This window comes from Acinetobacter shaoyimingii (assembly GCF_011578045.1).
Lineage (GTDB): Bacteria > Pseudomonadota > Gammaproteobacteria > Pseudomonadales > Moraxellaceae > Acinetobacter > Acinetobacter shaoyimingii.
Map to the genome: position 1 here is coordinate 576,715 of NZ_CP049801.1, position 115,343 is coordinate 692,057.

The following is a 115,343-nucleotide window of genomic DNA, read 5'->3' on the forward strand; positions in this document are numbered from 1 at the left end:
TGGTAGCGTTTCCTCTTCTGCGCGGTGGCTAAAATCTGATTCTCTTACGACCATGCCTGCAAAGAACGCTCCAAGTGCCATAGAAACGCCAAAGACGGCGTATGAGCCATAAGCGATGGATACGGCTGCCGCAACAACAGTCAGGGTGAAAAGCTCTCTAGAGCCCAAACGAGCGACGTATTGCATGATCATCGGCACAAGGCGTTTGCCAACAATCAGCATGAATGCGATAAAACCTGTGACTTTTAATAAGGTAATGCCCAAGGTTACCCAAATATTTTCATTGCCAGCATGACCTTCTAAAGCATGACCTCCCAATAATACGGCTGTCGCAGGCAAAAGTACCAAGACCAAGACCATGACAAGGTCTTCAACTAAGAGCCAGCCTACAGCGATTTTACCGTTAATTGATTCAAGTAAACCTTTGTCGCCAAGTGCTTTGAGTAACACAACAGTACTGGCACAGGATAAGCTGAGTCCAAAGACTAAAGCAGAACCAAAGTTCCAACCCCAAAACATGGAAACGCCTATGCCTAATAGTGTTGCAACAGCAATTTGTAGAATGGCTCCAGGTAAGGCGATACGACGAACTTGTAACAGATCATTGAGTGAGAAGTGCATGCCCACACCAAACATGAGGAACATGACGCCAAGTTCAGCCAATTGGTTCGCTAAAGCAAGATCTGCAACGACACCGGGGGTATTTGGGCTGATGACAATTCCGGCAATCAGATAACCAATGAGCGGGGGTAGACGTAAACGCGCAGCGATATAGCCAAAAATCAAAGCTATACCAAAACCAACTGCGAGTAAAATAATAAGATCTACATCATGCGGCACTAAAAACTCCTTAAAACATAAGTGAGGAGAAAATTAAAATAAGAATATGGTTAATTTAACCAAGCAAAAATAATGCACAAAATTGAACATTCAAGAATAATTTTTAGAACGTATTAAAAACTCTGAATGTTTGAGTGTTTTGTTGGATTGAAATTTAATCCTGTATTCAATTTTGCGTCTTTCATGAGCAAATACTGATGAAGTGTAGCAAGCTGAATAAAATAAATGCAAAAAAAAACGATCCAAATGGATCGTTCTTTTAAGAAAACTAAAATTATTTAATTTTAGCTTCTTTGAAAATTACGTGTTGACGGATTTTTGGATCAAATTTTTTGATTTCCATTTTTTCCGGCATAGTACGTTTGTTCTTAGTCGTGGTATAGAAATAACCTGTACCAGCAGAAGAAACTAAGCGAATTTTATCACGCATGGTTCAGACTCCTTAGATCTTTTGACCTTGAGCACGTAGGTCAGCAACAACCTTTTCGATGCCCAATTTGTCGATAATACGCATACCTTTAGTGGTTAAACGAAGACGTACAAAACGTTTTTCGCTTTCTAACCAGAAACGGTGGTGGTGCAGGTTCGGCTCGAACCGGCGTTTAGTTTTGTTGTTGGCGTGTGAGACGTTGTTACCAACGACTGGACGCTTGCCGGTAACTTGGCAAACCTTAGACATGGTGTAACTCCATTGATTTAGCCAACAGCAAATCTGTATGGCCAGTCAAAATAAAACGGATTGAATTCTTTCAAGGGGCGTTTTATACCAAAAATACGCTTAAAAGACAAGCGAAATTGATAAAAACAAGACATGAATCCGTGTGATAGATCATGCCTTGATCATTTAGCGAAGAAAGGCTTTCTGAATAATGCTCGGAATCGACCGATTAAATGGAGGCAGGATGAATTTCAAGCTAAACAGCTTTGGAATAGACATCATAGAGCGTTCATTACATAAACTGAAGAAGCCTTCAGGGCCATGGTATCTCCCCATTCCCGATGCGCCAACGCCTCCAAATGGTAGGTCATCTTGTGCAACATGCGTAACAACTGCATTTTGTCCAAAATGTCCTGAATGGGTCCGTTGAGCAACGTACTCAGCGCGGGCATCATCAAAGTCGAAATAGTATAATGCAAGTGGACGTGGTCGGTCATTAATAAACTCGATTACATCGTCTATTTGATCATATTCTAAGATTGGCAGCACTGGTCCAAAAATTTCATTCTTCATGATTTCCATGTCAGCAGTTACACCAGTGACTAATGTCGGCGCTATTTTACGCACTGCTGTCAGGTCTTCATTTTGAGGATTGATTTCAATTTTTTCAGCACCTTTTTGCAATGCATCCTGCAAAAAACCTTGCAGACGATTATTCTGCTTGTCGCTGACAATAGAGGTATAGTCTTGGTTATTGGCTAAAGTTGGATACATGCCTGTCGCAATCGTTTTGAAATTTTTAACGAATTCGGCAGTTTTACCACGCGGTAAGAATATATAGTCAGGTGCAACACAGGTTTGACCAGCATTCCAAAGTTTACCGAAAGCGACACGTTCAGCCACATCTTTCATATCTGTTGAAGCGTGAACAACGACAGGAGACTTACCACCCAGTTCTAAAATCACAGGAACTAGATTTTCAGCGGCTGCTTTCATCACGGTTTTACCAACATTGGTTGAACCAGTAAAAATGAGCTTATCAAAGGCAAGATGACTAAACGTATCTGAAATTACGCCACCGCCAGTAACCACTGCAACCAACTCTTGCGGGAACGCTTCAGATAAAGCATCTCTTAACACATACCCAAAGTTTACAGATGAACTTGAAACTTTGATCATGGCATGGTTACCCGCAGCCAAAGCACAAATGAGAGGGCTTAAAGCTAAAAGAAGTGGGTAGTTCCAAGGTGAAATAATGCCGACTACACCTAAAGGTTGATATTGCACCCAACCTTTTGCTGGTTGGTGTAATATGCCAATATGACGTTTAGATGGTTTCATCCATTGCGTCAAATGCTTGCTATAATATTTGATCTGTTCTAAACAGGTCAGCAACTCGCCAATTTTTGTTTCAGCGATTGAACGGTTGCCATAATCTTGGTTAATTGCTTCAGCAATTTGATCTTGGTATTTAACTAAAACTTTTTTAAGACGTGCCAAACGTTCAATACGCTCTTTCGCTGTAGGAAGAGGGTAGCGACGAAAAGCTTCTTTCTGAAGCGTAAGAAGATCATGTATTTTCTGTACTTCAGGCGAGTCAGTTGTCATTAAATTTGTTTTTGTTTGACTGTTCATGACCAGTACCACTAATGTAGGGTTAATATATTTTCATTTTTAGAGCAATTACTCTAAAAGTCAAGTTGCTTTTGTGTTAGATTTCGCTAATAGTTGAAATTGTTATAGATGGTAATAGGATGTCGCATTCCAAAACGTTGAAAACGAAAGACAGAATTTTGCAAGTGAGTTTGCAACTTTTTAATGAGCGCGGCGAGCGTACCGTTACGACAAACCATATTGCTGCTGAGATGTGTATCAGCCCTGGGAATCTCTATTATCACTTTCGTAATAAACAAGAAATTATTAAAGAGTTAATGGAACAGTATCAAAAGGAAACGCTTGATTTACTGTCACTTCCAGATGACCGACTGGTCAATGCCAATGACAAAATTCGTTATTTCCAAGTACTGAGCAGTCAAATGTGGGATTATCGCTTTCTACATCGTGATGTTTATCACTTGGTTGAAAATAATGACGATTTTAGAAAAATTTATCCTCGCTTTGCAGGCAAGGTGATGCAACAAGGGCAAAAGATTTATCAAGCCTTTGTGGATGCAGGTTTAATGCAAATGACCACTTCAGAAATTGAGGCGCTCATTATCAATTTATGGATTGTACTGACCAATTGGACCAATTTCTTATATATGTCTGGACATTTAAAAGACTCCAATCATTTAGACGAAAAGTGGGTTTGGCAGGCTTTACGTCAAATGGTTTTTCTTGAAGGTCCTTATTTACGGGGCGAAAGTCGCGAAACCTATGAGCGATTACTGGAAACGATTGGTACATCTGAACTGTTTGCGAGTCTATCTGCAGATAAACCCGATTAAAAATGATCGAATGAATCTTATTTAAGATGCAAAGAAAATTTGAAAGCGCTTGAAAAAGCGTTAGAATACTCGGCTGTTTTTTCAATTTACTGTTAAGTGATATAAATCAAAATGAATATGACCACTGCCAACACAGCACGTCTACTGATTACTTGTGAAGATAAACCAGGGATTGTGCAAGCTGTATCGAGCTTTTTGTATCATCAAGGGGCAAATATTACTGCGCTTGATCAATATGCAACTGAAGCTCAGGGCGGGCGTTATTTCATGCGTGTTGAATTTGAGTTAGATAATCTTCAAAGTCGAAAAGAAAGCATTATTCAAACTTTTGCTGCGAATGTTGCAGAACGCTATGAAATGTTATGGCGTTTGGCTTTAGTCAGCGATGTCAAAAAAATTGGTATTTTGGTCTCGAAAGTTGATCACGCTTTGCTTGAGCTCTTATGGCGTCATGCACGTGGTGGTCTACCATGCGAAATTACAAAAGTAGTTTCAAACCATGAAACCCTACGCGAGTCTGTAGAAAACTTTGGTATCCCGTTTGAAGTTGTGCCTGTAAGTAAAGACAATAAACGCGAAGCTTATGAGAAAATCGATGAGCTTATGCAAGGTAATGATTTACTTGTCCTTGCTCGCTATATGCAAATTTTAGATGAAGAATTTGTACAGAAGTGGGAAATGAAAGTGATCAACATTCATCATTCTTTCTTGCCAGCATTTGTGGGCGCGAATCCTTACAAACAAGCACATGAGAAAGGTGTGAAGTTGATTGGTGCTACTGCACACTATGTTACTGCTGACTTGGACCAAGGTCCGATTATTGAGCAAGATGTTGAGCGTGTAAGCCACGACTTTACCGTAGAACAATTACGTGAATTAGGGCAGGACGTTGAGCGCAATGTCTTGGCACGTGCGGTGAAATGGCATTTGGAAGACCGCATTATTGTGGATGGAAACAAGACCGTTGTATTCCAGTAAGTCTGGACAGTTCATTAAAAAAGGCATACTTTAAGTATGTCTTTTTTTTGTTGTAAATATTTAAAAAACTGATCAAATCAGTACTTTTAATAGTTGCAAATGAAAACACTTCTCATTTATTATTGGTTCACTTTAATTGTGCTAACCGATGAACTTGATTGATAAACACGAATTTGTATTTCAATCTCTTCTATTAGGTCCCAGATTTTAATGAGTCAATCTTCTACTGCTACAATGCAAACACCTAATCCAATGAAGAAAAAAGTCATTATTGCCCTCGTTTCTGTACTAGTGGGGCATATGGGTGTGCTTTTTGCAATCAGTCATATGAAGGTTTCAGAGCTTAAAAAAATAGATAAAGAACCTTTGAAAGTTCGTTTTGTACAAATTAAAGAGGATGCACCACCTCCGCCTCCACCACCTTCAGAGCCAGTAAAACCCAAAGTACAACCTAAACCTGAGCCGAAAGTAGTTGAGCCACCGCCTGTGGTCAAACCTAAAATTATTGCGGAAAAACCTAAACCCAATATTGAAAAGCCCAAACCTGTTGTTGAGCAACAAGATAATCGTATTGAGCAGCAACGTTTGGAGCAACAGCGTCAACAGGAACGCTTGGCTCAACAGCAGCGTGAACAACAGTTAAGAGAACAGCAACAGCGTGAAGCTGAACGTCAACGTCAAGCTGCAGAACAAGCAGAACGTGATCGTTTAGCGCGTGAACAAGCGTCTAAACCAAGAAGTTTAAGTGCTGGACAAATTTCGTGGGCAAGATCTCCACGACCTTCGTACACCAACAGTGATTTAAAAGGTTCAGATCGTAGCATCGTGGTATCGATTGAAGCAGATACAAATGGTTCAATTACCAATGTACGTGTGGTGAGATCGACAGGTATTGATGCACTCGATCAAAAAATTGTTCGTGCAGTTCGTGGTGCGAAATTTAGACCCTATAAAGAAAATGGCGTGGCTTATCCGTTTAAGGCTGAGCAACCATTTGAATTGAAATTGAATTCTAACGGCTAACTTTAATTTAGGAGTTCGAGTATGAACTTTTCAGTGTATTGGCAACATGCAGATGCAGTCAGTAAAACGCTGTATTTCGTATTATTGGCAATGTCAATTACGACATGGACCATCTTTGCTTTACGTTTGATGGGTACACGTCAACTGAAACAAGTGGCTTATGCTCAACTTTCAAAAGCCTTAAATGCTTTGAAGGCAAAACTTGCTCCATTAAGCTTTGATCAACGCAAAGCTGTAGCGGAACAAGCATTATTGCGTCAAATCGCTGCGGAAAAATCTTCTGCTGAAAAAGGCATTGCAGTATTGGGTACCATTGCTTCACTTGCACCATTCGTCGGTCTATTTGGTACAGTGTGGGGGATTTTCCATGCGCTTGTAGCAGTAGGTAAGAGTGGTCAAGCAGGTCTTGCTCAGGTTGCAACACCAGTAGGTGAAGCGTTAATCATGACAGGTATTGGTCTTGCAGTTGCGATTCCAGCCGTGATTGCATACAACATCTGTGTTCGCGTAAACCGTACTTTAAGTAATGATCTTCAAGATCATGCACATGGTTTATTGATTGATACGATGTTACAGCAAGATTCAGCAGCGCAAAAAGTTGAAGCAAAATCGACTCAACAAAGTTTAGTTGGAGGTCAAGTTTAATGGCTTTTCAATTGGGTGAAGACAACGATACAGGTATGACGGAGATGAACCTCATCCCGTTAATCGATATTATGTTGGTATTGATGATCATCTTTTTGGTGACAGCAACCGTTGCTAACCCATCAATTCCATTAACTTTACCAAAAACCACTGCAGATATTATTGATCCGCCACCACAAGCGATTCAGGTAAGTATTAACGCGAATGGCGAAGTGGCTTGGGATGATCAAATTATTACGCTTGATGAGTTGCAAAACCGCTTTGACAAAGCGAGCAAAGAAGCGCGTCAACCGACAATTATTCTAAAAGCAGATAAAGAATCACGTTATGACACTGTTGCACAAGTGATGTCACGGGCGAGCGAAGCCGGGCTTGCAGACATTGCCTTTGCCACAGATAACTAATGAGATCTTCATTAAAAAAGCGACCGAATTGGTCGCTTTTTTATGTCTTCTAAAATCTCTAAATCTTTTAAATTATTCAGATTTAAGCAAGTCTTGGAATTTGGCACGTAATTTTGACAATTTCGGTGGAATTGAAAAATTACAATAGCCTTGTGATGGATTACGCGCAAAAAAGTTCTGATGATATTCTTCAGCAGGGTAGAAAGTGGGTGCTGGACTCAATTCAGTTACAATGTTTAAGCCATCTGCTTTCAAGCTTTCGATCATCTGTTCAGCTTGAATTTTCTGTTCTTGGTTTAAATAATAAATCACTGAACGATATTGTGTGCCGACATCATTGCCTTGGCGGTTTAACGTGGTTGGATCATGCGTTGCAAAAAAAACATCAAGCAGTTGCTGAAAACTAATTTGTGACTCATCAAAGTCAATTAAAGTAACTTCTGCATGATTGGTGTCACCTTTACAAATATCTTCATAACTTGGATTGCTTGTGTGTCCACCTGCATAGCCGCTGACCACTTTTTCTACACCTTGAATTTGTAAAAATACGGCTTCAACACACCAGAAACAGCCACCGCCGAATAGGGCTTGTTGCATCGTCATATCCTTCTGTAATTAAATTTTATAAGTACTTTATGGGGGCATTGATGCTGAACTGCAACAGCATCCAATGAGAATCATCTAAGACCTAAGACAAGCACGGTATCAGTTTTGAGCAGCGCTACTAAATTGCAGCACAGGATTACCATGACGATCAAGTAATCTTAAAGTTTTGTCATAAACTTGATAACCTGCAACACGTGCAAGGGCTTCGTTATACAGTGTGGCTACGTTGCCTTGACCACACAGCATTTTTGTCTGCGAAAGTTGGCGGAAATGGATATGTTCACCTTGAATACTGTAAGTGCCCATAATACGGTTACAACCATCAGTGCCTTGAATATTTTTATTGCTTTGATCAAATTGAATTGTAGGAATTTGGCGCACTGAAGGATCTGCTTTAAATTCTGCTGTACCCATATGCGTAAGTGTCCACTGGGTGTTTTGAATTAACAATAAATTATGTTGTTGCTGTGTAGGAGTGGGTTGATTGCTACATCCCACAATCAATAATGAAGTTATCAGTAGTGAGCTCGACACAATTTTTTTAAACATAGTGATACCTAAGCCATTCGTTTTTATATATTTCTCTTATATAAACAAAAAATGACTTAAATCACTAGAATATTTTTAGTCTTCTAAGGGTAATGTTGTGTAATAACCCTTGAAGAAGGTGGTTTGCTTTCAGTAATTTTTTCAATGCTCTATGTTCGAGTACATTGTCTTGTAGTCATTTGATTTTCAATGGTTAGGTTTTAATGATTTGTTTTTTGATGGTTCGGTTTTGACGGATTCAGCTTTGGTTGTACTTGAGATAAACCGTAGCGTAGCACTTCAGAATAATTCAAACTTGTTTGGTATTTAAACTTTTCATATTCGGCTGTGCGAGGATTGACATGTGCACGTTGATACCACGTTTCCATATTCCATTGATGATTTAAAGCACCAAGATCATATAAATAATTTGGCAGGTAACCTGAAGCCAATAAACGATAATCAGTTGGTAATTGTTTTTGTGATACAGCCTGTACCATATCAAAGACTAGTGTTGTACAGTTCGAGGTTAAGGTGTTGTACCACTTTGCTTGTTCTTGAAGTTGGTCAGATTTATTGAGATATTCCAAAAATAAGGCTTTCATTTCAGCTTTAGGCATCTTCACAGGAAAGAAATACACCTGTTCACCTCGAATATTACTACGGGTATAGACAATATCTTTTTCATCCGCTGCAATTAAACTCACCTCATATTGCCTGAAAAAACCACCAATAGCGGAAAATTTTTCATCCTTTTCTTTTCGTATTTCAATCGAAAAAGTCAGTGGTTGAGTGTCTGCAAAATCAAAACTCACCAAGGTATGTGCGATTTGTGGACCCATCCAATAGGAGGCGATGATATTCACCCTTGTAATTTGGTTGAGGTCGTATTGGCGTGTTTCCCAATGTTCGTCATATTGACCATCTTGATGCCAATTGAAATTACGAACATGATGCAAAGTAATGTGATCACCATTGCGTTCATAACTCAATATTTTAGCGACTTCAGGACTCCAGTCTCGATCTTGTTTAGGCGTTAAGCTGAAGTACCAGAATAGGCCAAAAAGGAAAATCAGGATATATAGCATCACGTCGATACGACGACTAAAGAAATGTTGCGTCGCATATATGCCAATAATGCTCATGGCAAAGACGATCCAGATGCCGATCAAAATACGGGTAAATAGCCATCCAAAGGGTTCTTGAACCCAGATAGCAAAACATAACCAAATAGAAGATAAAAGCACGAATAAACTGAATGTAGAATGCAGAAAAGCCATTCCGAATGAGCTTAAGAGTTCATCTTTACCAATATTATTCATGCAGAGTCGTTATATCGTTGTTATTGGCTTTATTTTTGATAAGTTGCGAACTCAAAAGCAATGCCAGTTTTGTCGTCAATATGTTGTTCAGAAGCGACTTTTCTGAATTCAGCAGGTATAGCAGGGTAATGAGCATCACCTTGAACATCGAGCTCTACGTGTGTGAGTTCTAAACGATCCGCAATAGAAAGCGTTTGTTTGAAAATTTCACCGCCACCAATAATAAAGATGCTTTGCGGTTTTTCAGAGTCTTTTACATCTGCTACAGCTTGGCTGAGCGCATCTTCAATGCTATGCGCGATCTTTGTGCCATCAAAAGCCCAGTTGCTATCACGTGTAATGACCCAGTTGACACGTTTAGGTAGTGTGCGCCCCATAGACTCCAAAGTTTTACGCCCCATGACGACCACGCCACCTTGGGTGATTTCTTTAAAGTGTTTAAGATCTGCAGAAATATGCCAAGGCAAATCATTTCCTTTACCAATGCAGTGATTTTGATCCATCGCAACAACGTGAACCACTTCTAAATTTTGAAATGCCATAACTGAATCCTGCTCCTGAATCAAAATTCCTTCATGCAATTGTTTGTATTTGACGAAGGATTGTATTTGAAATTTTTTTCTTTTTGAAGAATAAGCGAATAGGGCTTTATTCACCTCTCCCTAACCCTCTCCTCAAAGGAGAGGGAAGTAATGTCGGAAATTAAACTGCGACTGGCGCTTTAATCCCTGGGTGTGATTCGTAACCGACAATTTCGATGTCTTCAAATTTAAAGTCAAAAATGTCTCCGATTTCAGGATTGAGTTTTAACTGGCAAAGTTGCATCGGCTCACGGCTTAATTGTAGTTTTGCTTGTTCAAAATGGTTGGCATATAAATGCGTATCACCACCTGTCCAAACAAAGTCACCTACTTCTAAATCACATACTTGTGCAATCATGTGGGTCAAAAGCGCATAGCTGGCAATATTGAATGGCACACCTAAAAATACGTCCGCACTGCGCTGATAAAGCTGACAAGATAATTTGCCGTTGTGTACAAAGAATTGGAACAAGGTATGACATGGAGGCAATGCAACTTGTCCTGCTTCTTTAGGATTCCAACCTGACACGATGAGTCGACGCGAGTTTGGATTGGTTTTAATTTCATTCACAAGCCATTGAATTTGGTCAAAACCATCTTGTTCATATAAGCCATTTTCTTTTTTTGTTGCGCCGAAATTACGCCATTGATGACCGTAAACTGGACCAAGTTCACCTTCAGGGCGACCAAAACGTGCCGTTTGCTCTGCCGTTGACCATTCATCCCAAATGGATACTTTATTGTCTTTTAAATATTGAACATTGGTATCACCTTTTAAAAACCATAACAGTTCAATCACAATTGAACGAAAATGTACTTTTTTGGTGGTGAGTAAGGGGAAGCCTTTGGACAGGTCAAAACGCATTTGATGACCGAATACAGAACGTGTACCTGTGCCTGTTCGGTCGCCTTTGTCGCCACCGTTGTCTAGGATATGTTGTAATAGGTCTAAATACGCTTTCATAGAGGTCCTAAAAATAAGCTAAGAAAATGACTCAAAAGATCGAGTTGGATCTCTGGTCATCATGGTTTAACCAGTCAGTTTATACTAAAAGAAGCAAGTTTTTAAGTTAAAAATTTCGTGTGCTCAAATGTCTATAGAACAAAAAATCTAAGTGTTTAAAATGCCAGTTTTTGTGTATTTATTAGGCGGTTTTAAGCTTTAAACACCCATCTAAAAATATACAATTCGGTTTATTTTTATCTTTATACGGGGTAAAAAAACAGCTTTTGATTAATCGTTAAAAGCTTAATTGTGTAGCTGTATTTATGCCTGTGCTTGAGCTATTTTTATTTTTAAAATCAAAAATAACCGACAGATAAAAAATAAACGATTAGTCGTTATAATCTATAAATGTGAATACATTTTTACATTTTTTATGTGAAAAATATTCTGTCAGAGAGTAGTATTCTTGGCTTGAAAATGTAGCCAAAGCATTTAAGTGTAAATGGCGAAATGTTGTAAAAAGAGGATTGAGGTTAGAATGATTTACGATCAACAGAGTGATATGAGTGAAATTCATGCCCCTGTAGAGATGAAAGTAATCCTTCGTTCAAATGCGAAAAGTAATGGTAATAACGACACCAAGTCAGCTTCAGCAAACTCGAAAAGAGATTCTAAAAATAAAAACTATACTTCTGCTTCAGCTCAACGTATCGATATTTCAAAGTTTACCCAGCATTTAAAAGGGGTTACCGCGCGTAAAAGTTCTCAAGAATGCGCAAAGAGCATCCGCATTGCTTTAGAGTCAGCTGGTGCACGTTTTCAAAGTCATCCAGTTGCCGCTGCTGATTGGGGTGGAACATTGATGAAATTGGGTTACCGCAAAATTAATTTATCTTTTGATAAACCGAAAGAAGGTGATATTTATATTATTAATCGGACGGGTTCACACGTTTATGGACATATTGCAGGCTATACGGGTTCTGGTTGGGTTTCCGATTTTAAACAAGCAGGTTATGCGGTCTACAAAGATAGTGTGAAATATACGTATTACCGTATGACAGAGTAATGTAGTGCATTTCTAAATGAGAATGTCCGTATACAGGTTTTTGTATTTTCAAATTAGAATTTAACACGGTATATTGCTTTTCAAGATTTATAGAAACGTCGTTTTTGCGCAATGACATAAGAAGCTGGCATTGGTCGAAATACAATCTAAATTTCTATGAGTCCTTGTATGGAAAAAAGATCTATTCACATCAGAATGGATCTTTTTTTTGTTAGAATGAATGACGTTTTGCCCGATGGGTATAAATCGAACAAATAAAAATCCCAATACAGACAAATCCTAAATTTTGTAGCATTAACAATACACGATATGGTGAGTCTAAGTGAAAAATTAAATAGGTCTGATAAATCACTAAAGTAAGCAAAAAAAGGCTTTTAAATTGACCCATCGAGAGTAAAGCTTTTTTGGATTGATACACATAAGAACGTATGTAATGGGCTGCCATACCCATTAGAACACTGATGATCACATAAGGTGCTGCAAGTTTTACTTTAATTGAGCAAAGGTAAATAACAACACAGGTTGAGACCACCACGGCAAATTTGATTTCTCTGCTACACCGATTTGAATACCAAAAATTTAACATCACAATTAAACTTTTGCTTCGGGATTAGTGCGGAGTAAGGCAAGTGGTGAAAAGATACAGACTGACAATGCCATAAAGCCAAGACCTTGTGCACCTGGTAATAAAATTTCCCCATTTTTCATATGCATAAAGATTAATGCCAGTAATAAAGCAATCGGAATCCATGTCAGTAAACGGTAGAAAAGCCCCGTTGGATTTTTTGCTGCGAAATGTATTTTGCAATAACGACAAATAAGGAAAATAATGCCTGTACCAAAGAACATTAAAATCGCATCAAGTTGTAAGGGTTCTAACCAATACAAAACCCCTGTCATCATTCCAAGTGCGATTAAAAATAAGGTTTTTTTTATGATAGATACGTTCGGATCAAACCAAAATTCAAGCATATTTGAAATAATAAAAATAAATGAAACTGAACTCTAACATAAAAAAGGCGAAGATAAACTTCGCCTTTTGTTTCTACCTTTGATGATTTTCATTAAGATGAGTTAACTGTTTTTTTGTGGACCCCAGTCATAGATTTTCTTTTGATAGGCATACCACATCATCCAAATACCAATCAAAATCATTGGCAAGGTGAGGAATTGTCCTTTACTCATCCATGCAATAAATAACTGTCCGTTATCTGGCTCACGGAAAAATTCAACCACAAATCGTGCGATACCGTAACCAATTAGAAACAGTGCTGAAACAGCATAACGAGGACGAGGTTTTGAGCTAAACCACCATAAAACGATAAAGAGTATTAACCCTTCACATAAGGCTTGATAGAGTTGTGATGGATGACGAACCAGTTGCAGTGGATCAGTTGGGAAAATCATCCCCAAAGCAAAGTTGGGATCAGTCACAGGACGACCAAAAAGTTCACCACCAATAAAGTTACCAAGACGACCAAACATTAAGCCAGTAGGAACGCATGGTGCAATAAAATCGAGGGTTTGGAACCATGTCATCGAATATTTCTTACACCAAAGTAACATGGCAATCATGACGCCTAAGAAGCCGCCATGGAAACTCATTCCACCTGTCCAAACTTGGAATAACCACAGTGGATTGGCAAGAAACTGATCAAAACCATAAAAGAACACGTACCCAACGCGCCCGCCTATGACTACACCAAGCGCACCGTAAAACACCAGATCCGACACCATATCAGATGTCCAGCCACGTTCTTTCGCTCGATAATTAGCAAGCCCCCAAGCAAATAAAAAAGCGAGCAAATACATCAGTCCATACCAGTGAACTTGTAGTGGACCCAGCGATATTGCAACTGGATCAATGGATGGGTAGGTCAGCATTTCTGTTCCTTGATATTCTCTTTTGAACAGATTTTATCTGAAACATACAAAAAATGTTGTACATTCACTGTATAAAGTCAAAGAGAATCAACTATGTGTATTGTCGCACTGGCATGGCATGTCATAGACCACATGCCTTTATGTCTGATTTCTAATCGTGATGAGTTCTATCAACGACCTTCATCACAAATCCATGCATGGGCAAACAGCACCCTTATTGCAGGTCAAGATTTGCAATCGGGTGGTACATGGATGGGTATGACTGAAACAGGGCGTTGGGCTGTGGTGACTAATTTTCGTGATGCAACAGATCAGAAAACTTATCTCACTTCCAGAGGTCATTTGGTTCAAGACTTTTTAGAATCTGATTTAACTCCATATCGTTTTGCACAGCAGCTCGAGCAAAGGCAGTGTGACTATGCGGGTTTCAATCTCTTTTTAGGTGATTTAGAACAAGCCGTTTATATGAGTAATCGTGGTGAAGCACCACAAGTTTTGGCTAAAGGCGTGTATGTCGTTTCAAATGGATTAATGACTGAAGATTGGGAAAAGACCAGACATCTACGTAAACGCTTTACGCAAGAATTTCTTCCCATGCTACAACTTCAACAAACTGCCGAATCAGATATACGTCATGCTGTTTGGGATATTTTAGAAGATGAAAGAAAAATAATCCCTGACTTGTTACCTAACACTGGTATTAGTTTGGAAATGGAAAAACTGCTTTCTTCGACCTTTATTCAAAGTCTAGTCTATGGAACGAGATGCTCGAATTTATTACGTATCCAAGATCATCAGATAGACTGGCTAGAGAAAACCCAACACGGTGAAAAGCAGGGAGAGATTTGTCAGATTCTACAAAAGCTCACATAAACGTCTAATGGGCAAAAGCTTATGCAAAAGAGGTTTATTGCTTATGTTTAAAAAAATAAAGCAATGTCTCATTAGCCAAAAGCCCACATCGTCGTGGGCTTTTAAGATTGAAGATGTGTAATGGAATCATCTACAAATTATTTTTTCACGATTGAAGGTGCAATTGGATCTGCGGTGATATAACCGACACTGGCACTATATCCTCCGTTATAATTATCTAAAGTGGCTTGTTTGAGACCGCCACCAGTTGGATCTTTAGCATCGCCAGCATGTTGGAAGTTACTCATAATGTAGGTCCAACCTCGAATAGAATCGACAGCATGTAAACCAGTCGATTCTGCACCGAACGGTGTAGACAGTAATCGTACTGGATCTTCTTTACGGTCTACATGGTATGCCCATAAGAAGTTATTGGGATGATTACCGCTATCTTCACCAATAAACAAGGTTCTGAAGGTCTCTGAAAATTTCAAATTATCAGGGCTGGCTATTTTATTTGGATTGGCTGTGTTGCCTAAGCTATCTGCTGGAATATCTTCGCCTAAAAGCAAAATGCGAGATTGATAGGGTACCCATTCACTCTTGATAGGTGAGCCTACTGATGTTGATTTTCCACCAGCAAGATCATGTTCTAAAATGCCACCTGCCGTGATTTTCTTGGTAAAACTCACGTTATGACTTGCCACCCAACCATTGCCATTTTGCACCATCGAATCTTGAATATTTGCCAACGCTGAATAGGCTTTTTTATCCTTGATATTGATGGTAGTACCTTCCATTTTCGTGAAAGCCATACTGCCACCTTTCAGCGCCGCATAGCGGTGGGTTTCTAAAAAAGCTGCGGCTTTTTCCATACCTGGCTTGACTTTGACCCAGAGTTTTTTCTTTGCGAGGGTTATTTCCGTGTAGCTTGCATCATTTGGATTGACGGTTAAGCTTTCCATAATGTCGTTTGGTTGAATATTTTGTTGATTCACCAAATCATCAATTTCTTGACTTGTGGCATGTCCAAGTTCAATCCATTGAATGGTCGCTGTCGAACTTTCATTGAGTAGGCTGGTATATTGGGCAACGTAAAGTGTTCCACTCGATAAATCTTTTTCTTTATCTGCCACAAACATGAAAAAGCCGCCGTTGGTATAGTCATCGCCCATAATGACAGTACGGTTATCTGGCATGACATGAACCAATTCGTGGGAAATTCGTCCCATACAGTAGTGCTTCACAATTTTTCCACTGCCATCTGGGTTGACGATGACTTCAGGTAAATGTCCATAATTGTATGGGTTCGCCTTACTGGCATCACCAAAAAAACTGCGTCCAATGCCATCGACATTTGGTCCACCAATGCCCTGATCAAAAGCATCAGGCTCGTATTCTTCACTAGATAGATGCGTATCCCAAGGCGATAAACTTGCACCACACGTAATCCAAAGACCATGTACCGCCGACGTATCCACATTAAAATACTTTTTAAGTTCTAAATGCCCCGTCTGTTGATTTTGATCTAAGGTGAGAATGGCAATCGGTGAAGGCAAATTGCCATATTCAGAGTTGCCTGCCTGATTTTGCGAAGCGTATTCAAATTGAACGACATGGAAAACAGGATTTTGAACCCCATCAACTTTGGCATTGTCTAAATAAATTAAGGATGAACCATCTGGACAATCTGAGAAAAATTGACGAGGTTTGCTGTCAACGGATGTGTCTATAATCGGTTGACCTTGCGCATTAAAATAACCACCTGCAACAATTTCACCGCCACCCCATTTGGGCACAAGATCGCCAGTTTTAAAGAAATTTTTATAACCCAATTGATATTCAGTGGAAGAATTATCGTCCCATTCAATTTTGAGTTTAGAAGTGACAGCTGTTTTGGCACGCTCTTCAAGCGTCGTTGGGGCTGCCATAGCGGTAAAAATGGCATTTTTAAAGTTTGCAGGCTTTACAGGAGGAGCTGTATTCGAGTCATTGTCATCATTGCACCCTGTCAGTGCTGCTGCGGTCGCCATTGCGCCAAAAGGTAAAAAAGGAATACCGCCAAACCATTTTAATATATCGCGACGACTAGGCTGCTGAGAAGTGGCTGTCATAATAAGTCCATAAGTTTTATCAGTTGAAATTATTGTTACGTTATCTTGGTTTAATTGTAGGAGTGCCACATGACAGTTTTTTGACGTTTTAAAGACAGTTTAAAGACACTGACTGAGCAGAATAAAAACATAAAATAAAAAAGAAAATCCAAACCTTCAGATTTGGATCACATGGGAGAGATGAAAACCAAGCGAATTGGTGATTTTGATTATGAAGTCTTTATGTTGGATTATGATTTCATTTTTATCATGGTGCTTTTATTTTTATTTGGGCTATTGGACTCTAGTTTTTATGGGCTATGGTTTGTTTCCTTTTTTCTAAAATTTTTCCAAACACTAATCCAATTTCAAACAATAACCACATTGGGATCGCCAACATAATCATTGATAATGCATCAGGAGGCGTTGCAAACATAGACACAAAGAAACAACCGACGATAATAAAACGCCTTTTCTCAATCAGACTTTGTGTGCTGACCACGCCAATTAAAATCAGAAGCAAAGTAATCACAGGAATTTCGAATGTTAGCCCAAACACCAAAAATAGTTTTAAACAAAAGCTTAAATAACTATTGATGTCTGTCATTGGTGCAACACTTTCTGGAGACACGCTCATGAAGAAATGTAGAATTGCGGGTAGGGTAATAAAATAAGCAAAAGCGATCCCAATATAAAACAAACTGATGCTGCCCAATAAAAGTGGAAGCGCTAAATTCCTTTCTTTTTCATAAAGTGCAGGTCGCACAAAAGACCAAATTTGATACAGGATAAAAGGCATTGCCAGCATCAGCGCGACGAATAAATTCAATTTAAACGGCGCCATAAATGTTGCTGTTACATCGGTTGCAATCATGGTCGATGAGGCTGGAAATTGCTGACGTAAAGGCTCAGATAAAAGCTGATACGTAAAATTTCGAAAGGGCAATAAGCAAAAGAAAATGAGCAACGTGATTGCGACAATGCGAAATAAATATTTTCTCAGAACAATCAAATGCTGCATGAACGGCATGGTTGCTAAATTTTCAGTTGCTGTTTGGGGGTCGTTCACAGCAGAATCTTCATTGGATGCGATCATTGGCTTCATACGGCAATCCTGAGCTCATGAGAATGTATGAATTGCTGATGTTTCATCATGTTTTTAATTTGTTGCTGAGTATGATGTTGCGTAAAGGGAATGCTGAAAGGCTGATCTAAAAATTGAAAATTGAACTGTTTTAAATCGGGATAAACATCTAAAGGCTGTTGAATGTTGCTATGGTTTGAAAGCGTTGTTGTTTGCTTTGCCTGAGTGCTTACTTGATCCATTTGTTTTTGCATGCGTAATTCAAATTCGGTTAGACGATCAATTTCTTTTTGTATTTCTTGTCGAAACTCAGCCAAATGGAGTTCTTGATCAATTTGATTTTGAACATTACTGATGAATTTTTTAAATTTTCCATACCATTTAGCGACAAACCGTGCCGCTTCAGGCAACTTTTCAGGGCCTAAAATAAGCAGTGAAATGATGGAAAAGCATAAAATTTCAGTAAAACCAATATTCAACATAATCTTAAACCTAACGTGTTAAATGGGTTTCTTTTCTGAGTTTTTCACTTCAGTGTCGAGCAAACGTGATTCATGAACAGGCGTATGTTCAAGCGGATCATCTTTTATTGATTTTTTAAAATCTTTGACTGCGCCACCAACATCTTTACCCAAGTTTTTGAGCTTTGATGTGCCGAACAATAGAATCACCACAATTGCAAATATCAGCACATGCCAAATTGAAAGTCCTGCCATCTTTTATCTCCTAAAATATGCTTATTATCTAAGCAGGCTTTTATGACATTGCGGTGACGTTTTTATTGCGGTTTAAAGACAAGAGCTCTATTTCTAGCTGAGATTGCTCATTTGAAAAACGAATCAAAAGTTGAATTATGCTAGGATAATGACCAATATGATTGTTGTTCTGCACGCTTATGGCTTTAATTTTGCCACTTTTATCCTTTTTAATTGGTTATTTCGCAGTTCAATATTTGACGCCTATACGTCCACTCTTGGCCTCTTTGCTGGCTAAAATTTTTATTCCACTGATCATTATTTACAACATGGTGTTTTATACACCGGGTAGTTTATGGCTATTGATTTTAAGCCTGTGCAGTTCAGTTGTTTTTTTCAGTATTTTTTATTATTTCAGCCACGACAAGTTACGTGCCTTATGTTTTAGCTATTTAAATGGGGCTTGGTTGGGCTTTCCATTTGCTTTAGCTGTTTTTGGACCTGAAGCTAGTAGTACCATTGTGGCCTTATATATTGGCGGTTCACTGTTTGGTAATGTCAGTGCAGTCATGGCTGTGAGCCAAGAAAAGCAAGAATTAGCCTTCATCATAAAGAATATGCTGTTTTCACCCCCAGTCATTGCACTGAGTGTTGCAGCAATCCTCTCAATATGGGATTTCAGTGCGTGGCAACATCATTGGCTCGTTCAAGATCTGTACGCTGCTAACAAAGTATTAGTGACGTTTAGTGGTATGTGTATTTTGGGCATGTGGCTCAGTAAAGTGTCGATAGGATGGAAAGATTTAAAACGAAGTCTACTTTTAATTACTGGGCGTGGCGTGTTATCTATTCCACTGTTAATTTTGGCCTATTTTGTTTTACCCATTCCTCATCAAATGTTGACCTATGCCATTATTTTTATGTTCTTTCTACTGCCACCAGCAGCCAATATTGTGGCTTTGGAGACGCATTATCAGGGAACAGGGTATTCAGCGAAATATATTGCTTCAGGTACGATAGCCAGCGCACTTTTGATTGGAATTTATGGTGTTTTGATTCATTTGCTGATATCTGAATTATAAACGAGGAAGTTCTCTCTCCCTGTGGGAGAGAGTTAAAGTGGGAAAATTGCGCCTGATTATTTTGCCAAACTTGCTTTAAACAATTGCATCGCTTGACCACGATGACTGATTTTATTTTTTTCTTCTTTGCTTAATTCAGCACTGGAAATCCCAAGCTCTGGTAACCAGAACAATGGATCATAACCGAAGCCATTTTCACCGCGTGCTTGTTCTAAAATTTCACCTGTCCAAATACCTTGGAAAATTTGCGGTAATGGATCTTCAGCGTGTTGAACCAATGCCAATACACATACAAACATAGCTTCAATTTTTTCATCTTGTTTGCGTAAAGGTTTTAGATCAGCCAAAAGTTTTGCATTGTTTGCAGCATCATCACCATGATTGCCTGCGTAGCGTGCCGAGTAAATGCCAGGTGCACCACCTAATATTGGAACGCATAGACCTGAGTCATCTGCAATGGCAGGCTTTCCTGAAATTTTTGCAGCATGACGCGCTTTGATAATGGCATTTTCAACAAAGCTCAAACCATCTTCAATAGCATCTTCGATATTAAGTTGTCCCTGAGCCACCACATTGACTGGTAGGTTGAGTGCGGCAAAGAGTTTTTCAAATTCGGCAATTTTACCTTTATTGTTGCTTGCAAGGACTAAAGTCCCTTGAGATAACCAATCTTGAGATGACATGCTGCATCAGCCTAATGAGGAAAATGAGCAATATTCTAACTGATTTTTGCCAAGACATCCGTTGCTTTGCTGAAGTGACGTATCGATTTGATTTGGAAATTATTTCATCTTCATTGAACGGTTGAAATTGCAACATTTGACTGGGTTTTATTGAGGTTTCATGTAGTTAAATTCTACCAAGTACTTAGAATAGATCGAGATTTTCAAATCATACAGGTATATGCACTGTGCTCAATGATACTCAGTACTATATTTTAGATGTCGTTGAAAAGTTATTGATAGAGTTAATGGAAGACGAACTGATTGTGGGGGAGGAGCTGAGCCATAAAGTCAGTGAAGTGCTTAAATTGATTATGTGTAAGACTCAAAAGAATGAGCTCATCTATAATTTAGAAATGCGTTATCGAAATGACAAAGACAAAGATAATGACAATGCAAGCTATGAATTTTTAATGCATAAAATTCAGCAAGACATTCATTTTTAAACAAACTTAAGTGTGTCCCAAGGGTATATGGGAAGTATGAGAGAACTTGGTTCCATGTCCACACTATTTAAAGATGAAAAAAGCACCCTAAGGTGCTTTTTTACGGATTAAATCATTGAGATTGAATCCATTGATCTGCACGTTCACGTGCTGTACGAATTTGCTCTGGCGTTAGGTTTGCTGCCAAAGCTGTCTTTTTAGTTTCCGACATGTTGATGACTTTATTGTCTAACATACCATCACGTGTCGAAAGCTCATACCATTGGTATGCACCTACATAATTTTTCTTTTTCTCTTCCATCATGGCTAAGTTAAAGCTTGCACGGTTGTCGCCACGACTTGCTGCCTTTTCAAAATACTGACGTGCCAAAGATTCATTTTTGTGCGTACCTGTACCTTCAGCAAGCATACGACCCACATTTAATTGGGCAGCTGAAATACCTTGATCAGCAGCGGCTTTAAACCATGTAAAAGATTGTTTAAGATCTTTTTGGATATGTGTACCACGTTGATAATGAGTAGCTAAATAAAATTGAGCAGCAGGTTGTCCAGCTTTAGCAGCTTTTTGAAGGTCAGTAATACTCATGGTGGAGTATTGTGCTGCCATTGCAGCCACAGACTGCTTAGGTTGCTGAGCGATGTACTCTGCATGTACATGGCTCGCAATTGAACTCAAAAATAATGTTGTCGTTATTAATAATTTTTTCATATTGCGCTCACTCGATAAATCGCGACTTCTCCGAACAAATTTGGAAGATGTTTACTCAAAACACTTCCTTGTTGATTCCCATTCACGGCAAGTCGATCAATAATTTTAATCTGATTTTCAGCACAAAGTGCCTCAAAATCACGAAACGTGCATAAGTGGATATTGGGTGTGTTGTACCACATATACGGTAATGCTTCTGAAACAGGCATTTTCCCCTTTAACGCTAAGAAAGAACGTGTCTTCCAATGAGCAAAGTTTGGAAAAGTAATAATCGCTTGTTTCCCAACACGCACCATATCACGCAAAAGTACGTCTGGTGCATCTACAGCTTGCAAAGCTTGTGCCATCACCACATAGTCAAAAGACTGGTCGGCAAAGCGTCCCAAACCGAGGTTCAAGTCTTGTTGGATAATATTTAACCCTTTACTTACCGCAATTGCAATCTTTTCCTGATCAATTTCGAGACCGTAAGCACGGATTTGATGCTTTTTACCCAGCAGTGAAAGTAATTCACCATCACCACAACCCAAATCAAGTACGCTTGAACCTGGTTTAATCCATTTGTCAGCAAGTTGTTGATCGATACGCATTAGATGGTCTCCTCAATCACAGTTTCTTGAAGATGGTCTGGTCCACCTAAAAATGCTCTCAGTGTTTTCACATAAAGTGGAATAGGGAATAAGAATGAGTCATGTCCTTGTTCAGCATCAACATCAAGATAACTCACAGGTTTTTGACTGGTAATGAGTGCATCGACAATTTCTTGCGAACGTTCTGGGGCAAAACGCCAATCTGTCGTAAATGATACGACCAAGAAGCGACACTTGGTATTTGCCATGGCTTTTTGTAAAGACAGTTCATATTCTCGAGATGGATCGAAATAGTCGAGCGCTTTGGTCATAATCAGATAAGTATTGGCATCAAAGTTACGGCTAAATTGCTCACCTTGATAACGCAAATAGCTTTCGACTTGGAATTCGACATCGAAACCATACATAAATTTGCCTGACTTTAAGTCACGGCCAAACTTTTGTTTCATCGCTTCTTCAGACAAATAAGTAATATGACCCACCATTCGAGCCAAGATCAAGCCCCGTTTCGGGTAACTATCATTTTCTAAATAACGACCATGATGGAAATCAGGATCCGATAGAATCGACTGACGAGCCACTTCGTTGAAGGCGATATTTTGTGCAGAGAGTTTTGGTGCGCTGGCAATAATCACACAATTTTTCAAACGATCTGGATAATCCACAGACCATTGTAGTGCTTGCATACCACCGAGTGATCCACCAATCACCGAATACCAAACATCAATGCCTAAACGATCGGATAGCATGGCTTGGGTTTTGACCCAGTCGCGAACAGTGACTAATGGAAAATCTGGACCATAAGGACGGTTTTCATTTTCAGGATTTGGGGAGGTTGGACCTGTAGAACCGTTACAGCCACCAATGTTGTTCAATGCAACAACAAAGAATTTTGATGTATCAATTGCTTTACCTGGACCAATGCATGCATCCCACCAACCGGCTTTTTTATCATCTTCATGATGATAACCTGCTGCATGATGATGACCTGATAAAGCATGACAAATGAGGATTGCATTGGATTTATCAGCATTAAGTGTGCCGTAAGTTTCAAACATAATGTCGAAACGAGGTAGAATTCGTCCACATTCTAGTGCGAGTGGTTCTTCGAATTGGAACTTTTGTGGGGTAACAAGACCCACTGAGTCAGCTGGAAAAGACACAGGTATGATTCGCCTTAAATCTTTAGTATGAATAAATAAAAGGATACCACTTGAGGATATCCTTCTAAAGTCATTTTAGTGCTATTTATTAGTGCTAAAACTTATACTGCTGCTGCAACCAGTTGTTCAGTGCTTAAAACGCCCTGATCAATCAAACGATTGATGGTTGCAAAAATCGCTTCAATGGATGATGTCACGATGTTGTCATGGATCCCAGCCCCGAATGCAGAGCGACCAGTACCTTTCACTTGAAGCTCAACTAAAGCCAAGGCTTTTGCATTTGCACCAGAGCTAATGCTTCGTTCTTCATAGTTCAATACATCAATTGGCAATTGTAATGCATCCAAGATTGCAGAAATTGGACCATTGCCTTCACCACGTAAGTGTTGAATCTCACCATTGACAACCACATCAAGTTCAATGACTTGCTTGCCATTTTCATCATGCAATTTGTAGTTTTGCGCGACATAGTGTTGATCTTTTACAGCCACATAGGTCTTTTTGAACAATTCCCAGATCTGTTGTGCAGAAACTTCTACACCTTCTTCATCGGCAACTTGTTGCACAACTTGAGAGAATTCAATTTGTAAACGACGAGGTAAGACCACGTTGTAATTTGATTCTAACAAATAAGCGATACCACCTTTACCCGACTGTGAGTTAACACGAATGACTGCATCGTAGTCACGACCCAAATCTTTCGGATCGATTGGCAAGTAAGGCATATCCCACATGTCTTGATTTTTTTGGAACTCGAAACCTTTTTTGATCGCATCTTGATGTGAACCAGAGAATGCAGTAAAGACCAAGTCACCTGCATATGGATGACGTGGGTGCACAGGCAAACCAGTACATTCTTCAATGGTTGCAATGATCTCATTAATATTTGAGAAATCTAAGTTTGGTGCAACACCTTGGGTGTACATGTTCAACGCAATTGCTGCAACATCGACGTTACCTGTACGTTCACCATTACCAAATACACAACCTTCAACACGGTCAGCACCCGCCATGATTGCCAATTCAGAAGCAGCAATACCACAGCCACGGTCGTTATGACAGTGGACAGAAATAATCACGCCATCACGACGTTCGATGTTACGGTGCATCCATTCGATTTGATCGGCATAGACATGCGGACCTGAAACTTCAACCGTTGCAGGCAAGTTCAAAATCACTTTATTGTCAGGTGAAGCTTCCCAAATTTCAGTGACTGCATCACACACGTCTTTGGCAACTTCTAATTCTGTCGCGGTAAAACATTCAGGAGAGTATTGGAAAACGAATTCAGTTTCAGGGTATTGTGCAGCGTACTCTTTCACTTTTTGTGCTGCATTAATCGCTAAGTTTTTTGCACCAGCAATATCTACATTCAACACTTTCTCACGGAAAGTCGGAGAGTTTGAATTGTAGATATGCACAATCGCACGTTTAGCGCCCTTCAAAGATTCAAAAGTACGTTCAATCAAATGATCACGTGCTTGAACCAACACTTCAATGTAAACGTCTTCTGGAATATGATTTTCTTCGATTAACTTACGCGTAAAATCAAAGTCAATTTGAGATGCGGAAGGGAAACCAATTTCAATATGTTTAAAACCAATTTTCACCAACATCTGGAACATTTTGAATTTTTGATCAATGTCCATCGGTTCGAAAATCGCTTGGTTACCGTCACGAAGGTCTGTGCTCATCCAAATCGGCGCTTTATTGATTTCTTTATTTGGCCATTGACGGTCTGGCAAGTCTACACGTTGATACATGCGACGATATTTTTTACTTGGATCAGCCAACATCATGAGGTAACTCCTTGTGTAGCGTAGGTTGCTCAAATCTTTTGTAAAGGCAACTTATCTACTTTATAGATTGTATCTATGTGTTCTATTTACAAGGATGTTTTCAAATTTAAGTGTAAAAATGATGTTTTTTACACGTTGAAATTGAGAAAACCTTGTAACCCTATGCTATTAATTTTAATCCACTTGCTTTGAAATGTTTTTCCTATTTCTATGGATTTTAGTCGTATATCAATAAAGAATTTCTGATATATATTGAATAATGAAATTTTTTTTCATCATTATGTTTATTCTTGATAAATATAATCCGAATTAATCTCTTTAATGCTTGATGTTCCCATGAGTGCCATCGTGATTTCAAATTCCTCTTTTAAAATTCGGATCACATGTGCCACACCTAAAGCACCTGCAACTGCTAAGCCATAAATATAAGGACGACCAATCAACACCGCAGATGCACCTAAAGCAATCGCTTTAAACACATCTGTACCACGTCGAATACCGCCATCATAAAGCAGTGGGAAATCAGCAGGCACAACTTTCTTAATCATTTGCAATGTTTTAAGTGGTGGAAGGCAAGTGTCTAAAACACGACCACCGTGATTAGAAATGATCAGTCCTTGAACACCATGTTGAATGGCAAGTAAAGCATCTTCTGGATGCACAATGCCTTTTAAAATAATAGGCAAATCAGTTTGGGTTTTCAGCCATGCAATATCTGCCCAAGTGGGTGCAATTTTCATTAAACCATCAAATACAGGGTGGTCACCCTCATTCAAAGGAGGCAGTGGAATATGCGCTGGAGTATGTGGGTGCTGCATACCTTCAGGCAAATGGAAAAATGCACGACGTTCACGGTCTCGAATGCCAGTATGTGGCGAATCAACTGTCAGTACGATCGCTTTAAAGTTGTGAGCTTCAGCTATTTTGACCAATGATAAAGATTTTGCACGATCACCTTGCCAATACAGTTGAAACCATTTGTATGGATTGTCTTTTTTTAACTGTCGCATATCGGTATTGGTAAAGGTGCTTAGAACGATATTGCTTCCTAAAACTTCTGCTGCGAGCGCGCTGGCTGCTTCTGCATCAGGGTGAAACTGTTGTTGATGACCAATAGGTGCCAGAAAAATTGGGTGAGGGAAGCGTTGCCCTAAAATTTCACACTGTGTATTGCCTTGGGTTAAATCTTTGAGCATACGTGGCATCAGATGAATTTGACTAAATTGCTGAAGATTATCGCGAACACTGACTTCATCCATCGCACCGCCTTGTAAATATGCCCAGACCATTTCGGAGAGATGTTTTTTAGCTTCACACTCGTAATCTGCAACTGTTTGCAGATAGGCTGGAATCTGGGTAAGGGGTGGCAGGATTTGATTACTCATGAATGTTCCATCGTTCCGCATTAAAAGTCGTGTCAAAATATAAGCTTTAAGAATATATGTTTTATTCCTTAAATCTCAGCCCATTTACGCATCAAATTATGATACATGCTGGTGAGCTTAATGACTTCTGAATGTTGATCTCCCAATTCTATACGTAGATTTTGAATACTTTGATCCAGATTAAACAGCATATGTCTGTTTGCATCATCCCGAATCATACTTTGCAACCAAAAGAATGATGCAACTCGACAGCCTGATGTCACGGGAGTGACTTCATGTACGCTGCTCGATGGATATAAAATTAAATCTCCAGCAGGCAATTTCACTTCATGGTAACCGTAGGTGTCTTCAACAACCAAATCACCGCCTTCATATTCATCAGGTTCAGATAAAAATAGTGTGCAAGATAGATCGGTGCGAATACGTTCAGATGTGCCTTGAAGCCAACGAATAGAATTGTCGACATGAAAACCAAAAGTTTCGCCGTTTTCATAACGATTAAAGTAAGGCGGTAAAAATTTATAAGGCAGCGCTGCTGAAATAAATAAAGGGTGTTGATTTAATGCCTTTAAAATAATCTCACCTAAATGTTGAGTCAGCGGATGATCTTCTGGAAGTTGTTGATTGTTTTTAACATGTGCTGAGAGTGAACCCGTGGTGTTTTTACCATCTACCCACTCAACTTTGTCCATCTCTGAATGAAAATATTGAATTTGCTCTTGAGTCAATACTTGAGGGATATGATGGATCACAGCAATTCCTTATAAAACTTTTTTAAAATGGGGGGATAAGTTCTGTGGACATTTCAGCCATCTATATCATTGTCAGCAGACTTATTGAATATTCTTTATAGCATAAATAAAAAATAGCCTCATGAAGAGGCTATTTTTTTAATTTCACGACCTAATTAATGAATTGAAGTATCGAAACTTAATTAGTATTTAAAGTTAACCGCCAATACTGCATTGGTACCTTCAGCTTCGGTTGCATAGTGCGAAGCATAAGCTTTAGTGAAATAACGCTTGTCTGAAATATTGTTGTAGTTCAATTGAACGTTGAGGTTTTTGTTGACATCGTAGCGTGCCATTGCATCGTATCGAACATAGCCAGGCACATATTTTGTATTTGCTAAGTCACCATAAACTTTGTCCATAGCGACAGCACCTACACCAATGTTGAGCTTAGGGAGAATTTGATACGTCGTCCAGATTGTACCTGAGTTTTCAGGGACGTTTGGTAAGTGGTTACCATTGTTTGGATTAGCTTCGTTGGTACAATTAACTTTAGCGCCTTTACCTTTACAGTTTTTACCATTGTCCGTAGCTTCTGTATACAGATAAGTATATCCAGCTGAAATCGCCCATTTATCCGTGATTTTACCATTAATGCCAAGTTCGAAACCGTCTACTTGTGTAGAGCCGACATTGCCGTATGTCGTTGTATCCAGTTGTACTCGGGCATTATGTTTTTCAGTTTGGAAGATCGCTGCGGTTACATTTAATTTATCTGAAAATAAATCCCATTTGGTACCCAGTTCAAAGGTTTGGCTACGTTCAGGATCTAAATTGCTATAGTTTGCATTAACACCATCATCGCCGTCGCCTTGGTCAATACCGACAGGATTCGATGACGTTGCATAACTAAAATAAATTGAACCGTTTTCACGTGGTTTATAGGTTAAACCCGCTTGATAAGAAAAGAAGTCAGTGTTACTTCTTACTTTGTCTTTGTCACCTACGTTTCGTAATGGATCAACTTGTATTCCATCTTTAGTTGTAGGTTTTGTGTTGGCATTGTTTGCGCCGTAGGTCATGACTTGTTCTGTGTCAAATTTATCCCAACGAAGACCTAGATCTAAAATCCATTTTGGTGTGAATGCAATACTATCTAAGAAATAGATTGAAGTTGTCTCAGTCAGCGTATTGTATTTATCTTGCCCTCGAGTACTTGCAGACTCAGTCCATGGCTGATTCGGATTTGGATGATACGATGACGTACAATTGCCAGTTTGAACTGCTAAATTGGTACAAGTGCTATATTTATTTCCGTCCGCATCTAATGTATTGACGTTATAGCTGGTTCGATCGGTTTCTTGACGGCTATATTCAGCCCCAACATTAAAACTATGTTTGATAGCGCCTGTATTAAATTTACCAGCTAAAGAAAGTTGATCTGTAAATGTACCTGTATCTGTGATCCGAGAATTAGAACGTCTCCAAACTTTGCCATTGGCAATATTTCCTTGACTATCATCTGGTTGAGTCCAAAGGTAATCATTTTTAGATTTATTAAAGACGGCGGTATTACTTAAAGTAATGTCATCACTAAGATCATGTTCTAACTTAAGCGTTCCAATTTGATTTTCTTGCTTTTGGAAATCACGATCTTTCCAGCCGTAATAGACGCCTTGTTTGGCATCTAATGGTTTGCCTGTTGTGGTCCCTTTACCCGTACCATCTGCGTTTTTCTGAGTCCAATTCCAATAGGGAACACCCGAATCTGGTGTATCGTCAGATTGTAAGTAGTAGTAACTTAAGGTTGCACGGGTCGGGGTGTCTAAACCGAAGGTGATACTTGGTGCAATACCAACACGTTGATATTCAGCACCATCATGTTGTCCTGCTTTATCATTCATGTGACCTAATACGGCAACACGTGCTGCAATGCCATTACCAAAATCTTTATTGCCATCTAAAGTAATGCGCGCATAGTCATTGGTACCGCCAGCAATAGAGCCCTCTAAAGAATCGCCTTTTTTAGCGACTTTAGACACCATGTTTACGCTACCACCAATAGAGCCACCACCATTCATGGCAGATGATGAGCCTTTGGTGATTTCGACTTGTTCGACTGCAAACATTTCACGGTTTTGTGAAGTCGAGTTACGAACACCATCGACATACATAGAGCTTTCAGAGCTATAACCACGAATGAAAGGTCGATCACCATTTGGGTTACCGCCTTCACCTGCACCTAAGGTTACACCTGGAACTGTTCTTAAGGCATCGGCGAGGGTAGTTACTTGTGTATCTTCAAGTAACTGTTTTGAAATAATGGACACAGATTTTGCTGTGTCTAATAAAGGCGCGACAAATTTAGAGTTTGCAGATTGGTCTACTTTAAAACTTTGTTTTGCTTCTGCTTGAGCTTGAATTTGAATTGTTTCGAGTTGAGCTACTTGATCTTCAGCAATTGCATTTCCAGCGACTAGACTTAAAGAAGAAGCGATCGCGGAAGAAACGATTTTTTTACGCGTTTTAATAAAAGCCATTCTGCACTCAGATATTAGTGTAAATTTGTGTGCGAATAATAATGATTCTTGTTACTTATTACATATTTTAAGTAATGTATATAACGATCAATCATTAGTTATTAATAGAATTATCGAATGAAAATTATAGTGTTTCTTCAAATAAGAAATTGTTTTTTATATAAAATCTAATTATTGAATGGTTTTTTAATTATTTATTGTGAATTTAAATTAAAATACTTTTTATACAAATATAAGTTGTTTTTTGAACTTTTTCTAAAATGGAGTCAATAAAAATATTTGTTGAATAAAAAAACAGCCTCCATAGGGAAGCTGTTTAAATTGGATGAAGCTTGTATTGTTCAATATGTAGATTTGATCAATATTTATAGATCAATATCTAAAGTTAAGTGATACCACACCATTGATGCCATCTGACTCAGTGGCATAATGTGATGCATATGCTTTAGTGAAATAGCGCTTGTTGGATAAGTTATTCAGATTTAACTGAACATCAATATTTTTATTTACGTTATAGCGAGCCATTGCATCATAGCGGACATAACCTGGCACATATTTCGTATTCGCTGCATCGCCATAGAATTTATCCATTGCAATAGCGCCTACACCTAAATTAAGTTTCGGTAAAACTTGATAAGTGGTCCAAAGTGTTGCGCTATTTTTGGGTACGTTTGGCAAACGTTTGCCTTTTGCAGGGTTATCAGCTACACAGTCACCTGCACGATTACATGATGGTCCAGGGTTGGTCTGTTCACTATCTAAATAAGAATAACCTGCGGAAATTGCCCATTTATCGGTGATATTGCCGTTTACGCCTAGCTCTATACCATCGACTTTACTCTCGCCTCCGTTGGTATAAGTGGTTGAGTCTAATTGAATGCGGGTATTTTGTTTTTCTGTACGGAAAATGGCAGCAGTTAAGTTTAGTTTATTGCTTAAAATATCCCACTTAGTTCCGAGCTCGTAAGTACGGCTCTTCTCTGGGTCTAAGTCTTTAATATTGACATTGAGACCCGTTTCAGAACCATCCCCAGCATCAATCCCGACTGGATTTGCTGATGTGGAGTAACTTGCATAGATACTGCCATTTTCAACAGGTTTATAAATTAAACCGCCCTGATAGGAGAAGAAGTCAGTATCGTTCTTCAGCGTTACACCAGTCGAATGCGTTTCTAATTCTGTTTTAAATTTATCCCAACGAACACCTAGGTCAATTAACCATTGTGGGGTGATTTCGATGCTATCTAAAAAGTAAACGGAAGTAGCTTCAGCTGTTGTTGTAGTCACTCTTTTATTGGCAGCAATATTGCCTAACCATGGATCACGCGCATTTGGATGATAAGCGGATGTACACCAGTAATCCGAAGCTTCACCAACACCCAGTGAACAAGCACCTGTTGTTGGTGATCCTGTAATCACTTTACCAGTCGATGAAGTTACTGAATACGACCCCTTGTCGGACTCTTGTTTACTGTATTCTGCACCAATATTTAGACTGTGTTTAAGCGCACCCGTATTGAATTTACCTGTCAGTGCAAGTTGGTCAGTAAAAGAATCACTGTCGGTGATGCGTGAGTTGACACGTCGCCATACTTCGCCGTTGGCTATGTTCTTTTGACTGTCATCGGGTTGCGTCCAGATATAGTCATTTTTAGATTTGCTATAAACTGCGGTATTGCTTAGGGTAAATTGGTCATTTAAGTCATGTTCTAACTTAATGGTTCCGATATGATTTTCTTGTTTTTGAAAATCACGCTCATTCCAACCGTAGTAAATCCCTTGTTTGGTATTTAGCGGTTTACCAGTCGCAGTATTGGTTCTTGGATCCCAGTAAGGCACGCCTGAATCTGGTTTGTCATCAGATTTTAAATAGTAATAGCTTAAAGTCGCACGCGTAGGGGTATCTAAACCAAAGGTAATGCTTGGTGCAATGCCCGCACGTTTGTATTCAGCGCCATTGTGCTGACCAGGTTTTTCATTGGTATGACCTAAAACTGCGACACGAGCAGCAATACCGTTACCAAAGTCTTTGTTGCCATCTAAAGTCACTCGAGCATATGCATCTGTGCCACCCGCAACTGATCCTTCAATAAAGTCCCCTTTTTTAGCGACCTTAGAAATCAAGTTGATGCTACCCCCAGACGAACCGCCACCTGCAAGTGCAGAGGCTGAACCTTTAGTGACTTCAACTTGTTCAACCGCAAACATTTCACGGTTTTGTGAGTTAGAGTTACGAATGCCATCGACATACATTGAGCTTTCAGAGCTATAACCACGTAAGAAAGGGCGGTCACCATTTGGGTTGCCACCTTCACCCGCACCTAAGGTTACGCCAGGCACTGTACGAAGCGCGTCTGATAAGGTGGTTACTTGTGTATCTTGAATCAGTTGCTTAGAAATGACAGAGACCGATTTTGGTGTATCAAGCAGGGGAGCAACATATTTAGCATTTGCAGATTTATCGACTTTTAGACTTTGTTCTGCTTCTGCTTGAGTATTAATGGTCGGAAGTTGATTGACATCATCTTGTGCAATTGTTGCTGTACTCATGACTGATAATGAGCTCACGATTGCAGAAGAGATTATTTTTTTTCGACTTTTTATAAAATCCATTGTTTTACTCAAAATAATTTTAGTGTTTATTTGTATGCGAATAATAATGATAATTGTTATTGAGTGCGGGATTGATTAATTAATAATCTCTATTAAAATTACTACATCTATAGTTTAAATAAATTAATTGTGGTTAAATAATGAGCATAACTTAATGATAATAATAAACTATCTTATAATTCCATTATGAAATGATTCATTATTGGAATTGTAGATAAAACTAAATATCAACGAATATTCCATTGATTGAGTCTGTCATTTCGCTTGATAAATTTTTATAACTTACAAAATTGAGATTAGAGTTCACGGAATTCATAAGAGACAATAGGATAATTTGGTTATAAAGTTTAAAACTGACGAAAAAACGATAAAAATAGTGGTTATATAAAGGTATTTTGTATATCTTCCAATGTTGTCATATAATATGGCACTTTTAAAATTGCAATTACTATTTCTATATCGAGGAAGCCATGCAAGTAACTTCTGAAGCGGTTTCGGGCGTTGCCCGTCGTTTAAATGTATCTGTACCGACGAGCCGTGTTAATGAGCAGTTTGAAGCTCGTTTAGTACGCACTGCGAAAACTGTGAAGATCAACGGCTTCCGTCCAGGTAAAGTGCCTTTAAACGTTGTTCGTCGTGAATACGGTGCGAGTATCTACAACGAAGTTGTAAACGATGTTATTCGTGACACAGTATTTGAAGCAATTCAACAAGAAAAAATCAATGCTGTTGGTATGCCAAACATTGATAAAGTTGAAAACAAAGAAGATGCACTTGTTTACCAAGCAACTGTTGAAGTTTATCCAGAAGTTGAAGTTAAATTTGACGGTCTTGAAGTTGAACGTAAAACTTCAGAAGTGGGTGACAAAGACGTTGATCAAATGATCGAAAACCTTCAAAAACAACGTCAAACTTTTGTTGAAACAAAAGGTATGGCGAAAAAAGACATGCAAGTGACTTTCGATTTCGAAGGTTCAATTGATGGCGAAAAATTTGAAGGCGGTTCTGCAGAAGACTTTAAACTTGTTTTAGGTTCTGGTCGTATGATCCCTGGCTTCGAAGATGGCATCATCGGTATGAAGAAAGGCGAAGAGAAAGTGATTGATGTGACTTTCCCAGAAGACTACCAAGCTGAAAACTTAGCGGGCAAACAAGCTCAGTTCAAAATCACTGTGAAATTAGTTGAAAAAGCTAAACTTCCAGAAATCGATGCTGAATTCCTTAAAATCTTTGGTGTAACTGAAGAAGAAGGCGTTGAAAAATTAAAAGCTGACGTTCGTAAAAACATGGAACGTGAAGTGAAAAATGGTCTTCGTAACCAAGTGAAAGGTGCAACTTTTGATGCACTTGTAGCTGCAAACGAAGTTGAAATTCCAGAAGCGATGTTGTCTCAAGAAATTGACCGTCAACGTCAGCAAATGATTCAACAATTTACTCAACAGTTTGGTGCTCAAGGTGCAAAAGCATTTGACAGCAGCATGCTTCCAGATGAATTGTTCAAAGAACAAGCTGAAAAAGCGGTTAAACTTGGCGTATTGGTAAGCAAGGTTTTAGCTGATGCTAAAATCGAAGTTGACCAAGCACGTGTTGAAGCTTACATCGAAGAAATGGCTTCATCTTACGAAGATCCAACTGAAGTGATTGAATACTTCAAAAATGATCAACAACAACGTGCTCAAATCGAAGGCGTTGTTTTAGAAGATCAAGTTGTTGATCACATCTTAGCTGCTGCTAAAGTGACTGACAAAAAAGTAAGCTATGAAGACTTACTGAAAGAGCAACAAGCTCGTCAACAACAAGGCTAATTGAGTCTGGTTGTAAAAAAGGCGCTGCGAAGCGCCTTTTTTTTCAGCATCTAAATCTATGTCCTTTTTTCACATAGCGTATGCAAAAAAAATCTGATATTTAATTGGGAATATTTTGCATTTTCATTGATTATCCCTCATATTGTGATTATGTGTTGAGTAACAAAAATTCAGGAATAAATAACGTATGTATGTTCCAACAATCGATAACGCATTAGTGCCAGTAGTCGTAGAACAATCTTCACGTGGTGAACGTTCTTTTGATATTTTTTCGCGTCTTTTACGTGAACGAGTGATTTTTTTAACAGGTGAAGTTGAAGATAACATGGCAAACTTAATTGTTGCTCAAATGTTATTCTTAGAAGCTGAAAATCCAGAAAAAGATATTCATCTTTATATCAACTCTCCAGGTGGTTCAGTCACTGCTGGTATGGCCATTTACGATACCATGCAATTCATTAAGCCAGATGTTGTTACATACTGTATGGGACAAGCTGCCTCAATGGGTGCATTCTTGTTAAATGCTGGAGCAAAAGGCAAACGTTATTGTTTGGAAAATGCACGTGTTATGATTCATCAACCACTTGGTGGTTTCCGTGGTCAAGCGTCTGATATTGAAATTCACGCACGTGAAATTTTATTTATTAAAGAACGTCTTAATCGCTTGATGGCAGAACATAGTGGTCAAGATTATGAAACTGTGGCACGTGATACAGATCGTGATAACTTTATGACAGCTCAAGCTGCTAAAGAATATGGTTTAGTAGACGAAGTACTGACTAAACGTCCACAAAATTAAGCTGTTAAAGCGTAAATCAGATATTTGGAGTGAAAATGTCCGAAAATCCTCAAGGACAAAAGCATTGTTCATTTTGTGGTAAAACGCAGTCTGAAGTAGGAAAGCTCATTGCAGGCGAGGACGCTTACATTTGTAATGAGTGTGTGGATGTTTGCCTAGACTTGGTACAAACCAGTCAACAAGTTGAGACTGGTGATTGGGCTGCACGTCCACTACCAAAACCGCATGAAATTCGTGCTGCACTCGATCAATATGTGATTGGTCAAGACACTGCGAAGAAAACACTTTCTGTTGCCGTGTATAACCATTACAAGCGTTTGAAAGTCACTCAAACTACTACTAAAACGGAAGATCGTGTAGAACTTGCGAAAAGTAATATTCTACTGATTGGACCAACGGGTTCAGGTAAAACATTACTTGCGCAAACACTTGCACGTCTTTTAGATGTGCCTTTTGCAATGGCTGATGCAACAACACTCACTGAAGCAGGTTATGTTGGTGAAGATGTTGAAAATATCGTACAGAAGCTTCTACAAAAAGCAGATTACGATGTCGAAAAAGCTCAAAAAGGCATTATCTATATTGATGAAATCGACAAAATCACACGTAAATCTGAAAATCCATCGATTACTCGCGATGTCTCAGGTGAAGGTGTTCAACAAGCATTGTTGAAAATGATTGAAGGAACGGTTGCATCAATTCCTCCACAAGGCGGTCGTAAGCATCCTCAGCAAGAATTCATCCAAATTGATACCTCAAATATCTTGTTTATTTGTGGTGGTGCATTCTCAGGTCTTGAGAAAGTGGTACAACAACGTCAAGAAAAAGGTGGTATTGGTTTCACGGCTGAAGTGAAGAATAAAGATGATTCGAAAAAATTATCTGAATTGTTCAGCCAAGTTGAAGCTGCTGATTTGGTCAAATTTGGTTTGATTCCAGAGTTCATTGGTCGTTTGCCAGTAATTGCAACGCTTGAAGAGCTTGACGAAGAAGCCTTGATGCAAATTTTGACAGAGCCAAAAAATGCATTAACCCGTCAGTATCAATATCTTTTCGAAATGGAAAATGTTGACCTTGTCTTTGAAGAATCTGCATTACGTGCGGTAGCGAAAAGAGCGCAAGAGCGTAATACAGGTGCGCGTGGTCTACGTTCAATTTTAGAAAATGTCTTATTGAATACGATGTATGACTTACCAAGTCGTACAGATATTGGTACGGTCATCATCAATGCTGCTGTGATTGAAGACAATGCTGAGCCTGTTTATCAAGCAGGTCGTCAAATTAAAGCCGACGAAGCAGTTGAAGAAAAAGTTGATCTAAAAGTGTTGGACAGTAAGTCAGCATAATGACTTTTTAAGTCAACTGTATTTCATCTGAAACGTGTAAGAAGTTCTCCTTTTTACACGTTTTTTTATTTTTAAAATTTTGTGGCAATGTTAAGCTTAGATAAGAATACATTTAAATTATAAATCAAAATAAAAAACGTGATGAGGGATAATCATGCGTCAATTTAGTTTCATATTGATGACGAGTTTAGGTTTAGTGGCATGTTTAAGCTCACCTACAAAGCAAGTATCAAATTCCAATCAATTGGTCTCTACCTTGGAAAAGGTTGATCTAGATCAGATGCCAGGTTTCTTTGAGTCGAAAAAAGATCAATACAAAGTTTCCGGTTTTTCCCTTGGTTCTTGGGTCAATCAAAAACCAGGGCAATATTTTAAATTGGTCAAACCTCAACATGAAAATGCTGCCGTGCTGTATTTATACCGTCCAGACAGCCATTGGAATCGTGAAGAGATTATTGCACCATCATTCTTCCTTAATGGTAAGAAAATTCCAAGTTTAATGAGTAATCATCATTATTGGTTGGAGTTGGCTGAAGGTGATTATAAACTCAGTATTAGTCGCCCTTTGGCTGTTATGCATTTTCAAAAACCGATTGTGGCCTATTTTTCTGTGAAAGCAGGGCAACAGTATTTTGTGAAATATGAAGAAGAAAAATTTCGTGGTGAGCCAAATGGCAATGAAAATCTGCTTAAAGTTGGCCCACTCATGCAGATGCCGACAAAACAAGCATTAAAAGAAATAGGTATGACTCAGTTAAAGTCACCTGGATTGAATTATGTTGCGGAAGTGTTGCCTGACGGTCGTTTGAAAAAATCTAAAGAAAAAATTGATAGTGGTAAATATAGAACAAGTGATGATGTCCGTTTAGCACAACCTTTTAAAATTTATGATCCACGGACATGGTAATTCAACTCAAGATTTTAATGGCGATTAACTCAGTCTTTAAGAAGGGGCTTTAGAATCGTATTAAATTCTTCTAAGAATTTTTCTCTCTTGTTCGGATCTTGAAGCGCTTGTTCTGACATTGCTTGTGATTTATTGACTAAGTCGGCCATCAAATTTACGCTTTTTTTGTTAATTGATTGACCAATCGGTGTTTCTAGAAATGCAATATTGGCTAGTGCTTCATCTTCGGTAAATGTATTTCTATAACTTGATTTGATCATTTCATAAAATTTAGGATCTTCAGTAATTTCACTGGTCATTTTTGACATCAAATTTGAAATTTTATTGGCTGCATCTTGTTGTTTAGCATCCAAAGTTTCAACTTGAAGCGTATTTTTGATGATTTTTATGGCTTGTTCATCAAACATAGGCTTTAACTCTTTAGTAGTTTCTTTGAGTACAGCCTTAATATTTGATAATTCCATCATTTTGTTAATGGTTTCATCTTTCATAGGTGCCGAATAAGCACATGGAGTCGTGAATATACTTGCTGTTAAAAGTACAGCAGAACCGATCAATTTTTGTATAGATTGTTTCATAATTATTTCTCTAATGATGTTTAAGTGTTGCTTTAAAAAAAGTAGAAATTTTTGTGATTAAATGTGATGAATTCTATAGTAGATTATATATAAATTTGAATGGATTATAAAAAAAGCATCCTTAAAGGATGCTTTTTTTTAACGCTAAAAATTATTTTGCAGCAGCATCAACCACTGGGATTTTACCAATTTTTGCTTGCCAGATTTTTGGTGCAGTTGCATGAATAGACGTACCATTCACGTCTACAGCTACAGATACAGGCATGTCTTTCACGACAAACTTGTAGATGGCTTCCATACCCAAATCAGCAAATGCTACAACTTCAGCCTCACGGATTGCTTTCGATACTAAGTATGCAGCACCACCAACAGCCATTAAGTAAGTTGCTTTGTTATCTTTAATTGCTTCAACAGCAGCAGGACCACGGTCAGCTTTACCAATCATGCCGTAAAGCCCCGTTGCTTCAAGTACTTGACGAGTAAACTTATCCATACGTGTAGCCGTTGTAGGACCAGCAGGGCCAACGACTTCATCACCCACTGGATCAACAGGACCTACGTAGTAAATGAATTTACCTTTAAGATCGACAGGAAGTTCTTCACCGTTGTTTAACATATCAACCATACGTTTATGCGCAGCGTCACGACCAGTATAGATTGTACCGTTAAGAAGTAATGTATCACCCGGTTGCCAAGTGTTCATTTCTTCTTGCGTGATATTGTCTAGATCAACACGTTTAGAAGATGAAGAATCCCAAGTCACTTCTGGGTAATCTTCAAGTTTAGGTGCAATGATGTTCGCAACACCTGAACCATCAAGGGTGAAGTGTGCGTGACGAGTCGCAGCACAGTTTGGAATCATACCGACTGGTTTACCTGCAGCATGACATGGGTAATCTTTAATTTTAATATCGAGTACAGTGGTTAAACCGCCAAGACCTTGAGCACCAATACCTAAAGCATTAACTTTCTCAAAGATTTCAATACGAAGTTCTTCAAGTTTGCTTTGTGGACCACGACGAAGAAGTTCGTCCATGTCCAATTCTTCCATCAATGCTTCTTTTGCAAGCATCATGGCTTTTTCAGCAGTACCACCAATACCGATACCGAGCATACCAGGAGGACACCAACCTGCACCCATTGTCGGAACAGTTTTAAGTACCCAATCTACGATCGAGTCAGATGGGTTCAACATAGCAAGTTTAGATTTATTTTCTGAACCGCCACCTTTAGCTGCAACAGTAATATCGACTTTGTTACCAGGAACAAGTTTGTGGTAGATCACAGCAGGGGTGTTGTCTTTGGTATTTTTACGACCAAAAGCAGGATCAGCAAGTACAGATGCACGAAGAATGTTTGAGTTCTCTAAGTAACCTTGGCGTACACCTTCGTTAATCGCATCGTCTAAGCTCATGGTTAAATCAAATTTAACGTCCATGCCCACTTCAACGAATACGTTGACAATACCTGTATCTTGGCAAATTGGACGATGTCCTTCTGCGCACATACGTGAGTTAATTAAGATTTGGGCGATCGCATCTTTCGCAGCTTTGTTCTCTTCACGATCGTACGCACGGCTCATCGCTTGGATGAAATCTTGTGGGTGATAGTAAGAAATAAATTGAAGCGCATCTTTTACAGATGTGATCAAGTCATCTTGCTTGATAATGGTTGTCATACAAATATCTCTTGAGCGGGCTGTTAGCTAGCGGGCTAAATTATAAGACAAATAAAAAGTTTTGTGGGAGTTTTGCGGATATTTTAGACAATAGTTAATGTTGCTTAAAATGATTGAAATATTGAAAAAATGAATGATCGAAACATTGGGCAAATTTTATTTAAAATGCTCTAGTTATTTGAGAAAAATTGAACTGAGGTCATGATTAGGAGAAATAAAAGTATATCCAATGTCGTGATGAGCGATTTAGGGAGTTTATCGTAAAAAATACCTTTCGGCTCTGTGATTCTAGGTCCTTTCAAACCCATTTCAAAATTACCTCTGATTAAAAGATTAAAAATGATCATGAGTAAAAATAATAAGTTAGTTATGACAATGCCAAGTTGACTCATTGGTTTGGCATTCAAGGACATAGAAAAAAGGAGCATATTAAAAATAATTAATATGATTATAGAAAAGCTTAAATATTTCACAGTTTATTGTTTTACTCATGTCATGAAAGTAATTCAGGACTTGCCCAATATTTAGCTTAGTCGGATTTAGATCTATATTGAGCTATAAATCAATAAAGTCATTCAATGAGCTGACCCAATAAGATCATGTATGACGCTATAGTGGCTCCAATTTGCAAACGACTTGAAGAGCAAAGCTTGATGGGCTCAGTCTGATTAACACTCAAAGGTTTCTATCGAAAAAAATCAACATTTGAATGGATACGAGGCAGACAGTTTGAGTATATCGTTTTCAGTTTAAAGAGATTGAATGGATTACATATTGATAAAATTAACTTACTCGCTATTTAAAATGTAATGATCGTGCTTATAGACTGAAATTATTCCACTGAATCGATTGATTTGACTCAAGTGTAGAAGTTTAGTCATAAGTTAAATTTATTGTTTCGACGTTCTTTACATCACCAAAGGTGACTGGAAGTGATGGAGTAATAAATGAAATATTTATCCATTATAAAAAATACATAGGGGCAGTAAGTGAGCACTATCCCCCCTAAGTACGTATATAGATTAATATGACTGCCAAAGTTGCCCTAGCTTTTGATCCCATTCACTTGGTGTGATAACCATTCTTCCTGCATTAGGAGTGAGGGTGATTTCACTGAAATACACTTTTTCTTGACCCAAAAGAAAATCAATACGGCTGTAACCATATTTAAAACAAAGATTTTCAGACTGCAGGATCATGTCTTGAAATTGCTGTGGTTTAGATAAAGGAGTAGGGGCATTGTCTTTTAAATCAACTTTGAACGGTTGTAATTTCCATTGAGTATCATAAATATTTGTAAATTCACGTCCTTCATAGTTTTGAATATCCATTTCAATGAATCTAACCTTTCCTTCAAAACAATGTACGCGGCAAGTGGTAATCATGGAATGCGTGATTTTGTCTTGATATAAGTCTACATATTCCTCAATCAAAATTTTGGGAGAAATATTTTTGTAATGCCATTCACGTTTTCTAAAATACATGTTCATTTTTAAATGTCGTGAGATTTTAGCTTCAGCACTTTTAATATCAAATGATGATTTATCTGTACAAACTATGGCGCTACCACTGTCATGGTTGCATTTTATAACGAACTTTTCAGGCAATTTCCCAAAATCAATTTCACTAAAATTTTTATAAGTGCCTAACAATGGAACAAAATAACAAGAATCTATCCTGTTTGAAATAATGTCTCTCACTGTAATTTTATCCGCCAATCCCGTATGCAAGGGATTCCTTTCAAAAATCATTCTAGCTGTTACTTTTTCATTAAAGCTTTGAGGGTTTTGAAAATTAGGTTCATAGCCCAATTTTTCAGTAAATCTTTTCGTAAGATATTTTTGATCTGATACAAATTTAGTGCGAATGATTTTGGCTGTATAAATGATCTGTTCTAACATTTCGTAAAATATGATTATTGAAGTTACAAAACTTTACATTAAAAAGAATTTTATTAATATCGTGAAAAGTATAGTTGTTAAAAATATTTTGTTATTTTTAATTATTATTTTATTCAATGTAAACTATTTTTTTAGTGTTGTTTAATGATTTGTAAACTATATCACTCACCACCCAAATGAGATGGTGAGTGATGATAGACATTAATTTACTTGCTGATCAGCCTGAATCGCCGTCAAAGCAATGGTGAATACAATATCATCCACCAAAGCACCTCGTGATAGATCATTTACAGGCTTGTTTAAACCTTGCAACATTGGACCAACACTAACCACGTTGGCCGCACGTTGAACGGCTTTATAGGTGGTATTTCCGGTATTTAAATCTGGGAAAATAAACACATTCGCTCGACCTGCGACTTTCGAATCGGGTGCTTTAGATTGTCCAACACTTTCAACTGAAGCAGCGTCGTACTGTAAAGGACCATCGATCAGTAAATCTGGTCGACGTTGTTTCGCAATTTCAGTAGCTTTGGCTACTTTTTCAACATCTGCTCCTGTACCTGAAGTACCTGTCGAATATGAAATCATGGCAATACGTGGGTCAATACCAAATGCTTTGGCAGAGTCAGCAGATTGAATGGCAATTTCTGCGAGTTGTTCTGCATCTGGATCTGGATTAATCGCACAGTCACCATATACATAAACTTCATCTGGCAACAACATGAAGAAGATGGATGAGACCAAGGAATAATCTGGTGCTGTTTTAATCAGCTGAAAAGCAGGGCGGACAGTATTGGCAGTGGTATGTACTGCGCCAGAGACTAAACCATGGACTTGATCGAGTGCCAACATCATTGTGCCAAGTACAACAGTATCTTGTAATTGTTCTTTGGCTTGTAGCTCATTGAGTTTGCCCTTACGCAGTTCAACCATTTTCTCAACATAATTGTCTCGAATTAAATCTGGATCAACAATTTCCAGTCCTTCTGGTAATGTGATACCACGTGCTTTGGCAACCTCTATAACTGCTTCTGGTTTTGCCAATAATACACATTGAGCAATACCTCGTGATTGGCAAATAGCCGCTGCTTCGATAGTGCGAGGTTCATCACCTTCAGGTAATACTACACGTTTTTGAGCTGTAATTGATTTTTGAACCAACTCGTGACGGAATGCAGAAGGGGATAAGCGTGGTTGATAGTCTCCATTGAGGATAACTTTAATCCAATCTTCATCTAAATGACTGGAAACAAAGCGTGTCACTTGTTCAGCACGTTCTGTATCGTCTACTGGAATTTCATTGCTTAAATTTGACAAGATTTGGGCGGTTTCAAATGTGCTTAACTGGGTATGTAAAATGGGCAAACCATTTTTCATGGCAGTTTGGCAGAACTCAAATACTGAAGCTTTAGGTTGATAAGGTTCGGTCAGCACTAAACCTGCAAGTGGAATTCCATTACTGCTGGCTAGACTACTTGCAAGTAGTATATCTATACGATCCGCAGCACTAATAATCAGTTCACCCGCGACGAATTTATGCAACTCATATTCTATATTTGAGGCAATTAAACTGCTGTGTAATACACGGCGTTGTTTTGCATCACCTTCATTAATCCAATGCGCCTGAATTTGTTTAGCCAAATCCGATACTCGCGGAACACTCAAAGTGTTGCTAAAGGGTACCATCCCAATCACAGGGAATAAGGCTGAACCAATTTGTGGATGTGATTTTTGAATGGCTTGAACAAATTGTTGGGTTTCGTTGACCAATCGTAAGGACGGATCAATGGTCACTGGAATTTTCGCAGATTCTTCAGATAAACCGCGTGTACGCATAAAGAGTACACCTGACATGCGTTTAGAGCTCAAACCACCAAATTGGCGTAATTGCGCTTCAACTTTTTCAGCAGTTTTTGCAGGTTTGTCTATATTGGCATTGGTGACAATCACCACTTTTGCATCTAATGCTTGTGCAAGTGTGGCATTAAACTCTGTTGCAAAGGTATCTATTGCATTGGGTACAAGTCCTTCCACAATAATGACATCGTGATTCTTTGCAATTTGACGATGCAGATGCACTGCTTCTTCTAGAAGTTCATCACTTTCACCCACATTGAGTAAATGGACCAATTTTTCATAAGAAATCGGTTCAACAGTCTCTGATTTAGTCAGATGGCGGTACAGTGCTGTAGAGCGATCTGCACTCTCTTTGCTCTCTTGAGAAAAAGGTTTTAAGAAACCCGCTTTAATCCCTTGGCAATCGAGTGCATAAATTAAACCTAAACATGCAGATGTTAAACCAACACCTTCTCCAGTGGGAACCAGTAAAATTGTCTTCATAAGTGTCAAAAATCAGTATTTAAAATTGGATTAAAAGTTTCACAACTACATTCAATCAGCCATTACACACTTTCTATGGCTTGTGTAGTTGCATCATTATTTTCAAACTCATGAAAAGCAACGTGTTTCGTTTCTTGAGCGATACGACCTTCTTCATCGGTAGGTACGACCCAAATTTGAGGACCTGTACCTTGATCAATACGGCCTTCAGTGCCACGTTTTAATTCGTTGTTTTTTTCTTTAGAGAGTTTGAAACCAAAATGCGGTAAATAATTCAAGGTTTTTTCACGAATATAAGCTGAGTTTTCACCAATACCGCCTGTAAAGAAGAGCCCATTAATTTCTGGTAATCCACAGCTGAGTCCTGCTAAAGATTTTGCTAAACGGTAACAGAACACTTCAATGGCAAGCGTTGCATCTTCATTGCCTTGTTCCGAAGCTTCAATCAATGTACGCATATCATTTGAAAGGTCTGATAAACCCAATAAGCCTGATTGGCTGTTGAGCATTTTATCAATTTTATAGATGTCCCAACCGAGGTTATTGGCAAGGAAACTGTGGATACTCGGATCAACATCACCACTGCGTGTGCCCATGACAACGCCTTCAAGCGGTGTTAAGCCCATAGAGGTATCGACACTTTCACCATTCCAGATGGCACAAGTTGAACTTCCATTGCCCAAATGAGCAGTTAACCAACCACCTTGTCTAAAGCTACCTGCGAGTTCTGAACCACGGTCTGAAACATAGGCATGACTGGTGCCATGAAATCCGTAACGGCGTACGCCATGTTCAGTATATAAAAATTTCGGCAGGGCATAACGGTATGCGTGTGAAGGCATGGTTTGATGAAATGCTGTGTCAAAAACAGCGACTTGTGGCAAATCTGGGAATAAACGTTGAGTCGCTTCAATCCCAATCAGATGCGCAGGATTGTGTAGTGGAGCAAGTGGAGTTGCTTCACGAATCTTTTCAATAATTTCAGGGGTGATGAGTTCTGCTTTAGTGATGTTGCCACCATGGACCACACGATGGCCAATGGCATCAGGTTTGTAATTGGCTAAACGTGATAGGCCGACTTCAAGCGCTTCTTTATGATCAGCATTTGGAATATGAATATCAACAGGTTCATTGCCCACTGTCACGCCTTTGATACGTGCCTCAGGTGTTCCTAAGTTTTCAGCCAAACCATGAATGCGGAACTTTTGATCTTCAAGTAATAAAGCAAACTTTATAGATGAAGAACCGCAATTGATTACAAGTACTGACTTAGACATGACGGGTTCCTTCGCTGATAATTCTCATACTTAAATTGTTTTAGTCGACGCGATAAGTGTGCGCAATTTAGCTACAGTTTATCGTGGTCGTAGTTGTATCATGTGTTTTTTTAGTGTCCTAGATAGACTTTAGCAGATTAGACTTAAGAACTATCGACCAATCGTCTAATAATAACTAAAATCTATCGGTTCATAGTTTTCATTTATTTAAAAAATAATAGTCTTGTTCAAATTATAAGCAATTGTTTTAAAATAACATAATTTTTTTCTTATTTCATGGTGTAAATACAAACTTAAACATCACCTCGATTTAGGTATGCTACTTATGTATGTGCAGTGATTTAAGCGATAAAACAAGACGCTCATTGAATCAATTCAACACTATCTTAGCGAAGCGCAATTTCAAAACGTTGAGTTTGTTCTCAGTGAATGAGATTGACAATGTGCGTTTATAACTCATTTGAGTTTTTTAATTTTATTAAATAAAACATGTATTTAAAAAATTAATCATCTTGGAGTTAAAAATTAGCCACCTTGTGGTGGCTAATGTAAAAGACGATTTTTTCACTTATTGGCGAATTTGACCATCACCTAAAACGATCCATTTTTGAGAAGTCAGACCTTCTAGACCCACTGGACCACGGGCATGGATTTTATCAGTCGAAATCCCAATTTCTGCACCTAGTCCATATTCAAAGCCGTCGGCAAATCGAGTTGAAGCATTGACCATAACTGAACTTGAATCTACTTGAGTTAAGAATTTTCGTGCCAGTGTAAAGTTTTCAGTAATAATCGCATCGGTATGATGTGAGCCATATTTATTGATGTGCTCAATCGCTTCATCTATACCGCTGACAATTTTTACAGCCAGAATTGGGCCGAGGTATTCGGTATACCAATCTTCTTCTGTAGCAGGCTTTACTGATGCACCTAAAATACGTTGGACATCTGGGCAACCACGTAGCTCAACTTGCTTTTCTGCATATAGTTCTGCAATGTGAGGTAAAAAAGCTTCAGCGACTTTTTCATCGACCAAAAGTGTTTCCATGGCATTGCATACACCATAACGATGTGTTTTTGCATTGAGCGCGATAGGCAATGCTTTATGCAAATCTGCTTGTGCTTCCACAAAGATGTGACAGTTTCCGTCTAAATGCTTGATTACAGGAATGGTCGCTTCGTTGGTAATCCTTTCGATTAAACTTTTACCACCGCGAGGAACAATCACATCGACAAACTCATTTAATGTAATGAGTTGTCCAACTGCTGCACGATCAGTCGTATTGATGACTTGAACCGTATCTTCAGGCATACCTGCGACTTTTAAGCCATGTTGGATGGCTGTGGCAATCGCTTGATTCGACTCAAGGGCTTCTGATCCACCTCGTAAAATGATCGCGTTACCTGATTTAATGGCTAAGGATGCAGCTTCCAAAGTGACGTTCGGGCGCGATTCATAAATCATGCCGACCACACCTAAAGGCACACGCATTTTACCAATTTGAATACCTGTTGGGCGGTAAGCTAAATCAGTAATCTCACCAATCGGATCAACCAAGCTGATCACATCTTTAAGGCCTTGCAACATGCCTTTAAAGCGGGTGGGGGTAAGTTCAAGACGATCAAGTAAAGCGCTGTCTAAATTACGTTCACGACCTTTGGTCATGTCTAATTGATTGGCAGCTAAAATTTGAGGCTCGCTATTTTGTAAAGCCGAATAAATAGCGGACAAAGCGTTATTTTTGTCTAAAGTAGATGCACCAGCCAAGTAACGCGAAGCTTTACGCGCATTTTGACCTACACGGTGCATATACTGTTCGATAGAATCTTGCATAGCGGTTTAAATGATCATCTAAAAATCTCTATTTGATAGTAGCAGTCAGCGTTACAACAATCTATGAATTTTTTAAACTAAAACAATCATGCTGATAAAACTTGTAACTATTTTTTGCCATTATTTTTCAATAAAAACGACAAACAACCCTATCAGAGATTGCACATAAATCGTTCATCTGTATAGAATGCATTTAGAATGTGCCAATTGTTACATAATTTATAATTATAGAGATGTGTTTCAACATAATGAGCTTTCTAACGAATTAAAACAAAAAAGCCAGGACGGAGAAGAACGGAAATGAATTCCCAAATACAGATAGATTCGGAAGCATACCCAGAAAAAATGCCAACAAGCTTTTTTGATCTTTATGATAAAAATAGTTTTAAACAGCCAGCCAGAGTCACGTGGATAAGAGGGTGGAAGATCGAGTATATGGCCATTGCCGATCCGAAAACGTTAAACAAAACCCCAATTGTGATCGTAGGTGGTGCTTTTCAAAATTTTAATTCTTATAAATACTGTGTTGAGCAACTTTTTGAATCGGGTCCTGTGATTTTAATTGACTTGCCGTCATTGGGTGCAAATCAACAAATTCGTAACCGAGATACAGGCGAATCTGCTGCGATTTTAGAACTTCCTGAATTGTCAAAAATGTTAGGTGAGTGGTTAGATTTGGTCGAGATTCGCAAAGTTTCTGTCATGGGTATGTCACTAGGTTCGGTTGTCGCGTCTTGTTTTGCACATGAACGTCCAGATCTCATTGAACGTATGATTTTGATGGGAGTGATGCAAAAAACCCGAAAAAGCTGGCGTATGTTGCTTGAGGAATCACTCATGCTCATGAAAGAACAGCGCATGGATGAGTTTGGACAAGCCGTGATTTTGTATTTGGTCAATCATGCAAAACTCCATAAAACCAGAATGTCTCCTACAGCAAAACGTCTTTTCTTTAAACAAATGGCAGAGTTTTCCGACACTGAAAAAGAGCGTTATGAAATTAACTGTAATCGATTATTAAGCCTTGAGCATGTACCAGTACCCAGCTGTAAAACTTTGGTGGCTTGTGGGCAATATGACAGTTTTACTTTGCCTCATGAAAATGCCAATTTTGCTTTGCAATGTCCTGATGTTCAATTTGCTCTTATAGCCAATGCAGACCATGTACCACAATTACAACGCCGTAAAGAAACCTTAAATTTATTCAGCCATTTTTTACAAGCGAAACCATTGAATCAAGTCGAAGGTATAATCGAATTAAATCGTGAACAAATGAGCCAGTTACAACAGCGCGGTGAAGACCGCATTGAAATTGAGCACTCTCATAGTTTTTTGACTCATCGAGAACAACAGCTTCAGATCGATGTAGATATTATCAATATCAATTATTTCGGCGTATTGATGGAAATGGGTGATATGCAAAGCTTAAAGCGTGTTACTGAATATCCACGAGATCTGGCTTTGCATCTACAAGATGAAGAAGGTGATTTTAAAGTTGAATGCTTAATTTTTGAAACGCAAGGTACCCAAGTTCGAGCATTATTTAAACATGGATCTTTTGATGTAGCTGAGCGATTATTTAATTTTTTAGAAGCAAATCGTACGCAACAAGCGCAACCTATTTCGAGTCTGAGCTTATGTTAAATGGGGGATCATTAGGTCACCAGATCATTAGCCACTCTATATTTAAAAATGCTAGAGGATGTTCTAAACCGTTAATCCAGCAGCTCAGCATGAATCACCCAAACCAAATCGCCTAAATGTTCATGGTGATTTGGACCAATCTCGTCATGACTTGGATATTGGTTCAAGTATTGTTGTGGTTGTAAGACTTTGACTTGATCGAACCCTGCGTCTAAAAAGAATGTTTGCACTTCCTTGGGACTTTGAAAATGAAAAGTAAAAGCACTTCTCGACATCAGTTTTAATAATTTGCTGCTCGACCAAATTACTTTAGCCAGTTTGTTTTTGACCGGTTCTGGATAGATATCGGTTAAATAATGTAATGCCTGAAACGGCTCGCCATATTTGACAATGGATTGTAACAGTTGTTTTAAAAGCGCTAAGTCGAAATAGTTAATAAACCCTTCACTGATCACAACCAATGGACGATTTTGATCAAAAACATGAAACGCATTTTGAAAATCTTCCGTAAATAGATCTGCGGAAAGTACATCAGGCTGATTGGTATCAATTTGTTTTAATGCAGCTTGTTTGGTTGCGGCCATGTCGGGCAAATCAAGCTCACGATACTCAATTGCAGGATAGTGTTCTCTAAACCACCAACCTCGTGGTGACAGTCCAGCGGCAATTTCTAATACTTGTAAATCGGGATAGCGCTCAATTAACGCTTTTAATTGGTCATCGAGTAAAGTATGGCGTGCTTTTAGGGTGGTGCGCATACTGCCACCCACATATTTTTCAGCCAGACTTTCAACAGGATTGATCAACATGGCCAATGATCTTCCTTGTTTGGTTGCAAAAGCAGGGTGTGAAATACCCATTTGATACCAAATATAGCCAGTATAGTGTGCGGTAAAGGAAATATGACGATGTTTGGATAAATGTGATTTTGACATGCACGGTCCTGTGAAGTTTTTATTGTTTATTTTAGGTCATGATGGAAATGTCGATTTAAAATTTACCATCAGAAAAAGAAGGAGGAACATTGCAATGTTCCTCCTTAGTTTTAAAGGGTATTTTTAAAATCTTCAATGATCTTTTTGACAGATTGCCATTCTTCGCCTAAATCGAGTTGCTCACCTACAGTAATATTTGGAATTTTTCCACGCATACGCTCCAAACGTGCTTTATTTGGTAATGGGTAATCTTGAATACCCTTTAATGCGGTACATGCGGATTCACGGTTATTACACACTAAGCCCATATCACAGCCCGCATCTAATGCCGCTTGAATACGTGTATCAGCACCACCTGCAACACAAGCAGCTTGCATGGTTAAATCATCAGAGAACAGTACGCCATCGAACTTGAGTTTTTCTCGTAAAATCTTTTGAATCCAAAACGGTGAAAAACCTGCTGGGTTTGGATCGACATTTTCATAAATCACATGTGCAGGCATGAGTGCATCGAGCTGTGGTTGCAATTCAATAAAGCTTTGCATGTCATTTTGTTCAATCTCTTCATAACTGCGTGTATCAATAGCAGCAGCTACATGCGAATCTGCTTTAACAGAACCATGACCAGGGAAATGTTTGCCTGTATTTGCCATGCCTGCACGTTTCATACCACGCATAAATGCACTTGCTAATGGAATAATGTCAGATACATTTTGGGCAAAAGCACGATCACCAATCACATCACTAATGTCATTGATATCAAGAACAGGCGCAAAGCTAAAGTCGATTCCGACTGCTAAAACTTCAGTTGCCATCAGCCAACCACATTTTTCTGCCAGATCGATTGCACGTTCGGGTTCTGAGGTATAAAGTTCTCCAAAGCGACCCATAGCAGGCAGTAAAGTAAAGCCATTTTTCAGGCGTTGTACTCGACCACCTTCTTGATCAACCGCAATTAATATGTCGGGGCGTATTTGACGCATATGATCGGTAAGCGCACGAACTTGGGCTGGGGAAATGATATTTCTTGAAAATAAAATGACTCCACCGACTTGCGGAGATTGTAATAGTTCAATATCTTCTTGATTAAGTTCTGTGCCTGCAACATCAAGCATCAATGCGCCAATCATAATGGAGTCCGTGGTTGTGTTTTTTAAAGAGAAAACAATACCCGAATTCTGCAATGATTTGCTACATTTTGTCAGTACAGATTATGATAAAACTACACGACATAAACATAAAAAGTTGTTTAAGATTTTGAATATGAAGCATTCATCTCAAAAAGCAGCATTAAATTGGTTAAACCAAGGAAAGACATATTATTTATGAAACTACAAACATTAGCGTGTGCAGTTGCCGTTGCAACGGGTGGTTTATTTTTCTCTCATGTCATGAACGAAGCGATTGCAGCCAATGAGCCGGTAACTGCTGTTGCACAAAAGCTTCAGCCTACGCAAGAGCAAGCCTTGGTTTCTCGTCAATTGGCAACGCTGGTCGATCGTCAACATTATTTAAATATGCGTTTAGATGCCAATACATCAAATCGTGTTTTAGATATGTATTTAGATAGTTTAGATCCTGATCATAGTCTTTTCTTGGCAAATGAAGTCGAGCAATATAAGCAAAAATATGGTTCAAACTTTGGTGCGGCACTTAAAGCAGGGGATTTGAGTGGGCCGTATTTAATTCATGAACAATATCGTGTGCGTTTAAAAGCGTTCTATGAATTTATGTTAGCTGAGTTGAAAAAACCACAAAGCTTAAAACAACCGAATACCTATATCGAAACTGATCGTGAAAAAGCGCCATTTTTCAAAACCCAAGCTGAGCAACAAGCACAGTGGAGAAAAATGCTGGTTTCTCAATTGATCAATCTTACAATTTCGAAAGAAGAAGATTTAGCCAAACAAAAAGCCTTAAAGGATGATCCGACTTTAGCGGATGGTCAGGATTTGGCTGCGGGTGAAGATTTGACTCCTGTTCAGACTTTGACCAAACGTTATACCCGTCAGCTTGAGCGTATTTCACGTATTAAAAGTGATGATGTGTTAGAAAAAACACTCAATGCTATGCTTGCGACCTATGATCCACACAGTAATTATTTCCCACCTGTGGATGCAATGGAATTAAACCGTCAAACCACATTACAGTTGGAAGGCATTGGGGTTTCCATTCGTCCAGAACGTGGTAATGAAGATTACACCAAAATTGAAACCATTGTAGATGGCGGACCTGCAAGTAAAACAGGTCAAGTGAAATCTGGTGACCGTATTATTGGGGTTGCTCAAGATGGCGAAAAGATGGTCGATGTCATTGGTTGGCCAAGCGGTGAAATCGTAGGATTAATTCGTGGTAAGCGTGGCACCAAAGTTACAGTGAAGTTGCTCGGACCGGGTGCTTCAATGAGCCAAGCACGTAATGTAATGATTGTTCGTGATGTTATTCAAGAAGAAGATGCCGGTGTGCGAACACGTACTGTAGAAGTGACTCGTGAAGGTAAAAAACATGTCTTTGGTGTCGTTGAAATTCCATCATTCTATTTGAACTATCGTGCACGTCGTGCAGGAACGGAATATCGTTCTGTATCTGAAGACACCAATAATGCATTGAAATCGTTGGCGCAGAAAAATGTAGAAGGCATTATCATTGATCTTCGAAATAACCCAGGTGGGTCATTAGAAGAGGTCTCGAAAATGATTGGTCAGGTGGTGAAATCAGGACCAGTGGTTCAAATTCGTGATGGTAATGGCAATGTCAGTGTATTTGAAGACAATGACGGTGGCGCACAAACTTATGCAGGTCCATTGGCTGTACTGATTAATCTGGCTTCTGCTTCAGCAAGTGAGATTTACTCAGCAGCGATTCAGGATTATGGCCGCGGTATCGTGATTGGAAGTACCACGACAGGTAAAGGAACAGCGCAAGTTCAACTGGACAATTTAGCTTATGGTCAAGCGACATTAACGCAACGTAAGTTTTATCGAATCACGGGTGGAAGTACACAAAATAAAGGTGTGATTCCTGACATCAAGCTGGTCGATATTTACGATGAAGAGTTTGGTGAGCGTAAAGCGAAAAATGCCTTGGTTTGGGATACTATTCCAACAGCACCGTTTAAACGTGAAGGTGAGATTCAGCCTTATCTCGATGCATTGCAAACAAAATCAAAACAACGTGTTGAGGCGGACTCTCAATTTAAATACCTTCAAACACGTAAAGAAATCGCGCAAGTCACCAAAGATCAGAAAAAAGTGGTCTTAGATATTGATCAGCGTAAAGCAGAACTTATCGCATTAGAGCAGAAAACATTGACGGCTGAGAATAAACGTCGCCAAGAAACAGGCAAAAAACCTTATGCGAATTGGGAAAGTTATCAAGCATCCATCGATGCTTTAAACGAAGCTCGCGCGAAGATGAAAGCGACTCAACGACCACCTTTGGATGAAGAGCAGACTTTTGTCACTGAAGCGGCCAATATTTTGCTGGATTTCTCAAATTTAAAAAAGAATTAAAGTTATTGCTCAATTGATGTGCAAAATGGTGTATTTCGATACGCCATTTTTGCATATAGTGCTGAAAATAACTTGACCTTCAATGATATGGTGATATTGTTGTAGGCATCATATGTGCACTAAAAAAGATGAATCTTATTACGTATTTATATAAGGTTTTTGGGGTCTAGTAAAATAAAAATGAGTTTAGAATTGGAATAATTTTTGTATGATTCATATGAGTTATGATAATGCATGGGTCTTGGGTTCTGCACTTGTTGCAGTGGTAACCTGCTATGTAGCCATTTCATTAGAACAACTCATTAGCAATATTAAGAGTTCAACATACAAAAAAATAATTCTGGGCATTAGCGGTTTAGTTCTGGGTTTTTCTATTTGGGCAATGCATTTTATAGCGATGCTTGCTTGTCATTTACCGCAAGGTTATAGCTTTAATACAAGCCTGACCTTTATATCCTATGTGATTGCTGCCATTTCTTCTACCTTTGTGATTTGGTTAACCACGCGTGCAAGTTTTCCGATTACTCGATTGATTAGTGGTTCAATTTTAATGGGGATTGGTATTGCTGGAATGCATTATACGGGCATGATGGGAATCGTTTTACCGCATCATCTGGTCGAATATAATTTAATTCTAGTCATTTTATCTGTTGTGATAGCAGTTGCAGGTTCAGGTTTATCATTTTGGCTCATTTTTAAGTTCAAACAAAATGCCTATAGCAAACCCATTTTTAGGGTGATTGTCTCTTGTATGATCGCCCTGAGTATTGTGGGAATGCATTATACAGGCATGGCAGCTGCAACCTTTCAACATATAGAAAGTCATTTGGTGTCATGGGAAGCATATAAACATAGTGAAAATTTAGAATTATTCATCTTGGTGTTTATTGCTTGTTTGGTGTTGCTTGCTGTTTTTTCTGTCGCGATTTTAGAACTCAGATTGGAAGAGCAAAATTTACAGTTACTTCGAGCAAATAAAGAACTTGAAACGCTTGCTTTACAAGACAATCTGACCAAATTGCCAAATCGATTATTTTTGCTTGATTATACAAATTCACTGTTTAAAGAACATACATCGAAGAATAATAAAATTGCCTTTATCTATATTGATTTAGATCGTTTTAAGGCAGTAAATGATGCTTTTGGGCATCAATTAGGCGATGAGCTTTTGGTGCAACTGGCTCAAAGACTCTATGCGACCTTGGAGCTTGATCAAAAATTGGTTCGAATTGGTGGAGATGAATTTTTACTGATTTTAGAGAATTTTTCTCCAGAACATTTGGACAGTGTGGCAGATTTAATTTTAAGTAAGATTCAAGAATCATTCATGATCGAATCCAAAGAGATTAATATATCAGCCAGTCTGGGCGTGGTGTATTTCCCAGATCATGGCAATAACTTACAAGATTTATTGATCAATGCCGATGCAGCAATGATGATGTCTAAAGAACAAGGGCGGAATACCTTTAGTGTATTTAACTATTCTTTAGATCAACAAGAAAATGCACGTAGTAAATCAAAACTGATTAATGACTTGTATAAAGCGGTCGAAGAGCAACAGTTTGTATTGTTCTATCAACCGAAATTTACCACTGATTTTGAAATCTGTGGGGTTGAAGCATTGATCCGTTGGAAGCATCCGGCATTAGGATTGCTGGCACCGAATATGTTTATTGAAGGTGCAGAGCAAACTGGCTTGATTATCAAAATGGGATATTGGGCTTTAGAACAAGCATGTATGCAAATTCGTGATTGGTCAGATAAAAATAAAGCTTTTTGTCCAATTGCAGTGAATTTGTCAGCTGTTCAATTTGAACACAAGCATTTAATTGAAACCTTAAAAAGTTTGATCGACAAATATCAAATACAGCCACAATGTTTAATTATTGAGATTACAGAATCTACGGCAATGCATCATATTGATGTCAGTATCCGTACTTTCGAAAAGTTACGTCAATTGGGTATTCGCTTAGCGATTGATGATTTTGGTACAGGGCATTCGAGTTTCTTATATTTGAAAGATTTACCTGTCGATGAACTGAAAATCGATCGTGAGTTTATTCGTAATCTTGCTCCTGGTTCTAAAGAAGAAATTATTTTACAAAGCATTATTCAACTGTCGAACCGCCTTGGTTTAACTGTGACAGCTGAAGGGGTAGAAACTCAAAATCAAGCGGATATTCTTAAACGTTTAGGTTGTCAGCAGTTACAAGGCTATTTACTCGGAATGCCTTTACCTGTGGATCGTTTAGAATCGACGTTTAATAGCGAAAATTACAATTTTCAAGCGCATAAGTTTAAAGAGAATCACAGCGAAGATTAACGGACTACATTGATTGAGCACCAAGCGTCAGCCTTTCAATCCATATTTAGCTTTGGTGCTTTGTCATTCCCTTCATTCACATTCTGCTTTGATCTGCTACAATACCGCCAATTTTTAAATTTGATCAGCACTTGATCTTTGCACTGTGATTCTGCAGTAGGTATTTTCCATGAGTTTTAAAGATGAGTTAGCGGCCCAAGTCGCTCAAAGACGTACTTTTGCCATCATTTCCCACCCCGATGCGGGTAAAACCACAATGACAGAAAAGCTGTTGTTATGGGGGCAAGCGATTCAGGTTGCGGGTATGGTCAAAAGCCGTAAGTCTGATCGTGCTGCAACATCTGACTGGATGGAAATGGAAAAAGAGCGTGGAATTTCGATTACCACCTCAGTCATGCAGTTCCCGTTCAAAGACAAAATGATTAACCTGCTCGATACCCCGGGACATGAAGACTTCTCAGAAGATACTTATCGTACATTAACGGCTGTAGACTCAGCGTTGATGGTGATTGATGGTGCAAAAGGTGTCGAGGAACGTACCATTAAACTGATGGAAGTGTGTCGTATGCGTGACACACCAATCATCTCTTTCGTGAACAAAATGGACCGTGAAATTCGTGAGCCTTTAGAGCTTTTGGATGAAATTGAAAACGTTCTTAAAATTAAATGTGTTCCAATCACTTGGCCACTGGGTACAGGACGAGACTTTGCAGGTGTTTTTAACCTGATTGAAGAGAAATTCTATGTCTACAAAGCTGGCTTTGGTTCAACCATTACCGATATTGAAGTACGTGATGGCTATGATCATGCTGACCTGCGTGAAAAGGTGGGTGATTTGGCTTGGGCTGCCTTTGAAGAATCTTTAGAACTTGTTCAAATGGCGAATGAGCCACTGGATCGTGAAGAATTTTTAGCGGGTCGCCAAACACCTGTATTGTTCGGTACAGCACTGGGTAACTTTGGTGTCGATCATGTACTTGATACCTTCTCACAATATGCACCAGAACCTAAAGCGCATCCAACAGCAGCACGTAAAGTGGATGCAACTGAAGAAGGTTTCACTGGCTTTGTCTTTAAAATTCAAGCCAATATGGATCCTAAACACCGTGACCGTATTGCCTTCATGCGTATTTGCTCAGGTAAATATGAAAAAGGTTTGAAAATGAAACATGTGCGTATCGATAAAGATGTACGTATTTCAGATGCCTTAACTTTCTTGGCGGGTGATCGTCAACATCTAGAAGAAGCATGGCCGGGTGACATCATTGGTTTGCATAACCACGGTACGATTCAAATTGGCGATACCTTCACTTCAGGTGAAAAGCTACAATTTACGGGTATTCCTCACTTTGCACCTGAAATGTTCCGTCGTGTACGCTTGAAAGATCCTTTAAAATCTAAACAACTACAGAAAGGACTTAAAGAGCTTTCTGAAGAAGGTGCAACTCAGGTATTTATGCCACAAAACAGCAATGATTTGATTGTTGGTGCTGTGGGTGTGCTTCAGTTTGAAGTTGTGGCATATCGTTTGAAAGAAGAATATAAAGTCGATTGTATTTATGAGCCTGTAAGTATTAATACGGTTCGTTGGGTATCATGTGATGATGAGAAAAAATTCAACGAATTTAAGAAAAAAGCGCATGATCAATTGTCGGTTGATGGTGGTGGTCACCTAACTTATCTTGCTCCAAGTCGTGTCAATTTACAGCTTATGCAAGAACGTTATCCTGATATCGTCTTCCGTGCGACACGTGAACATTAATATTTACTTTCATTTTTATCGATCAGAAAAATCAAAAACAGCTTCCTCGTGAAGCTGTTTTTAGATCAGAATAGAAATTTTAGCTTTAGGGGAAACTCAAGTGAAAGATGTGATGCGCACCTTACAACAACACAAAATGAAAGTGATCGCATTTGCTATAACGATATTGAGTTTTTGTGGCGTGAGTTTGTTAACTTATTGCTCATTACACGAAAATGATACTGATCAAAATAGCGCACATCCAACTGAAAGCGCAGACATCCTGCCTTATTTAGACATTAAAGAAATTAAACCGAACTATGCTTTACCTTTTTGTGAAAAGAAAAATTGTATTGAAATTGATATTCAGTCTTTAAACACACAAGAAGGTTGGGTCAATCAGTGGATTGCAGACAGTCAGTCACGTGTGATTCAAGATCAAATTGGTTTGAAGCAAGTGATGACCTTACAACAAGCAATCGATGCTTATGTGAGAAAGTCTGATCTATGGCAAGAAAAACTGACGCAATACTTACCTTATGAACTCCATATGCAGACCCGCATTGCAGCACAGCGCAATCAATATGTGCTTTTGCAAATCATTGTGAATTCCAAACAAGAAGAAGTGATTGTTAAAGATCGAGGTTACTTTTTTGTCGCTGATCGTAAGACACAGAAAAAAGTCAGCATTTTAGATGTGATCAATCCCAAACAACAAAATGAGATGAATCGAATTGTGCAGGAGCATTATAGTCAATGGTTATCTCAACAAAGTGCTGAAGTGAAAAAAAAGGCACCTAAAAAACTCTATTGGGGACAAAACGATTGGTTTTTTGACAATGAAGGTCTTGGTATCCATTACCGCGCCAGTGAAATTACCGAGAAAGGGACGCAGCTCGATATCTACTTAACCAAAGCGCAAACTCAAAAAATTTTAAAACCTGAGGTATATCAAAAAATGTTTTGATGCTTGGAGTACGACGATTTCAAGTAATTTATACGAAAGCGTAGATATACAAAGAAACTGAAATGCTCTAATCCGATACAAATAGGGGTTGAGCATTATCAAGGACAGCGTTAGTCTTGATAAATCAATCTACTAACAGTCTGATCAAGGCGTGTGAGATGTTAAAAAACAAAACAATAGGGTCAATTTCAATGCTTGCTTTGGCACTCGTACTCAGTGCGTGCCAACCGAAATCTGATCAAGAAAAAAAAGATCCAACTGTCGATACGCAAAGTAGCTCGGAAGCCCAAGCACCTGTTTTAACCTTGGAAGGCACACCAGAAGCTGTACCATTTAATCTACCAGGCTGTAGTGGAAACAGTTGCCCTGAATTTTCAATCGATCGTTTGCATACCAACCAATTTGTTTTAGACAATATGATTGATCAGGCCATCATGAGCCGTTTGCAACAAATTTTAGAAATTACAGATCAAGCCAAAGCCAAAGAGATGAGCAATAAAGCCACTCAATCGGCAGATCAATCACAGACGGCCAGCGATGCTGTTGCAAATTTAACTCCAGCGCAGCTTCTAGGACTACAAGTTCAACCTTATGTCGATCAGTTTATTGCATTGGATAAAGAGCTGAAAAACTTAGGTGCAAGTTCGCAAATCAGTTTAAGTATTAGTCCAAAGATTTTAAACTCCCAAGAACCGTTGGCTACAGTGGTGCTCAATACCAGTAGTTACTTGGGTGGGGCACATGGTTCATCATCACAGACCTATTATAATTTTGATTTAAAACATCAAAAACAAGTGCAATTGGATGAAATTATTCAACCGAATCAAAAACAAAAACTGTTCTCTTTGGCACATGACCAGTTTAAAACTTGGGTTAAAGATGCCAAATTGGCAGAAAATATTGATGAATATGAACAGGCTTGGAAGTTTAGCTTAAGTAATAATTATTATTTGGGTAAAAAAGGCTTAATCCTTCAATATGCTGAATATGAAATTGGTCCCTACGTTGTGGGTTTACCACGTTTGACTATTCCATATGAGCAGTTAAATGGCATTATCAAATCTGAATATTTACCGAAGGATGTTCAGCTGACTCAACAAGGCGCATCTGCTCCAGTTGCTCATCAGGCTTCAAAATAGAAGACGTGTTCATGTCTAAATTGGCTTTGTTTGATACGCATACACATTTTGATGTTTCTGACTTCGATCATGATCGAGAGTCATTGGCGTATCAAGCCAAAGCCGTTGGCGTAGAGAAACTGATTTTAATTGGTTTTACACAGGATCGTTTTAAAACGCTGATTGACACGCATCATGTTTTAAATGCGTTGCACAACGCACCACAAAGTTATTTAGCCCCTGGCTTACATCCGTTTTATATTGAACAACATCAAGAGCAGCATTTAGCGGATCTTGAGCAGATTTTAAAAACTGAGCACTGTGTGGCCATAGGTGAAATTGGTTTAGATACTTTTTTAAAAGTACATAAACAACCTGAACTTTTACAAAAGCAAAAACAATTTTTTTCCGCTCAAATTGAACTTGCTACGCATTATCAGCGTCCAATTTTATTACATATTCGAAAATCGCATGCAGACGTTTTAGCGCTATTGAAAAAACATCATTTTCAGCAGGGTGGAATTGCACATGCATTTAGTGGAGGCGTTGAAGAAGCGCGAGCTTTTATTAAGCTTGGTTTTAAAATTGGTATTACTGGGCAAATCACCAATCCTCAAGCAAAAAAGTTGCATGCGGTGGTTCAAGCTGTAGGGGCTGAACATTTAGTTTTGGAAACTGATTGTCCAGATATGACACCATTATGTTGCCAAACCTCACATGAACATCGTACGCGTAATACCCCTGTGAATTTGCCCTATGTGTTAGAAGGTCTGGCGCAGAGCTTAAATCAAGATCAATGCATACTTGCACAACTACTTTGGCAAAACTCCTTGGATGCTTTACATTTAAATGCTTAATCAATAGGTCATGTGGAGATTACTCCAATAGTAAGAATATGATCATTCCATAAGGCGATGATCGAGTACTATAAAAAATAAAGTTAGAAATTAACCAATTCATAACATTCAAAAAAATAATTCAGCATAGAGTAATTAAAGACTCACTTCATAATAATTTGATGACGCCGGAGGATTTACCTATGGCCCAGTACAGTCAACTCAATCGTTTTAACAGTTTGAAAACATTACAGACATCATCTAACCGCTATCAAATATTTAGTTTGAAAGACGCTCAGAATCACTTAGGTGATCTTTCTAAATTGCCAAAATCTTTGAAGGTGTTATTGGAAAACCTACTGCGTTTTGAAGATGATCTCACTGTTAAGACTGATCATATTCAAGCCCTGGTTGAATGGCAAAAGACGAGAAGGTCCGATCAAGAAATTCAGTATCGTCCTGCACGCGTGCTCATGCAGGATTTTACGGGCGTGCCAGCTGTTGTGGATTTAGCCGCAATGCGAGCAGCCGTTGCCAAAGCAGGGGGGGACCCTGAAAGGATTAATCCTTTATCACCTGTAGATCTTGTGATTGACCATTCGGTGATGGTTGATCATTTTGCGACTTCTCAGGCATTTGGTGAAAATGTCGAAATTGAAATGCATCGTAATGGTGAGCGTTACCAATTCCTCCGATGGGGGCAGTCGGCATTTGATAATTTTAGTGTCGTTCCACCTGGAACAGGGATTTGTCATCAGGTCAATCTGGAATATTTAGCACAAGCAGTCTGGCTCGGTGAAAGTGATGGTCAAACTTTTGCTTTTCCAGATACCTTAGTTGGTACAGATTCGCACACAACCATGATCAATGGCTTGGGTGTTCTAGGTTGGGGTGTTGGTGGCATTGAAGCTGAAGCGGCTATGCTGGGACAGCCGATTTCGATGCTGATTCCTGAAGTGATTGGTTTTAAATTGACAGGTGCATTACGTCCAGGAATTACTGCTACAGATTTGGTACTCACCATTACCCAGATGCTTCGACAGAAGGGTGTAGTGGGTAAATTTGTCGAATTTTATGGCGATGGTTTATCGTCTTTACCTCTTGCAGATCGGGCAACCATTGCCAATATGGCACCAGAATATGGTGCAACCTGTGGCTTTTTCCCTGTTGATGACATTACCTTGGGATATTTAAGGCTCACTGGACGACAACCAGAACGTATTGAATTGGTTGAGGCCTATTGCAAAGAGCAAGGTCTATGGCGAAACGCAGGCGATGAACCTGTTTTTACCGATACTTTAAGTCTAGATATGGACAGTGTTGTGGCGAGTGTGGCTGGTCCGAAACGCCCGCAAGACCGTGTTAACTTAGAAGATGTACCTAAAACGTTTCAAGCCTTGATAGAACTTGATTTAAAACCAGCAAAATCAGAGCAAGAGCGTTTGATCAATGAAGGTGGTGCAGGTGCGGCAGTGGATTCAAAACAATCTACGATTCGAAACAACGAGCCGCATTGTGTAATTGACGGAAAACACTATCCATTGGTTCATGGTGATGTGGTGATTTCAGCCATTACCTCGTGTACCAATACGTCGAATCCAAGTGTAATGTTAGCCGCAGGTTTGCTGGCGAAAAAGGCGGTTGAAAAAGGACTTAAGCGTAAACCTTGGGTGAAAAGCTCACTTGCGCCAGGTTCTAAAGTGGTGACCGATTATTTACTGAAGGCAGGTTTAACGCCGTATCTAGATGAATTGGGTTATAACCTCGTCGGTTATGGTTGTACCACCTGTATTGGTAACTCAGGACCACTGCCAGAACCTGTGGAGGATGCCATTCAAAGCTATGATTTAAATGTGGCATCGGTGCTATCAGGTAACCGCAACTTTGAAGGTCGAGTGCATCCCTTGGTTAAAACGAACTGGCTGGCTTCACCGCCTTTGGTGATTGCTTTTGGTTTAGTCGGGTCAATTCGAGTCGATATTACATCTGAGCCTTTAGGTATGGATCCGCATGGACATCCTGTTTATTTAAGTGATATTTGGCCAAGTCCTGAAGAAATTCAGCAGGCTTTAACGAGTGTTCAGACCTCGATGTTTAATCGTGAATATGCATCGGTGTTTGATGGTGATGCCACTTGGCAAGCCATTCAAATTCCACAAAGTCAGACTTATGAATGGGATGAGCATTCGACCTATATTCGTCACCCACCATTTTTTGATGAAATTGATCAACCTGAAAAGCCTATTCGCCCAATTATTGATGCCAATATTTTGGCGGTACTGGGTGATTCAGTGACCACTGATCATATTTCACCAGCAGGGAATATTAAGGCCAATAGTCCAGCAGGACGTTACTTGCAAGAAAAAGGTGTTCAACCTGAAGAATTTAACTCTTATGGTTCACGCCGTGGTAATCATGAAGTGATGATGCGTGGGACTTTCGCCAATATTCGTATTAAGAATGAAATGTTGGGTGGCGAAGAAGGGGGCAACACGATTTACATTCCAAGTGGCGAGAAGTTATCGATCTACGATGCCTCAATGCTGTATCAAAAAGATCAGACGCCATTGGTGATTGTGGCAGGTAAGGAATATGGTACGGGCTCTTCACGAGATTGGGCGGCAAAAGGGACCAATCTACTGGGTATTAAAGCGGTCATTGCTGAAAGCTTTGAGCGAATTCATCGTTCGAATTTGGTCGGTATGGGCGTGTTGCCGCTTCAATTTATAGATGGTCAAAATCGTCAAAGTTTAAATTTGACGGGGCATGAGCAGCTTTCCATTTTAGGTTTATCGGATGATATTCGACCATTACAGACTTTGGATGTTGAAGTGAAACGTCAAGATGGAAGCGTTGATCAATTTAAAGTGTTATGCCGAATTGATACTTTAAACGAAATCGAATATTTCAAAGCAGGTGGTATTTTGCATTATGTGCTTCGGAATTTAATTCGTCATTAAGATCGAACAATGTCAGTATAAATTTGCTTGAGTCTAAATGAATATTGAGAAAGTCTTACCTTTGTGTAAGGCTTTTTCATGTAAAATAAAAAAATAAGTACGGATAACCATAACACATGAAAATAAAAATTCCGCTGATCAGTTTAATATTATGTTTGCCTAGTTTAGTCTGGGCTGTGCCACAAGCATTAACATTTAAAAAACAAGAAATGACCACGAAAAAACGCACAGTTTTATGCAATTTAATTCCAGATCAATGTCGTGATAAACCCACTTGGGCTTTATATCAAGTTCCTCAACATGCAAATCAATACTATTTAATTTCCAATTTAAAACTGTATCAACTTGAACAATACAAGCAAAGCTATAAAGTTTTAAATCAGTGGGATTTTTCAAGCTATACGCCCAAGAAAGTCAGTACCAATTGGACAGTGGATGAAGAAGTTAACCCACCAGATAAAAAATTTATATATCCAGCCTTATTTCCAATTACTGAAAAAAATTATGCGATTGCAATGATCCAACGCTTTTATGAAACCTATTCGGGTGGTGGGATGCATGAGGAGGTTGCAGATTTCTTTGAATTGATTCCTCAACAAAAACCAAAATTGATATTTCAAAATATTCCATTTTCGGTCTATCGCATGATTCGAGCATGCTTCTCTGAAGAAGATTATAAAAAGAGCGGTGAAGGAAAATGCCACGATGAAGAAAATTTAGTACTCAATATTCGTTATAAGAAACCTTATAAATGGGAGATGCAATATCACTATTCTACTGTTTCAGATCAGCAACACATAAATGATGTAAAGACTTTCATGTTGGAAAAAGGGAAACCACTGTCTATACCCATTCCCTGATTTTAAAGCATCGATTAATCATCCTTTGATGATCTGAATTTGTTAAAATAACCATTCTGTTTTCGATTTAGATGTTAAGCAATGACCGAACTTCTCCAAGATGATGAATATGACCGCCGTTTCGCAGGTGTAGCTAAAATTTATGGGGAAGACTCGTTTAATTATTATGAAAAAAGCCATGTGATGGTGATCGGAATTGGTGGTGTCGGCTCTTGGGCGGTTGAAGCTTTGGCACGATCAGGTATAGGTGAGCTGACTTTGGTGGATATGGATGTGGTTGCTGCCTCTAATATTAACCGTCAATTACCTGCGATGACCTCAACTTTAGGTCATGAAAAAATTGAGGTGATGGCTGAACGTTGTCGTCAGATTAATCCTCGAATTAAAATCAATTTAATTGATGATTATTTAACACCAGACAATGTCGCTGAAATTTTAGAACCTCGTCCAGATCTTATTTTAGATTGCATTGATGATGTAAAAGCAAAATTCGCACTGATGTTGCATTGCCGTTTTAATAAGATTCCTTTGATTGTATCTGGTGGGGCAGGTGGAAAATTAGATCCTTTAAAAATTCGAGTGGCAGATTTATCTAAAACTGAACAAGATCCGATGCTGGCAAAATTACGAACTCAGTTACGTTCAAAAGGTATCTGTAAAAAGCCAAAAGAGAAGTTTGGGATTACGTGTGTATATTCAATTGATAACCCATTTTCCAGTGCGGAAGTTTGTCCAAGCGCAGGCTTGCGCTGTGGTGGCTATGGTTCAGCCGTGGTTGTTACATCGAGCTTTGCAATGGTGGCTGTTTCGGAAGTTTTGAAGAAATTAGATTTGCTCGCTCATAAAGCCGCTCTTTCAAAATAAAAGTACCAACACCCCTGACTACGGGGCATTGGTAAATGTTACTAAGTTAAAGTAAATCCATTGTTCATAGTTCATTGGCTTTAAATAAGTGCGTTGTTTTGCTTTTGAAAGATTATCGAAGATGTTGTCGATATAATGGTGGCGTAGGCAATGAAAAAACAATAACAATGAAAGCAGTTCATATTATTTTATTCCCAATTTATATTATTAAATTGTTTCAACTCAATAAAAAGCCCCCAAAATAGGGGCTTTAAAATTTACAGAAATCTTAAATATGCGAGCAAATTGTCAACGACCAACAAGCAAATATTGATTTGAATGAGTGCGTGGATTGATTTAAATCATTTCCCATTTGCTTTACGGAAAAAGTCCCATTCATCGACTTGTTGACCATTGGCAAGTGTACAAATACCACGTTCACCTCCATCAGCATCTTTTTTAATACTGAGCGTACCACCTTGTTCAACACAATAAGCGCTCGCTGGATTGGGCATACCAATACGTGGTTTTAATTCTTCTTGATTTTGTTTTGTTGTCTCACATGCCGTTAAACCAGCAACAGAACATATCACAGAGATAAGCAATAGATTATTTTTCAAAGTAGTCTCTTCATTTTTCCTTATTGAATTTTAATTATAAACTTATATGAATTAGAGATAAGTCTGATTGAGCTTAGAAATGATTCTTTTTGTGAATAACGGATGCGATTGTACTTGTGTAGCAGTCGAGCAATATTCGTCATGATATGTCGGTATGATTTTAGAGATTTCTTAGCGTATACATAAAAAAAAGCCCCAAAATTTAGGGCTTTATTGATTTAGTTAAATTTAATCTGTTTGTTCTAAACTGGCTTTAAGCTGACTTTCTCTTAAATAATCTTCTGTGCGTTGCATCGCGTCTTTAATATTGCTAATGGCATTTTCAACATCTGAGAAGGTTTTGGCATTACCACCACTCAACGCCTGACGCCATTTACGTGCACCGGGTAAGTTTTGGAATAAGCCCAAAATATGACGTGTGATAATCGACAGTGGCGCGCCTTCTTGCATACGTTTCGCAATATACGGCATCATCTGATCCATAATATCAAAACGATTCGGTGCTTCTAAATTCCAAAGTTGACCCAGTTCAGCCAACAAATACGGATTATGATAAGCCTCACGACCAATCATCACACCATCGACATGTTTTAAATGTTCTTGAGTTTCCGCAAAAGTTTTAATACCACCATTCATCTCAATCAATAAATTTGGTCGTTCTTGTTTGAGACGATATACATCTTCATAACGGAGGGGTGGCACATCACGGTTTTCTTTAGGGGACAAACCTTGGAGCAATGCAATTCGGGCATGTACGATAAAATTGTTGCAACCTGTTTTTGCCACAGTATCGACAAAATGCAGCATCTCTTCATAAGATTGCATGTCATCAATGCCAATGCGGTGTTTTACGGTGACTGGAATATCCACAGCATGACGCATCTCGCTAATACATTCAGCGACCAAATCGGGTTCTGCCATCAAGCATGCGCCAATTTTATTGTTTTGTACGCGATCACTTGGACAGCCAACATTTAAGTTGACTTCGTCATAGCCCCAATCTTGTGCCATTTTGCTACAAGTGGCTAAGTCTTTAGGATTTGAACCACCCAGTTGTAACACGATCGGATGTTCTTCGTTGTTGTAGTCCAAATGTCGATTTGCACCGCCATGAATAATGGCGCCAGTGGTCACCATTTCGGTATAGAGAATGACATTTGGATTAAATAAGCGGGCAAAAAAACGGTAGTCGCGCGTTGTCCAATCCATCATCGGTGCAACGCTGATTCTCGGAGATTGAGTGTTTTCAATGTTTTTGTTGATAGTCATTAAAAATCATACCTTTAATCTATATTCTGCAATCTGCGAGAATCTGTTTGAATCTATATTTAGGTGGGTTAATCAATTTGCATTTACACCAAATTTTACACCATAATGAAAAAAATATCTTTTGGTGTAAATTATGGGGTCAATTACAGCAAGGAAGGGGGCAGATGGTAAAGTTAACTATCGTGCTGCAATTCGAATAAATCGAAAGGGCTTTCCTACTTTTTCTGAAAGTAAAACATTTCATTCAAAAAAGATGGCTGAGAATTGGCTTAAGAAGAGAGAAGTCGAAATCCAAGAAAATCCAGATATTTTGCTTGGCAAGGAAAAGCTGATTGATCTCACCTTATCCGATGCTATAGATAAATATTTGGATGAAGTCGGGAGTGAATACGGAAGAACGAAACACTATTCTCTGCTCTTAATCAAGAAGCTGCCAATCGCGCGCAATATTATCACAAAAATAAAATCAGTACATTTAGCTGAGCATGTTGCGTTGAGAAGGGCAGGACTCCCATATCTTAAGCTCGAACCTATCTCAAGTAGTACTCAACAACATGAACTCTTACACATTCGTGGTGTACTTTCTCATGCAGCTGTAATGTGGGAAATGGATATTGATTTAAATGGATTTGATAAGGCTACAGCTCAGTTAAGAAAAACACGTCAAATATCCTCTAGTCAAAAAAGGGATAGATTGCCGTCAAGAGAAGAATTGATTGCTTTGACGAAGTATTTCTCAGAACGCTGGAAGTTAAATCGTTACGGTTCTAAGTATCCAATGCATTTGATTATGTGGTTTGCTATTTTTTCATGTAGACGCGAAGCTGAGTTAACGAGACTTTTTTTACGTGATTATGATCGGCATCATTCCACATGGAAAGTGCATGATTTAAAGAACCCAAATGGTTCAAAAGGCAACCATAAATTGTTTGAAGTTCTTGACCCTTGTAAGGAAATTATTAAGAGATTAATGCTTCCAGATGTTCGAGAGCGGATGCTAAAGCTTGGGCATGATGAAAATTTATTATTGCCTTTGAATCCCAAGAGTTTGGGTAAAGAATTTAGAGAAGCCTGCAAAATGTTGGGGATTGAAGATTTACGATTTCATGATTTGAGACATGAAGGCTGTACACGATTAGCTGAACAAAGTATGACTATTCCTGAAATTCAGAAAGTGAGTTTGCATGATTCCTGGAGTAGTTTACAGCGATATGTATCAGTGAAGGCAAGAAGAGATGTTATACAGTTTGAAGAGGTGCTACGCCTCATTGATGAAACGTAGCATAATCTTTGGAAGCTTCGGAATACTTTTTGTCTAGAACATCTGCCAGATCTTTAACGTGTACTAGAAAGGGTGCACGTTTACTTTGATCTATTTTAAATACAGAGAAGGGGTAATCTTGATTATTTGCCTTTCTTAATGCTTCAGCTTTACTAAGGTGAGGATAATAGTCTGCGATGACGGTCATCAGCTCTACTGTCATAGAGCGATACCTCATAAATAAGTAGTCGGATGTGGAAATTTTTAAAGCGATATTCATGGGTGGAATCTAACTGCTATCTCGATGGATTCAGTTTAGGTTCAAAATAATTATAAAATTAGAGTAATACTTCTGTTTAAAAATACATTAGTATTATGCTATTCAAATTATTGTATTTTAATGATTTATGGTTTCTATAAAAATATTAGACTTGGATTTGTTTGAACACGATGTGTGGTTAAATTTTTGCTATTACTATCAGTGTGATTTGGTCAATGAGTCAATTAAAGCTGAAAATTCATTGTTTACAGCAGATGCAGAAAAACTCATAAAAAGAATGCAACAGAATGATTTCACATTCAATGAGGAGAGGATTGCTTTTGCTGAAATGATGGGGGAGGTTGTTTCAGTTCCTTTTAATCCGTCTCAAATTTCTGAGCTTTTAATAAAGATTAATAAGTTAAGGCTGAGTGTGGATGGTATGTCTACTCACCTTTTTAAAAGACAATATTCTGATCTTTTAATTTTGTATGTGGGTACTTTAGGTGCAATTGATTTTATACAAAATAAAAAACTAGCTCGAAGTGCAAAGGGAATTCTGGCAGTTAAAGCACGCTATGAAAGACATTTATATCCAAGGAGAGAAATTCTATATCGTATTTTAAAGGAGAATGTGGCTCAGAATGGTAAATGGAGTAACTTGAATCAGGCTATTAATTTTATTCTTGATGATTTAGTCAAAGCCTTTGAGGTCTACGATGTTCAATGGCTAGAGTCTGAACTTGCAATTAAGCAAGTAAAGTTAAAGGATTTAGAGCAAAGTAATCCATCGGAGACAGTGGTAGAGAATGATGAACGAAAAATTGTCAGAAGAAAAACCCCACCTGCATCAATGGTTAAAAAAATCGAAAAATTACATCAGGAAATTAAAAACTTAAATCAGATCGTTAAGGCAAAATATCCATCTAAAGAGATGGAAAAATTTGGTTATAAAATGCCGTATAGCGGTGGGTATATCGCTGAAACTATTATCCATGAGTTAAGAACCCAGCCTGAGTTGTTGAGTGAAATTTTATTCTGAATACATTATCACTGTATTTATAAATATAGGTTTTTTAAGCTTATACTTAGGTATTATATTCTACAAATTCAATCTTAATTTAAGTATAAAACAAAGGTAATTCAATGGGTTTGGTTTCTTTCTCTGATAAAATAATTAAAAATATATTTATAAGTCTCGATCAGGACCTGACTCGAAATGGACTACTTGAGCGAAGACAAGAGCTCGATCTGAGGATTTTGCTGGAATTAATATTGTTCATTAGATCGTTGGATAAAATTAAAGGACAGTATTTTATAGTGACTTGGAATAAGTTTTATCCCCCAATTTATGCGTATAAATTTTATCCTTTCGAGTTTTTGACTTATGATTTTGGTTTGAAAAATACGAAGTATATGAACATTGATGGGGAGAGTAGAAAAGTAAATTTATTTGAGTCGACGCCCCGAGTTGAGTTATTTTACGATGTTCTCGATCTACATATAAAAAATGAAAAATTAGAGAGTCTGTGCGAAAAACTGCAACCAACTTTGAATCAGAGGAATAAGCCTGTTGAGTTTAAGCTATTGCCAGCAAGTTTCTTTTCTTCAAAATTCAGCGAAATTTCAGTTGAAAATGTTGCATATCTAAATGAGTTTTTATATAGGTTTAGAGGACATGATGAATTCACAAAAAGAAAAAACGATGAAAATAAGGCTGTTAAAAAATATCATGAATATTGTGATTATTTTAATGAAGTAATGAGTTTGAGTGCTAAAAGCTTTATTTTTGTCATTGAATTCCTTGTTCACGGTCAGCAGAAATTAAAAGATATTACTTTCATCAATCTAAAAAAAGACTTTATGAATTCGATAAGGGGGTACAGACAGCTCGCTCAGATTTCGGGATATATGGGTTTTTGGGATTTAGCAGAAAATAATCGTTTATGTTTCAGAATTATGTTTATTGTGCCTGATATTGGCATTGAAGCAGAAGAATGGATTGAGGATATTAGTTATTACTGGGAGAATATTTATTTCAGTAAAATTAGAGATAAAGATATTTATCAATTTAAAGGAACAGATGCGATTAGATTTGAAACAGTTCAGTTGCCTGTTGCTTGGTCACATAAAAAATTGAACTCTCGATTTTTAGAGGTTGGTAAAAATAATCAAAATATGAAAAAGCTCATTTGTGAGCATGCTATCTCTTATATTGTACTGTCTGAATTTTATTATTGTCCGTTTGAGCTGCAGCTTTACCTTAAAGCTATAGCGATGATTTCGGAGGAGCAATCTAGGGGCGATCCAGAGATGCAAGCTAAAGGAAAACGAATATATAGGGTGTTTAGAGGAAGTCTTTCTAAAAAACAAAGTCTGGCGTAACTTTAGCTTCTGCACCATTACCATATTTTGGTTGTTATCGTTGTATGGTCTTATGGTGCAATCGTTAGATCGTAGGAACTCGCTTAACAGGTAATATATATTATTAACTAAAGAGTAATATATTAATTAGAAACAAAACCTTATATAACTGAGTAGATGTATGATTCACCTAACATGGTATAGCCCATACTCAAATGGGCTATAGACCATGTATCAATGACATAGTGTTAAAATATTCAGAACTAACCCTATAGTATGTTCCAAAGTCTATAAACATATTCAGCTAAGCAGGATGATCACAACATCCTGTTAGAGAATCATGATCAGTATAAATTTACATCTATCTCTTAGATATGAACCTTAACATGTCAAGAGAAACCAAATGTACCAGAATATTCAATACGATCAGCTTTACCATGAAGCAGAAGTGCTGGCAGCAGTAGATCATTTCATTCAAGAGGTTTGCTTAGGTAGTTATGATTTATATCATCAAAACCTGATGATAGACCTACAAAAATTAGTTCCGTCGTTTAAGCCAATCTACAATGCAGATTTTTCCTATTGTAATTCAGTACTGATATTTATTGAGGTTGTGAAGATCATTGATTACACCTTAAGTCTGATGCCACAGGGAAATTATGGCTCTATCACCAATTTTGATGAGATGATTGTTTGGCATATTTTGACTTACATCCAGTCATTATCTGGTTGTATACAACAACAATTGATGAACTATCAACAACGTGAATTAAAGAATCAGCAAAGCCTATTCGACTATACATATACACTTATTCATCATTATGCGAGAACACTGGTTGTTCGAGTGGATTTGTCTATCAAGAAAGAATATCAAGCCTTATATAACATTCAGGCATTTAATCTAGCCTTAGACATAATGCTTCGTCGAATTGCAGATCAGGACACTTGCTTTAGTCATTTATATGGTTATGCATGGGCTTTAGAGCATGGGATAACTAAAGGTTATCACTGCCATTTATTGCTTATGTACGATGGAAATGAACATCACAGAGATTATGCATTAGGGGAGTGGGTAGGTCAGTGCTGGGAGCAGATTACTCATGGGTGTGGTTATATTTTTAACTGTAATCATTCAGATTATAAGGCTAAATTTGAAGCAATGGGGACATTGGGAGTAGGTATGATTCATCGTAATAATGCGAATGAAGTCTATAACTTTCTTAACTATATTGTCCCTTATCTCGTCAATGAAGAAAAAGAACAACAACATCCGAGGGTGAAGGATTCAACCAATATGCGTAGTTTTGGTACAGGGCAGTTTAATTCTAAAAACCGTAGAAGAATAGAGTTCTCTAGTAATGATTCTAAATAATTTCAGATACATAACATCCTCATGAGAATCATGAAGCTCTTTTCAGGGCACATGGAAACAAGGTCTACATTCGTGTAGGCCTTTTTTATTATCTGAATGAGGAGTTTGGCGATGAGCTTGAAATGCCCCTTTTGCCAATCAGCAGAAATCGTAGTGATTGAAATGAATCAGCAGTCTAGTACAGCCCTTGCACAAGTAGTGTCTCCTGCAACCTTAGGCGCACTTGGTGCGACAGTGGCAAAGTCTTTTAACTTGCCTCCATTGGTTGGTGGCGTAGCAGGCACAGTAATCGGTGGGCTGATCAATGCTGTCACTGAGCAACCCACACTGCCACAGCAGTCTTTGTGTTATTGCCAAAGCTGTACTCAGAAATTCCCATCAAGCTTGCTTCATGCAGGTTGAAGTACATTAAAAGGAATACCATCATGGCACATCAATTAGAACAAATGGCGTATGTCGGGGAAACCCCTTGGCATGGGCTCGGCAACCAACTCACCCAAAACCAACCGATAGAAGTCTGGGCACAACAAGCAGGTATGGACTGGCGGATCGAATCATCCAATGTCAGTTATATGGCTCAAAATGAACGAGGGCAAAGCATTATCATGCCTTATGAAGAACAACGAGTTTTGTATCGTTCTGATACTCATGCACCACTGTCCGTCGTCAGTCAACGCTTTCAGGAAGTCCAACCCAGAGAGATTTTAGAATTTTATCGTGACCTTACCGAGCAATCAGGTTTTGAACTAGAAACCGCAGGCGTACTCAAAGGTGGCAAGAAATTCTGGGCATTGGCACGGACTGGACAAAGCTCCATGTTAAAAGGAAAAGATGTCAGTAATGGCTATATGCTCTTAGCCACAGCATGTGACGGAACCCTTGCCACCACCGCACAATTCACATCGATCCGTGTCGTATGTAACAACACTTTAGCCATTGCACTAAAAGGTCAGAACAGCAGTGCAGGTGTGGTCAAAGTTCCGCACAGTACCAAGTTCGATGCTGAAAAAGTTAAACAACAACTCGGCATTTCAGTACGTGCATGGGATGAACATATGTATGAAATGAAACAACTAACACAACGTAAAGTCAGTCAAATGGAAGCCTCAGCTTACTTTGATGCCGTGTTCAATAACAGCACCATGAACAACGTACTAGATCAAGAGGACAACATCATTCAATTCTACCGTGATGTGGCGACTCAAGCCCAAGCCAATGGCAAAGACAAAGCTGAACCAAATGGCAAAGCTATGAGTCGAGCTATGGAAATGTTTAATGGTCAAGGGCGTGGTGCGGAGCTGAGTTCTGCCAAAGGAACAGCCTATGGATTGCTGTGTTCAATCACAGAATTTATAGACCACGAACGTCGTGCCATGAGCACCGATCACCGACTCGATTCAGCGTGGTTTGGTGCAGGTGCATCGATCAAGCAACGTGGATTGGAACAGGCACTTAGTATGCTCACTTAGTTCAAAACTACACTTTTCACTAATGGAAAGTTAGACCCATCTGTGCATTTTTAAAGGGAATATTAAATTTTAAAAATTATTAAAACCATAGCTTCGGCTGTGGTTTTTTTATGCCCGAAATTTGTCTTCTTAATCCTATTACCAATCAAGAAGCTTACTCCGCTCTCAATCAAATCATCAATAAATCCCACAGTTAAATATCAGGAATTCAACATGAATACAGCAATATTAGATCCTACAATTCAACAAGCAAGTACCCCATTTATTGCCCCCAAACTCTTCACTGCAAAAAGATTGGTCAATACCAAAAATATGACTCAGGCAGAATGGCTTGAAGTCCGTCGCCAAGGCATCGGCAGTAGCGATTGTGCAGCAGCCTGTGGGCTTAATCCCTATATGTCGATGCTTGAACTATGGATGATCAAGACAGGACGAGTTAAACAATCCATTGAAGATGAAAGTTCAGGTCATGCGCCTTTATATTGGGGTAAACAGCTTGAACCTTTGGTCGCTGAATACTACAGCATGCATACCAACAACAAAGTCCGTCGTATCAATGCAGTACTGCAACATCCCGAAGCGGATAAGTACTTTATGTTGGCAAACTTAGATTACTCCGTGGTAGGCAGTGATGAAGTTCAGATTTTAGAATGTAAAACCGCAGGAGAATATGGCGCAAAGTTATGGCGAGATGGGGTGCCTTTATATGTACTGTGTCAGGTGCAACATCAATTAGCAGTCACGGGTAAAAAGGCAGCACATATCTGTGTACTGATCTGTGGTCACGAAACACGTATCTATAAAGTGGTTCGTAGTGAATCCGTGATTCAACATATCGTCAATGCTGAACGCTACTTTTGGGAGTGCGTAGAAAAAGATATACCGCCTGATGCGGATGCCAGTGAATCGGCAGCCAAAGCCATACAGCAACTCTATCCTCAACACATTCCCTTAACTGTAGAAGACCTCAGTCAAAATGAACATGCTAATCAATTGTTCACACAGCTGATCCAAGAGAAACATCACATCGAAGCCCATCAAAATAGATTTGATGAAACCAAGCATCAAATCCAAATGCTGATGAAGGATGCGGAACGAGCCACTTTTGCCATGGGTTCAGTCACGTGGAAACGAGCGAAAGATTCGATAGGCTTAGATACGAAGGCTGTCCTTAAACTTCATCCTGAACTCATCAATCAATTCCCACAAAACAAAATCGGTACTCGACGTTTTCAGATTTATAGCGATGACGAATAAAACAAAAAGGTCGATCTATCCATTCTGTCAAAAAGCGCAAAAAACCGCCCCGATTCACCAACACCCGAAGGTGCGGTGAACCCAAATGGCAGTCTTTGCGCACTTATATGATCTTTAAACAGTTTTGTATTTGCTTACATAACAAAGGGTCGTTAGTAAAATTTTACATATAGGACAAATATCATGATCAAAGGTTTAGCGATAACACCACCGATCCTTGGACGAATTAGTATTGGTAAAGTGGTTGAAAAGAACGGTAAGCGTCTACCTGAAAAGGATGACCAATTTACCATTACCAGTCAAATCCAAGGTAAGGAGGGATGGATCAAACATCCACTGGATGAACAACTACGAGCTAAAGCTCCAAATCAAAAGCTCAGAACCATTCCAGTACGGATGATCTTTGATGATCCTGAACTGAATCTAAGAGCTGAGTACACTTTATTTGATCGTCAGACAGGACGACCTGTCTGTGTCGGTAATGGAGAAACTTGTCAAAGATTGACTCATCAAGGTGTCGAACAACATCCGTGTCCATCGCCTGATTTATGTCCATTGGCACAAGGGGGCAACTGTAAACCGTTTGGACGATTGCATGTGAACTTAGATGAGTCGGATGAACTCGGTACATTTATTTTTAGAACCACAGGCTTTAACAGTATCCGCACTTTGGCTGCCCGGTTGAGTTATTACCATGCAGCATCCAATGGCTTACTGTCATGCCTACCACTTCAATTGACGTTAAGAGGCAAGTCAACCACACAAAGTTATCGTACCCCTGTGTACTATGTAGATTTAACTTTGAGGGATGGTGTCAATCTGCAACATGCCATTCAAATGGCACAAGACATTGATCAGCAAAGCAAAGCGATAGGTTTTAATCAAACCGCATTAGATCAAATGGCGAGAGAATGTATTGCCAATGCTCAGTTTGAAGTGAATACCGAGGAGGGTTTGGATTTGGTGGAGGAGTTTTATAGCGATGAAAATCAAGAGACTGAAGTAGAACAAGCACAGCCTTTAACAATGACGAGAGCTAAAGTAAAAGTTAAGTCGAATCAAGGTGAGGATTTTGTGCAGGATATGCAGAAGGGATTACAGGGCAGTGTGAGGGCGGTGAATTAAGTTCGATCCATAAAATAAGGGGAGGGAAATTCCCTTATTTTTTTAGGGTTTAATGCTTATTCGAAATAATCAGAATTTTATATAACCAATTATACTTTCTGGCCTAACATCTTTTGAAACTCTAATTTCAAAATTATTAGCTTCAGAAAATTCATTTTCATTATTTAAATAATCACTTAGATCCACAGCAAAAATAATATGCTGAACACTATTAAAATAACTTCTACATATGTGGAATGATTTTCCAAAGTAACAACATTGGAATTTAGGACTAGGCTTAAAACCATCTTGTAAAATGCTATCTAAATTTTCAAGATAAGTAGCATGAAAGTAAATATTATTGTTTTTAACAAAAACATGTTCTAAATCAGATTGGTCACCATTTTTTATATCTTGATAAAATAAATCTAAATCATTTTGCATAATCATTACCTCAGTATTACCAAGTTTGCATTTTAAATAGTCTACCTTGCTTCCCATCATCATGAAGGCGAACTATAATTTCAGAGTCAGTAATCCATTCACTAACTTCTTCATAGTCATTTGGTATATCTGCTTGAATCATAGTAATGATTTGTTGAATTCCTTCATTCCCGAGCGAATAGATTTCTTTCAGCAAATTTTCTTTTTTTCTGTCATCTAAAGTCTCGAAAACTCCATCATGAAAAACAAAATGAGGGAAATTTTTATTTTGATAAGCCTTTAACATTGCTAAATCAAAGGCAATACATAACAGCTTTTTATAAGAATTACCTTTATCTGCGCTTGTCTTGTTTCCAGTAGAATCTAGAAGGCTAGCAGAGAAACTAACATGGTTTTCATTATTAAGATTCACAGAGAGCATAGCAGGTTCTGAAATTACCGAGTTAACTAAGTGGCTGAAATTTAGACGAATATTTGCAAATACTGATTCAGAATTTGAAGCTGTATTTGATTCAATACTATTTTCTATTGTTGCTACTACTTTTTCATAATCTGCTTCTTTTATACGAATCGAGTTTTGTATTTCTTTGGCTTCCTGAAATACTAAACTTTGATCTTGAAGATAAGAAATGTTACTTTTAATGGTAGCAATTTCATTAGCAAGAACTTTATATTTGTCTAAAATATCATTAGAGTTTAATAGCTCTAAGCTTTCAGAGCGTTTAATATTTAAGTCTTTTAATGAGTTAGATAGATCATTAATTTCCTGCTCAAGTCGAGTTTTTTCTTTTAATAAAAAAGAACGTCGTTCTTTCAAAATATCATTATGAAATTCAATTAATTGATTGTAATCTTTAACAACTTGATCATTAAAAATAATGCCAATATCCTGAAAAAGCTGTTGAGTTTCTTTCACATTAAATTTGATTTTTGAATCAGACAATGAAATATTGATTTGGTCTAAATTAGCTTTTTGATAGTAAAGATCATTATTGATCTTACGGATATCTTTTCCAAATTGCTTCACTAAATTGTCAGTAGTAATTTGATCAACAGAACTAAAGTCTAGAGATTTCAATTGATCCTCTTTAATCTTTAGGGTCTGATTTTTAATTGCAATTAAACCTTCAATTTCAGATATATTTTTTGCTTCAACAGTAGGTAAGATTTTTTTCTTCTTATCTTTAAGATCTTCTAATTCAGATTCAATCTCATACGACTGCTCAATTGCTTGAGAGTCTAAACCTAAGATTTTAGCTAATAATGGTTTCCATTGAGAATGTGCCCCTTTAAAACCTAGGTCAAATGGGTCATCAAAATCATTTTGACTTCTTAATAAATATCCAATCACTTTCCTGAAAGAATAAGGGGAAATTTCTGTTAAGTTTAAATAACTATCTAATAAATGCTTCGATTTATCATATCCAACTTCAAAATGATCCCATTGATCATCGGGAATATTTTTATAGTCTTGAAACTTTTCTTTATGCTGTTTAAAACTGAATTTTGAGCCATTTTTTACACTTCTTCGAATTGTAAGAAACGTTCCAGTTTGTAACTCAATTTCAAGGAAAAAAATAAAAGATGCGAACTGTTCGTTAGCAAACAAGAAGAAGTCTTTATCTTTTTTTGAAACTAAACAAAAATTGATCAGATCCCTAAGTGTCGATTTCCCTAAATTATGAGTATCTTTTTCAGTATTTGTTGATAGTCGAATTTCAGCTAAGACAACATTCAATCCACTATTAAAGTGGATGTCATCAAAATACTGTTGTTGATTACTGTATAATTTAGATAATTTCATGAATCAATGAACTCAATTGAGTCTGTTTTGATATGGTATTTAATTTTACCTAATAAAAACAAAATGCTAAGTGCTGGTATGAATAAAAATTCGCCGCCTTCAATGTTTTTCTCTATAAAAGATTTCAACTCATTAAAGTTACAAATTCTATTCTTTGCTAAATATTTAAGCATTAAAGTAGCTGCATAAATTGCAGTTTGGTCTGGGTTTGTGTGTTTAGTTGGTAATACATAGCTCATGATTCAACCAATCCGATATCACAATTCCAATACATATAAAATACTACAATATGAGTTAAAGACTGTGCTTCTTTTTGGCGTAAAAATTTGCTTCTGCTTTTAATGATATCTAAAAGTAAGTTGTATAGGTCATCAAAGCGTTCGTACTGAGCAATTTTTGCGAGTACTTTAACTTGGAAGTCTTCAACTAAATTGGTATACATTTCCCTAATTTCATTATTAGCTGGGTTCTGTAAAAATTTATCAATTACAGAGGTATAGCTTAAATACTTACCTAGTAAATAATTTGATGTAGCCTCTGAAAAATTATTTAGTTCATTCTTCTTCTTAAAAGTTGTTCTTTTTGTAGGATGGTCTTCTGGAATTTTTCCTGCTAATTCCTTACTTAGTTCTTCACATCCTTGGTGTAGATGTTGAATAAACTCACTCAAAGCAGATGGATTAATGTTGATTGGGAAATTTGATGGTTTTAAATCAACTTTGTCTGGGATATCAGAAAAATCTTCTAAGCAGCTCTCTATATATTCGATTCCTGCTAAAAAAATGTTTTCGTAAGGAATTCCTGTATGGGTATTTATTAGGACTCTAATTTTTTCCTCTGCAATTCCACCTAGCTTTCGGTTGGCAAAAAGCATGTAGTTCTGTAGTTCACCACGTTCAAATAGTTTTTTGACTTTATCTAATTCTTTATAAATTGTGCATGATTCTACACCTTCTTTAAAGAAATCTGGATCGCTAAATGAAGTATTGTATCCTGCTGTAAACTTTGCTTGGATTACAGTTATGCCTTCCCATGGGCATGCAGTACTTGGGAATAGAGCGGCTTTGCCGTGAAATTTTGCATCTCTGCCACCGTCTTTCCCAGGTGCAAAACCTTGAACGCCAATTCCGAATAATTTTTTGCAAATTTGGACAACTAATTTCTCAAAATTGTCATCACCAATTTCTTCATATCGATAATTTAAATACATAAATCCCCAACCAACTAAACTTTATGAATTTTTTCAGTATTATCTGTCGTAAGCAAACTTATTTGTCCTAAGTTGATAGATTAGCTAATCTTGAGGTGTTTTTAAATATTTTATTAATATCTAATACCTTAGATTAATATCTTTCATAGGATTATATTGAATGCAGAGATACGCTACTTTAATAACGTTTTAAGACTCCCTCATCTAATAACCACTCAATATCTGTAATAAAGTCTGTCGGCGTAATATTCAATGCCTTACAAATACTACAACATATACTAGATAACTCAGATTCTTTAATACCAAAATGTGCTCCATATCCAGGAGTGATAAGGTATTTTTGGCTAGATTTGTCTTGAGTAGATAGTTTTGAAGAGTGATTACAAGCGACATCCAAGATTAATATTCTACGAGCAACTTGTATGTGCTGAGAAGGTATAGCAAACACATTTTTATCATTAACTGTAACTAGACCATTTTCTAAACTACTTTTAATGGCTCTTTCTATTTCTATAGATGAGTAACCATCATTTTGCAATGATGTTATAAGATCTTCGTTAGAAAGGGGGGAGCTAGTAAGGATGGCATGCTGAATTTCAATAGCTGTAAGAAAGTCGATCTTTTGAAATTCTCGTCTGAGACGAATTAATATACTTTTTACTTGAAAGAAGGATTCCGTACTAGAAAAGGATAACATGTGTTCTAGATCCCCTCGAAGAGCAGCATAGTACCCAGCACCATCTAGGTATTCAACAAATTTTGCATTTGGATATTTGGTTAAGGTAAATGCTCTTGAACTTTGAGTCTGATCAACAACTTTGTGGGAGACACTACCAGAGTCTCCAGCATAGAACTGTGATTGAATAAAAAGTTTTGGCTTAGGTTCCCAGTTATCAATTTGATATGGGATGACAAAATCATAAGCACGCGTTTTCTTTTTTCTTTTTCCATCTTCAATGACTTCATCATCACCAATTTTTACATCAGTAGTATTAAAATCAATATCTGCCCTTAGACCAATTTTGGATAGCTTTTCTCTTAGAATCGTTTCAGTGACATGTCCACCTGAAGCAGATACACTTCCTCTAACTTTAAAAATAGTACAGGAATTTAATAAATATTTACCTAGATTAAGCCCATTAGGGCTGTTAGATAATTGAACAAATGAATGACATATCGCCCAAAATTGTAATAAATCCTCCTCATCCTCGAGGATCAGTTTTGTGTACTCTTCTAGAAAAATTCTAAAGTAAACTTCTAAATCAAAAAATGGTTCTGTTTTAACAGCTTCAGGATATTGTGTGCCTACATAACAGCTTGCTAGAGTACGTGAAATATAATCAGATTTTGTTGTAGATGGAATATCCGAGAGTCTAAATAATATTTGTTTCTTTATCGCGCCACGCTTAGGTATTTGTGCTGCAATATCATCCTCATGCAGCTTTATTAAAAAATGATTCTTTAAGTTGTTATCAGTAGCTCCACTCGTTAAGAAGAGGAGGTTAAAAAAAGAGTAATAAAAATTACAAATAGTATTTTCATCATTACCAAAATCAGTTCTAGAAATCATTTCAAAACTAGCGTTTTTCACTGCGTTGATGAGGTTATTGATGGAGCATGTAGCTGGTTCGGAGAACATACTTAGATAAGGAGCTAGCGTTGAAATGCAGTTGCAAAGAGATGTAATTTCCGAGTTAAATTTATCTGAATCTTTAATTTTATCTAGCTTGGCTGTAAGCCATTGATCAAACTCTTTAAGTTGTTCTTGTGTAGTTAAATTCTCAGCATTTAATCTCATTGCATTCCTTCTCTTAAGCAGGCTCAGTTATAATGTTGATCTAAGTAGGAGCCAGCATGCTATCAGTAATTGAATCAAAAATCTGCAAGTTACAACAAGAGTTTTCTAATGACGGAACTTGTGATTTTACATTTGATCGTAGTGAAAATAATTCTTTTTTTTCAGTCGATTGGAGTGTTAATGATGTAGCTCTTTTCTCTGGGGATAATTTAACGTCATTAAAAAAATTATTGATGACAGAGCCAGGTATTGTTGACTTGTGTTATATCGACCCACCTTACAATACATGTTCAAATTTTATCTATGCTGACAATAGAAAATCTCCTGAAACTGGTTTGTTAGGATCCCATGAAGCATGGATGCAATTTATGCTTCCTCGATTAGTGATAGCTCGTGAATTGCTAAAAGAAAGCGGAGTTATTGCAATTAGTATTGATGATTATGAATTTCCATATTTAAAAATTTTAATGGATAGAATTTTTGGCGAAAAAAATTTTATTGGTAATATTGTTGTTTGCCGTTCAAAAAATGGAAGAGGGAGTACAAAGAATTTAGCATCTACTCATGAGTATTTACTTGTATATGGTAAGTCAAATAAGGTGGCTCTAAGAGGAGAGTCTGATGAAGATACAATTTATGATAAAGCAGATGCTTATGGGAAGTATCGTATAGATGGATTGTTTAGAAAAAAAGGTGAAGGTAGCCTTAAAAGCGACCGCCCTTTGATGGCTTTTCCACTTTATGCAAATCTTGAGACGGGTGAAGTCTCCGTTGACCCTTGTGAAGGGTGGGAAAAAGTTTTACCAAAGGATTCAAAAGGAATTGATCGTAGATGGTTGTGGGGAGAGACAACTACGAGAGAGCGTGTATGGCAATTATATTCAAGTAAAAATGGCGTAATTTACGTTAAAAACTATGCTGGAAAAGAGAGTGGTCAAAAAAGGAAAAAGATTCGAACTATATGGAATGATCCTTCTCTTTATACTGAAAGAGCAACTAATGAGATCACAAGTATTTTTGGTCAAAAGATATTTGATACGCCGAAACCAATTGAATTTATTAAAAAAATTATTGATGCCATGTCTGAAGAGAATGCATTGGTTTTAGATTTTTTTGCAGGTTCAGCGACTACAGCACATGCCATTTATGAATTAAATAAAATGAATGGTGCAAATCGAAAATGTATATTGATGGAATCCTCAGATCAAATACCAAATAATCACGTTGCTTATGCAGCAGGATATAAAAGAATAGTTGATGTTTCGATTGCTAGACTTAAATATATTCATGATAAAGATCAAGAATTTAAATTTGAAGTTTTTGAATAATCTGGGGAATTTTTAATTGAAGTTGAATATACTTCACTAATCTAAAATAGACCGTTATAAGTCATTTTTTGTGTCAAAGTATCTACCAGATCCATGATATGAAAAGCTATGGACTCACAACAAAGAATCCGTGGTAGGTTTATGAAAAGCAAACTTGCTTTTAGGAGGAGCTAGTATGTTGTCGAACTGGGCATTGAGTATATTAGAAGATTAACTGACACAAAATTATGTTAGGTATGATCAATTACTTCCAATTAAATAATAGTGATAACTTTCACTGTTAAACATTTCTATTACAAATCAAATTGTTGTGAATTCACGAAATATTAAGAAAATAATTTAGTCTTATTTAACATATAAAGTTAATAATGAAAGAATAAATGTGAGTGTGGTTCTCACATTTATTCTAAAGATTTAATTGGTTGCAGGAGTGAGCTCACAACGTGAAGATAAGAGTTGAACATCTTTACAAGTGTGGACAAAACTGTGCACATTGAAGATTTCCCTATATTTAAAGATCAATTAGCTAAAGAAGTAGTGGCTCGCAGAGCTTTTGCGATTATTTCCCACTCTAATATTTAAATTTAAGCGGTTCCGCTTTTTTCTAATAATTATTTTTTTACACCAAATTTACACCAATAGTTTATTTTTTAAATATAACACTTTGAATTTTATTTATTATATTTTAAATGTCGTCCAATCCATCATCGGGGCAACCGAAATACGAGGCTGTAAAGATTGGATGTTCGACATAAACGAGACCTAAAAACTTAAAAACAACAAGAGGGCGGAATTATACGAGGTTTAGTGAAAAATCGACAGTACAGAATTGAAGTGCATAATTTAACACGATAAAAAAACTCAAAAATCTATGCCGAATGAATTGTACATTGCTCAAAAAATAAGTATGTTGGAACAATAAAATAAAAATCAGGGGCGGATAACATGATGGTTCTAGAAGAGATTTTCAAACATAATAAAAATAGAAACTCTGACCGATTCAATCTGCGTATTCATCGTGGTTTAAGTTGGTTTAAAAAAGCAATCCTTCTACACGACGACTCAGATTTACAATTTATTAGTTTGATGATCGCTTTTAACGCCATCTATGCAGAAGAAACAGAAGATATGATTCGAGATCAACACAGTCTAAAAGTGTTTCTCAACCGTATATATCATCAAGATTACGAAAAAAAATTCTACGAAACTTTGTGTGGAGAAAATGCACAAACAATTCAAATGTTTTTAGAAAGCCCATATTTGTATCAAGGCTATTGGGATTATAAAAACCAGAAAATCAATCAAATGACGTGGAAACAAAGTTTTGAAAATGAACAAATCCGCATATTGCAGGCATTTCGAAATAAAGATGCTTGCGATATTTTATTGATGATTTTCGATCGACTTTTTACTTTACGCAGTCAAATGATTCACGGTGGCGTGAGTTATAAAAGTTCGATGAATCGAAAACAGTTAGAAGATGGATGCCGTATTTTATCCAGTTTAATGCCAACGTTTATTCAAGTCTTAATCGAAAATGCTGAAATGATGGATGTCGACAAACCTTATTATCCTGTGGTGCAAATGTCTTAAATTTTTTTAGGTATAGCTGTGAAGCAGTCTTAAAAATAAATCAGTCATAGATCAAAGCCTCATCCGAAATTTGATGAGGCTTTTTGATTAAAACAGGGCAATCGTTAAAATATCAATACAACAACGCTATAAGGAAGACGCTTTGTATTGAGCAACATAGCGCTGATCCAATAGAGCAAACACAGCAGCAAAAAAGACCAAGCCTAAACCCACTATACATGCCATTGCCCAACCACCATGATGCCATGCGTAAATACCGAGTGCAGAACCTGTTGCACCACCAATAAAATAACTGGTCATGTAAATTGAATTAATACGTGATTTGGCATCTGGACGTAAATTAAAAATCACATTTTGATTGCTGGTATGAACAGCGGCCAAACCTAAATTGGTTAAACCAAAACCAATGATATAACTCCATAAATAATGCTGACCCAAATATAAGAAAATCCAACTGGTTGCTAATATTGCAATCCCTGCCCAAGTAATGGCTTTGCCAAAACCCTGATCGGCAATTTTCCCAATTTTTTTAGTGGCCAATGCCCCAAAGATTCCAACCAATGTAATGCATCCAACCATGACGTCGGTCAATTTAAAAGATGAGGTCATGAGTATGGCAATGGTGGAAAACAAAATACTCATGGTGGCAAAGGCAAAGGCTCCCGTTAAAGCACGGTACACCAGTCGACGCTCTTCTTTAAGTAAGATTCCCATCGATTTAAAAATACTGAAATAACTCATTTTTGTGCTGGCCAAATAGGGCAAACGAGCATTTAAAACCACTGCCACCATCAGCATTAAAATCCCGCTAATGATATAAATCAGTTTCCAGTTAAATAAATTGGAGAGTAGTCCTGCCAGGCTGGTCGAAACTAAAATACCGACCAATAAGCCACTCATAAGCAAACCCACCACTTCACCTGTTTTATTGGGTTTTACAGCCATGGTGGCAAAAGGAATGAGAATTTGCGCAGCTACGGAAAAGAGCCCTGCAATGATCGTTCCCGCCCATAGCATCACGAGATTGCTTGAAAAAGCACAAATAAATAATCCCAACGCTGAAAGAAACATCAGAAAGGGGATAAATTTGGTTTTATTTAAAATGTCACCCATTGGCACAATAAACAATAAACCCAGCGCATAAGACACTTGAGCAAAAGTCACGGTAAGCGCCACTTTAGATTCAGGTTCTTGAAAATAAAGCTGAATAGAGTGAATTAAAGGTTGTGAGTAATAGTTCGCACCAGCACAGATACCACAAGCAATCGCCATCAGCCAAAGTAAGGCTTTATCTTCACTAATATCTAAAGGATTTTCAATCGAGTGCATTTTATTCCTAGTTCAATTCTTATGCTAAATAAGTCAATAATCTAAAGCTGTATTAAAGCACATATGCTGTGGCATCAATTTCAATGAGCATTTCAGGTTTTGCAAGACAGGGTACAGGAATGAGTGTACACACTGGAAAACGAGAATCTGACCAATATTGCTGGCTGTGCTGAATGAGTATGTCGTGCTTATGGGTATTATGATCGACCATCAATACTTTTAACACTGCAATATCTGCAAATTGACCACCTACAGCATGTAATGCATGTTCCAAATTTTTAAATGTTTGCTGAACTTGCTCAGTAAAGTCGGAAGATAAATGGCCTTGAATATCTTCGCCGCTTTGACCTGCAATATGAATGATGCGGTTAAAATTTTGAACTTCGACGATATGGCTATATCCGAAAGCGCTAGGATCATAAAGCGTTTCGGGATTGATTAAGGTAAAACAAGTTTGATGCTGTTGGGTTTGAATTGCAGGCAGATGCGTATTTTGCTGTGTTGTATTTTTCATGAATGATTCATATCACAATCTAAAGAGTCTGTTAGTATCAAAGCTCAAGTTAACTTGAGGTCAACAACAAAATGCAAAATAAATTAAATTCATGGATGACAATAGGCGACTTAGCAAAACGCAGTGATGTGAGTGTTGCGACACTTCGTTTTTATGAAGAAAAAGAATTGATTTGGAGTATTAGAACTGAAGGTAATCAGCGACGTTACCAACGTGCCATGCTCCGCCGAATTGCCATTGTAAAAGTGGCGCAGCAAGTGGGTTTAAGCTTGGCGGAAATAAAGCAAGCATTTACAGCATTGCCAAAACAAAAAATGGCCAGCAAGGACGACTGGCAAAAGATGTCGCAACAATGGCAACAAGATCTAGATCAGCGAATCATCAAGTTATTACAACTCAGAAACCAACTTAATTGGTGTATTGGATGTGGTTGTTTATCTCAAGAACAATGCCCACTGTACAATCCTGATGACATTATGGCGAATGAATCTGCTGGCGCACATTTTAAAGATATTGTACTTAAGTTCAGTGATTTAGATCAGGCTAAAGAATCATAACAAGTAATACATGCAAGGCATTCTCAGTTTTTGCTTAGTTGCCCAGTTTCTTTTTCGATAAGGTAATAATCATCACGCCTATAATATTCAATGCACAGCCGAACCACTGAATATGATTCATCGTTTCACCTAAAAATAAAGTTGCAAGAATAATCGTCAAAATGGGGCCAATGGATGCAATCATGGCAGATTGCGATGCGCCAATTCGAGCAATACTTTGCGCAACAAGGATGGTAGGTAAAACTGTAACCGCAAGTCCTAAAGCGAGTCCGTACCATAAAACACTGTTCGGAAGCTGAGCGATTAGTTGTATGGGTTCAGGTGTTGCAATGAAGAAATGAACCAGTGTACCAAGACATGCAACACTTAAAGCCAGTCCTGTAAAATTCCAAGAACCGAACTTTGCAATTAATTTAGGCGTAAGTAATAAATAACATGCAAAGCTGATTGCACTGGCAAAAACTAAACTTACCCCTAACCAAAAGTAACCTTCATGTGCCACATTGCTTTGTTCTTGAAGCATAACGATGATCGTACCGCCGTAACTCAGCACAATCGCGATAATTGTTTTCAATGTGAGAGGTTGCTTATAAATAAAGCTCGATGCAATAACCGTCAATGTGGGATATAGAAATAAAATAATGCGTTCAAGTGATGCGCTGATATACATGAGGCCACTAAAATCAAGCCAACTTGAAAAGTAGTAACCAAGCAATCCTGCCAAGATTAACAATGCCCAATCTTTAGATTTTACGTTGCTGTTATGTCGACGATTCAACCAACACAGTAATAAGAAAAAAGGCAAAGCACTGGCCATTCGTAGCGCCATGAGTACCGTTCCATCGACCAAAGGCGATAGTGCATAAGCCTGTTTAATAAAAATGGCTTTGGTGCTAAACAGAAATGCGGAACCAATGGCAAATAAAGAGCCAACTTGAACGCTACTCAGTGGAATTTTCATTGAAATTATATTCAGATATAGCTGATTTAGCTTTGTGAAATGGGTTAAATTGAGTATAGGGCGCTATTGAGCAAAGATAAAATTCTAAATAATCATTATAATTATAATTTTTAAGAATGAATTTCCGATTTAAATATAACCATACTTTAAGACAAGTGATTGGTTTATCATCTGTAAATGATATGGTTTTGATGGGTTAAAGGCAATTTGCACTATTATTGTGCGTAAATACATATAATTGTATGATTTTTAATTCATCATCATCAAACAAAATGGTGCACTCATTATTTTGAAAAAAATAAAAATAAATTGTAAGACATTATAACGATAAATATTGGTGCGAATTATTCAGACCAATCTCGCTTATCTGTTTAAATTTAGGACTTCTTTTCTCTTTCAATATTGAAATAAAATGAATATTAAATCAGCAAAAATTTGCCCTTTTTTTGCTGTGATATTTCTGTCATTTCGGCAAATTCTATTTTTTTAATACTCTAAAAGCTATTGAAACTGTGGAATCTAAGTCATTTTAACTCAGGACATTTGGGATAAATTTGGTGGCTAAAATGTCAAAAAGAGCAATTTGGTGACCCATGCCAACTTTTCAGTATAAAAAATGACTTTTCGGTCATGATTATTCAATTATTTTTTTGCATATTAATTAAGCGGAAAATCATGAATTTTAGATAAATTTATATCTTGAATAGATATATCTGATCTCTGATTAAACAATGTAATTTTTGAAAATGTGATCATTTATTAAATAAATATTGGGTAGTATTTTCGAAAAGTTCAATTAGAATCCAAAAATTCGTACAAATCCATCCAGGGGACGCATCGCGGATTGCGATGTTTACTTTAAGAAAAATTAGCTTGAGGAATGCTCATGCAGATCGGAATCCCTACCGAAACTGTCGTCGGTGAAAATCGAGTCGCCGTAACGCCAGAGACAGTAAAGAAGTTAGTTAGCGCTGGTCATAGCGTGGTCATTGAACGTGGTGCTGGTGTAAAGGCAGCGTACATTGACAGTGCGTATGAACAAGTTGGCGCTACGATTAAAGATGATGCCTACACAAATAGCCAATTGATTTTGAAAGTTCGTGCACCTAAGGGTGATGAAATTCAAAAGCTTGCAGCCAATACCACTGTGGTGGCAATGTTTGATCCGTACCGCAATACAGAACTTGATCAATTTGCAACTCAGCAAGTATCTGCGTTTGCACTAGAGCTTTTGCCACGAACATTATCTCGTGCGCAAAATATGGATGTGCTTTCCTCTCAAGCCAATTTGGCGGGTTATAAGTCAGTATTGTTGGCTGCGAATGAATATCAACGTATGTTCCCAATGTTGATGACAGCTGCAGGTACAGTTAAACCTGCACGTGTTGTGATCATGGGGGTGGGTGTTGCAGGTTTACAAGCCATTGCAACCGCAAAACGCTTAGGTGCTATTGTTGAAGCAACCGACTTACGTCCAACTGCACGTGACCAAGTTGAGTCACTTGGTGGTAAATGGTTAGACGTACCAATGTCTGACGAAGAAAAGCAGAAAGCTGCTGATGCTGCCAAAAACGGTTATGGTTGGATGCCTGGTGAACAGTACATCAAAGATCAAGCGGTGATTGTCGATAAAGCTGTTTCAAATGCGGATATCGTGATTACCACAGCCTTACTTCCAGGTCGTGATGCACCGCGTTTAATTAAAGCTGAAACAGTTGCCAAGATGAAACCTGGTTCAGTGATTTTAGATATGGCAGTTGAATCGGGCGGTAACGTTGAAGGTTCAAAATGTGGTGAAACAGTTGTAACGACAAATGGCGTCAAAATTCTAGGCGTGCCTAATATTCCTGCGACAGTGGCAACGGAAGCATCTGCATTGTATGCACGTAACGTTTTCAACTTCGTAGAAACATTATTTGATCAAGAGAAAAATTTTAAAATCAATCTCGAAGATGAAATTCAAAAAGCATTACTTGTAACGCATAGCGGGCAAGTACTGTTGAAACGTGGTTAAGGAGACTGATCATGGTTGAAACAATTACAATTTTTGTCCTCGCTATTTTTGTAGGTTACTACGTCGTTTGGGGTGTAACGCCTGCTTTGCATACGCCGTTAATGGCGGTAACCAATGCATTGTCATCCATCATTATCGTTGGTGCGATGATTCAAACTGTTGGGCTTCCAATGATTGGTGTTGAAGGTAATGTTACTTTTCAAACAGTGAACGTTGTCAGTGTATTAGGAGCGATTGCTGTATTCCTTGCGAGTATCAACATTTTTGGTGGCTTTGCAGTAACAGCACGTATGCTTGAGATGTTCAAGCCTAAACAAAAGAAAAAAGAGGGCTAAATCATGGAATTTATTCGAGAGTATGCGGATTGGTTCTATTTAATTGGTGCCGTTCTTTTTATCTTAACTTTACGTGGTTTGTCAGGTCCTAAAACAGCAATTCAAGGCAATCGTTACGGTATGATCGCTATGGCGATCGCAGTATTAACCACATTCTTTGTTGCAGATAATCCTGTTGTTTGGATGATTGTGGGTGCAATGGTGTTAGGTGCTGTGGTCGGTATTGCACGTGCACGTACGGTTCCTATGACGCAAATGCCAGAAACTGTTGCCTTAATGCACTCTTTAGTGGGTTTGGCAGCGGTGTTAATTGCAGTTGCTGCAATTATTCACAACAACAAATTAACAGAATTGGGTCCAGATTTACTTGCAGCAAATGGCGTTGATTTTCATCAAATGAGCCGTGTTCATTTGTTTGAATTATTTGTAGGTTGTTTCGTAGGTGCAATCACATTTACTGCTTCTGTATTTGCTTATGGTAAGTTGGCTGCGAAGAAATGGGCGAAAACCATTTCAGGTGCTTGGGTAAAACCAGTGCAGGCAATCATTTTTATTGCAATGTTAGGTTTTGGTATTCACTTCTTCCTGACAGGTAATATGACTTCATTCTGGGCAATGACTGGTTTAGCGCTTGCTTTTGGATGGGTATGGATTGCACCAGTCGGTGGTGGTGATATGCCAGTCGTGGTATCGCTTTTGAACTCATTCTCAGGTTGGGCAGCGGCAGGTATTGGTTTCACACTTGAAAACAATATGTTGATTGTTGCGGGTTCGCTTGTGGGCTCATCAGGTGCGATTCTGTCTTACATCATGTGTAAAGCAATGAACCGTTCAATCATCAACGTTTTGTTTGGTGGTGCGATGGGTGGTACTGCAGTTGCATCAGCAGATGCAGGAGATAAAGCGCCACGTAATCACCGTTCTGGTTCTGCAGATGATGCTGGTTTCTTAATGTCAAATGCGGATAGCGTTGTGATTGTACCGGGTTATGGTATGGCACAAGGTCGTGCACAGAATGCAGTCAAAGAACTGGCAAACTTGCTCAAAGAGCAGGGAGTAACGGTTCGTTTTGCGATTCACCCAGTTGCTGGTCGTATGCCTGGTCATATGAACGTATTATTGGCTGAAGCAGATGTGGCGTATGAAGACATTTTAGAGATGGATGAGATTAACTCAGACTTCCCTGCAACAGATGTGGTACTTGTGATTGGTGCAAATGACGTTGTAAACCCAGCGGCTAAAGATGATCCAAATTCACCAATTTACGGTATGCCAATTTTGGAAGCGCATAAAGCACGTACCATTATGGTGATTAAGCGTTCTATGGCAACGGGTTATGCTGGTTTAGACAATGACTTGTTCTACAACGACAAAACCATGATGATTTTCGGTGATGCGAAAAAAGTTGTTGAGGATATGACCAAAGCGATTAATGGTGGTGGTCACTAAGGCTTCAACATTCTTAAGTTAGAAATTGATTAATGAAAACCGACTTCTAAGTAAGTCGGTTTTTTATTAGTCAACTCTTTATAGGGATTTAGACCTTAGAGGCTAAAATGAGATTTCTTGTTTAAATCATTTAATGTTTAAATGCGCTTGAACAGTAGCCAATTCATAACACGGATGAATCAGCCAATGGAACTTAGACAACTACAATCATTTGTCACAATTGTGGAACAGGGGAGTATTGGTAAAGCTGCGCAAAAATTAGATGTGGGAACATCTGCATTGAGCCAACAAATTTCAAAATTAGAATCTGAGCTTTCGACACGGCTATTACAGCGTTCAGCATTGGGTGTTACACCTACGCCAGCAGGTTTGGCTTTTTTAAAACAAGCTCAATTGGTTTTACGTCATGCCAATCAAGCCGTTCAAGCGGCTCAATCTTCTCGACTCGTTGGTTATGTGAGTGTGGGATTTCCACCAAGTACAGCTTCAATTTTAGGTGTGCCTTTTCTAAAGGTAATGGCAGAGCGTTATCCGGATATTAAAGTTCATTTGGTTGAAAGCTTATCTGGAAATTTGGTGCAATTGATCAATTCAAGACAATTGGATGCAGCAATTATTTTCAGTCAAGATGTAGATAAGAATTGGTCTGTACAAGCATTGGCATCGGAGTCGATGTTCTTAATTGGGAGTGATGCATTTTTCAAAATACATGAACTGGAAGATTATCTAGCTACATCATCACTCCCTTTTCATGCTTTAAAAGATCTTCCTTTGGCCTTGCCAAGTAATAATCATGGATTAAGAAAATTAGTCCAACAGCAACATAATGAGCTACAAGTAACGTATGAAATCGATGGTTTAAGTTTATTGATGAATACCGTTGCACATCTAGATGTGGGTACGATTCAACCAGGTAGTGCTTTTATGAATTTGAGTCGACAGCATTTAAATTTTTTAAAGATAACAGCACCTTCCATCGATCGAACTAACTATCTGATTAGTTTGAATGAAGAGGAGCTTTCACCTGCTAGTTTGGCAGCTAAAAGCGTGATCCGCTCTTGTATGACCCAACTGATAGAACAACATGCTTGGCCGAGTGCAAAACTCATTTAATACTGAATAAGTATTTAAAAAAATTAAATACCCCATCATTTTTAGCCTCTCACTGATCTAAGCCTTTATCTCATACAGTTGCGACAAATTGTATGGGATCTATCACATGTACGATGTTGTTGTAATCGGCGGTGGCAATGCGGCATTGTGTGCTGCGATCACTGCACGTGAAGAAGGTGCAAGTGTTCTATTATTAGAAGCTGCCCCAAAGGAATGGCGTGGTGGAAATTCACAACATACGCGTAATTTACGTTGTATGCATAATCAACCGCAAGATGTCTTGATCGATGCTTATCCAGAAGAAGAATATTGGCAGGATCTGTTAAAAGTCACAGGTGGTAAGACCAATGAACATTTGGCGCGCCTTGTTATCCGCAGTACCGAAACCTGTCGTGAGTGGATGAAAAAACATGGCGTAAATTTTCAGCCACCCTTATCAGGTGCATTACACGTCGCACGCACAAATGCTTTTTTTATGGGTGGGGGAAAAGCGCTGGTGAATGCCTATTTTCGAAGTGCTCAGAACTTAGGTGTTGTCGTCAAATATGAAACTAAAATTAAAGAACTGGATTTAAAAGACGGAAAGTTTATTGCTGCCATTGGCGAAGATGGAACACGTTATGAAGGCAAATCTTGTGTCCTTGCAGCAGGTGGATTTGAATCTAATCGTGAATGGCTACGTGAAGCGTGGGGGCAGAACGAGTCAGGTGAATGGCCAGCAGATAATTTCATTATTCGTGGAACACGATTCAATCAGGGTAATCTACTTAAATTCATGTTGGATCAAGGCGTAGATGCCATTGGTGATCCATCGCAATCGCATTGTGTTGCAGTCGATGCTCGTGCCCCACTTTATGATGGTGGTATTTGTACCCGTATTGATTGCGTGTCATTGGGTATTGTTGTCAATAATCAAGCCAAACGATTTTACGATGAAGGCGAAGATTTTTGGCCAAAACGTTATGCCATTTGGGGGCGTTTAGTTGCCAAACAACCGCAACAAATTGGTTATTCCATCATTGATTCAAAATCCGTAGGCCGTTTCATGCCACCTGTTTTTGAAGGCGTGAAAGCCAATTCTATTCGTGAGCTTGCTGAAAAAATCAATCTCGATCCCGATCAATTTGAACAAACTGTACGTGAATTTAACCAAGCCTGTGTCAAAGGTGAGTTTAACCATACTGTTTTGGACAATTGCCATACCGAAAATTTGAGCCCTGCGAAAACGCATTGGGCTGTGCCTTTAGATACACCACCTTTTTATTCCTATGCCTTACGTCCTGGTATCACTTTTACCTATTTAGGTTTGAAAGTTGAAGATGATGCCGCTGTGCGTTTTAACAATATTCCAAGTCCGAATCTCTATGTTGCGGGGGAGATGATGGCTGGAAATGTATTGGGTCAGGGGTATACCGCAGGTGTGGGCATGTCAATAGGGACAACTTTCGGTCGTATTGCAGGTAAAAATGCTGCTCGTTCTGCTTTGAGTCAAAGTGCCTTAATTCAGGGGGCAATGTAAATGAATGCATCAACAAAAAATTTAATTCCAGTGGTTCAGTTAACTGCCAACGAAGAGCAAGTGAAACAGGCCTTACAGATTTGTAATGCATGTCGATACTGCGAAACCTTCTGTGCTGTATTTCCTGCTATGACGAAACGGTTGGAATTTAATCAAGCCGATATTCATTATATGGCGAATCTTTGCCACAACTGTGGCGCTTGTCTTCATGCTTGCCAATACGCACCGCCTCATGAATTTGGTGTCAATATCCCACAAGCAATGGCTCAAGTTCGCCTTGAAACTTATCAGAAGTTCGCTGTGCCAGAAAGCTTTGGCAAGTTATATCAAAAAGCGGGTATTACTTTAGTGAGTGCTTTAGTGATCACATTTATTTTTTTCATGCTGGCTGGAACCATTATTCAAGGTAATGATTTATTCGGCTTATATGAAGGAAATTTCTATGCGATTTTTCCACATAACTTTTTAGCGCTGCTGTTTGGTTCAGTTTTTGGTATCGCATTCATTCTTCTTGGTTTAGGCATTCGCAAATTTTGGAATCAAACTTCTGAAGTGGTTTTAGGTGGTGTTGAGCAACCTGACATTCTACAAGCTGCAAAAAATGTACTGACGCTTAAATATCTCGATGGTGGACATGGTAAAGGTTGTAATGAGGAAGATGACCGCTACACGCTTATTCGCCGTCGCTTCCATCATTTCACCATGTATGGCTTTTTACTTTGCTTTTTGGCGACCATTGTTGCGACGGGTTATCACTATTTCTTAAATCTTCATGCTCCTTATCCAATTTTTAGTTTACCAGTGATCCTTGGAACTTTAGGGGGAATTGGTTTAGTGATTGGTCCAGTGGGTTTGCTTTATCTCAACATTAAGCGTGATCCACAACATGGTGATGCAAAGCAAAAGCCAATGGATCGCGGTTTTATCTTCCTTCTTCTTTTAATCAGCATCACTGGCTTGGCGTTATTGGCATTCAGAGATAGCACGTTGATGGCGCTTCTACTGATTGCACATTTAGCCACAGTAATGACTTTTTTCTTAACGATTCCGTTTGGAAAATTTGCGCATGGATTCTATCGCAGCGCGGCTTTACTGAAATTCGCTGTCGAAGAGCGCCGAAGTAAAAAAGCGAAATAACGATTTTAAAACAACTCAAACCATGTATTTGCACTTGATCTGATGACCAGGGAGGTTCTATATGACTGTACAAAATACAAAAAGTGGTACATTTAGAAAGATTCTAAATGTGACCAGTGGTAACTTTCTAGAGCAATACGATTTTTTCTTATTCGGATTTTATGCCACGTATATCGCAGCTAAATTTTTCCATTCGGATAATGAATATGTCTCTTTGATGATGACATTTACAGTCTTTGCTGCTGGTTTTCTCATGCGTCCATTGGGTGCAATTTTTCTCGGTGCTTATGTCGATAAAGTCGGTCGTCGCAAAGGTTTAATTGTGACCCTCAGCTTGATGGCATTAGGGACTATCCTCATTACCTTTGTACCAGGTTATGATCAAATCGGGATTATTGCCCCGATATTGGTGGTCATTGGTCGCTTACTACAGGGTTTCTCAGCAGGTGTCGAAATGGGCGGTGTTTCCATCTATCTTGCAGAAATTTCTACAGATAAGAACCGTGGTTTTATCACCAGTTTCCAGTCTGGAAGTCAGCAGATTGCTGTTGTTTTTGCAGCCTTGCTTGGTTATTCGATTAATTTAATGCTCACACCTGAACAATTGGGTGATTGGGGATGGCGTATTCCATTCGTCGTCGGATGTTTAATTATTCCTCTGATTTTTATTTTGCGTCGTACATTGGAAGAAACAGAAGCATTCAAAGCACAAAAGACGCATCCTACTGGGAAAGAAATTTTCCAAACTATGGTGGCAAATTGGAGAATCGTAATTGCAGGCATGCTGATGAGTGCAATGACGACAACGACATTTTATTTCATCACTGTTTATACGCCAATTTATGCAAAGCGTGAGTTGCATCTTTCCACAACAGATAGTTTGTTGGCCGCAGTTGTAGTCGGTCTATCTAATTTCTTGTGGTTACCTGTCGGTGGTTGGGTTTCAGATCGTATTGGTCGCCGTCCTGTCTTGGTTGGCGTGACGATTCTAGCGATCTTTACTGCTTTTCCAACGCTGAATTGGTTGGTGAATAACATTACCTTCTCAAACCTAATTATTGTGCTTTTGTATTTCTCATTTTTCTTTGGGATGTATAACGGCAGTATGGTAGCAACTTTGGCAGAATCTATGCCACCACGTGTGCGTACTGTGGGTTTCTCTTTAGCATTCAGTTTAGCAACAGCAATTTTTGGTGGCATAACACCAATGATGAGTACGTTCTTAATTGAAAGAACAGGCAATGCCAGTACGCCTGCATTGTGGTTGATGTTTGCAGCAACATGTAGCTTATTGGCAAGTTTATATATCTGTAAGAACATACCTAAAAAGAAGGTGGTTTATGCAGAATCTCAAGCTTAAATTTGATTTACGTTAAACCACCTACGGGTGGTTTTTTGTTATTAAGTTCTGATATTAAATAATACTGGAAATTATACATAAATGAATCTGGTACTTATTTGATAATCTATGGGCGTGTCCAGGCGAAAATAATTTATAGAATTGGCTCTCTACTCTTAGCTCTTTGATTAATTAGTGATTTTTAATATAAAAATTAAACATTTATCTGCTGAAGGTTGAGTGAAGTATTATTTCAAAAATGCCGATTTTGAGTTGAAAATAATGGGATTAAATAATCTCTTAATAGAAAATAAATGGTGCATAAAGAGCAATATGAGCTGAAAAGTGCCATATAAAGTAGCATGGAAAGATATAACAAATGATTATATCTTTGTAAACTTTGAATTGGGTGCAGGTTCTAGTAATGCAAGGAAAAATAATGGTTTTTTACTGTTTGAATCCTATATTTTTCTTTTATAAATAAATAAGATGTGAATATCTAATGGATATTCTTAAAAAGCATTAATACGATTTGCTGTAAATGATCTGATAAGTATCAAAAGAACCCATTGATTAGATAAATTATGGCATTAATTTTGCTATTTTTCATGTAAATCTAGGGGGTTATATGAAAAAAATAATAGCATTAATTGTGTTTTTAATAATGATGACTTCGCCGTCATGGGCAGCTCAAACGATTGAATCTACGGCTAAAAATATTCAAGAGATCAGAATCTCACTCGATAGTGTTTGGGTGATTTTAGGCGGAATATTGGTCTTCTTTATGCAGGCAGGATTTGCATTGGTCGAAAGTGGGTCGGTACGTTCTAAAAATACCGTGAATGTCCTGATGAAAAACTATATGGATGCTTGCTTGGGTGGTTTGATCTTTTGGCTGGTGGGTTTTGGTCTGATGTTTGGGGTAAATAGCACCGGTTGGTTTGGTATGAGTCATTTTATACCAGATGATTTAGATGACTGGCACTGGAATATTTTGTTTTTCCAAATGATGTTTGCTGCAACAGCGACCACCATTGCGAGTGGGGCGATGGCAGAGCGCATTAATTTCATCGCTTATGTGGTCAGTGCTGGTGTGGTCAGCGGTCTGATTTATCCAATCTTTGGTAGTTGGGCATGGGGGAGTCTATTTGGTGGTGATGGCTGGTTAAAAGCATTGGGCTTTATCGACTTTGCAGGTTCTACAGTCGTGCATTCAATCGGAGGATGGGTGGCATTGGCTGGGATTCTTGTGCTTGGACCACGTATCGGACGTTTTGGTCGCGATGGGAAAAGCCATTATTTACCAGGTCACAACTTGCCGCTTATTGCATTGGGTGGTTTTATTTTATGGTTGGCTTGGTTTGGCTTTAATGCAGGCTCCACCATCAATGCGGGTGTGAGTATTGGTCGTATCGCTTTAAATACGCATCTTGCTGCTTGTGCCGCTGCGGTTACCTACATGGCATTGGCTATTTTGACATCGAAAGCCATTTTATTAAAAACCACCATTAATGCCTCTTTAGGTGGACTTGTTGGAATTACAGCAGGCTGTGCTTCAATGTCACCGTTATATGCAGTCTTCACAGGAATGGTGGCAGGCGTGATTGTGACCTATATGCCATTGATTATGGAAAAACTTAAAATCGATGATGTGGTAGATGCAGTGACCGTTCATGGATTTTGTGGCGCTTGGGGCACATTAGCAGCAGGTATTTTCTTAGAATCCAATATGTTTAATTCTGGGGTCATTTATATTCAAGCCATCGGAGTGGGTGCTGGATTTGTATGGGGATTCGGTGTCGCATTTATTGTGTTTAAAGTTTTAGATTTGATATTGGGTGGTTTACGTGTCAGCCCACAGCACGAACAACGTGGTTTAGATTATACCGAGCATGCTGAATTGTCATATCCAGAATTCCAACATGATATTACCTTTGAAAAAGATGACATCACAAAGCGTCATTAAGGAGTTTTTATGTCAAATGAAGTACTGACGCTTGTACAAAAAAGGCAAGCCATTGAACAAGGTTTAAGGCCATTTTTAGATCATTCTATTTTAGGGAGTGTTCTTGAATATTGGGAAAATAAGTATGGGAATTTACCATCATTTGTTTTAAATCGATTTATTCATGAGATATGTGATGCCTATGAATTAAAAGATTATCGTAAGGATATGCTTAAAAAAGTCCTGAATGAGCTTTCATTGATTGAGCGGCAAGTGATTTTAGATGTCAATACAGAGTCGTTGCCCGCCTCAAATCAGCAAGAGCTTGAAAAGACGGATTCATCTCATATCACGATTGCATTTATATATTTTGTGGAACAGGTTATTCAATCTGTAAATGCACCTGATTTGACGGACTTTTATGCTGAAGTGAACAAAAAGCTCAGTGAATTGGGTTTTAAAATCGATCTACAAAAACAAGCGATTTTATTAAGAGATACACAGTTTTTTCCAGTAGAGCGCTATGCCCAAATCATTACTGTGTTGTACGAGCAATATTGTGTGTTTTATGGACCATATAAAGCGGATCATCTTTATGCTCGAATGAAGGAGCATATTAAAAATCAGTATCCAAAAGTAGATTTACACTTGTTGGTGTAAATTTGTGAAATGAAAGATGAAGAGTGGATCGCCTTCAGCTTAAGATTCATTGTTTGACTTTAATGAGATCAAAAATGTTCGATTTATAAGTATGTTTAAGTCGATGAAATACTGAAATTGGATGACATGATATCGTCTGATTTCAAAAAAGAACGCTTTTACTTTTAAATAAAGTTAAAATTTCACCATAAAAAAGCGACCAATTTTGGTCGCTTTTTTATTTAGGTTTAGATTTGATTAAGCTACAGATTCGCTTGATTCTGTACGCCATAAACTTTCTAAATCATAAAATTTACGTGCGGTTGGCAACATCAAGTGAACAACAACGATATCAAGATCGACAAGGATCCATTCAGCGTCACTTTCACCTTCCATACCGATTGGACGGAAACCTGCTTTACGTGCTTCTTCAGCAACGTTATTGGCAATTGCTTTAACATGACGAGTAGATGTACCAGAAGCAATAACGATTGCATCGGCAACATTACTAATAGAAGTCACGTCAATAGATGTAATATCTTTTGCTTTAACATCTAGTAACGCTTCTTGTACAACTTTAAGGCAAGCTTGTACATCTAGATTTTTTGAATTCAATGAGAGTTCGTGAGAATTAGAAGCGCCGGGCGATGGTTCTAAATTCATGAGAAGTGGATTTTCCTAACAATAACTCATCTTTCAGTATAGATCTTTTGTGGTTAAAATTCAAATAACGCTGGCAAAATCCCATAATTTTGTACGGAATTATTCTGCTGAAAAATATTTGAGTTTCCAAGCAAAAGATTGATTTGATTGATTTGATGGTTTGTATTCAGCAGCAATATAACCTGTGTAATCACTGTGAATTAAATAATCAAAAATGGCCTGAAAATCGATTTTAGCTGTATCTGGTTGATGTCTATTTGGAAAATCCGCAAACTGAATATGACCAATATCAGCAATATTCTCTTTGAGTGCTTCTAGTACATTTTCCCCCATCATCGCCATATGGTAGCAATCAAACTGCATTTTTAAAGCGGGATGTTGTACGGCTTCAAGCATTTCTTGAGCTTGGGCAATATTTTGCACCAAAAATCTTGGCATGTCTGTGCCATTAATCATTTCAAAAACGGGCTGAATATCATGCGCTGAACATTGATATGCGGCATATTTTAGGTTATTTGCAAGGGTATTTAAGCAGGGGAGAAGATCTGCATCTAAAGGCTGTTTACCTGCCAAGATATTTACACTGGGTACATTTAAGGCAGTCGCATATTGAAGTGCTAGGTCTACCGCTTGTTTGAATTCAATTTCTAGTCCAGGAATACCTGCTAAGCCATTCCCACCTTGCATGAGGTCACCAGCAGGCACATTGATCAGACATAGACTAAGTTGATGTTGTTCGAGTTGCTGTTGAATCTGCTGAATACTGAGTTCATATGGGAATTGAATTTCAATATGAGAAAATCCCTGCTCACGTGCCAATGCAAATCGCTCAATGAGTGGCACTTCGGTGAAGATCATCGAGATATTTACAGCCAGCTTAGTCATAATTACATCCTTGAGTCTTGAGGTGTGTCTTTTATTTTAGATACTTTTTATTGCTCAACCTGACGAATAACTGTTGCTAGATCAGATTCAGCATAGCCTTTATTTTGATGCGTTTCGAGCTGTGAAAGGGCTTTTTTTGCAACAGGAATATCTAGATCAAATTGTTCAGCCAACTTTACTGCATTGTTTAAATCTTTCGATAAGGTTTTGACTTTCCATTGTACAGGCTCGAATTCATGCGTCGCCATTCGAGGGGTCAAAATTTGAAAAGGTTTTGAATCTGCAAAACCACCTTCTAGAGCGGGTGCTAATAATCGTGTATCTACACCTGCTTGACCTGCCAATGCTACAGCTTCAGCAATCAGTGTGCTGTTTGCAGCCACAATCAGTTGATTACAAATTTTGGTGGCTTGCCCAGTTCCAGTATTACCCATACGTGTTACACGTTGAGATAGCACAGCATAAATTGGCAACAAAGCGTCAATAACTTCAGCATTACCACCTGCAAAAATCACCAAAGTGCCAAGTTCCGCACCTGCGGTACCACCAGAAACAGGGGAATCAATCCAAGTGACTTGATGTTGTGCCGACTTTTCCGCAAGTTGTTTGGTTTTATCCACAGATAGGCTGGAGAAATCCACAATAGTCTGTTCAGGACACAAATAAGTTTCAATTTGATCAAAAACAGACTGAACAGCAGCATCATCTGCAAGGCAGGTCATAATGATAGGATACTGCCCAATGTCACTCAGTTGAATTGACTGTGCACCTAGATCAACCAGAGGCTGACACGCCGATGCAGTTCTATTCCATACACCAACTTCAAAACCTGCATTTAACAGACGTGTAGTCATGCGACTACCCATGAGTCCCATACCTAAAAAAGCGATTTTGGTGTTTTGATTTACTTGCATAGCCAAGATTTAACTCATGTTTGGTTTTGTTCTATAAGGATTTTTTGAGCGAGAGGATGCATTTGACCCTCTCGCTTAAGATCAGATTATTTATATTGACGTGGTAAAAATTCGATTTCAGGGTTTTTATCTTTCTTACGTGCCAATTGACTGTTTTTACCTAAGAGTAATTTTAATTGCCAAATTTTCTCTAATCGCAATGATCTTTTAGGTTGATGTTCCATTGCGTCTAAAACCTGTTTGACTGCTGCCAAAGCATCTGGAGAGCGTTGACGCATTTCTTCAGCAATTTCTAAGGCTTTTTCTAATGGCGAGCTATTTAAATGGGTCACTAAACCAATATCTTTGGCATATTGACCATCAAAAATACGGGCAGTTAAAGACAGTTCTTTGGCAAGGTCAACACCAATAATACCTTTGATTGAACGGGTCAACCCCATATCTGGCACAAGCCCCCAACGGCTTTCCATAATTGACATCTTTGTGTCTGGATGTGCAATTCGAATATCCGCTGCCAAAGCGAGTTGCATCCCTGCGCCAAAGCAGAAGCCTTCGATCGCTGCAATCACTGGAACAGGCAGTTCTTGCCAAATGAGAAATGCTTTTTGAAAAAGACTTTGACCGGGTTTAATTAATTCCCATGCTGCATAGGCACGATTCTTTGGATTATTTAAGTCAGCAAGATCAATACCTGCACTAAAGACATTGGCTTCACCCGTTAAAATCACGCAACGAACACTTCGATCTTTAGCAATCTTTTTTGCTGTAGAAACCAGTTCTTTGAGTAAGTCAAAACTCATTGCATTACGTTTGTCTGGACGATTTAAATACACCGTCACGATGCCATTATTTTTTTCTATACGTAGCAAGGCCATATCTTCCACTTTTTTTAGATATCCATTTCCATTTAGAATAGCATGTGTACACAATGCTTTCATGACAGCATAGTCATAGAAATGCAAGTCATAGAAAAACATAGTCATAGAAAAATGTCACTCAGACCAAAAGCTGATATGCACATTGAATCTGAACAGATTGGCATTAAAAGCTTCAAAGCAATGACTGAGCAATTTTCCATGAGCTTTGGTAGATACGTACAGAAATGATGCTATTCAAAAAACAGAATCTAATTGAATATCTGTTTGGCAGCCAGTTCTACTTCATGAATCACAATTTTCAGTTGTTCTAATCGTTGTAAAGTTTCTTGAATAAATTGATCGTCCGCTTTGCGTCGCTCTTTTCTTAAAATTGATAGAAAATGTTCAAATTCACCTGTAGCTTGTTGTAATTTTGGTGTGCCGACATAACGGGTCGCACCATATAAACGATGTAGGACATGTTCAAGCTGCGGGAAATCTTCCATTTCAATGAGCTGTTCGATTTCACTGAGTTCAGTTGGGAAACTATCTACCAACATTTTCAATAAATCTTGGGCTAGGTCTTCTTTGTTGGCTGCCAACTGAACACATTGTTTCCAATCTAAAATTGAACTGTCCAAGCTTTCAATACGAGACACTTTTTCCTGTGTGGTGACGGGGCTGATAAATTGATTGCTACTCCAATGCGTCAAAATATGGATAATCTGTTCCATTTGAATGGGTTTAGTCACATAGTCATCCATACCAACTTTGAGTAACTTTTCTTTTTCATCTGCGAGTGCATGAGCAGTTAGGGCAATAATTGGCATCCGCATATTGTCGACAGTCGATTCTAGAGAACGAATTGCCCGCGTAGTATCAATACCTGACATCACAGGCATTTGAATATCCATAAAGATGAGGTCGAAAGGCTCTAAACCTTGTTGAATACGATCTTGAATAATGTGAAGTGCTTCTTGACCACTTTGTGCCTTAGTAGTCTTGACATTAATTTCGCCAAGTAACGCTTCAAGCACAATTAAATTCGGCAAATGATCATCTACCGCCAATACATGTAAATTGAGCGCTTTAAAATCATCATGCTGTTCGGCTTCAAAAATAGGCTGGTTTTCAAGAAGCTGGATTAAAGCAGTACGACTTAAAGGTTGATATAAAGGTCGTGCTTTATATTCATTGAGCATATTTAAATCTAAAGTCATTTGATAGCCATACACCGCCAAATGACCTTCATAACGTCCACGAATTTCTCTGAGTAAGGCTTCAGTGTCACCACTATGATCAACAATGACCCAGCTCTGCTCGCTATTGAGCTTTAAGGCATTTAAACGACTGAACAAATCCAAAATAGACTGACATTCGGTATGTCGAACCCCATAGTTCTCAAGATAATGTCGTAAAACATTGGCTGTTGCAGGATGGGCTAAGTAAGACACCACGTGCATATTTTCAAATTGAGGTTGAGTAAATTCTTCATCTTCAACCTTAAACATTGCGGTGAACCAGAAGGTCGAACCTTTTTCAGTAGGCGCTCTTTCTTGGTTGTCTTCAAAGCCAATTTGACCATGCATGAGACTGACCAATTGTTTTGAAATGGCAAGGCCTAAGCCTGTACCGCCAAATTGACGAGTCACCGAAGCATCACCTTGCGAGAAGGATTCAAATAAGCGTTTACGATCTGTACCACTTAAACCGATACCACTGTCCTGAACACTAAAATGAAGCAGGCATTGTCCAATATCATCGTGCTCCATACGAGCACGAACAATAATTTCACCATCTGGGGTAAATTTAATCGCGTTTGAAATGAGGTTGGTCAGTACTTGTTTGAAGCGTAGCGCATCGCCAACGACATGTTTTGGAACGGTATCGGCAAAATAAAACGCCATGTCAATGTGTTTTTGCGCAGCCAGTGGTGACAGCATATCCATCACATCAAAAATCGCTTCTTCTAAATCGAAAGGTGCGGTTTCAAGTTCTAGCTTACCAGCATCAATTTTAGAGAAATCCAAAACGTCATTAATCAGTGCCAATAAGTGCGCAGAAGACTTACGAATGGTTTGCAGATAGAGTCTTTGATCATTGCTTAAATTGTCTTGGCGTAAAAGCAGATGAATAAAACCATCAATACTATTCAGCGGTGTTCTGAGTTCATGACTGATATTGGCTAAAAACACAGACTTGGCTTGGTTGGATGAAATCGCTTGGTCACGTGCTTGTTTGTAGGTGATGTTTTGGACTTCTAAAGTATCCAAAGTACGGCGTAAATCATCTTCGGTTTGTTCAGTATGTTCTTTAAGTTCTAAAAAGCTAAAATGTAGACGTTTGACTACATTGGCAATATCACGCTGAAGTAAACGTAATTCACCTGTACTGTTAATCACCATGTGTTGATCGAGCGTGTCGGCATTTAAACGCTGTAGTTGCATCCGAATTTCATACATGGGTGCAATCCAACGACGCGAATAGAAATTTAGACACAGCAATAAAAGCAGGAGCGTTAACAATCCTGTGGTAATCAACACAATGAAAACACGATATTGTGAAATGGCTAAGGGTTGATTATCTAGCTGGATGACCAACCAACGTTTTTGACCCTTATGAGACTGTAGTGCAATACCGTAAATGCTATTGGTTTTATTTGGAATTGGACCGAAAGCTAAAGTTTTTAAAGGCAAAACAGGCCATTTTGACTCGCTTTGATAACCTAAACTAATGAGGTGGCGCTGCTGTTCATCCAGAATTTTGACAGCAACTAAATTTTTTTCATTGAAAACGTTTTGCAAAATACTTCTGGCACGATCTTTTTCATTGGGCGATGTATCAAGTAGTCGGACCAAATCTTCAGCAGTATTTTTATAACGGCTTAAAATCGCATTGGCTGCAAACTTTTGTTCAGACTTTGCAGAGTTCGAAGTTTCAATCAAAACCAATACTGAACCAACGGCAGCCAAAATGGTGATTGGTACAAAAATCAAGGCAATAAGTTGCCCATAAGCATGATTTAGTTTTAAACGCTTGAATAGATTGTTGTTGAAATTCGACATGTATTTAGCGACTTATTCCTCATGAACAGGATATTAGCATGGTTTATAAAAAATGAATGCGCTTTAATCACATTCGATAAAATGCCGTTGAAATAGATGCAGTACCCCGCTTTTTTTCATACAATAGCTCCACCTCGATATCGGTGCATATAATGAGTAACACACAACCTGATTTCTTAGCTGAGGATTTTTTGTTAGACCATTACGTGGGTAAAACCCCGTTGGTTCGATTACAACGTCTTGCAAATCACACTCAAGCAACTGTATTAGCGAAGTTGGAAGGGAACAATCCAGCAGGTTCTGTGAAAGATCGCCCTGCGTATAACATGATTATGCAAGCTGAAAAGCGTGGTGAAATTAAGCCTGGTGATACCCTGATTGAAGCAACCAGCGGTAATACAGGGATTGCACTCGCTATGGTTGCAGCCATGCGTGGCTATAAGATGAAGCTGATTATGCCAGCCAATTCTAGTCAAGAGCGTAAAGATGCCATGGGTGCTTATGGTGCTGAACTGATCGAAGCCAATAATATGGAAGAAGCGCGTGACATGGCACTACAAATGCAAAAAGATGGCGTAGGTCTGGTCTTAAATCAATTTGGTAATCCTGATAATGTAGAAGCACATTACCTCACCACAGGTCCAGAAATTTGGGAACAAACAGGCGGTAAAATTACTCATTTCGTCAGCTCAATGGGCACAACGGGCACGATTATGGGAATTTCAAAGTATTTAAAAGAACAAAATCCAGACATTCAAATTGTGGGCTTGCAACCGTCTGAAGGTTCAAATATTGCAGGTATTCGTCGTTGGCCGAAAGAATATTTGCCAACCATCTTTGATCCATCTCGTGTTGACCGTATTATGGATATTCCACAGATTGAAGCGGAACGCACGGCACGCCAATTGGCACGCCAAGAAGGAATCAGTGCGGGAACTTCTTCAGGTGGGGCAGTATGGGCTTCAGTTAAAATTGCTGAAGAAAATCCAGATGCTGTGATTGTGTGTATTGTCTGCGATCGTGGTGATCGTTATCTGTCTACTGGATTATTTTCAGTAGAAGATTAATTCTAATAAGAGTCTATGTATGCGTCTTCCTGTTTTAGTGTTCGATATCGAAACCTTAACCGATCTTAAATCAGGGGCGCATTTATATGGCTTAGATTTACCTGAACCCGATCTTGATCAAGCGTTGACTAAACTCCGCCGTCAGGAGTCAGGAACGGATTTTCAGCGTCTGCCTTTACATGAAATAGTCTGTATTTCAGGTTTATGGATTGATGAAAAAGGCACAATGAAACTCTTTTCATTTAGCCAAGAGCAATATTCAGAAGCTGAGATTCTACAAAAATTCTTATCTATTTTTGATAAGCGAAATCCAACACTGGTCAGTTGGAACGGATCACAGTTTGATTTACCTGTGATTTTGTATAGAGCCATGTATCATGGTCTGTCTGCGCCAAGTTTGTTCGATCAAGGCGAAATTGATACGCAAAAGCGTTATAATAACTACCAGAATCGTTATCACCATCGTCATATAGATTTAATGGACTGGATGGCGATGTTTAATGGTCGCAATTTCCAAAAACTAGACGATATCGCGCATTTGCTGGGTTACCCTGGTAAACGAGGCAAAGCAGGTTACTTAATTCCTGAATATGTGCGTAATCAGCAATGGTTAGAAATGACCAGCTATTGTGAAGCCGATGTGTTAAATACTTGGCTGGTTTATTTACGATTCTTACTGTTAAAAGGGCAAATTTTGCCTGAGGATCATCGTTTATGGATTCAAGCCACGATTCATTATTTACAAGGTCAACCACAGCAAACTGAGTTTTTGCAAGTTTGGCAAACATGCTGCAAACACACTGATTTTACGTCTTCGGATTTTTCACAACCCCCTCAACAACATTAGGTTAGTTCATTGAAACATAGAGCATCATCTCGTCCATCTCAGCTTCCACGATCTATTTTTAAAGTTGAGAGACTTTCACATGAAGGGCGAGGGATAGCTCACTATTCAGCCGATCAAGGGCATCCTGCCGATAAAGCTGGTAAAAAAGTCTTTATTCGATATGCTTTGCCTGGTGAAACAGTTGAAGCGCAGATCACGCATCAAGCTAAAAAATTAGAAGAAGCAGATTGTATTGAATTGCTAGGTGATCCCAACCCGCATCGTATTACCCCAGTATGTCCGCATTTTGGTATTTGTGGTGGCTGCAATATGCAACATATTCAGCCAGATGAACAAATACGCTTAAAGCAAGATGTTTTAAAATCACATCTGGAACATTTCGCAGGGATTCAGCCAGAACAATGGCTCGCACCCTTACGTTCAACACGTGAAGATTATCGTCATAAAGCACGTATTGGGGTTCGTTATCTGCCGAATAAAGATAAGTTGCTGATGGGTTTTCGTGAAGCACAAAGCAATCGTTTAACTGAAATTACCACCTGTAAAATTTTGGATACTGACCTTGATCAAGCTTTACCAGAGCTTCGTCGATGCTTGGAAAGTCTTAAAGCTAAGTCAGACATTGGACATATCGAGCTGGCCAAAGGGGATCAAGAGGTTGCGCTTTTAGTACGACATGTCAACAAACTGAAGCATAATGATGTCAACCTATTGAAAGATTTTACGTTAAGTAGAGGGTGGCAGTTGTATTTACAACCTTCGAATGCTGACAGTCTTCATCGCGTGGATGATACAGATGCACCTATGCGATTGCACTATCGTTTAGATGAGTTTGATGTGGAGTTTGGTTTTAAACCGACAGATTTTACTCAAGTGAATCCGACAGTGAACCCTCAGATGGTCAAGCTGGCATGTGAATTGCTTAATCTAGCCCAAGGAGAAAGGGTTCTTGACCTATTTTGTGGTCTTGGAAACTTCTCACTTCCTCTTGCCCGAGAAGTTGGGCGTCATGGTCAGGTAATTGCGGTTGAAGGTAGCGAAGACATGGTGAAGCGCGGTACAGAAAATGCACTGAAAAACAGCATCGCCAATGTTAGTTTTCACGTGCAAGATTTGACGAAAGATTTTTCGCAACATTCTTGGGCAAATGAGGGTTTTGATGCACTATTAATAGACCCTCCTCGTGCTGGTGCGGAAGAAGTGATGCATTATGTGCCTAATTTTGGTGCTAAAAAAATTGTTTATGTATCCTGTAATCCTGCTACATTAGCAAGAGACGCCGGAATATTAGTTAAAAACGGATATCAATTAAAAAAAGCAGGTGTCATGGACATGTTTACCCATACGGGACATGTCGAATCAATTGCCTTATTTGAAAAAATTTAGAGATAGACGTTTTAAAATGAAGAGTAGATTCAAAGGAGAATGGTATGGTCACAGTTCGTGAACAGTTGCCTGGACGACTCACTGAGTTATCTGAGGAAACGACTGTAGAGCATGCCGCTGAAGCGCAACAAGGATTAGCCACTTGGCTAGAGCGTGCTCGTTCTATTTTAGACGGTATTGAGCTTAAACAATTAGAAGAAGTGGCGCAGTTCGTATTACAAAAAGAGCTGACCACGACCATCAACCATAAAACCAATGCCTTTGCCACTGGCTTAGGTATGGCCGATATTCTTGCGCATTTACATGTAGATGAAGACACTTTGTCAGCAGCTATGCTGTATCGTAGTGTGCGTGAAGGATTTACCACTTTAGATGAGATTAAGACACGCTTTGGTGAAAGCGTATACAATCTGGTCAAAGGCACGTTGGCGATGGGTAAATTGTCCGAGCTGATTGAAAAGAACAAACGCCTAGAAGATCACTTTAATAACAATCAACGTGAGCATTTAACAGGCATTTATAAAATGCTGATTTCGGTGACGGAAGATGTTCGTGTTGTTTTAGTCAAGCTGGCAGAACGTACTTACTCTCTGCGTGAATTGGCGCAGTCATCTCGCGAACGTCAAGAGCGTGTCGCACGAGAAATATTAACCATTTATTCACCATTGGCACATCGTTTAGGCATTGCGCAACTCAAATGGGAGCTTGAAGATCTGGCTTTCCGTTATCTTGCACCTGAACGTTATAAAGAAATTGCTTCTTTACTCAATGAAAAGCGTCTTGAACGTGAACAATATATTCAATTTGTGGTGGATAAGCTCAAGCATGAATTGGGACAGCAAGGAATAGAGGCTGAAATTTCAGGTCGTGTAAAACACATTTATTCGATTTATCGAAAAATGAAAAGCAAGAACTTAAGCTTTGATCAGCTTTATGATATTCGTGCTGTACGTGTGTTGGTCAAGGATGTTTCTGAGTGCTATCACTCATTGGGCATTGTGCATCAAATTTGGCGTCATATTCCACATCAGTTTGATGATTATATTACCAACCCGAAAGCCAATGGTTACCGTTCATTGCATACCGCAGTGATTGCGGAAAATAAATCGCTTGAGATTCAAATCCGTACTCATGAGATGCATGAAGAGGCTGAACTCGGCGTATGTTCGCACTTTAACTATAAAGAAGGCAGTAAAGCGACCGATTTTTCATTTAATCATCGTTTGCATTCATTACGTGTTGTCTTGGAACATTATCAAGAACGTAATGAAAATAGCGGTCATCCAAATGAAGATGAGACTGAAGGTTTTGAACAGCTTCAAGATTTTGAAGATTTCGAAAAAATCTATGTATTCAGTCGTGATGGCGATATCAAAGAATTGCCACGAAATTCTACAGTTTTAGATTTTGCATATCATGTACATACCGAAGTGGGTAACAAGTGCTATGCAGCGCGTGTCAATCAACGCTATGTCCCGCTAACTTATACGCTAAAAACAGGTGAACAAGTTGAGATTTTAACCAAGAAAGACCGTGAGCCAAATCGTGATTGGTTGGTGAACTCTCTGGGTTATATCAAGACTGCTCGTGCGCGAGATAAGCTTCGTCATTGGTTTAGACAACAAGATCGTAGTAAGAATTTGGAAGTGGGGCGTGAGCTCTTGACCAAAGAATTATCTCGATTGGCGATTCATCCTAAAAGTATTGATCTTAATGATTACTGTGCACATTTTAATGTGAAAACAGGGGATGATATTTTGGTGGCATTGGTGAGCGGAGATATCAGTCTTCATTCATTGATTAATCAAGTCAATCGTCATATGCATCTCGATCAGGATGAGCCTGAATTGGTGCTCAAGCCTGCATTAAACCCACGTGCTAGTCATACTTTGTCGGCACATGGTATTTTAATTGATGGTTTAGACAATGTGGAATTACACATTGCGCAGTGCTGTCAGCCAGTGCATGGTGAATCTATTGCAGGATACATTACCTTAAATCGTGGTGTGAGTATTCATAAAGTGGCTTGTGCTGATTACATGCGCATGATTAAGCAAGAGCCTGAACGTGCTGTAGAAGCCGATTGGGAAATGCAACCGACACGTGGTCAAAGTGTGCAGATTGTGGTGGAAGCATATGACCGTCGTGGTTTGCTCAAAGATCTCACGCAAGTGATTTTTTCAGATCAAATTAATATTCGTCAGGTCAATACCATCTCGGAAGCTGATGGTATTGCCAACATGAAACTGCTGATTGAAGTTAAAGGTTTGGCGCAGTTGTCTCGGCTTTTAGCTCGATTGGAGCAACAACCTGGCATCATTAGCGCAAGACGATTGGTACAAGGCAATTAGCATTTAAAAATCCCAAAAAGAGAGTGATTGTTCACTCTCTTTTTTTTGTTATTAAAAAATAATTAATAGAGAGTTAAAATAATTATAACATTGTTTTTATTGTGTTTTTTTGTTAACTTTAAGATGAAAAGTGCTTGTTTATTTGTTGGGAAATTATATTTTCCAATACTTTTTTTTGTTTTTAAAAAATTGTATGGGTGATGTGTATGTATAAAGTTTTGGGATATTTATAAAATTTCTAAAGCCCAATGCATGAGTGAGCACAATGACATAGTTTTGCTATCTGGCAATTCCAAAAATGATTTTAAACATGTCAAAGCAAACACTGGAATTCAAAAAATTATTTTCACAGCACAATGGTTTTATAGCGAATTTGATTAAAAACATAGGGTGCTTTTTTTGAGATGGCGTAAAAAGTACTGCGGCTTGAGCTGTCTGGGGGGAATATGCATATTCAGAAGAAATTTTTATGTCTGGTCATCGCACTCTATTCGCTGAAAACAGCACATGCTGAAATTCAAATTTTCCCTGCACGGGAAATTATCAGCATGAATCAAGCATGTCGTTCTAATTTAAAAGAATATAAGATGAATGATGCCTCTGTGGTATGTGATTTTAAGCAAGCCATTTCATTCGATGAAACCCAAAAAAAAGTAGAAGAAGTTTTTAGAACATATTTAAAACAAGCATTTATACAACATCGAATTGTCGATTCAGAAAATGAAATAGACAATGCACCGACGTATGTCGCCGATTTGGAAGTCATTCGGGCAGATGAACTGATTTCTAGGAAAAATAAAGAAGTAGAAATTACTTTACCTTTAACTTTAAGCCTAAAACTCACAGATGCATCGAATGGTGAAGTTGTTTATCGAAATAGAGCAGCTCAAACAAATAAAATTGTGGTTGATGCCGAAGCTTTAAACAGCTTAGAAACCAAAAAGTTGATTCAACAAACATTTCAAACCAGCTTTCTGAAGTTAACGAAAAGTTTGACGGATATTTCACGACCACAATTGAATTACCAGAAAATAGAAACAAGCAAGATTGGTCAGTGGAAATCATTTGTGATTCTTGACCGAGGTTTAGAGGGAGGAATAGGAACTGAAGATGAGCTCAGAGGCAGTCAAGGGGACATGATTCGAGTGGTACACTCAACTCCTCAATATGCAGTCGCAATTCCTCTAACTAGAGATTTGAAATCTACATCTTTTTTGAAAACTTCAATGAAGAAAGAAAACTCGGGTCATAAAATTAAAGTGCCTATTGTAGATGTGCTCACATATCAAGGAGAGTCTGCAGATCTTGTTGAGCAGTATTTTAATGATGGGTTAACCGATCAAGCCAGTTTTACTGTTCCAAAATACAACAAGCAACTGAATTCAACTCGATTAGTCGCAAAAAATGTATCTCTTGTTTCGAAGCCATATACTCAAATGGACGAATTTACACCTTACTCTATTCGATTAACATTGATGCCATTCAACGATTATGAGCAAGAAGGGGGGATGTTTTTTAAAAAATCTCAACGTGTTATGCACTTGGAAGTATTGGCTGAGATGCTTCATCATTCTGGGCAAGTGATTTACTCTAGCAATGCGGCGATCAAATATGGCAACAGTATGAATAGTCATCATTCAGCTCATAGAAATGAGATTAGAGTGGTGAAGTTAAATAACTCAGATGATGTGAAAGATGAATTGCTTCAATTGGCTCTGAGCAAATTGGGGAAAGACTTTAAAGATCATGTAAATTTTAAGGAAATTGACTTAGCGGTTTTAGCTTCAAGTCCAAGAAATATCATGATACCAAGTGCGGGTCGCCACTTGGCCAAAGGTATGAAAATTAAAGTATTCAGAACTGAAAAAATCAATGATCTGGATGTGATGTTACCCATTTGGAATGCAACTGTTGTTGAGCATAATTCACAGTTCACCATTGCCCGTCTCGATCAATCCTTAGTTCTTGGTGAAGTCATTCCGACTCGACCTGGAGATCATGTGCGCTTTCAAAGTCCTTTGCGAGATAGCATATCTTCAGTTCAAGTCATAGACAAAGCGCAATTGAATCGATTGAAGTCGCTGTTTAAACAGTAAAAAATGCCTGAATTGACAGGCACACCTATCAACTAGTTTTTTCTTCGACTTAAAAATAGATTGCTCACTCGGTTAATAAATTGAGGACTGAGTTTTGAGAGCTGAAACATTGCATTGGCTTTAAAGCCAACTGGTCGATGTGTTGGGGTGAGGAAATTATTTTTTGCCTGTACGCATTTTAATATTTCAAATGCAACATTCTGCGGTGTAAGTTGTACACCCATGTTTTGAATGGTGCCTGCATCCATATCTTTGACCATAGCAGTTTGAACGAATAGAGGCATCACATCGAGTACACGAATTCCATGTTTTTGCCATTCAATATCTAACCCTTCAGTAATACCACGTACTGCAAATTTACTTGCCGAATAAGACACTAAGTCAGCTTGTCCATAAATAGCAGAAGCAGAAGATAAGTTAATCACACGTGCAAAAGAGGCTTGTTTTAAATAGGGAAAAGCAGCATGACATCCGTTCAGAACGCCATTCACATTAATGTTGATGGTACGATGATGTGACTGAATATCAGTATTTTCAAAATAACCTGAGTACAAGATACCTGCATTATTGACCAATATATTGATTTCCCCAGCAAAGTTTGCAAAATCTTCTAATGCTTTTTCCCATTGACGATAACTAGTCACATCTAAAGTGCCACCACGGGCATTTGAGCCCAACTGAAGTGCCAGCGCTTTGGCTTGTTTCACGTTAATATCATAGATGCCGACTTTATATCCATGTTGATAAAATAATCGTGCAACTGCTTCACCAATCCCTTGTGCTGCGCCACTAATAAAAATACTCTTCGTCATTACAAATCCTTGTGTGTTATTCATTTTTGAATTGTTTATATGTTGAGCAGTTCATCATACATTGGACATGGGTTTCAAGTCGTCATTCGGTTTTGTGCAGATTTTAAGAGGAATATTTTCATGCAAAAGTTATTAAATATCATGCAAGAATTAAGAGAAAAATGTCCCTGGGATCAGCAGCAAACTCCTGAGTCATTAACTCGATTTGCCATTGAAGAAGCCTATGAGGTTGAAGCAGCAGTCAGAGCTGGAGATACTGATCATGTCAAAGAAGAACTTGGAGATTTATTGCTACAAGTGGTCTTTCAAGCGCAAATGTATAGCGAACAAGGTGCATTCGATTTTCAAGATGTGGTCGATAGTATTTCTGAAAAATTGATTCGTCGTCATCCTCATGTTTTCGAATCTGAGAAATTTAAAGAACTAGATGTCGATCAGGTGTCAGAACTATGGAAAGATATTAAAACCAAAGAAAAAATTGGAAAACAGAGATCACGATTGGATGATGTAAAACATGGACCAGCACTGATTCAGGCCGAAGAGATTCAAAAAAATGTCGCAAAAGTAGGATTTGATTTTGAATCTGTTCAAGATGCGTATCAGAAATTAGAAGAAGAGTTAAATGAGTTCAATGAAGCGATGCTTCATCAAAATTCCGATGAAATGCAGGATGAATTTGGTGATTGTTTATTTTCATTAATCAATGTTGGACGTAAACTTGGTCTTTCAAGTGAGATGGCATTGCTCAGCACCATCCACAAATTTAAAACACGGTTTGCTTTTATTGAAGATCAAGCAGTACTGCAAAATAAATCCATAGAAAATATGAGTTTGCAGGAAATGGATCAACTTTGGGATCAAGCGAAGTGTTATTTAAAACAACAATCTAAACTTCATTCATTAGAAATAAAAAACAATCGTCAGGTTAAACATGAATAACTTAATTTTAAAATGCTCTCTCTATAGCGTTGTTGGCTTATTTTTAAGTCTCTCGATCCCATCGCATGCCGAAAAATTTGATCAAGCTTATTTAAAGTGGAAAGCTGAACAAGCTGCTCAAGATCAAAAGCTGAAAATGAATGATCCAAATCATTACTTATCTCGACCGACTGTGCAGAGTAAAAATACCAGTACATCAGCGTCTAATGCATCACTTTCAGGTAAAATTCGTTTAAATTCAGCGAGTGTGTCCGAGCTTCAACAACTCAGTGGGGTAGGGCTCAAGAAAGCGCAAGACATTATTGAATACCGTCAACAAAATGGAAATTTCAAATCGGTTGAAGATTTACAGAACGTCAAAGGCATTGGACCGAAGTTGGTTGAAAAGAACAAAGATCGTTTGAGCTTGTAAATCATCATATAAATTGAAATGGTTGCGTTGCAAAAGACCATGCTTTGATTTCGTTTTTTCTTGTAGAAAATATGAAAAAAATAGACTGAAGATTAATATAATCAAATTGCCCTTTGATTGTGTTAGAGCTATGATTAGCATAATTATGATTTTTACGTCTTGACGTAGGAGACAGCGTCTTTTGCAAACTTTGCGCGCGTCAAAGTGTGGATTATCCACCACTCAATTACCTTCTTCCATTTTAGATGTTATTGATTCATTAAATAAAGCTGGCTATGAGGCTTATATAGTTGGCGGTGGTGTGCGTGACTTAATGCTTGGGTTGACCCCAAAGGATTTCGACGCCGTTACCAATGCAACTCCATCACAAATAAAAGAAGTATTTGGTCGCCGTTGTCGTATTATCGGAC

Annotated in this window: 101 protein-coding genes (2 of these 101 only partly in view); 51 read left to right on the plus strand and 50 right to left on the minus strand. The window is 38.3% G+C overall.

The features are described 5' to 3' along the window. The 4 genes from G8E00_RS02670 to G8E00_RS02685 all read right to left on the minus strand — a co-directional run. A protein-coding gene (locus G8E00_RS02670; protein WP_166008528.1) for a cation:proton antiporter crosses the window boundary here: on the minus strand, window positions 1-840 show its 5' end (the start). 879 nt of this gene lie to the left of the window's left edge; the window shows 840 of its 1,719 coding nt (coding positions 1-840); its start codon is at window positions 838-840; its stop codon lies beyond the left edge, outside the window. 274 nt (window positions 841-1,114) lie between these two features. Beyond that, a complete protein-coding gene (gene rpmG, locus G8E00_RS02675; protein WP_001205031.1) occupies window positions 1,115-1,270 on the minus strand; it encodes a 50S ribosomal protein L33 in 156 nt (51 codons plus the stop codon). 12 nt (window positions 1,271-1,282) lie between these two features. Then, window positions 1,283-1,519, minus strand: coding sequence for a 50S ribosomal protein L28 (gene rpmB / locus G8E00_RS02680; protein WP_000048256.1), 237 nt, complete (start codon window positions 1,517-1,519; stop codon window positions 1,283-1,285). A gap of 165 nt (window positions 1,520-1,684) precedes the next feature. Further along, window positions 1,685-3,133, minus strand: a complete 1,449-nt coding sequence (locus tag G8E00_RS02685) for a coniferyl aldehyde dehydrogenase (protein WP_166008527.1) — start codon at window positions 3,131-3,133, stop codon at window positions 1,685-1,687. A gap of 119 nt (window positions 3,134-3,252) precedes the next feature. On the opposite strand from G8E00_RS02685, the gene G8E00_RS02690 reads away from it, so the two are divergent. The 5 genes from G8E00_RS02690 (at window position 3,253) to G8E00_RS02710 (ending at window position 6,995) form a co-directional block, all read left to right on the plus strand. Next, complete coding sequence (locus G8E00_RS02690) at window positions 3,253-3,945, plus strand: TetR/AcrR family transcriptional regulator (RefSeq protein ID WP_166008526.1); 693 nt, start codon at window positions 3,253-3,255, stop codon at window positions 3,943-3,945. Window positions 3,946-4,056: 111 nt separating this feature from the next. Further along, entirely contained in the window at window positions 4,057-4,923 is an 867-nt protein-coding gene (purU, locus tag G8E00_RS02695) for a formyltetrahydrofolate deformylase (protein ID WP_166221804.1), read from the plus strand. A gap of 210 nt (window positions 4,924-5,133) precedes the next feature. Then, entirely contained in the window at window positions 5,134-5,946 is an 813-nt protein-coding gene (locus G8E00_RS02700) for an energy transducer TonB (protein ID WP_166008524.1), read from the plus strand. A gap of 21 nt (window positions 5,947-5,967) precedes the next feature. Beyond that, window positions 5,968-6,591, plus strand: a complete 624-nt coding sequence (locus G8E00_RS02705) for a MotA/TolQ/ExbB proton channel family protein (RefSeq protein ID WP_166221806.1) — start codon at window positions 5,968-5,970, stop codon at window positions 6,589-6,591. Further along, the gene (locus G8E00_RS02710) at window positions 6,591-6,995 is read left to right on the plus strand and encodes an ExbD/TolR family protein (RefSeq protein WP_166008522.1); all 405 of its coding nucleotides are present in this window, start codon (window positions 6,591-6,593) and stop codon (window positions 6,993-6,995) included. The genes G8E00_RS02705 and G8E00_RS02710 overlap by 1 nt, the downstream gene beginning before the upstream one ends. Before the next feature lie 72 nt (window positions 6,996-7,067). On the opposite strand, the gene msrA is transcribed toward G8E00_RS02710, so the two are convergent. From msrA to thyA, 5 genes are all read right to left on the minus strand, one after another. Then, window positions 7,068-7,592 (minus strand): peptide-methionine (S)-S-oxide reductase MsrA, encoded by a 525-nt coding sequence (gene msrA / locus G8E00_RS02715; RefSeq protein ID WP_166008521.1) that lies wholly within the window; start codon window positions 7,590-7,592, stop codon window positions 7,068-7,070. A 108-nt stretch (window positions 7,593-7,700) separates the two neighbouring features. Next, window positions 7,701-8,150 carry an META domain-containing protein gene (locus G8E00_RS02720; protein ID WP_166008520.1) on the minus strand — a complete coding sequence of 150 codons (450 nt, stop codon included), beginning with the start codon at window positions 8,148-8,150 and terminating at the stop codon, window positions 7,701-7,703. A 200-nt stretch (window positions 8,151-8,350) separates the two neighbouring features. Further along, window positions 8,351-9,451 carry an Lnb N-terminal periplasmic domain-containing protein gene (locus G8E00_RS02725; protein ID WP_166221808.1) on the minus strand — a complete coding sequence of 367 codons (1,101 nt, stop codon included), beginning with the start codon at window positions 9,449-9,451 and terminating at the stop codon, window positions 8,351-8,353. A 29-nt stretch (window positions 9,452-9,480) separates the two neighbouring features. After that, window positions 9,481-9,993 carry a dihydrofolate reductase gene (locus G8E00_RS02730; protein ID WP_166221810.1) on the minus strand — a complete coding sequence of 171 codons (513 nt, stop codon included), beginning with the start codon at window positions 9,991-9,993 and terminating at the stop codon, window positions 9,481-9,483. 160 nt (window positions 9,994-10,153) lie between these two features. Further along, window positions 10,154-10,996 carry a thymidylate synthase gene (gene thyA / locus G8E00_RS02735; protein WP_166221812.1) on the minus strand — a complete coding sequence of 281 codons (843 nt, stop codon included), beginning with the start codon at window positions 10,994-10,996 and terminating at the stop codon, window positions 10,154-10,156. 520 nt (window positions 10,997-11,516) lie between these two features. Between thyA and G8E00_RS02740 the strand changes: the two genes are divergently transcribed. Next, window positions 11,517-12,044, plus strand: a complete 528-nt coding sequence (locus G8E00_RS02740; RefSeq protein WP_166008516.1) for a CHAP domain-containing protein — start codon at window positions 11,517-11,519, stop codon at window positions 12,042-12,044. Window positions 12,045-12,255: 211 nt separating this feature from the next. On the opposite strand, the gene G8E00_RS02745 is transcribed toward G8E00_RS02740, so the two are convergent. From G8E00_RS02745 to lgt, 3 genes are all read right to left on the minus strand, one after another. After that, entirely contained in the window at window positions 12,256-12,630 is a 375-nt protein-coding gene (locus G8E00_RS02745; protein ID WP_166221814.1) for a hypothetical protein, read from the minus strand. Between the two features lie 5 nt (window positions 12,631-12,635). Further along, complete coding sequence (locus G8E00_RS02750) at window positions 12,636-13,016, minus strand: hypothetical protein (RefSeq protein ID WP_166008514.1); 381 nt, start codon at window positions 13,014-13,016, stop codon at window positions 12,636-12,638. 102 nt (window positions 13,017-13,118) lie between these two features. Next, window positions 13,119-13,928 carry a prolipoprotein diacylglyceryl transferase gene (lgt, locus tag G8E00_RS02755; protein WP_166008513.1) on the minus strand — a complete coding sequence of 270 codons (810 nt, stop codon included), beginning with the start codon at window positions 13,926-13,928 and terminating at the stop codon, window positions 13,119-13,121. A 93-nt stretch (window positions 13,929-14,021) separates the two neighbouring features. Between lgt and G8E00_RS02760 the strand changes: the two genes are divergently transcribed. Beyond that, window positions 14,022-14,801 carry an NRDE family protein gene (locus G8E00_RS02760; RefSeq protein WP_166221816.1) on the plus strand — a complete coding sequence of 260 codons (780 nt, stop codon included), beginning with the start codon at window positions 14,022-14,024 and terminating at the stop codon, window positions 14,799-14,801. Window positions 14,802-14,938: 137 nt separating this feature from the next. Here G8E00_RS02760 and G8E00_RS02765 read toward each other — a convergent pair whose 3' ends face one another. The 4 genes from G8E00_RS02765 to G8E00_RS02780 form a co-directional block, all read right to left on the minus strand. Continuing rightward, on the minus strand, window positions 14,939-16,894 hold the full coding sequence (locus tag G8E00_RS02765; RefSeq protein WP_166221818.1) for a PhoX family protein: 1,956 nt from the start codon (window positions 16,892-16,894) through the stop codon (window positions 14,939-14,941). Between the two features lie 283 nt (window positions 16,895-17,177). Then, entirely contained in the window at window positions 17,178-17,969 is a 792-nt protein-coding gene (gene tatC, locus G8E00_RS02770) for a twin-arginine translocase subunit TatC (protein ID WP_166226374.1), read from the minus strand. 5 nt (window positions 17,970-17,974) lie between these two features. Beyond that, window positions 17,975-18,439, minus strand: coding sequence for a Sec-independent protein translocase protein TatB (tatB, locus tag G8E00_RS02775; RefSeq protein WP_166221820.1), 465 nt, complete (start codon window positions 18,437-18,439; stop codon window positions 17,975-17,977). An 18-nt stretch (window positions 18,440-18,457) separates the two neighbouring features. Next, window positions 18,458-18,673, minus strand: a complete 216-nt coding sequence (locus G8E00_RS02780) for a Sec-independent protein translocase subunit TatA (RefSeq protein ID WP_166008509.1) — start codon at window positions 18,671-18,673, stop codon at window positions 18,458-18,460. 179 nt (window positions 18,674-18,852) lie between these two features. On the opposite strand from G8E00_RS02780, the gene G8E00_RS02785 reads away from it, so the two are divergent. Next, the gene (locus G8E00_RS02785) at window positions 18,853-19,734 is read left to right on the plus strand and encodes an AEC family transporter (RefSeq protein ID WP_166008508.1); all 882 of its coding nucleotides are present in this window, start codon (window positions 18,853-18,855) and stop codon (window positions 19,732-19,734) included. 56 nt (window positions 19,735-19,790) lie between these two features. On the opposite strand, the gene rdgB is transcribed toward G8E00_RS02785, so the two are convergent. Further along, window positions 19,791-20,417: an RdgB/HAM1 family non-canonical purine NTP pyrophosphatase gene (gene rdgB, locus G8E00_RS02790; protein ID WP_166221822.1), complete on the minus strand. Its 627-nt coding sequence runs from the start codon at window positions 20,415-20,417 to the stop codon at window positions 19,791-19,793. Window positions 20,418-20,644: 227 nt separating this feature from the next. On the opposite strand from rdgB, the gene G8E00_RS02795 reads away from it, so the two are divergent. Beyond that, window positions 20,645-20,902, plus strand: a complete 258-nt coding sequence (locus G8E00_RS02795; RefSeq protein WP_166008506.1) for a hypothetical protein — start codon at window positions 20,645-20,647, stop codon at window positions 20,900-20,902. Window positions 20,903-21,014: 112 nt separating this feature from the next. Here G8E00_RS02795 and G8E00_RS02800 read toward each other — a convergent pair whose 3' ends face one another. The 8 genes from G8E00_RS02800 to G8E00_RS02835 form a co-directional block, all read right to left on the minus strand. Beyond that, a complete protein-coding gene (locus G8E00_RS02800; protein WP_166221824.1) occupies window positions 21,015-21,611 on the minus strand; it encodes a tetratricopeptide repeat protein in 597 nt (198 codons plus the stop codon). Further along, entirely contained in the window at window positions 21,608-22,201 is a 594-nt protein-coding gene (gene metW, locus G8E00_RS02805) for a methionine biosynthesis protein MetW (RefSeq protein WP_166008504.1), read from the minus strand. The genes G8E00_RS02800 and metW overlap by 4 nt, the downstream gene beginning before the upstream one ends. Continuing rightward, window positions 22,201-23,364, minus strand: a complete 1,164-nt coding sequence (gene metX / locus G8E00_RS02810) for a homoserine O-succinyltransferase MetX (RefSeq protein WP_166008503.1) — start codon at window positions 23,362-23,364, stop codon at window positions 22,201-22,203. The genes metW and metX overlap by 1 nt, the downstream gene beginning before the upstream one ends. Window positions 23,365-23,465: 101 nt before the next feature. Next, window positions 23,466-25,163 (minus strand): 2-isopropylmalate synthase, encoded by a 1,698-nt coding sequence (gene leuA, locus G8E00_RS02815; RefSeq protein ID WP_166221826.1) that lies wholly within the window; start codon window positions 25,161-25,163, stop codon window positions 23,466-23,468. A gap of 284 nt (window positions 25,164-25,447) precedes the next feature. Then, window positions 25,448-26,548 carry an alpha-hydroxy acid oxidase gene (locus G8E00_RS02820; RefSeq protein WP_166221828.1) on the minus strand — a complete coding sequence of 367 codons (1,101 nt, stop codon included), beginning with the start codon at window positions 26,546-26,548 and terminating at the stop codon, window positions 25,448-25,450. Between the two features lie 68 nt (window positions 26,549-26,616). Then, the gene (locus tag G8E00_RS02825; RefSeq protein WP_166221830.1) at window positions 26,617-27,300 is read right to left on the minus strand and encodes a Fe2+-dependent dioxygenase; all 684 of its coding nucleotides are present in this window, start codon (window positions 27,298-27,300) and stop codon (window positions 26,617-26,619) included. A 182-nt stretch (window positions 27,301-27,482) separates the two neighbouring features. Beyond that, window positions 27,483-29,819, minus strand: coding sequence for a TonB-dependent receptor (locus tag G8E00_RS02830; protein ID WP_166221832.1), 2,337 nt, complete (start codon window positions 29,817-29,819; stop codon window positions 27,483-27,485). A 372-nt stretch (window positions 29,820-30,191) separates the two neighbouring features. Continuing rightward, on the minus strand, window positions 30,192-32,432 hold the full coding sequence (locus tag G8E00_RS02835) for a TonB-dependent receptor (RefSeq protein ID WP_166221834.1): 2,241 nt from the start codon (window positions 32,430-32,432) through the stop codon (window positions 30,192-30,194). 470 nt (window positions 32,433-32,902) lie between these two features. Between G8E00_RS02835 and tig the strand changes: the two genes are divergently transcribed. From tig to G8E00_RS02855, 4 genes are all read left to right on the plus strand, one after another. Further along, window positions 32,903-34,237, plus strand: a complete 1,335-nt coding sequence (tig, locus tag G8E00_RS02840) for a trigger factor (protein ID WP_166221836.1) — start codon at window positions 32,903-32,905, stop codon at window positions 34,235-34,237. Between the two features lie 187 nt (window positions 34,238-34,424). Next, complete coding sequence (clpP, locus tag G8E00_RS02845) at window positions 34,425-35,036, plus strand: ATP-dependent Clp endopeptidase proteolytic subunit ClpP (protein ID WP_166008496.1); 612 nt, start codon at window positions 34,425-34,427, stop codon at window positions 35,034-35,036. A gap of 35 nt (window positions 35,037-35,071) precedes the next feature. Then, window positions 35,072-36,382 (plus strand): ATP-dependent protease ATP-binding subunit ClpX, encoded by a 1,311-nt coding sequence (gene clpX, locus G8E00_RS02850; protein WP_166008495.1) that lies wholly within the window; start codon window positions 35,072-35,074, stop codon window positions 36,380-36,382. A gap of 154 nt (window positions 36,383-36,536) precedes the next feature. Then, entirely contained in the window at window positions 36,537-37,289 is a 753-nt protein-coding gene (locus G8E00_RS02855; protein WP_166221838.1) for a DUF2846 domain-containing protein, read from the plus strand. A 29-nt stretch (window positions 37,290-37,318) separates the two neighbouring features. Here G8E00_RS02855 and G8E00_RS02860 read toward each other — a convergent pair whose 3' ends face one another. From G8E00_RS02860 to G8E00_RS02885, 6 genes are all read right to left on the minus strand, one after another. Continuing rightward, entirely contained in the window at window positions 37,319-37,867 is a 549-nt protein-coding gene (locus G8E00_RS02860; protein ID WP_166008493.1) for a DUF2059 domain-containing protein, read from the minus strand. Between the two features lie 151 nt (window positions 37,868-38,018). After that, window positions 38,019-39,545, minus strand: a complete 1,527-nt coding sequence (locus tag G8E00_RS02865; RefSeq protein ID WP_166221840.1) for a fumarate hydratase — start codon at window positions 39,543-39,545, stop codon at window positions 38,019-38,021. Between the two features lie 1,022 nt (window positions 39,546-40,567). Beyond that, a complete protein-coding gene (locus G8E00_RS02870) occupies window positions 40,568-41,446 on the minus strand; it encodes an ATP-grasp fold amidoligase family protein (RefSeq protein WP_166221842.1) in 879 nt (292 codons plus the stop codon). 201 nt (window positions 41,447-41,647) lie between these two features. Then, a complete protein-coding gene (pta, locus tag G8E00_RS02875; RefSeq protein ID WP_166221844.1) occupies window positions 41,648-43,786 on the minus strand; it encodes a phosphate acetyltransferase in 2,139 nt (712 codons plus the stop codon). Between the two features lie 62 nt (window positions 43,787-43,848). After that, a complete protein-coding gene (locus G8E00_RS02880) occupies window positions 43,849-45,063 on the minus strand; it encodes an acetate/propionate family kinase (protein WP_166008489.1) in 1,215 nt (404 codons plus the stop codon). Between the two features lie 568 nt (window positions 45,064-45,631). After that, window positions 45,632-46,897, minus strand: a complete 1,266-nt coding sequence (locus G8E00_RS02885) for a glutamate-5-semialdehyde dehydrogenase (protein ID WP_166221846.1) — start codon at window positions 46,895-46,897, stop codon at window positions 45,632-45,634. A gap of 300 nt (window positions 46,898-47,197) precedes the next feature. On the opposite strand from G8E00_RS02885, the gene G8E00_RS02890 reads away from it, so the two are divergent. Continuing rightward, window positions 47,198-48,541, plus strand: coding sequence for an alpha/beta fold hydrolase (locus G8E00_RS02890; RefSeq protein ID WP_166221848.1), 1,344 nt, complete (start codon window positions 47,198-47,200; stop codon window positions 48,539-48,541). A 71-nt stretch (window positions 48,542-48,612) separates the two neighbouring features. Here G8E00_RS02890 and G8E00_RS02895 read toward each other — a convergent pair whose 3' ends face one another. Further along, on the minus strand, window positions 48,613-49,476 hold the full coding sequence (locus G8E00_RS02895; RefSeq protein ID WP_166221850.1) for a class I SAM-dependent methyltransferase: 864 nt from the start codon (window positions 49,474-49,476) through the stop codon (window positions 48,613-48,615). A gap of 110 nt (window positions 49,477-49,586) precedes the next feature. Next, entirely contained in the window at window positions 49,587-50,606 is a 1,020-nt protein-coding gene (nagZ, locus tag G8E00_RS02900; protein ID WP_166221852.1) for a beta-N-acetylhexosaminidase, read from the minus strand. 195 nt (window positions 50,607-50,801) lie between these two features. Between nagZ and G8E00_RS02905 the strand changes: the two genes are divergently transcribed. From G8E00_RS02905 to G8E00_RS02945, 9 genes are all read left to right on the plus strand, one after another. After that, window positions 50,802-52,988 carry a carboxy terminal-processing peptidase gene (locus tag G8E00_RS02905; RefSeq protein WP_166221855.1) on the plus strand — a complete coding sequence of 729 codons (2,187 nt, stop codon included), beginning with the start codon at window positions 50,802-50,804 and terminating at the stop codon, window positions 52,986-52,988. Window positions 52,989-53,196: 208 nt separating this feature from the next. Further along, on the plus strand, window positions 53,197-55,311 hold the full coding sequence (locus tag G8E00_RS02910; protein ID WP_166008483.1) for an EAL domain-containing protein: 2,115 nt from the start codon (window positions 53,197-53,199) through the stop codon (window positions 55,309-55,311). Between the two features lie 169 nt (window positions 55,312-55,480). Then, on the plus strand, window positions 55,481-57,073 hold the full coding sequence (locus tag G8E00_RS02915) for a peptide chain release factor 3 (RefSeq protein ID WP_166008482.1): 1,593 nt from the start codon (window positions 55,481-55,483) through the stop codon (window positions 57,071-57,073). A 136-nt stretch (window positions 57,074-57,209) separates the two neighbouring features. Then, window positions 57,210-58,019 carry a hypothetical protein gene (locus tag G8E00_RS02920; RefSeq protein WP_406741460.1) on the plus strand — a complete coding sequence of 270 codons (810 nt, stop codon included), beginning with the start codon at window positions 57,210-57,212 and terminating at the stop codon, window positions 58,017-58,019. A gap of 158 nt (window positions 58,020-58,177) precedes the next feature. Further along, the gene (locus tag G8E00_RS02925) at window positions 58,178-59,158 is read left to right on the plus strand and encodes an RsiV family protein (RefSeq protein WP_166221857.1); all 981 of its coding nucleotides are present in this window, start codon (window positions 58,178-58,180) and stop codon (window positions 59,156-59,158) included. Between the two features lie 11 nt (window positions 59,159-59,169). Next, window positions 59,170-59,994 (plus strand): TatD family hydrolase, encoded by an 825-nt coding sequence (locus tag G8E00_RS02930; protein ID WP_166221859.1) that lies wholly within the window; start codon window positions 59,170-59,172, stop codon window positions 59,992-59,994. A 182-nt stretch (window positions 59,995-60,176) separates the two neighbouring features. Continuing rightward, window positions 60,177-62,933 carry an aconitate hydratase AcnA gene (acnA, locus tag G8E00_RS02935; RefSeq protein WP_166221861.1) on the plus strand — a complete coding sequence of 919 codons (2,757 nt, stop codon included), beginning with the start codon at window positions 60,177-60,179 and terminating at the stop codon, window positions 62,931-62,933. A gap of 116 nt (window positions 62,934-63,049) precedes the next feature. Then, complete coding sequence (locus G8E00_RS02940; protein WP_166221863.1) at window positions 63,050-63,793, plus strand: hypothetical protein; 744 nt, start codon at window positions 63,050-63,052, stop codon at window positions 63,791-63,793. Window positions 63,794-63,874: 81 nt separating this feature from the next. After that, on the plus strand, window positions 63,875-64,657 hold the full coding sequence (locus tag G8E00_RS02945; RefSeq protein ID WP_166221865.1) for a tRNA threonylcarbamoyladenosine dehydratase: 783 nt from the start codon (window positions 63,875-63,877) through the stop codon (window positions 64,655-64,657). 341 nt (window positions 64,658-64,998) lie between these two features. Here the strand turns inward: G8E00_RS02945 and G8E00_RS16365 are convergent, their stop codons facing one another. Further along, entirely contained in the window at window positions 64,999-65,256 is a 258-nt protein-coding gene (locus tag G8E00_RS16365) for a putative hemolysin (RefSeq protein WP_166221867.1), read from the minus strand. Between the two features lie 228 nt (window positions 65,257-65,484). Further along, a complete protein-coding gene (dusA, locus tag G8E00_RS02955; protein ID WP_406741446.1) occupies window positions 65,485-66,525 on the minus strand; it encodes a tRNA dihydrouridine(20/20a) synthase DusA in 1,041 nt (346 codons plus the stop codon). Window positions 66,526-66,658: 133 nt separating this feature from the next. Between dusA and G8E00_RS02960 the strand changes: the two genes are divergently transcribed. Then, a complete protein-coding gene (locus tag G8E00_RS02960) occupies window positions 66,659-67,807 on the plus strand; it encodes a site-specific integrase (RefSeq protein WP_166221869.1) in 1,149 nt (382 codons plus the stop codon). On the opposite strand, the gene G8E00_RS02965 is transcribed toward G8E00_RS02960, so the two are convergent. Beyond that, window positions 67,791-68,066: a pyocin activator PrtN family protein gene (locus tag G8E00_RS02965; protein WP_166221871.1), complete on the minus strand. Its 276-nt coding sequence runs from the start codon at window positions 68,064-68,066 to the stop codon at window positions 67,791-67,793. The two genes, G8E00_RS02960 and G8E00_RS02965, sit on opposite strands and share 17 nt — an antisense overlap. Before the next feature lie 127 nt (window positions 68,067-68,193). Here G8E00_RS02965 and G8E00_RS02970 point away from each other — a divergent pair, with 127 nt between their 5' ends. The 7 genes from G8E00_RS02970 to G8E00_RS03000 all read left to right on the plus strand — a co-directional run bounded on the left by G8E00_RS02970 (window position 68,194) and on the right by G8E00_RS03000 (window position 75,632). Next, complete coding sequence (locus G8E00_RS02970; protein ID WP_166221873.1) at window positions 68,194-69,087, plus strand: hypothetical protein; 894 nt, start codon at window positions 68,194-68,196, stop codon at window positions 69,085-69,087. A gap of 104 nt (window positions 69,088-69,191) precedes the next feature. Next, window positions 69,192-70,430: a hypothetical protein gene (locus G8E00_RS02975; protein ID WP_166221875.1), complete on the plus strand. Its 1,239-nt coding sequence runs from the start codon at window positions 69,192-69,194 to the stop codon at window positions 70,428-70,430. Between the two features lie 382 nt (window positions 70,431-70,812). Next, a complete protein-coding gene (locus G8E00_RS02980) occupies window positions 70,813-71,781 on the plus strand; it encodes a YagK/YfjJ domain-containing protein (protein ID WP_166221877.1) in 969 nt (322 codons plus the stop codon). 111 nt (window positions 71,782-71,892) lie between these two features. Beyond that, window positions 71,893-72,183, plus strand: coding sequence for a hypothetical protein (locus G8E00_RS02985; protein ID WP_166221879.1), 291 nt, complete (start codon window positions 71,893-71,895; stop codon window positions 72,181-72,183). A 23-nt stretch (window positions 72,184-72,206) separates the two neighbouring features. Further along, window positions 72,207-73,250, plus strand: a complete 1,044-nt coding sequence (locus G8E00_RS02990; protein ID WP_166221881.1) for a DUF932 domain-containing protein — start codon at window positions 72,207-72,209, stop codon at window positions 73,248-73,250. A gap of 213 nt (window positions 73,251-73,463) precedes the next feature. After that, entirely contained in the window at window positions 73,464-74,507 is a 1,044-nt protein-coding gene (locus G8E00_RS02995) for a YqaJ viral recombinase family nuclease (protein ID WP_166221883.1), read from the plus strand. Between the two features lie 183 nt (window positions 74,508-74,690). Then, entirely contained in the window at window positions 74,691-75,632 is a 942-nt protein-coding gene (locus G8E00_RS03000) for a recombination directionality factor (protein ID WP_166221885.1), read from the plus strand. Between the two features lie 69 nt (window positions 75,633-75,701). Here G8E00_RS03000 and G8E00_RS03005 read toward each other — a convergent pair whose 3' ends face one another. The 5 genes from G8E00_RS03005 to G8E00_RS03025 form a co-directional block, all read right to left on the minus strand. Beyond that, window positions 75,702-76,055, minus strand: coding sequence for a hypothetical protein (locus G8E00_RS03005; protein WP_166221887.1), 354 nt, complete (start codon window positions 76,053-76,055; stop codon window positions 75,702-75,704). Between the two features lie 16 nt (window positions 76,056-76,071). Beyond that, window positions 76,072-77,859 (minus strand): DUF2326 domain-containing protein, encoded by a 1,788-nt coding sequence (locus tag G8E00_RS03010; RefSeq protein ID WP_166221889.1) that lies wholly within the window; start codon window positions 77,857-77,859, stop codon window positions 76,072-76,074. Next, on the minus strand, window positions 77,856-78,098 hold the full coding sequence (locus tag G8E00_RS03015) for an ABC-three component system middle component 8 (RefSeq protein ID WP_067869457.1): 243 nt from the start codon (window positions 78,096-78,098) through the stop codon (window positions 77,856-77,858). Before G8E00_RS03015 ends, G8E00_RS03010 begins: the two co-directional genes overlap by 4 nt. Further along, window positions 78,095-79,069: an ABC-three component system protein gene (locus G8E00_RS03020; protein WP_166221891.1), complete on the minus strand. Its 975-nt coding sequence runs from the start codon at window positions 79,067-79,069 to the stop codon at window positions 78,095-78,097. Before G8E00_RS03020 ends, G8E00_RS03015 begins: the two co-directional genes overlap by 4 nt. A gap of 178 nt (window positions 79,070-79,247) precedes the next feature. Then, window positions 79,248-80,867, minus strand: a complete 1,620-nt coding sequence (locus G8E00_RS03025) for a hypothetical protein (RefSeq protein ID WP_166221893.1) — start codon at window positions 80,865-80,867, stop codon at window positions 79,248-79,250. A gap of 56 nt (window positions 80,868-80,923) precedes the next feature. Between G8E00_RS03025 and G8E00_RS03030 the strand changes: the two genes are divergently transcribed. Both G8E00_RS03030 and G8E00_RS03035 read left to right on the plus strand, forming a co-directional pair. Next, complete coding sequence (locus G8E00_RS03030) at window positions 80,924-82,195, plus strand: site-specific DNA-methyltransferase (protein WP_166221896.1); 1,272 nt, start codon at window positions 80,924-80,926, stop codon at window positions 82,193-82,195. A 945-nt stretch (window positions 82,196-83,140) separates the two neighbouring features. Then, window positions 83,141-83,788, plus strand: coding sequence for a HEPN domain-containing protein (locus tag G8E00_RS03035; protein ID WP_166008470.1), 648 nt, complete (start codon window positions 83,141-83,143; stop codon window positions 83,786-83,788). A gap of 126 nt (window positions 83,789-83,914) precedes the next feature. Here the strand turns inward: G8E00_RS03035 and G8E00_RS03040 are convergent, their stop codons facing one another. Together G8E00_RS03040 and G8E00_RS03045 are read right to left on the minus strand one after the other, a co-directional pair. Beyond that, a complete protein-coding gene (locus G8E00_RS03040; RefSeq protein WP_406741447.1) occupies window positions 83,915-85,117 on the minus strand; it encodes an MFS transporter in 1,203 nt (400 codons plus the stop codon). 52 nt (window positions 85,118-85,169) lie between these two features. Further along, window positions 85,170-85,631 carry a RidA family protein gene (locus G8E00_RS03045; protein WP_166008469.1) on the minus strand — a complete coding sequence of 154 codons (462 nt, stop codon included), beginning with the start codon at window positions 85,629-85,631 and terminating at the stop codon, window positions 85,170-85,172. 71 nt (window positions 85,632-85,702) lie between these two features. Between G8E00_RS03045 and soxR the strand changes: the two genes are divergently transcribed. Further along, complete coding sequence (gene soxR / locus G8E00_RS03050; protein WP_166221898.1) at window positions 85,703-86,188, plus strand: redox-sensitive transcriptional activator SoxR; 486 nt, start codon at window positions 85,703-85,705, stop codon at window positions 86,186-86,188. 34 nt (window positions 86,189-86,222) lie between these two features. Here soxR and G8E00_RS03055 read toward each other — a convergent pair whose 3' ends face one another. Beyond that, window positions 86,223-87,149 (minus strand): DMT family transporter, encoded by a 927-nt coding sequence (locus G8E00_RS03055; protein WP_166221900.1) that lies wholly within the window; start codon window positions 87,147-87,149, stop codon window positions 86,223-86,225. An 886-nt stretch (window positions 87,150-88,035) separates the two neighbouring features. Here G8E00_RS03055 and G8E00_RS03060 point away from each other — a divergent pair. The 9 genes from G8E00_RS03060 to G8E00_RS03100 all read left to right on the plus strand — a co-directional run bounded on the left by G8E00_RS03060 (window position 88,036) and on the right by G8E00_RS03100 (window position 98,660). Beyond that, a complete protein-coding gene (locus G8E00_RS03060) occupies window positions 88,036-89,163 on the plus strand; it encodes a Re/Si-specific NAD(P)(+) transhydrogenase subunit alpha (RefSeq protein WP_166008466.1) in 1,128 nt (375 codons plus the stop codon). A gap of 11 nt (window positions 89,164-89,174) precedes the next feature. Next, window positions 89,175-89,498, plus strand: a complete 324-nt coding sequence (locus tag G8E00_RS03065; RefSeq protein ID WP_166008465.1) for a proton-translocating transhydrogenase family protein — start codon at window positions 89,175-89,177, stop codon at window positions 89,496-89,498. Between the two features lie 3 nt (window positions 89,499-89,501). Beyond that, window positions 89,502-90,947: an NAD(P)(+) transhydrogenase (Re/Si-specific) subunit beta gene (locus G8E00_RS03070; RefSeq protein WP_166008464.1), complete on the plus strand. Its 1,446-nt coding sequence runs from the start codon at window positions 89,502-89,504 to the stop codon at window positions 90,945-90,947. 186 nt (window positions 90,948-91,133) lie between these two features. After that, a complete protein-coding gene (locus tag G8E00_RS03075) occupies window positions 91,134-92,060 on the plus strand; it encodes a LysR family transcriptional regulator (RefSeq protein ID WP_166221902.1) in 927 nt (308 codons plus the stop codon). A 106-nt stretch (window positions 92,061-92,166) separates the two neighbouring features. Beyond that, a complete protein-coding gene (gene tcuA, locus G8E00_RS03080) occupies window positions 92,167-93,579 on the plus strand; it encodes an FAD-dependent tricarballylate dehydrogenase TcuA (RefSeq protein ID WP_166221904.1) in 1,413 nt (470 codons plus the stop codon). After that, complete coding sequence (gene tcuB / locus G8E00_RS03085; RefSeq protein WP_166008461.1) at window positions 93,580-94,716, plus strand: tricarballylate utilization 4Fe-4S protein TcuB; 1,137 nt, start codon at window positions 93,580-93,582, stop codon at window positions 94,714-94,716. A 61-nt stretch (window positions 94,717-94,777) separates the two neighbouring features. After that, window positions 94,778-96,076, plus strand: coding sequence for an MFS transporter (gene tcuC / locus G8E00_RS03090; RefSeq protein WP_166008460.1), 1,299 nt, complete (start codon window positions 94,778-94,780; stop codon window positions 96,074-96,076). A gap of 607 nt (window positions 96,077-96,683) precedes the next feature. Next, entirely contained in the window at window positions 96,684-98,021 is a 1,338-nt protein-coding gene (locus G8E00_RS03095) for an ammonium transporter (RefSeq protein WP_166221906.1), read from the plus strand. 9 nt (window positions 98,022-98,030) lie between these two features. Further along, window positions 98,031-98,660: a hypothetical protein gene (locus G8E00_RS03100; protein WP_166221908.1), complete on the plus strand. Its 630-nt coding sequence runs from the start codon at window positions 98,031-98,033 to the stop codon at window positions 98,658-98,660. Between the two features lie 237 nt (window positions 98,661-98,897). On the opposite strand, the gene rsfS is transcribed toward G8E00_RS03100, so the two are convergent. The 5 genes from rsfS to G8E00_RS03125 all read right to left on the minus strand — a co-directional run bounded on the left by rsfS (window position 98,898) and on the right by G8E00_RS03125 (window position 105,023). After that, window positions 98,898-99,302 (minus strand): ribosome silencing factor, encoded by a 405-nt coding sequence (rsfS, locus tag G8E00_RS03105; protein WP_166008457.1) that lies wholly within the window; start codon window positions 99,300-99,302, stop codon window positions 98,898-98,900. A 99-nt stretch (window positions 99,303-99,401) separates the two neighbouring features. Further along, window positions 99,402-100,187 carry a hydroxypyruvate isomerase family protein gene (locus G8E00_RS03110; RefSeq protein ID WP_166008456.1) on the minus strand — a complete coding sequence of 262 codons (786 nt, stop codon included), beginning with the start codon at window positions 100,185-100,187 and terminating at the stop codon, window positions 99,402-99,404. Window positions 100,188-100,234: 47 nt separating this feature from the next. Further along, entirely contained in the window at window positions 100,235-101,101 is an 867-nt protein-coding gene (locus G8E00_RS03115; RefSeq protein ID WP_166008979.1) for an NAD(P)-dependent oxidoreductase, read from the minus strand. 86 nt (window positions 101,102-101,187) lie between these two features. Then, window positions 101,188-101,976 (minus strand): crotonase/enoyl-CoA hydratase family protein, encoded by a 789-nt coding sequence (locus tag G8E00_RS03120; RefSeq protein WP_166008977.1) that lies wholly within the window; start codon window positions 101,974-101,976, stop codon window positions 101,188-101,190. A gap of 251 nt (window positions 101,977-102,227) precedes the next feature. Beyond that, window positions 102,228-105,023 carry a GacS-like sensor histidine kinase gene (locus G8E00_RS03125; protein WP_166221910.1) on the minus strand — a complete coding sequence of 932 codons (2,796 nt, stop codon included), beginning with the start codon at window positions 105,021-105,023 and terminating at the stop codon, window positions 102,228-102,230. 152 nt (window positions 105,024-105,175) lie between these two features. Here G8E00_RS03125 and cysM point away from each other — a divergent pair, with 152 nt between their 5' ends. From cysM to G8E00_RS03150, 5 genes are all read left to right on the plus strand, one after another. Beyond that, entirely contained in the window at window positions 105,176-106,090 is a 915-nt protein-coding gene (gene cysM / locus G8E00_RS03130; RefSeq protein ID WP_166221912.1) for a cysteine synthase CysM, read from the plus strand. Window positions 106,091-106,109: 19 nt separating this feature from the next. Next, complete coding sequence (locus G8E00_RS03135) at window positions 106,110-106,937, plus strand: 3'-5' exonuclease (RefSeq protein WP_166221914.1); 828 nt, start codon at window positions 106,110-106,112, stop codon at window positions 106,935-106,937. A 9-nt stretch (window positions 106,938-106,946) separates the two neighbouring features. Continuing rightward, complete coding sequence (gene rlmD, locus G8E00_RS03140; RefSeq protein WP_166221916.1) at window positions 106,947-108,323, plus strand: 23S rRNA (uracil(1939)-C(5))-methyltransferase RlmD; 1,377 nt, start codon at window positions 106,947-106,949, stop codon at window positions 108,321-108,323. Window positions 108,324-108,367: 44 nt separating this feature from the next. Next, on the plus strand, window positions 108,368-110,674 hold the full coding sequence (locus G8E00_RS03145) for a RelA/SpoT family protein (protein ID WP_166008451.1): 2,307 nt from the start codon (window positions 108,368-108,370) through the stop codon (window positions 110,672-110,674). A gap of 446 nt (window positions 110,675-111,120) precedes the next feature. Then, a complete protein-coding gene (locus G8E00_RS03150) occupies window positions 111,121-112,770 on the plus strand; it encodes a hypothetical protein (protein ID WP_166221918.1) in 1,650 nt (549 codons plus the stop codon). Window positions 112,771-112,802: 32 nt separating this feature from the next. On the opposite strand, the gene G8E00_RS03155 is transcribed toward G8E00_RS03150, so the two are convergent. Further along, window positions 112,803-113,582, minus strand: coding sequence for an SDR family oxidoreductase (locus G8E00_RS03155; protein ID WP_166008449.1), 780 nt, complete (start codon window positions 113,580-113,582; stop codon window positions 112,803-112,805). A 120-nt stretch (window positions 113,583-113,702) separates the two neighbouring features. Between G8E00_RS03155 and mazG the strand changes: the two genes are divergently transcribed. The 3 genes from mazG to pcnB all read left to right on the plus strand — a co-directional run. Next, complete coding sequence (gene mazG, locus G8E00_RS03160; RefSeq protein WP_166221920.1) at window positions 113,703-114,521, plus strand: nucleoside triphosphate pyrophosphohydrolase; 819 nt, start codon at window positions 113,703-113,705, stop codon at window positions 114,519-114,521. Continuing rightward, entirely contained in the window at window positions 114,514-114,933 is a 420-nt protein-coding gene (locus G8E00_RS03165) for a ComEA family DNA-binding protein (protein WP_166008447.1), read from the plus strand. The genes mazG and G8E00_RS03165 overlap by 8 nt, the downstream gene beginning before the upstream one ends. A 181-nt stretch (window positions 114,934-115,114) precedes the next feature. Continuing rightward, window positions 115,115-115,343, plus strand: the beginning of a protein-coding gene (gene pcnB, locus G8E00_RS03170) for a polynucleotide adenylyltransferase PcnB (RefSeq protein WP_166008446.1). It continues 1,241 nt past the right edge of the window; the window shows 229 of its 1,470 coding nt (coding positions 1-229); it begins with the start codon at window positions 115,115-115,117; the stop codon falls past the right edge of the window.

Coding starts and splice junctions, on each gene's coding strand:
- G8E00_RS02885 (WP_166221846.1), bottom strand. CDS start 46,897: ATGCAAGATTCTATCGAACAGTATATGCACCGTGTAGGTCAAAATGCG.
- G8E00_RS03145 (WP_166008451.1), top strand. CDS start 108,368: ATGGTCACAGTTCGTGAACAGTTGCCTGGACGACTCACTGAGTTATCT.
- G8E00_RS03125 (WP_166221910.1), bottom strand. CDS start 105,023: ATGTCGAATTTCAACAACAATCTATTCAAGCGTTTAAAACTAAATCAT.
- tatB (WP_166221820.1), bottom strand. CDS start 18,439: ATGTTGAATATTGGTTTTACTGAAATTTTATGCTTTTCCATCATTTCA.
- G8E00_RS02740 (WP_166008516.1), top strand. CDS start 11,517: ATGATTTACGATCAACAGAGTGATATGAGTGAAATTCATGCCCCTGTA.
- G8E00_RS02700 (WP_166008524.1), top strand. CDS start 5,134: ATGAGTCAATCTTCTACTGCTACAATGCAAACACCTAATCCAATGAAG.
- G8E00_RS02980 (WP_166221877.1), top strand. CDS start 70,813: ATGTACCAGAATATTCAATACGATCAGCTTTACCATGAAGCAGAAGTG.
- G8E00_RS02730 (WP_166221810.1), bottom strand. CDS start 9,993: ATGGCATTTCAAAATTTAGAAGTGGTTCACGTTGTTGCGATGGATCAA.
- G8E00_RS02785 (WP_166008508.1), top strand. CDS start 18,853: ATGGCTTTAATTTTGCCACTTTTATCCTTTTTAATTGGTTATTTCGCA.
- G8E00_RS03155 (WP_166008449.1), bottom strand. CDS start 113,582: ATGACGAAGAGTATTTTTATTAGTGGCGCAGCACAAGGGATTGGTGAA.
- metW (WP_166008504.1), bottom strand. CDS start 22,201: ATGCGTATCGATCAACAACTTGCTGACAAATGGATTAAACCAGGTTCA.
- G8E00_RS02705 (WP_166221806.1), top strand. CDS start 5,968: ATGAACTTTTCAGTGTATTGGCAACATGCAGATGCAGTCAGTAAAACG.
- G8E00_RS02725 (WP_166221808.1), bottom strand. CDS start 9,451: ATGAATAATATTGGTAAAGATGAACTCTTAAGCTCATTCGGAATGGCT.
- G8E00_RS02835 (WP_166221834.1), bottom strand. CDS start 32,432: ATGGATTTTATAAAAAGTCGAAAAAAAATAATCTCTTCTGCAATCGTG.
- soxR (WP_166221898.1), top strand. CDS start 85,703: ATGCAAAATAAATTAAATTCATGGATGACAATAGGCGACTTAGCAAAA.
- G8E00_RS03015 (WP_067869457.1), bottom strand. CDS start 78,098: ATGAGCTATGTATTACCAACTAAACACACAAACCCAGACCAAACTGCA.
- cysM (WP_166221912.1), top strand. CDS start 105,176: ATGAGTAACACACAACCTGATTTCTTAGCTGAGGATTTTTTGTTAGAC.
- G8E00_RS02865 (WP_166221840.1), bottom strand. CDS start 39,545: ATGACAACCATTATCAAGCAAGATGACTTGATCACATCTGTAAAAGAT.
- G8E00_RS03000 (WP_166221885.1), top strand. CDS start 74,691: ATGATCAAAGGTTTAGCGATAACACCACCGATCCTTGGACGAATTAGT.
- G8E00_RS02800 (WP_166221824.1), bottom strand. CDS start 21,611: ATGAAAAAATTATTAATAACGACAACATTATTTTTGAGTTCAATTGCG.
- G8E00_RS02975 (WP_166221875.1), top strand. CDS start 69,192: ATGGGTTTGGTTTCTTTCTCTGATAAAATAATTAAAAATATATTTATA.
- G8E00_RS03070 (WP_166008464.1), top strand. CDS start 89,502: ATGGAATTTATTCGAGAGTATGCGGATTGGTTCTATTTAATTGGTGCC.
- G8E00_RS03095 (WP_166221906.1), top strand. CDS start 96,684: ATGAAAAAAATAATAGCATTAATTGTGTTTTTAATAATGATGACTTCG.
- G8E00_RS03165 (WP_166008447.1), top strand. CDS start 114,514: ATGAATAACTTAATTTTAAAATGCTCTCTCTATAGCGTTGTTGGCTTA.
- G8E00_RS02745 (WP_166221814.1), bottom strand. CDS start 12,630: ATGTTAAATTTTTGGTATTCAAATCGGTGTAGCAGAGAAATCAAATTT.
- G8E00_RS02960 (WP_166221869.1), top strand. CDS start 66,659: ATGGGGTCAATTACAGCAAGGAAGGGGGCAGATGGTAAAGTTAACTAT.
- G8E00_RS02925 (WP_166221857.1), top strand. CDS start 58,178: ATGTTAAAAAACAAAACAATAGGGTCAATTTCAATGCTTGCTTTGGCA.
- G8E00_RS03020 (WP_166221891.1), bottom strand. CDS start 79,069: ATGTATTTAAATTATCGATATGAAGAAATTGGTGATGACAATTTTGAG.
- G8E00_RS03115 (WP_166008979.1), bottom strand. CDS start 101,101: ATGCAAGTAAATCAAAACACCAAAATCGCTTTTTTAGGTATGGGACTC.
- G8E00_RS02990 (WP_166221881.1), top strand. CDS start 72,207: ATGGCACATCAATTAGAACAAATGGCGTATGTCGGGGAAACCCCTTGG.
- purU (WP_166221804.1), top strand. CDS start 4,057: ATGAATATGACCACTGCCAACACAGCACGTCTACTGATTACTTGTGAA.
- G8E00_RS03005 (WP_166221887.1), bottom strand. CDS start 76,055: ATGCAAAATGATTTAGATTTATTTTATCAAGATATAAAAAATGGTGAC.
- G8E00_RS02970 (WP_166221873.1), top strand. CDS start 68,194: ATGGTTTCTATAAAAATATTAGACTTGGATTTGTTTGAACACGATGTG.
- tcuB (WP_166008461.1), top strand. CDS start 93,580: ATGAATGCATCAACAAAAAATTTAATTCCAGTGGTTCAGTTAACTGCC.
- G8E00_RS02760 (WP_166221816.1), top strand. CDS start 14,022: ATGTGTATTGTCGCACTGGCATGGCATGTCATAGACCACATGCCTTTA.
- G8E00_RS02920 (WP_406741460.1), top strand. CDS start 57,210: ATGAAAGTGATCGCATTTGCTATAACGATATTGAGTTTTTGTGGCGTG.
- G8E00_RS02765 (WP_166221818.1), bottom strand. CDS start 16,894: ATGACAGCCACTTCTCAGCAGCCTAGTCGTCGCGATATATTAAAATGG.
- G8E00_RS02880 (WP_166008489.1), bottom strand. CDS start 45,063: ATGTCTAAGTCAGTACTTGTAATCAATTGCGGTTCTTCATCTATAAAG.
- G8E00_RS03075 (WP_166221902.1), top strand. CDS start 91,134: ATGGAACTTAGACAACTACAATCATTTGTCACAATTGTGGAACAGGGG.
- G8E00_RS02985 (WP_166221879.1), top strand. CDS start 71,893: ATGAGCTTGAAATGCCCCTTTTGCCAATCAGCAGAAATCGTAGTGATT.
- G8E00_RS03040 (WP_406741447.1), bottom strand. CDS start 85,117: ATGCACTCGATTGAAAATCCTTTAGATATTAGTGAAGATAAAGCCTTA.
- G8E00_RS03035 (WP_166008470.1), top strand. CDS start 83,141: ATGATGGTTCTAGAAGAGATTTTCAAACATAATAAAAATAGAAACTCT.
- rpmG (WP_001205031.1), bottom strand. CDS start 1,270: ATGCGTGATAAAATTCGCTTAGTTTCTTCTGCTGGTACAGGTTATTTC.
- thyA (WP_166221812.1), bottom strand. CDS start 10,996: ATGAAAGCGTATTTAGACCTATTACAACATATCCTAGACAACGGTGGC.
- G8E00_RS02965 (WP_166221871.1), bottom strand. CDS start 68,066: ATGAATATCGCTTTAAAAATTTCCACATCCGACTACTTATTTATGAGG.
- G8E00_RS02995 (WP_166221883.1), top strand. CDS start 73,464: ATGAATACAGCAATATTAGATCCTACAATTCAACAAGCAAGTACCCCA.
- G8E00_RS02930 (WP_166221859.1), top strand. CDS start 59,170: ATGTCTAAATTGGCTTTGTTTGATACGCATACACATTTTGATGTTTCT.
- G8E00_RS02720 (WP_166008520.1), bottom strand. CDS start 8,150: ATGTTTAAAAAAATTGTGTCGAGCTCACTACTGATAACTTCATTATTG.
- G8E00_RS03025 (WP_166221893.1), bottom strand. CDS start 80,867: ATGAGATTAAATGCTGAGAATTTAACTACACAAGAACAACTTAAAGAG.
- G8E00_RS03060 (WP_166008466.1), top strand. CDS start 88,036: ATGCAGATCGGAATCCCTACCGAAACTGTCGTCGGTGAAAATCGAGTC.
- pta (WP_166221844.1), bottom strand. CDS start 43,786: ATGAAGACAATTTTACTGGTTCCCACTGGAGAAGGTGTTGGTTTAACA.
- tcuC (WP_166008460.1), top strand. CDS start 94,778: ATGACTGTACAAAATACAAAAAGTGGTACATTTAGAAAGATTCTAAAT.
- G8E00_RS02690 (WP_166008526.1), top strand. CDS start 3,253: ATGTCGCATTCCAAAACGTTGAAAACGAAAGACAGAATTTTGCAAGTG.
- lgt (WP_166008513.1), bottom strand. CDS start 13,928: ATGCTGACCTACCCATCCATTGATCCAGTTGCAATATCGCTGGGTCCA.
- G8E00_RS03030 (WP_166221896.1), top strand. CDS start 80,924: ATGCTATCAGTAATTGAATCAAAAATCTGCAAGTTACAACAAGAGTTT.
- G8E00_RS03045 (WP_166008469.1), bottom strand. CDS start 85,631: ATGAAAAATACAACACAGCAAAATACGCATCTGCCTGCAATTCAAACC.
- G8E00_RS02830 (WP_166221832.1), bottom strand. CDS start 29,819: ATGGCTTTTATTAAAACGCGTAAAAAAATCGTTTCTTCCGCGATCGCT.
- G8E00_RS02915 (WP_166008482.1), top strand. CDS start 55,481: ATGAGTTTTAAAGATGAGTTAGCGGCCCAAGTCGCTCAAAGACGTACT.
- G8E00_RS03055 (WP_166221900.1), bottom strand. CDS start 87,149: ATGAAAATTCCACTGAGTAGCGTTCAAGTTGGCTCTTTATTTGCCATT.
- rdgB (WP_166221822.1), bottom strand. CDS start 20,417: ATGTCATCTCAAGATTGGTTATCTCAAGGGACTTTAGTCCTTGCAAGC.
- G8E00_RS02710 (WP_166008522.1), top strand. CDS start 6,591: ATGGCTTTTCAATTGGGTGAAGACAACGATACAGGTATGACGGAGATG.
- G8E00_RS02905 (WP_166221855.1), top strand. CDS start 50,802: ATGAAACTACAAACATTAGCGTGTGCAGTTGCCGTTGCAACGGGTGGT.
- clpX (WP_166008495.1), top strand. CDS start 35,072: ATGTCCGAAAATCCTCAAGGACAAAAGCATTGTTCATTTTGTGGTAAA.
- G8E00_RS02855 (WP_166221838.1), top strand. CDS start 36,537: ATGCGTCAATTTAGTTTCATATTGATGACGAGTTTAGGTTTAGTGGCA.
- rpmB (WP_000048256.1), bottom strand. CDS start 1,519: ATGTCTAAGGTTTGCCAAGTTACCGGCAAGCGTCCAGTCGTTGGTAAC.
- G8E00_RS03065 (WP_166008465.1), top strand. CDS start 89,175: ATGGTTGAAACAATTACAATTTTTGTCCTCGCTATTTTTGTAGGTTAC.
- tcuA (WP_166221904.1), top strand. CDS start 92,167: ATGTACGATGTTGTTGTAATCGGCGGTGGCAATGCGGCATTGTGTGCT.
- G8E00_RS02750 (WP_166008514.1), bottom strand. CDS start 13,016: ATGCTTGAATTTTGGTTTGATCCGAACGTATCTATCATAAAAAAAACC.
- G8E00_RS03110 (WP_166008456.1), bottom strand. CDS start 100,187: ATGACTAAGCTGGCTGTAAATATCTCGATGATCTTCACCGAAGTGCCA.
- nagZ (WP_166221852.1), bottom strand. CDS start 50,606: ATGATTGGCGCATTGATGCTTGATGTTGCAGGCACAGAACTTAATCAA.
- G8E00_RS02910 (WP_166008483.1), top strand. CDS start 53,197: ATGATTCATATGAGTTATGATAATGCATGGGTCTTGGGTTCTGCACTT.
- rsfS (WP_166008457.1), bottom strand. CDS start 99,302: ATGAATTTAGAACCATCGCCCGGCGCTTCTAATTCTCACGAACTCTCA.
- tig (WP_166221836.1), top strand. CDS start 32,903: ATGCAAGTAACTTCTGAAGCGGTTTCGGGCGTTGCCCGTCGTTTAAAT.
- tatC (WP_166226374.1), bottom strand. CDS start 17,969: ATGATCGCATCCAATGAAGATTCTGCTGTGAACGACCCCCAAACAGCA.
- G8E00_RS02820 (WP_166221828.1), bottom strand. CDS start 26,548: ATGAGTAATCAAATCCTGCCACCCCTTACCCAGATTCCAGCCTATCTG.
- G8E00_RS03010 (WP_166221889.1), bottom strand. CDS start 77,859: ATGAAATTATCTAAATTATACAGTAATCAACAACAGTATTTTGATGAC.
- clpP (WP_166008496.1), top strand. CDS start 34,425: ATGTATGTTCCAACAATCGATAACGCATTAGTGCCAGTAGTCGTAGAA.
- G8E00_RS03120 (WP_166008977.1), bottom strand. CDS start 101,976: ATGGCCTTGCTACGTATAGAAAAAAATAATGGCATCGTGACGGTGTAT.
- acnA (WP_166221861.1), top strand. CDS start 60,177: ATGGCCCAGTACAGTCAACTCAATCGTTTTAACAGTTTGAAAACATTA.
- G8E00_RS03135 (WP_166221914.1), top strand. CDS start 106,110: ATGCGTCTTCCTGTTTTAGTGTTCGATATCGAAACCTTAACCGATCTT.
- dusA (WP_406741446.1), bottom strand. CDS start 66,525: ATGACTATCAACAAAAACATTGAAAACACTCAATCTCCGAGAATCAGC.
- G8E00_RS02780 (WP_166008509.1), bottom strand. CDS start 18,673: ATGGCAGGACTTTCAATTTGGCATGTGCTGATATTTGCAATTGTGGTG.
- G8E00_RS02940 (WP_166221863.1), top strand. CDS start 63,050: ATGAAAATAAAAATTCCGCTGATCAGTTTAATATTATGTTTGCCTAGT.
- G8E00_RS03100 (WP_166221908.1), top strand. CDS start 98,031: ATGTCAAATGAAGTACTGACGCTTGTACAAAAAAGGCAAGCCATTGAA.
- G8E00_RS02895 (WP_166221850.1), bottom strand. CDS start 49,476: ATGTCAAAATCACATTTATCCAAACATCGTCATATTTCCTTTACCGCA.
- G8E00_RS02685 (WP_166008527.1), bottom strand. CDS start 3,133: ATGAACAGTCAAACAAAAACAAATTTAATGACAACTGACTCGCCTGAA.
- G8E00_RS03150 (WP_166221918.1), top strand. CDS start 111,121: ATGCATATTCAGAAGAAATTTTTATGTCTGGTCATCGCACTCTATTCG.
- msrA (WP_166008521.1), bottom strand. CDS start 7,592: ATGCAACAAGCCCTATTCGGCGGTGGCTGTTTCTGGTGTGTTGAAGCC.
- G8E00_RS02945 (WP_166221865.1), top strand. CDS start 63,875: ATGACCGAACTTCTCCAAGATGATGAATATGACCGCCGTTTCGCAGGT.
- G8E00_RS02870 (WP_166221842.1), bottom strand. CDS start 41,446: ATGTTAGAACAGATCATTTATACAGCCAAAATCATTCGCACTAAATTT.
- G8E00_RS02860 (WP_166008493.1), bottom strand. CDS start 37,867: ATGAAACAATCTATACAAAAATTGATCGGTTCTGCTGTACTTTTAACA.
- mazG (WP_166221920.1), top strand. CDS start 113,703: ATGCAAAAGTTATTAAATATCATGCAAGAATTAAGAGAAAAATGTCCC.
- G8E00_RS02890 (WP_166221848.1), top strand. CDS start 47,198: ATGAATTCCCAAATACAGATAGATTCGGAAGCATACCCAGAAAAAATG.
- leuA (WP_166221826.1), bottom strand. CDS start 25,163: ATGATGTTGGCTGATCCAAGTAAAAAATATCGTCGCATGTATCAACGT.